The 115,343-nt window shown below is 44.9% G+C and carries 115 protein-coding genes, 1 tRNA gene and 3 pseudogenes (1 of these 119 running past the window's edge); 47 read left to right on the plus strand and 72 right to left on the minus strand.

Annotated elements, in window-relative coordinates:
• Positions 1-164: 164 nt before the first annotated feature.
• On the plus strand, positions 165-1,517 hold the full coding sequence (locus PN462_RS09360; RefSeq protein WP_272127859.1) for a pentapeptide repeat-containing protein: 1,353 nt from the start codon (positions 165-167) through the stop codon (positions 1,515-1,517).
• 38 nt (positions 1,518-1,555) lie between these two features.
• Complete coding sequence (locus PN462_RS09365; RefSeq protein ID WP_272127860.1) at positions 1,556-3,220, plus strand: tetratricopeptide repeat protein; 1,665 nt, start codon at positions 1,556-1,558, stop codon at positions 3,218-3,220.
• Between the two features lie 169 nt (positions 3,221-3,389).
• Here PN462_RS09365 and PN462_RS09370 read toward each other — a convergent pair whose 3' ends face one another.
• The 4 genes from PN462_RS09370 to PN462_RS09385 form a co-directional block, all read right to left on the minus strand.
• Positions 3,390-4,205 carry a SirB1 family protein gene (locus tag PN462_RS09370; protein WP_443029127.1) on the minus strand — a complete coding sequence of 272 codons (816 nt, stop codon included), beginning with the start codon at positions 4,203-4,205 and terminating at the stop codon, positions 3,390-3,392.
• A gap of 101 nt (positions 4,206-4,306) precedes the next feature.
• Positions 4,307-6,355: a cation:proton antiporter gene (locus PN462_RS09375; protein WP_272127862.1), complete on the minus strand. Its 2,049-nt coding sequence runs from the start codon at positions 6,353-6,355 to the stop codon at positions 4,307-4,309.
• Positions 6,356-6,648: 293 nt separating this feature from the next.
• Entirely contained in the window at positions 6,649-6,891 is a 243-nt protein-coding gene (locus PN462_RS09380; RefSeq protein ID WP_272127863.1) for an antitoxin family protein, read from the minus strand.
• A 62-nt stretch (positions 6,892-6,953) separates the two neighbouring features.
• A complete protein-coding gene (locus PN462_RS09385; RefSeq protein WP_272127864.1) occupies positions 6,954-7,331 on the minus strand; it encodes a nuclear transport factor 2 family protein in 378 nt (125 codons plus the stop codon).
• Between the two features lie 273 nt (positions 7,332-7,604).
• On the opposite strand from PN462_RS09385, the gene uvrC reads away from it, so the two are divergent.
• Together uvrC and PN462_RS09395 are read left to right on the plus strand one after the other, a co-directional pair.
• Positions 7,605-9,527: an excinuclease ABC subunit UvrC gene (uvrC, locus tag PN462_RS09390; RefSeq protein ID WP_272127866.1), complete on the plus strand. Its 1,923-nt coding sequence runs from the start codon at positions 7,605-7,607 to the stop codon at positions 9,525-9,527.
• Positions 9,528-9,703: 176 nt separating this feature from the next.
• A complete protein-coding gene (locus PN462_RS09395; RefSeq protein WP_272127867.1) occupies positions 9,704-9,835 on the plus strand; it encodes a hypothetical protein in 132 nt (43 codons plus the stop codon).
• A 130-nt stretch (positions 9,836-9,965) separates the two neighbouring features.
• On the opposite strand, the gene PN462_RS09400 is transcribed toward PN462_RS09395, so the two are convergent.
• From PN462_RS09400 to PN462_RS09415, 4 genes are all read right to left on the minus strand, one after another.
• On the minus strand, positions 9,966-10,307 hold the full coding sequence (locus PN462_RS09400) for a HepT-like ribonuclease domain-containing protein (RefSeq protein ID WP_272127868.1): 342 nt from the start codon (positions 10,305-10,307) through the stop codon (positions 9,966-9,968).
• Positions 10,294-10,611 carry a nucleotidyltransferase family protein gene (locus tag PN462_RS09405; protein WP_272127869.1) on the minus strand — a complete coding sequence of 106 codons (318 nt, stop codon included), beginning with the start codon at positions 10,609-10,611 and terminating at the stop codon, positions 10,294-10,296. The genes PN462_RS09400 and PN462_RS09405 overlap by 14 nt, the downstream gene beginning before the upstream one ends.
• 231 nt (positions 10,612-10,842) lie before the next feature.
• The gene (locus tag PN462_RS09410) at positions 10,843-11,832 is read right to left on the minus strand and encodes a succinate dehydrogenase/fumarate reductase iron-sulfur subunit (protein ID WP_443029128.1); all 990 of its coding nucleotides are present in this window, start codon (positions 11,830-11,832) and stop codon (positions 10,843-10,845) included.
• A 150-nt stretch (positions 11,833-11,982) separates the two neighbouring features.
• Complete coding sequence (locus PN462_RS09415) at positions 11,983-12,123, minus strand: hypothetical protein (RefSeq protein WP_272127871.1); 141 nt, start codon at positions 12,121-12,123, stop codon at positions 11,983-11,985.
• Positions 12,124-12,408: 285 nt separating this feature from the next.
• Between PN462_RS09415 and PN462_RS09420 the strand changes: the two genes are divergently transcribed.
• The 3 genes from PN462_RS09420 (at position 12,409) to pcrA (ending at position 16,320) form a co-directional block, all read left to right on the plus strand.
• Positions 12,409-12,804: an AbrB family transcriptional regulator gene (locus tag PN462_RS09420; RefSeq protein ID WP_272127872.1), complete on the plus strand. Its 396-nt coding sequence runs from the start codon at positions 12,409-12,411 to the stop codon at positions 12,802-12,804.
• Between the two features lie 144 nt (positions 12,805-12,948).
• The gene (locus PN462_RS09425) at positions 12,949-13,791 is read left to right on the plus strand and encodes a CPBP family intramembrane glutamic endopeptidase (RefSeq protein ID WP_272127873.1); all 843 of its coding nucleotides are present in this window, start codon (positions 12,949-12,951) and stop codon (positions 13,789-13,791) included.
• Positions 13,792-14,001: 210 nt separating this feature from the next.
• Entirely contained in the window at positions 14,002-16,320 is a 2,319-nt protein-coding gene (gene pcrA, locus PN462_RS09430) for a DNA helicase PcrA (RefSeq protein ID WP_443029129.1), read from the plus strand.
• 486 nt (positions 16,321-16,806) lie between these two features.
• Here the strand turns inward: pcrA and PN462_RS09435 are convergent, their stop codons facing one another.
• Both PN462_RS09435 and PN462_RS09440 read right to left on the minus strand, forming a co-directional pair.
• On the minus strand, positions 16,807-18,270 hold the full coding sequence (locus PN462_RS09435; protein ID WP_272127876.1) for a DASH family cryptochrome: 1,464 nt from the start codon (positions 18,268-18,270) through the stop codon (positions 16,807-16,809).
• A 41-nt stretch (positions 18,271-18,311) separates the two neighbouring features.
• A complete protein-coding gene (locus PN462_RS09440; RefSeq protein ID WP_272127877.1) occupies positions 18,312-18,542 on the minus strand; it encodes a hypothetical protein in 231 nt (76 codons plus the stop codon).
• A 166-nt stretch (positions 18,543-18,708) separates the two neighbouring features.
• Between PN462_RS09440 and PN462_RS09445 the strand changes: the two genes are divergently transcribed.
• The 6 genes from PN462_RS09445 (at position 18,709) to PN462_RS09470 (ending at position 23,661) form a co-directional block, all read left to right on the plus strand.
• Positions 18,709-19,185, plus strand: a complete 477-nt coding sequence (locus PN462_RS09445; RefSeq protein ID WP_272127878.1) for a hypothetical protein — start codon at positions 18,709-18,711, stop codon at positions 19,183-19,185.
• A gap of 242 nt (positions 19,186-19,427) precedes the next feature.
• Positions 19,428-20,123: a response regulator transcription factor gene (locus PN462_RS09450; RefSeq protein ID WP_443029130.1), complete on the plus strand. Its 696-nt coding sequence runs from the start codon at positions 19,428-19,430 to the stop codon at positions 20,121-20,123.
• Between the two features lie 143 nt (positions 20,124-20,266).
• On the plus strand, positions 20,267-20,560 hold the full coding sequence (locus tag PN462_RS09455) for an HNH endonuclease (protein ID WP_272127881.1): 294 nt from the start codon (positions 20,267-20,269) through the stop codon (positions 20,558-20,560).
• A gap of 49 nt (positions 20,561-20,609) precedes the next feature.
• The gene (locus PN462_RS09460; protein ID WP_272127882.1) at positions 20,610-23,060 is read left to right on the plus strand and encodes a DEAD/DEAH box helicase; all 2,451 of its coding nucleotides are present in this window, start codon (positions 20,610-20,612) and stop codon (positions 23,058-23,060) included.
• A gap of 60 nt (positions 23,061-23,120) precedes the next feature.
• Complete coding sequence (locus PN462_RS09465; protein WP_272127884.1) at positions 23,121-23,399, plus strand: BrnT family toxin; 279 nt, start codon at positions 23,121-23,123, stop codon at positions 23,397-23,399.
• Positions 23,380-23,661: a hypothetical protein gene (locus PN462_RS09470; RefSeq protein WP_272127885.1), complete on the plus strand. Its 282-nt coding sequence runs from the start codon at positions 23,380-23,382 to the stop codon at positions 23,659-23,661. Before PN462_RS09465 ends, PN462_RS09470 begins: the two co-directional genes overlap by 20 nt.
• Positions 23,662-23,772: 111 nt before the next feature.
• Here the strand turns inward: PN462_RS09470 and PN462_RS09475 are convergent, their stop codons facing one another.
• The gene (locus PN462_RS09475; RefSeq protein ID WP_272127887.1) at positions 23,773-24,966 is read right to left on the minus strand and encodes a hypothetical protein; all 1,194 of its coding nucleotides are present in this window, start codon (positions 24,964-24,966) and stop codon (positions 23,773-23,775) included.
• Positions 24,967-25,336: 370 nt separating this feature from the next.
• Between PN462_RS09475 and PN462_RS09480 the strand changes: the two genes are divergently transcribed.
• Both PN462_RS09480 and yhdJ read left to right on the plus strand, forming a co-directional pair.
• A complete protein-coding gene (locus tag PN462_RS09480) occupies positions 25,337-25,588 on the plus strand; it encodes a type II toxin-antitoxin system Phd/YefM family antitoxin (RefSeq protein WP_272127888.1) in 252 nt (83 codons plus the stop codon).
• A gap of 33 nt (positions 25,589-25,621) precedes the next feature.
• Positions 25,622-26,470, plus strand: a pseudogene (gene yhdJ, locus PN462_RS09490) (adenine-specific DNA-methyltransferase).
• Positions 26,471-26,803: 333 nt separating this feature from the next.
• On the opposite strand, the gene PN462_RS09495 reads toward yhdJ, so the two are convergent.
• The 10 genes from PN462_RS09495 to sfsA form a co-directional block, all read right to left on the minus strand.
• The gene (locus PN462_RS09495; RefSeq protein ID WP_272127890.1) at positions 26,804-27,235 is read right to left on the minus strand and encodes a lasso peptide biosynthesis B2 protein; all 432 of its coding nucleotides are present in this window, start codon (positions 27,233-27,235) and stop codon (positions 26,804-26,806) included.
• A 1-nt stretch (position 27,236) separates the two neighbouring features.
• The gene (locus tag PN462_RS09500) at positions 27,237-27,518 is read right to left on the minus strand and encodes a PqqD family protein (RefSeq protein ID WP_272127891.1); all 282 of its coding nucleotides are present in this window, start codon (positions 27,516-27,518) and stop codon (positions 27,237-27,239) included.
• Between the two features lie 76 nt (positions 27,519-27,594).
• Positions 27,595-28,308: a pentapeptide repeat-containing protein gene (locus PN462_RS09505; protein ID WP_272127892.1), complete on the minus strand. Its 714-nt coding sequence runs from the start codon at positions 28,306-28,308 to the stop codon at positions 27,595-27,597.
• Positions 28,309-28,498: 190 nt separating this feature from the next.
• Entirely contained in the window at positions 28,499-28,990 is a 492-nt protein-coding gene (locus PN462_RS09510) for a hypothetical protein (protein WP_272127893.1), read from the minus strand.
• Positions 28,991-29,098: 108 nt separating this feature from the next.
• A complete protein-coding gene (locus tag PN462_RS09515; RefSeq protein ID WP_272127894.1) occupies positions 29,099-29,839 on the minus strand; it encodes a DUF554 domain-containing protein in 741 nt (246 codons plus the stop codon).
• A gap of 50 nt (positions 29,840-29,889) precedes the next feature.
• Complete coding sequence (locus tag PN462_RS09520; RefSeq protein WP_272127896.1) at positions 29,890-30,501, minus strand: alpha/beta hydrolase; 612 nt, start codon at positions 30,499-30,501, stop codon at positions 29,890-29,892.
• Positions 30,502-30,677: 176 nt separating this feature from the next.
• Positions 30,678-31,601 carry an NAD(+) kinase gene (locus PN462_RS09525; RefSeq protein WP_272127897.1) on the minus strand — a complete coding sequence of 308 codons (924 nt, stop codon included), beginning with the start codon at positions 31,599-31,601 and terminating at the stop codon, positions 30,678-30,680.
• 227 nt (positions 31,602-31,828) lie between these two features.
• Complete coding sequence (locus PN462_RS09530; RefSeq protein ID WP_272127898.1) at positions 31,829-32,551, minus strand: hypothetical protein; 723 nt, start codon at positions 32,549-32,551, stop codon at positions 31,829-31,831.
• Between the two features lie 95 nt (positions 32,552-32,646).
• Positions 32,647-33,333: a DcrB-related protein gene (locus tag PN462_RS09535; protein WP_272127899.1), complete on the minus strand. Its 687-nt coding sequence runs from the start codon at positions 33,331-33,333 to the stop codon at positions 32,647-32,649.
• 185 nt (positions 33,334-33,518) lie between these two features.
• On the minus strand, positions 33,519-34,262 hold the full coding sequence (gene sfsA / locus PN462_RS09540; RefSeq protein WP_272127900.1) for a DNA/RNA nuclease SfsA: 744 nt from the start codon (positions 34,260-34,262) through the stop codon (positions 33,519-33,521).
• 89 nt (positions 34,263-34,351) lie between these two features.
• Between sfsA and PN462_RS09545 the strand changes: the two genes are divergently transcribed.
• Both PN462_RS09545 and PN462_RS09550 read left to right on the plus strand, forming a co-directional pair.
• Positions 34,352-35,083 carry a carbonic anhydrase gene (locus PN462_RS09545; RefSeq protein ID WP_272127902.1) on the plus strand — a complete coding sequence of 244 codons (732 nt, stop codon included), beginning with the start codon at positions 34,352-34,354 and terminating at the stop codon, positions 35,081-35,083.
• A 65-nt stretch (positions 35,084-35,148) separates the two neighbouring features.
• Positions 35,149-35,349, plus strand: a complete 201-nt coding sequence (locus PN462_RS09550; RefSeq protein WP_272127905.1) for a hypothetical protein — start codon at positions 35,149-35,151, stop codon at positions 35,347-35,349.
• Positions 35,350-35,604: 255 nt separating this feature from the next.
• On the opposite strand, the gene stpA is transcribed toward PN462_RS09550, so the two are convergent.
• Both stpA and PN462_RS09560 read right to left on the minus strand, forming a co-directional pair.
• A complete protein-coding gene (stpA, locus tag PN462_RS09555) occupies positions 35,605-36,861 on the minus strand; it encodes a glucosylglycerol 3-phosphatase (protein ID WP_272127907.1) in 1,257 nt (418 codons plus the stop codon).
• A gap of 200 nt (positions 36,862-37,061) precedes the next feature.
• On the minus strand, positions 37,062-39,701 hold the full coding sequence (locus PN462_RS09560) for a hypothetical protein (protein WP_272127909.1): 2,640 nt from the start codon (positions 39,699-39,701) through the stop codon (positions 37,062-37,064).
• Between the two features lie 284 nt (positions 39,702-39,985).
• On the opposite strand from PN462_RS09560, the gene PN462_RS09565 reads away from it, so the two are divergent.
• Complete coding sequence (locus tag PN462_RS09565) at positions 39,986-40,219, plus strand: hypothetical protein (RefSeq protein WP_272127911.1); 234 nt, start codon at positions 39,986-39,988, stop codon at positions 40,217-40,219.
• Between the two features lies 1 nt (position 40,220).
• Positions 40,221-40,607 carry a type II toxin-antitoxin system VapC family toxin gene (locus PN462_RS09570; protein WP_272127912.1) on the plus strand — a complete coding sequence of 129 codons (387 nt, stop codon included), beginning with the start codon at positions 40,221-40,223 and terminating at the stop codon, positions 40,605-40,607.
• Positions 40,608-40,692: 85 nt separating this feature from the next.
• Here PN462_RS09570 and PN462_RS09575 read toward each other — a convergent pair whose 3' ends face one another.
• The 5 genes from PN462_RS09575 to PN462_RS09595 all read right to left on the minus strand — a co-directional run bounded on the left by PN462_RS09575 (position 40,693) and on the right by PN462_RS09595 (position 47,165).
• The gene (locus PN462_RS09575; protein WP_272127914.1) at positions 40,693-41,520 is read right to left on the minus strand and encodes a hypothetical protein; all 828 of its coding nucleotides are present in this window, start codon (positions 41,518-41,520) and stop codon (positions 40,693-40,695) included.
• A 50-nt stretch (positions 41,521-41,570) separates the two neighbouring features.
• Positions 41,571-43,112, minus strand: coding sequence for a hypothetical protein (locus tag PN462_RS09580; RefSeq protein WP_272127915.1), 1,542 nt, complete (start codon positions 43,110-43,112; stop codon positions 41,571-41,573).
• Positions 43,105-46,302, minus strand: a complete 3,198-nt coding sequence (locus tag PN462_RS09585) for a helicase-related protein (protein ID WP_272127916.1) — start codon at positions 46,300-46,302, stop codon at positions 43,105-43,107. The genes PN462_RS09580 and PN462_RS09585 overlap by 8 nt, the downstream gene beginning before the upstream one ends.
• A gap of 114 nt (positions 46,303-46,416) precedes the next feature.
• Positions 46,417-46,641: a hypothetical protein gene (locus PN462_RS09590; RefSeq protein WP_272127917.1), complete on the minus strand. Its 225-nt coding sequence runs from the start codon at positions 46,639-46,641 to the stop codon at positions 46,417-46,419.
• Between the two features lie 188 nt (positions 46,642-46,829).
• Complete coding sequence (locus PN462_RS09595) at positions 46,830-47,165, minus strand: hypothetical protein (protein ID WP_272127918.1); 336 nt, start codon at positions 47,163-47,165, stop codon at positions 46,830-46,832.
• A 172-nt stretch (positions 47,166-47,337) separates the two neighbouring features.
• Between PN462_RS09595 and PN462_RS09600 the strand changes: the two genes are divergently transcribed.
• Both PN462_RS09600 and PN462_RS09605 read left to right on the plus strand, forming a co-directional pair.
• Positions 47,338-49,068 (plus strand): tetratricopeptide repeat protein, encoded by a 1,731-nt coding sequence (locus PN462_RS09600; protein ID WP_272127919.1) that lies wholly within the window; start codon positions 47,338-47,340, stop codon positions 49,066-49,068.
• A gap of 313 nt (positions 49,069-49,381) precedes the next feature.
• A complete protein-coding gene (locus tag PN462_RS09605) occupies positions 49,382-49,780 on the plus strand; it encodes a hypothetical protein (protein ID WP_272127920.1) in 399 nt (132 codons plus the stop codon).
• Positions 49,781-49,968: 188 nt separating this feature from the next.
• On the opposite strand, the gene PN462_RS09610 is transcribed toward PN462_RS09605, so the two are convergent.
• Positions 49,969-50,133, minus strand: a complete 165-nt coding sequence (locus PN462_RS09610) for a hypothetical protein (RefSeq protein ID WP_272127921.1) — start codon at positions 50,131-50,133, stop codon at positions 49,969-49,971.
• A gap of 207 nt (positions 50,134-50,340) precedes the next feature.
• Between PN462_RS09610 and PN462_RS09615 the strand changes: the two are divergent.
• Positions 50,341-50,631 (plus strand): annotated as a pseudogene (locus PN462_RS09615) (DUF2887 domain-containing protein); the annotation flags it as partial.
• Between the two features lie 129 nt (positions 50,632-50,760).
• On the opposite strand, the gene PN462_RS09620 reads toward PN462_RS09615, so the two are convergent.
• The 3 genes from PN462_RS09620 to PN462_RS09630 all read right to left on the minus strand — a co-directional run bounded on the left by PN462_RS09620 (position 50,761) and on the right by PN462_RS09630 (position 56,384).
• On the minus strand, positions 50,761-54,876 hold the full coding sequence (locus tag PN462_RS09620) for a CHAT domain-containing protein (protein WP_272127925.1): 4,116 nt from the start codon (positions 54,874-54,876) through the stop codon (positions 50,761-50,763).
• Between the two features lie 64 nt (positions 54,877-54,940).
• Positions 54,941-55,723 (minus strand): DUF1822 family protein, encoded by a 783-nt coding sequence (locus PN462_RS09625; RefSeq protein ID WP_272127926.1) that lies wholly within the window; start codon positions 55,721-55,723, stop codon positions 54,941-54,943.
• On the minus strand, positions 55,713-56,384 hold the full coding sequence (locus PN462_RS09630) for a hypothetical protein (protein ID WP_272127927.1): 672 nt from the start codon (positions 56,382-56,384) through the stop codon (positions 55,713-55,715). Before PN462_RS09630 ends, PN462_RS09625 begins: the two co-directional genes overlap by 11 nt.
• 73 nt (positions 56,385-56,457) lie before the next feature.
• Here PN462_RS09630 and PN462_RS09635 point away from each other — a divergent pair, with 73 nt between their 5' ends.
• A complete protein-coding gene (locus PN462_RS09635) occupies positions 56,458-56,631 on the plus strand; it encodes a hypothetical protein (protein WP_272127928.1) in 174 nt (57 codons plus the stop codon).
• A gap of 8 nt (positions 56,632-56,639) precedes the next feature.
• On the opposite strand, the gene PN462_RS23490 is transcribed toward PN462_RS09635, so the two are convergent.
• The 6 genes from PN462_RS23490 to PN462_RS09660 all read right to left on the minus strand — a co-directional run bounded on the left by PN462_RS23490 (position 56,640) and on the right by PN462_RS09660 (position 59,169).
• Complete coding sequence (locus tag PN462_RS23490) at positions 56,640-56,927, minus strand: carbohydrate porin (RefSeq protein ID WP_443029122.1); 288 nt, start codon at positions 56,925-56,927, stop codon at positions 56,640-56,642.
• Complete coding sequence (locus PN462_RS09640) at positions 56,866-57,336, minus strand: iron uptake porin (RefSeq protein WP_272127930.1); 471 nt, start codon at positions 57,334-57,336, stop codon at positions 56,866-56,868. The genes PN462_RS23490 and PN462_RS09640 overlap by 62 nt, the downstream gene beginning before the upstream one ends.
• Before the next feature lie 515 nt (positions 57,337-57,851).
• Positions 57,852-58,088, minus strand: a complete 237-nt coding sequence (locus PN462_RS09645) for a hypothetical protein (protein ID WP_272127931.1) — start codon at positions 58,086-58,088, stop codon at positions 57,852-57,854.
• Between the two features lie 251 nt (positions 58,089-58,339).
• On the minus strand, positions 58,340-58,645 hold the full coding sequence (locus PN462_RS09650; protein WP_272127932.1) for a hypothetical protein: 306 nt from the start codon (positions 58,643-58,645) through the stop codon (positions 58,340-58,342).
• Between the two features lie 31 nt (positions 58,646-58,676).
• Entirely contained in the window at positions 58,677-59,051 is a 375-nt protein-coding gene (locus PN462_RS09655) for a DUF433 domain-containing protein (protein WP_272127933.1), read from the minus strand.
• On the minus strand, positions 59,029-59,169 hold the full coding sequence (locus PN462_RS09660; RefSeq protein WP_272127934.1) for a hypothetical protein: 141 nt from the start codon (positions 59,167-59,169) through the stop codon (positions 59,029-59,031). Before PN462_RS09660 ends, PN462_RS09655 begins: the two co-directional genes overlap by 23 nt.
• Positions 59,170-59,437: 268 nt before the next feature.
• Between PN462_RS09660 and PN462_RS09665 the strand changes: the two genes are divergently transcribed.
• The 4 genes from PN462_RS09665 (at position 59,438) to PN462_RS09680 (ending at position 66,038) form a co-directional block, all read left to right on the plus strand.
• Positions 59,438-62,326, plus strand: a complete 2,889-nt coding sequence (locus tag PN462_RS09665) for an ATP-binding protein (RefSeq protein WP_272127935.1) — start codon at positions 59,438-59,440, stop codon at positions 62,324-62,326.
• A gap of 120 nt (positions 62,327-62,446) precedes the next feature.
• Complete coding sequence (locus PN462_RS09670) at positions 62,447-64,351, plus strand: two-component system response regulator (RefSeq protein WP_272127936.1); 1,905 nt, start codon at positions 62,447-62,449, stop codon at positions 64,349-64,351.
• A 159-nt stretch (positions 64,352-64,510) separates the two neighbouring features.
• Positions 64,511-64,882, plus strand: coding sequence for a hypothetical protein (locus PN462_RS09675; RefSeq protein WP_272127937.1), 372 nt, complete (start codon positions 64,511-64,513; stop codon positions 64,880-64,882).
• A 265-nt stretch (positions 64,883-65,147) separates the two neighbouring features.
• Positions 65,148-66,038 carry a phosphodiester glycosidase family protein gene (locus tag PN462_RS09680; RefSeq protein WP_272127938.1) on the plus strand — a complete coding sequence of 297 codons (891 nt, stop codon included), beginning with the start codon at positions 65,148-65,150 and terminating at the stop codon, positions 66,036-66,038.
• Between the two features lie 504 nt (positions 66,039-66,542).
• On the opposite strand, the gene PN462_RS09685 is transcribed toward PN462_RS09680, so the two are convergent.
• Positions 66,543-66,869, minus strand: a complete 327-nt coding sequence (locus PN462_RS09685; RefSeq protein WP_443029123.1) for a phasin family protein — start codon at positions 66,867-66,869, stop codon at positions 66,543-66,545.
• Positions 66,870-66,935: 66 nt separating this feature from the next.
• Between PN462_RS09685 and PN462_RS09690 the strand changes: the two genes are divergently transcribed.
• Genes PN462_RS09690 through PN462_RS09700 form a run of 3 tightly spaced genes read left to right on the plus strand, consistent with a single transcriptional unit; the run spans position 66,936 to position 68,298 of the window.
• Entirely contained in the window at positions 66,936-67,250 is a 315-nt protein-coding gene (locus PN462_RS09690) for a TIGR03792 family protein (protein WP_443029131.1), read from the plus strand.
• On the plus strand, positions 67,250-67,606 hold the full coding sequence (locus tag PN462_RS09695; protein WP_272127941.1) for a zinc ribbon domain-containing protein: 357 nt from the start codon (positions 67,250-67,252) through the stop codon (positions 67,604-67,606). Before PN462_RS09690 ends, PN462_RS09695 begins: the two co-directional genes overlap by 1 nt.
• A gap of 29 nt (positions 67,607-67,635) precedes the next feature.
• Positions 67,636-68,298: a class I SAM-dependent methyltransferase gene (locus PN462_RS09700; protein ID WP_272127942.1), complete on the plus strand. Its 663-nt coding sequence runs from the start codon at positions 67,636-67,638 to the stop codon at positions 68,296-68,298.
• A 208-nt stretch (positions 68,299-68,506) separates the two neighbouring features.
• Here PN462_RS09700 and PN462_RS09705 read toward each other — a convergent pair whose 3' ends face one another.
• Both PN462_RS09705 and PN462_RS09710 read right to left on the minus strand, forming a co-directional pair.
• On the minus strand, positions 68,507-68,827 hold the full coding sequence (locus tag PN462_RS09705) for a hypothetical protein (RefSeq protein ID WP_272127943.1): 321 nt from the start codon (positions 68,825-68,827) through the stop codon (positions 68,507-68,509).
• A 157-nt stretch (positions 68,828-68,984) separates the two neighbouring features.
• Complete coding sequence (locus PN462_RS09710; RefSeq protein WP_272127944.1) at positions 68,985-69,251, minus strand: YciI family protein; 267 nt, start codon at positions 69,249-69,251, stop codon at positions 68,985-68,987.
• Positions 69,252-69,459: 208 nt separating this feature from the next.
• On the opposite strand from PN462_RS09710, the gene PN462_RS09715 reads away from it, so the two are divergent.
• Positions 69,460-70,029 (plus strand): 2'-5' RNA ligase family protein, encoded by a 570-nt coding sequence (locus PN462_RS09715; RefSeq protein WP_272127946.1) that lies wholly within the window; start codon positions 69,460-69,462, stop codon positions 70,027-70,029.
• 404 nt (positions 70,030-70,433) lie between these two features.
• The gene (locus PN462_RS09720; RefSeq protein ID WP_272127947.1) at positions 70,434-73,145 is read left to right on the plus strand and encodes a glycoside hydrolase family 10 protein; all 2,712 of its coding nucleotides are present in this window, start codon (positions 70,434-70,436) and stop codon (positions 73,143-73,145) included.
• Positions 73,146-73,230: 85 nt separating this feature from the next.
• Here PN462_RS09720 and PN462_RS09725 read toward each other — a convergent pair whose 3' ends face one another.
• Positions 73,231-73,590, minus strand: coding sequence for a PadR family transcriptional regulator (locus tag PN462_RS09725; protein ID WP_272127948.1), 360 nt, complete (start codon positions 73,588-73,590; stop codon positions 73,231-73,233).
• A gap of 446 nt (positions 73,591-74,036) precedes the next feature.
• Positions 74,037-74,246, minus strand: a complete 210-nt coding sequence (locus tag PN462_RS09730) for a hypothetical protein (protein WP_272127950.1) — start codon at positions 74,244-74,246, stop codon at positions 74,037-74,039.
• Positions 74,247-74,459: 213 nt separating this feature from the next.
• Here PN462_RS09730 and PN462_RS09735 point away from each other — a divergent pair, with 213 nt between their 5' ends.
• Positions 74,460-75,035 (plus strand): DUF3611 family protein, encoded by a 576-nt coding sequence (locus PN462_RS09735; RefSeq protein WP_272127952.1) that lies wholly within the window; start codon positions 74,460-74,462, stop codon positions 75,033-75,035.
• 136 nt (positions 75,036-75,171) lie between these two features.
• Here PN462_RS09735 and PN462_RS09740 read toward each other — a convergent pair whose 3' ends face one another.
• Together PN462_RS09740 and petN are read right to left on the minus strand one after the other, a co-directional pair.
• Positions 75,172-75,315: a hypothetical protein gene (locus tag PN462_RS09740; RefSeq protein ID WP_272127953.1), complete on the minus strand. Its 144-nt coding sequence runs from the start codon at positions 75,313-75,315 to the stop codon at positions 75,172-75,174.
• On the minus strand, positions 75,316-75,405 hold the full coding sequence (gene petN, locus PN462_RS09745; protein WP_272127955.1) for a cytochrome b6-f complex subunit PetN: 90 nt from the start codon (positions 75,403-75,405) through the stop codon (positions 75,316-75,318).
• 78 nt (positions 75,406-75,483) lie between these two features.
• Here petN and PN462_RS09750 point away from each other — a divergent pair, with 78 nt between their 5' ends.
• On the plus strand, positions 75,484-75,906 hold the full coding sequence (locus tag PN462_RS09750; RefSeq protein ID WP_272127956.1) for a hypothetical protein: 423 nt from the start codon (positions 75,484-75,486) through the stop codon (positions 75,904-75,906).
• Between the two features lie 169 nt (positions 75,907-76,075).
• Here PN462_RS09750 and PN462_RS23495 read toward each other — a convergent pair whose 3' ends face one another.
• A complete protein-coding gene (locus tag PN462_RS23495) occupies positions 76,076-76,930 on the minus strand; it encodes a BMC domain-containing protein (RefSeq protein ID WP_443029124.1) in 855 nt (284 codons plus the stop codon).
• A gap of 112 nt (positions 76,931-77,042) precedes the next feature.
• Between PN462_RS23495 and PN462_RS09765 the strand changes: the two genes are divergently transcribed.
• Positions 77,043-78,122, plus strand: coding sequence for a RuBisCO accumulation factor 1 (locus tag PN462_RS09765; RefSeq protein ID WP_272127958.1), 1,080 nt, complete (start codon positions 77,043-77,045; stop codon positions 78,120-78,122).
• A gap of 100 nt (positions 78,123-78,222) precedes the next feature.
• On the opposite strand, the gene PN462_RS09770 is transcribed toward PN462_RS09765, so the two are convergent.
• Entirely contained in the window at positions 78,223-79,131 is a 909-nt protein-coding gene (locus PN462_RS09770) for a cation diffusion facilitator family transporter (protein WP_272127960.1), read from the minus strand.
• Between the two features lie 285 nt (positions 79,132-79,416).
• On the opposite strand from PN462_RS09770, the gene PN462_RS09775 reads away from it, so the two are divergent.
• Positions 79,417-79,764, plus strand: coding sequence for a hypothetical protein (locus tag PN462_RS09775; protein ID WP_272127962.1), 348 nt, complete (start codon positions 79,417-79,419; stop codon positions 79,762-79,764).
• Positions 79,765-80,373: 609 nt separating this feature from the next.
• On the opposite strand, the gene PN462_RS09780 is transcribed toward PN462_RS09775, so the two are convergent.
• The 4 genes from PN462_RS09780 to PN462_RS09795 form a co-directional block, all read right to left on the minus strand.
• On the minus strand, positions 80,374-80,583 hold the full coding sequence (locus tag PN462_RS09780; protein ID WP_334310445.1) for a DUF4327 family protein: 210 nt from the start codon (positions 80,581-80,583) through the stop codon (positions 80,374-80,376).
• 330 nt (positions 80,584-80,913) lie between these two features.
• Entirely contained in the window at positions 80,914-82,494 is a 1,581-nt protein-coding gene (locus PN462_RS09785) for a glycoside hydrolase family 3 N-terminal domain-containing protein (RefSeq protein ID WP_272127965.1), read from the minus strand.
• 209 nt (positions 82,495-82,703) lie between these two features.
• Complete coding sequence (gene rbfA / locus PN462_RS09790; protein WP_272127967.1) at positions 82,704-83,087, minus strand: 30S ribosome-binding factor RbfA; 384 nt, start codon at positions 83,085-83,087, stop codon at positions 82,704-82,706.
• Positions 83,088-83,200: 113 nt separating this feature from the next.
• Positions 83,201-83,404: a DUF751 family protein gene (locus PN462_RS09795; RefSeq protein ID WP_272127968.1), complete on the minus strand. Its 204-nt coding sequence runs from the start codon at positions 83,402-83,404 to the stop codon at positions 83,201-83,203.
• 181 nt (positions 83,405-83,585) lie between these two features.
• Between PN462_RS09795 and PN462_RS09800 the strand changes: the two genes are divergently transcribed.
• From PN462_RS09800 to PN462_RS09810, 3 genes are all read left to right on the plus strand, one after another.
• The gene (locus tag PN462_RS09800; RefSeq protein WP_272127969.1) at positions 83,586-84,362 is read left to right on the plus strand and encodes a sulfite exporter TauE/SafE family protein; all 777 of its coding nucleotides are present in this window, start codon (positions 83,586-83,588) and stop codon (positions 84,360-84,362) included.
• A 433-nt stretch (positions 84,363-84,795) separates the two neighbouring features.
• Entirely contained in the window at positions 84,796-86,313 is a 1,518-nt protein-coding gene (locus tag PN462_RS09805; RefSeq protein ID WP_272127970.1) for an ammonium transporter, read from the plus strand.
• A gap of 122 nt (positions 86,314-86,435) precedes the next feature.
• On the plus strand, positions 86,436-87,272 hold the full coding sequence (locus PN462_RS09810; protein WP_272127972.1) for a GDSL-type esterase/lipase family protein: 837 nt from the start codon (positions 86,436-86,438) through the stop codon (positions 87,270-87,272).
• A gap of 294 nt (positions 87,273-87,566) precedes the next feature.
• Here the strand turns inward: PN462_RS09810 and PN462_RS09815 are convergent, their stop codons facing one another.
• From PN462_RS09815 to PN462_RS09825, 3 genes are all read right to left on the minus strand, one after another.
• A complete protein-coding gene (locus PN462_RS09815; protein WP_272127974.1) occupies positions 87,567-88,910 on the minus strand; it encodes a hypothetical protein in 1,344 nt (447 codons plus the stop codon).
• Between the two features lie 54 nt (positions 88,911-88,964).
• On the minus strand, positions 88,965-89,411 hold the full coding sequence (locus tag PN462_RS09820; RefSeq protein ID WP_272127975.1) for a hypothetical protein: 447 nt from the start codon (positions 89,409-89,411) through the stop codon (positions 88,965-88,967).
• Positions 89,412-89,574: 163 nt separating this feature from the next.
• The gene (locus tag PN462_RS09825; protein ID WP_272127976.1) at positions 89,575-91,770 is read right to left on the minus strand and encodes a phosphoketolase; all 2,196 of its coding nucleotides are present in this window, start codon (positions 91,768-91,770) and stop codon (positions 89,575-89,577) included.
• A 225-nt stretch (positions 91,771-91,995) separates the two neighbouring features.
• Here PN462_RS09825 and PN462_RS09830 point away from each other — a divergent pair, with 225 nt between their 5' ends.
• Positions 91,996-92,730, plus strand: a complete 735-nt coding sequence (locus tag PN462_RS09830; RefSeq protein WP_272127977.1) for a phosphoribosyltransferase — start codon at positions 91,996-91,998, stop codon at positions 92,728-92,730.
• A gap of 18 nt (positions 92,731-92,748) precedes the next feature.
• On the opposite strand, the gene PN462_RS09835 is transcribed toward PN462_RS09830, so the two are convergent.
• Entirely contained in the window at positions 92,749-93,363 is a 615-nt protein-coding gene (locus PN462_RS09835) for a Uma2 family endonuclease (protein WP_272127978.1), read from the minus strand.
• A 202-nt stretch (positions 93,364-93,565) separates the two neighbouring features.
• Positions 93,566-93,638 (minus strand) — tRNA-Ala (locus PN462_RS09840).
• Positions 93,639-93,806: 168 nt separating this feature from the next.
• Here PN462_RS09840 and trhO point away from each other — a divergent pair.
• The 4 genes from trhO to PN462_RS09860 all read left to right on the plus strand — a co-directional run bounded on the left by trhO (position 93,807) and on the right by PN462_RS09860 (position 96,585).
• Positions 93,807-94,706 carry an oxygen-dependent tRNA uridine(34) hydroxylase TrhO gene (gene trhO, locus PN462_RS09845; protein WP_272127979.1) on the plus strand — a complete coding sequence of 300 codons (900 nt, stop codon included), beginning with the start codon at positions 93,807-93,809 and terminating at the stop codon, positions 94,704-94,706.
• Positions 94,707-94,731: 25 nt separating this feature from the next.
• Positions 94,732-95,838, plus strand: coding sequence for an AI-2E family transporter (locus PN462_RS09850; RefSeq protein ID WP_272127980.1), 1,107 nt, complete (start codon positions 94,732-94,734; stop codon positions 95,836-95,838).
• Positions 95,839-95,940: 102 nt separating this feature from the next.
• Positions 95,941-96,216: a colicin E5-related ribonuclease gene (locus tag PN462_RS09855; RefSeq protein ID WP_272127981.1), complete on the plus strand. Its 276-nt coding sequence runs from the start codon at positions 95,941-95,943 to the stop codon at positions 96,214-96,216.
• Between the two features lie 69 nt (positions 96,217-96,285).
• Positions 96,286-96,585 carry a hypothetical protein gene (locus tag PN462_RS09860; protein ID WP_272127982.1) on the plus strand — a complete coding sequence of 100 codons (300 nt, stop codon included), beginning with the start codon at positions 96,286-96,288 and terminating at the stop codon, positions 96,583-96,585.
• A gap of 52 nt (positions 96,586-96,637) precedes the next feature.
• On the opposite strand, the gene PN462_RS09865 is transcribed toward PN462_RS09860, so the two are convergent.
• The 10 genes from PN462_RS09865 to yidD form a co-directional block, all read right to left on the minus strand.
• A complete protein-coding gene (locus PN462_RS09865) occupies positions 96,638-97,300 on the minus strand; it encodes a class I SAM-dependent methyltransferase (protein ID WP_272127983.1) in 663 nt (220 codons plus the stop codon).
• A gap of 97 nt (positions 97,301-97,397) precedes the next feature.
• Complete coding sequence (locus tag PN462_RS09870) at positions 97,398-98,783, minus strand: alkaline phosphatase family protein (RefSeq protein ID WP_272127984.1); 1,386 nt, start codon at positions 98,781-98,783, stop codon at positions 97,398-97,400.
• A gap of 80 nt (positions 98,784-98,863) precedes the next feature.
• Positions 98,864-99,859 carry an adenylate/guanylate cyclase domain-containing protein gene (locus tag PN462_RS09875; RefSeq protein ID WP_272128042.1) on the minus strand — a complete coding sequence of 332 codons (996 nt, stop codon included), beginning with the start codon at positions 99,857-99,859 and terminating at the stop codon, positions 98,864-98,866.
• A 117-nt stretch (positions 99,860-99,976) separates the two neighbouring features.
• Positions 99,977-100,624 carry a transcription antitermination factor NusB gene (nusB, locus tag PN462_RS09880; RefSeq protein WP_272127985.1) on the minus strand — a complete coding sequence of 216 codons (648 nt, stop codon included), beginning with the start codon at positions 100,622-100,624 and terminating at the stop codon, positions 99,977-99,979.
• Between the two features lie 115 nt (positions 100,625-100,739).
• Complete coding sequence (locus PN462_RS09885; protein ID WP_272127986.1) at positions 100,740-101,525, minus strand: DUF502 domain-containing protein; 786 nt, start codon at positions 101,523-101,525, stop codon at positions 100,740-100,742.
• A gap of 163 nt (positions 101,526-101,688) precedes the next feature.
• The gene (locus tag PN462_RS09890) at positions 101,689-103,188 is read right to left on the minus strand and encodes a site-2 protease family protein (protein ID WP_272127987.1); all 1,500 of its coding nucleotides are present in this window, start codon (positions 103,186-103,188) and stop codon (positions 101,689-101,691) included.
• A gap of 6 nt (positions 103,189-103,194) precedes the next feature.
• Entirely contained in the window at positions 103,195-104,109 is a 915-nt protein-coding gene (gene murQ, locus PN462_RS09895; protein ID WP_272127988.1) for an N-acetylmuramic acid 6-phosphate etherase, read from the minus strand.
• A gap of 38 nt (positions 104,110-104,147) precedes the next feature.
• A complete protein-coding gene (locus PN462_RS09900; RefSeq protein ID WP_272127989.1) occupies positions 104,148-104,558 on the minus strand; it encodes a DUF3110 domain-containing protein in 411 nt (136 codons plus the stop codon).
• A gap of 228 nt (positions 104,559-104,786) precedes the next feature.
• Positions 104,787-105,494: a M15 family metallopeptidase gene (locus PN462_RS09905; protein WP_272127990.1), complete on the minus strand. Its 708-nt coding sequence runs from the start codon at positions 105,492-105,494 to the stop codon at positions 104,787-104,789.
• 28 nt (positions 105,495-105,522) lie between these two features.
• The gene (gene yidD, locus PN462_RS09910; protein ID WP_272127991.1) at positions 105,523-105,762 is read right to left on the minus strand and encodes a membrane protein insertion efficiency factor YidD; all 240 of its coding nucleotides are present in this window, start codon (positions 105,760-105,762) and stop codon (positions 105,523-105,525) included.
• 101 nt (positions 105,763-105,863) lie between these two features.
• Between yidD and PN462_RS09915 the strand changes: the two genes are divergently transcribed.
• Positions 105,864-106,556 (plus strand): diacylglycerol/polyprenol kinase family protein, encoded by a 693-nt coding sequence (locus PN462_RS09915; protein ID WP_443029132.1) that lies wholly within the window; start codon positions 105,864-105,866, stop codon positions 106,554-106,556.
• Here the strand turns inward: PN462_RS09915 and PN462_RS23500 are convergent.
• Positions 106,492-106,761: pseudogene (locus PN462_RS23500) on the minus strand (DNA cytosine methyltransferase); the annotation flags it as partial. The gene PN462_RS09915 and the pseudogene PN462_RS23500 sit on opposite strands and share 65 nt — an antisense overlap.
• Before the next feature lie 194 nt (positions 106,762-106,955).
• Positions 106,956-107,090, minus strand: coding sequence for a DNA cytosine methyltransferase (locus PN462_RS09920; protein ID WP_272127993.1), 135 nt, complete (start codon positions 107,088-107,090; stop codon positions 106,956-106,958).
• A gap of 180 nt (positions 107,091-107,270) precedes the next feature.
• On the opposite strand from PN462_RS09920, the gene PN462_RS09925 reads away from it, so the two are divergent.
• Positions 107,271-108,071: a TIGR03943 family putative permease subunit gene (locus PN462_RS09925; protein ID WP_272127994.1), complete on the plus strand. Its 801-nt coding sequence runs from the start codon at positions 107,271-107,273 to the stop codon at positions 108,069-108,071.
• 82 nt (positions 108,072-108,153) lie between these two features.
• On the plus strand, positions 108,154-109,653 hold the full coding sequence (locus PN462_RS09930) for an Ig-like domain-containing protein (protein ID WP_272127995.1): 1,500 nt from the start codon (positions 108,154-108,156) through the stop codon (positions 109,651-109,653).
• 571 nt (positions 109,654-110,224) lie between these two features.
• On the opposite strand, the gene PN462_RS09935 is transcribed toward PN462_RS09930, so the two are convergent.
• From PN462_RS09935 to hypB, 4 genes are all read right to left on the minus strand, one after another.
• On the minus strand, positions 110,225-110,617 hold the full coding sequence (locus PN462_RS09935) for a KGK domain-containing protein (protein ID WP_272127996.1): 393 nt from the start codon (positions 110,615-110,617) through the stop codon (positions 110,225-110,227).
• A 209-nt stretch (positions 110,618-110,826) separates the two neighbouring features.
• Entirely contained in the window at positions 110,827-113,292 is a 2,466-nt protein-coding gene (locus PN462_RS09940; RefSeq protein ID WP_272127997.1) for a dynamin-like GTPase family protein, read from the minus strand.
• Positions 113,293-113,487: 195 nt separating this feature from the next.
• A complete protein-coding gene (locus PN462_RS09945) occupies positions 113,488-114,252 on the minus strand; it encodes a Uma2 family endonuclease (RefSeq protein ID WP_443029125.1) in 765 nt (254 codons plus the stop codon).
• A gap of 329 nt (positions 114,253-114,581) precedes the next feature.
• Positions 114,582-115,343, minus strand: the 3' portion of a protein-coding gene (gene hypB, locus PN462_RS09950) for a hydrogenase nickel incorporation protein HypB (RefSeq protein ID WP_443029126.1). It continues 42 nt past the right edge of the window; 762 of the gene's 804 nt are visible here — the last part of the coding sequence; the start codon falls outside the window, past its right edge — the gene reads right to left on this strand; its stop codon occupies positions 114,582-114,584.

Here is a 115,343-nt window from a genome sequence, read left to right on the forward strand (position 1 = left end):
GTGTTGTATTAAACAATTAAAAATTAGCAATCAGCAATCAGCAATTCGCAATTAATCATTTTTGGGGCAATCCCTCAAATAAGGAGTCCGTTATGTTAGGTAAAAAGAGAAAAAGAATCATTCTCCATTCTCCATTCTCCATTCTCCATTATTTTTTAATATCATTGTCTGTTTGTCTGCTTCTTTCTCTGCCCGTTTTGGCTTATAATGGCGCACATTTAGAGCAGTTTATTGATACAAAAGCCTGTATTGGGTGTGACTTGGTAAATGCACCATTAGGGGGGCGAGATTTGCGGGGGGGAGATGCGGAAAATGCGGATTTACGCAATGCTGATTTTAAAGGGGCTAAGTTAGAGGGAATTAATTTACTGGGGGCAGATTTACAACGGGCTGATTTTCGTAATTCTAATTTAGGCGGCGCAAATTTAGAAGGGGCGGATTTACGAGAAGCGCAGTTGCCTGGGGTTTATATGTTTCGGGCAGTTTTAGAGAATGCCAATTTAGGAAAAGCCAATTTAGAACGAGCGAATATAGGGGGAGGAGAGTTACAATTTGCGGATTTAACCGAGGCTATTTTAGAAGATGCGAGTTTAAAAAATGCGGATTTAACCTCGGCAAATTTGCCATTAGCAAATTTAGTTGAAGCGAATTTAGAAGGGGCGGATTTAACGAGGGCGAATTTAGTTGAAGCAGATTTATCTAATACAACTTTAAAAAATGCAACGTTAGTGGGGACTAATTTCGGGGCGGCAACGTTATTTCGCACTAATTTAAAAGGGACACAAATTAGTAGTAATACGGTATTTGATCCAAAATGGACGTTAATTTGGGAGTTAGTGAATACTAGAGTATTGGGACGGGATTTAGAGGGATTTGATCTCAGTGGCGCAAATTTAGAAGGGGTTAATTTAGAAGGAAGTAATTTAGCGGCAGTGGATTTAAGTCAAGCCTATTTATTTATTGTAAATTTGAATGGTGCAGACTTACCCCAAAGTAATTTTGAAGAAGCGGCTTTACGATATGTGGATTTCAGAAATACAGATTTAACTGAGACTAATTTTTTAGGGGCAGATATTGAACATTCGGAGTTTAAAGGGGCGGATTTAACTAAAGCTAATTTAAGGAATGCTAGGTTAAGTGATGTGGATTTAAGGGGGGCGAAATTAGATTTTGTTAATTTTCAGGATGTTTTACTCAATCCGGGGACATTATTGGGGGAGAAATGGCAAGTTGTTGCCGATATTATCAGTCGAGGGGCGGAGGGAAGGAGTTTACAAGATGTTGATTTATCTAATAGTTATTTAGTGGGGGTGAATTTTCGCAATGCGATATTAAGAAATGCAGATTTAAGAGGGGCGAATTTGGAGGGGGCTGATTTTACGGGGGCGAGGTTAATTGATGGGAATTTAGAGGGGGCGAATTTAGAAAATACGATTTTAGAAAAGGTCTTCTATTGTCGTACTATTTTACAGGATGGGACTGAGAGTGCTTGTGAAATTGATTTGGGTGATGGGTGATGGGGGTTGTAAATTATTCATTATGAATTAAAAGGGGGATGATGAGAGGTTATTTACAGCAGATTGGCTTTTTATTGTTGAATTCTACACTATGGTTTTTGCCAATGGTGGGGAGTCCGGTGGTGGCCCAAGAGGACTTAGTGGATTTTGATTACTGGGCGAGTTTGTGTAATACCCTTGGAGAGACGGAACAGTTGGAGGAGGCCATGAAAGCCTGTGATAAGGCGGTGGGGCTATTTCCGGGGGATGCGGAGGCGTGGAACGATCGCGGGGATATTTTATTTAAGTTAGAACGGTTTGCAGAGGCGTTAGTCTCCTATGAACAGGCATTACGACAAGACCCCACCAATTCCTTTATTCAGGCCAAACGGTGTTCGACGTTAGTAGAATTGGGACAAACGGAGAATGCTGTCACCTCCTGTGAGGAGAGTATCGAGATTGATGGAGACTGGGGAGAAGATACCCCTGCGATCGCATGGTACAATCGCGGAGAAGCCCTAGAACAAATGGGCAACATTTCCGAAGCCCTAGACTCCTACGACTGGGCCACCCGCATCAACCCCAGTTATTCCCCCGGATGGGCGGGCCGGTGTTCCGCTTTATGGGCATTAAGTCGCTACGAGGAGGCGTTAGTCGCCTGTGATAAAGCCATTCAAGCAGGCAATTGGGGGTTAGAAAGTCCCGCCTTAGCTTGGTTAAATCGAGGCCGGGTGTTAGTCAGTTTAGCCCAATTTAACGAAGCCCTAGACTCCTATAACCAGTCTCTAGCCATTAATCCCGAAAATGCCGTTGCTTGGTCAGAACAAGGAGATTTGTTAGGCTTATTGGGCCGCAATACCGAGTCCTTAAATTCCCAAGAATGGGCCTTAACCCTACGTCCCAATTATGCCCTAGCCTTAGCCCATCAATGCGCCGCCTTAAACCGTATTGGCCAATACGAAGAAGCCGCAAAAGCCTGTAATAAAGCCATTCAAGAGGGCGATGGCCGTTGGGGATCATTTGGGGCGGCCTATGCTTGGAATCAACGGGGCAATGCCTTTATTGGGCAATTGCGCTATGAGGAGGGGTTAGCGTCTATTAATCGGGCGATTTCCCTTAAACCCGACTATGCAGAAGCCTGGATTAATCAATCCGTGGCATTATGGCTATTAGAACGCAATGCCGAGGCATTGGCCGCCACTCGCAATGCCCTTGATCTCAATCCCCAGTCCTCTCGCGCTTGGTTTAACCAAGGCCGCATTTTAGTCACCCTACAATCCTATGAGGAGGCCGCCGAAGCCTACCGTCAGGCATTAGCGGGGGATGCCTATGTGGGGGGAGTACCGAAAATTGAAGATATTTGGGTGAATTTGAGTGCAACCTTGTGGCGGTTGGGCCGCTATGGGGAGGCCATTGGGGCCGCAGAGGAAGCCATTGATCTTGATCCAGAGTTAGCCTTAGCATGGTATAACAAGGGACTCAGTTTAATGTCTTCTGGCCAATCCAGTGCCGCTATTTCTGCCTATGAAACGGCTTTAGAGTTAAATCCCAATGATGCCAATACTTGGCTAGGGTTAGGCATCGCGTTACGGAGAATTGAAGACTATGCTCAAGCCATTGCTGCTTTACAGAAAGCCTTAGAATTCAATCCCGATTTAGAAATAGCGCAAACGAATTTAGAAGCGGTAATGGCAGCTATGCAAGGGCAGCAAATGGAGGAGTAAAATTCAAGAAAAATACTCTTACAGAATGGGGATTCAGGTAAGCTGTTGTGCATTTAAATGGGTATAGCAGTCCTAAATAAGTTGTGTCAAAAACTTGGGATCAAAAGGGGACAGGGATCGGAATTTTTAAGTTTTTTCTGACTTTTTGATTGATTACAAATCCTTTGAATTAACTCATTTTGGCTAATAATTGCCGAATAGCGGGGACATCTTGGGCGTGGGGGGCTTTTTCGAGGTAAGATTCTAGATCGGGGATCGCCCGTGTCCATTCGTCGAGTTGGTAGAGGAGAAGGCCGCGATCGCGCAATTCCATGGCATTATCTGGAAATAACATTAAAATCCGATCAATCGCCCCAATGGCCTTTTTAAAATCTTGTTTATTTAAATAAATTGCCTTTAAATTACTCAACATCCGCGCCAAAAAACGGGATTTACTCACAGCTTCTAAAAAGCGTGGATCGAGTTGGGCCGAAGGATGATAAATTTTTTGTAAAAGTTCCTCACAATCCTGTTCAAACAGCGTTTCTCCCTGATTAAACGCATCCACAAAAATCCCCACTCCTTCAAACTCTGGACGAATGAGAAAATGACCAGGCATTCCAATTCCCACCATAGGAAAATCAAGACGTTTCGCCACTTCTAGGTAAACTAGGGATAATGTAATCGGAATTCCTGTGCGACGCTCTAGCACATCATTTAAAAAGCTATTACGAGGGTTATAATAGTCTTTCTGGTTGCCATAAAATCCTAACTCCTCGTAGAGATATTGATTAATGGTTTGTACAATTTTCAAAGGATACCGCGACTCCGGAAGTTGTTCAGCCACTTCTGCGGCCATGGTATCTAGGATATTAAGATAATAGTCGATTTCGAGGGTAGGATACTCCTCTTGGGCAAGATACAGGGCAGCCTTGCCTAAGTCAAGTTGATCTTGGGGTTGTTGAATTTCCTGATAAAAGCGTTGTCTTGCAAGGGGAAAGTCGATCATAAGTTGGGTAATGGGTAATGGGTAATGGGTGATTGGTTGTTTGTTGTTTGTTCAACCTGTTAACGAAACGATCACCTGTCACCGTCAACTATTAACTATCAATGATCCATTATCCCACGACGCAGTTGAGTGGCAACCGTCTCCGAGATTGCCCCTTCTTGCGTGAGGGACCGGGTAGCCTCTAAACTAGCAATATGGGCAACACGCTGCGCGATCGCAGTTTGCCATTGTTGACTGTTTTCCGGGTGTTGTTCCCGCATCGCCTCTAGATTCCGTAACGCTTCCTCGGTATAATTGGCATAGGATTGGGAACAACTCTCTGCAATTGCACTAGAAATCCCGTAATTCTCCACCAGATGTTCCACCTCCTTGGCCACCACCTCCCCCACTGCGGCCACCGTTAACGCATATTCGTAGCGACTTTGTAAGAGATAGAGTTGTTGTTGCTTGAAATTAAACCCCGGAATCAAGCGTAACATACGCCACACCCGAAACTCCCAAGGCCGACATTGTTCAACTTTGGGGGGGATAAACCCATCTAACACCTCATCTCGCTTAATGGTAATGGTTAAATTTAATTGTTCTAGGGTTAATTCAGCCAACAATCCCTTATCGTAGAGACGACGATAATGTTTATTTTCAATGGCAATGGCCTGTAACCATAATACCTGACGCATTTGGCCTTCACTTGCCTGCAATTCCCCTTTAAGCTGGTTTAATGCTTCCTGAGACTCCTTAAACTGTTGTTCTAATGCCCTTTGGGGGTATTGTATTGCTTGGGGGGTAAACATGGGATTTTCTGCTAATGCGGCCACCTCCTCCAATGCTTGTCGAGATGCAGACACCTTCCCCTCGGCCAACTCCAACCGTTCTAAAATCGAAGGTCGGTCTAATTTTAACCGACGAATCACCCATTTAATCGTTGTTCCAGGAATTAACAAGGTAAACAACGTCACCCCAAAGGTAAGAAACACCAATAAATTGCGATCTTCCATTGCAGGGTTTATCCCCAACACCAACGCAAGGGAAACGGCCCCCCGTAGTCCTCCCCACATACTGATGATTTGTTCTCGAAAGGAGATAGACTGACTAGGGGAGAAATAATTAACAAGATTGAGTATCCCCAACACAACCAAGACTCGTGTTAGCGTGATTAAGAGAATTATCAGTCCCAATACCTCTAACAAGGGTGTACTCTGACTGAGAGAGGGGATAAACTGAATGGTCGTTAAACCAATCAGTAGGAAAATTAAACTATTGGCCAGAAACGAGGTATATTGCCAAAACTCGTGGAGAAATTCCCTTGTATCTGGGTTTAACCCCCGTGACACCGACACCGAGGAGACTATCCCGGCCATTAATACTGCAATAACTCCAGAAACCCCTAATCCCCCTTCGGCCACCATAAAGGCACTATAGGCCAAAATCGCGGAAACTGTCCCTTGAATAAGAGGGCGATCGCCCGCCCATTTTATAAAATAATTCATAACATAGCCTAAAATTACCCCCACTATCCCCCCACCGAGAAACGACTGGAGAAACAACCAGAGGCCATGAGTAAAGACACCTATTCCCACTGCATCGGTGGGGAGGGTGTGACGGATGGTTTCAAAAAGGACAATAGCGGCTGCATCATTTAATAAACTCTCCCCTTCCACTAAAATTAAGAGACGCTGAGAGACTCCCAACTCTTTAAACAAGGCAATAACCGCCACGGGATCGGTTGCAGAAATGAGCGTCCCGAATAATAATGCTTGTAGAAGGGGGAGAGAGTCACTTAACAGGACTTTCCCCACTCCCCACAGTCCCCCACCTATAATAAATGCAGATAAGAGTAATCCCACGGTTGCAAGGGTAAAGACGGGGGTAAAATTGCGTCGGAGTAAGCGACTATTCAGGTTTAATGCAGACTCAAAGACGAGGGGAGGGAGAAATAAATAGAGAATGAGGTCATGGGAGAGGGTAAGCTGTTTGAGGGGGTTAAGCAGGGGAATAAATTCAGCCAACCCACCTAATATTAAGCCAATAATAGCCAGTCCGACGGAATAAGGAAATTGTAACCGTTTAAAGGCGATCGCACTTAAACAGGCCACCAGTAATAATAGTAATAGAGTGGTTTGTAAGGTAAGGAGAAGGTCTCCAGACATGGTATTAGGTGATGGGGGGTAGATTAAGTGGCTTTATTTATCTAGCACTGTACCATGAACTGTATGGCGCAACCTTTCCCTCTAGCCTTTATAATATATTGATCATTATTTAAAACAAGGAGATTTAATTTTTAAACAGCAAAGAGACACAAGTTTAGAAACAAATTAAGACCTAATTAGTAAGATCAAAAAAGCTCGTCAAATAACTGTATAAACCTAAAATTGCCAGTTAATATTAAGGCATTTGGAAGGGATTGATAATCTGTAACCCATCAATAATTAAAATATTAGTATCAACGGCGTTCATGTAGCATATCTCGTGTTACTGGTGGTGCATTAGAAGGAATGGGATTTTGTTGCATTCGTTCCACCAGTTGCTTGAGAAAAGTTTCCCTATCTGTCAGATCAGATATCTTAGGAGGAACAAGCTGAGGGGATTGTACCACAAGCTCAACTTCAACCCCTTCAGGCAAATCATAAGGGGTTTTCAGGATAAATGTACCATTATGGTAAATGGCTTTTAAAGTATCAGTCATAAAAAAACTCTATAAAAAAACTCTATAAAAAAACTCCATTGTGAGAGTAAGTTGTCACTGAATTACTGATTACTGTTGACGGTTTTCTTATCAGCATATTCTCGCCACCGCGCGATCGCACCTGCTTTAAAATCCACTACAATAGCATTCTCAGCGTAAGTGTGTTTCCCCGTCTCCTTCTCCACACTCGACCAAACCCACTCCACAACAGCCTGATTCCCCTCCACTATAATACGCTTAATTTGAATAGTAACCGACTCACACGCCCCCAAATAGGCTTCAGTCACCCGTTCTATCTCCTCCTTCCCCCCAAACCGATATCCCGGAATAACTAACTCTCCCGTCGCAGTAAACAGCGACGCAAACGCTTTTGCGTTCTTCGTGTGACACGCATCTGCCGCTATTTTAATTAAAGTACGCAATTCAGTTGCAGGAAGCATAGCAGTGAACAGTAATCAGTGAACAGTAATCAGTAATCAGTAATCAGTGAACAGTATCTCGGTCAGGTTATAGAAGGTGCGAGGTTAGCTGAATTGTAGCGAAAAATCAGCACTCTGAAAGCAAGTTCATTCTCCCCTATCTCCCCTATCTCCCCTATCTCCCCTATCTCCCCTATCTCCCCTATCTCCTCCATCTCCCTGTCCTCTGTGCCTGGAGTGGTTCATAAAACTAAGTTAAACTAAAAAAACACCCCCATCCCTTGAAAAGAAAGGATGACGCAACCCTTACTCCAAGATAGCGAACGCTTAGAAACCCGACTCCAAGAACTCCCCCCCGAACCTGGAGTTTACTTAATGCGGGATGGCCAGGATAATATCCTCTACATCGGCAAATCGAAAAAACTGCGATCGCGGGTTCGCTCCTACTTCCGCAACTCCCAACCATTAAGTGATAGAATCGCCATGATGGTGCGGCAAGTCTGCGACATAGAATTTATCGTCACCGACAACGAAGCAGAAGCCCTCGCACTCGAAGCAAACCTCGTCAAACAACACCAACCCTACTACAACGTCCTCCTCAAAGACGATAAAAAATACCCCTATGTCTGCATCACCTGGTCAGAAGACTATCCCCGCATCTTCATCACCCGCAAACGACGGAAAAAACAAGCCAAAGACCGCTATTATGGCCCCTACGTGGATGTCCGACTCCTCCGCAGTACCCTCCACCTCGTTAAACGTATTTTCCCCCTCCGTCAACGGCCCAAACCCCTCTTTAAAGACCGTCCCTGCTTAAACTATGATATCGGTCGCTGTCCAGGAGTCTGTCAGAGTCTCATCACCCCCGAAGACTATCGCAAAACTGTCCAAAAAGTCGCTATGGTCTTTCAGGGACGCACCAAGGAACTGATCGACAATCTTACCGCACAAATGGAACAGGCCGCCGAAGCGTTACACTTTGAACAAGCGGCACGACTGCGAGATCAAATCCAAGGACTGCAAACCCTCCACAGTGACCAAAAAGTCGCGCTTCCTGATGATACTGTATCACGGGATGCGATCGCCTTAGCCGCAGACCCCCAATATTGTTGTATCCAACTCTTTCAAGTCCGCGCAGGTCAGTTAGTGGGACGGTTAGGCTTTTTCGCAGAAACCCAGTCAGGGAGTTATGGGGCAATTTTACAACGAGTTCTCGAAGAACATTACAATAATGTCGATCCCATTGAAATCCCCAGTGAAATTTTAGTCCAATATGACCTCCCCCAAACCGACCTCCTCAGCGACTGGTTGAGTCAACGGAGAGGCCGCAAAGTGCAACTGTTGACCCCCCAACGACAGACCAAAGCAGACCTGGTAGAAATGGTGGAACGGAACGCACAGTACGAGTTAGAACGGACTCAGCGTAAGCGCGATCGTACCACACAAGCCTTACAAGACCTCACCAACCTTCTCGACCTCCCCGACCTCCCCCACCGCATCGAAGGATACGACATCTCCCACATCCAAGGGTCCAATGCAGTGGCCTCCCAAGTGGTATTTATTGATGGAGTCCCCGCAAAACAGCATTATCGTCACTATAAAATCAAAAACCCCGATGTTCGTATCGGTCGTTCCGATGACTTCGCCAGTTTAGCAGAAGTTTTAGGTCGTCGCTTTCGCAAATATCTCGAAAACCCGACTCATCCCCGACAGGATGACCCCGACTTCCCCGACTTAGTAATGATAGACGGAGGGAAAGGCCAACTCTCTGCGGTGGTGACAGCATTACAAACCCATAGTGAGTCTCCCTTGTTAGAAGACCTGAATATTGTCAGTTTGGCGAAAAAACGGGAAGAAATCTTTTTACCCGGTGAGTCTGTCCCCTTAGAGACCGACCCCGACCAACCTAGCGTACAATTATTACGGAGAGTCCGCGATGAAGCGCACCGTTTTGCGGTCAGTTTCCACCGTCAACAGCGTTTAAAACAAGGTCGCAGGTCAAGACTAGAGGAAATTCCGGGGTTAGGGTTTACGCGACAAAAGGAACTGTTAGCGCATTTTCGCTCCATCGATTATATCCGCGAAGCGAGTCCGCAGCAATTACAAGCTGTTCCAGGAATTGGCCCGCGACTGGCCCAAGAAATTTATGATTATTTCCATCCTAATGCAGTTTTAGCAGCGCGTGCGGCTGAGGAAACGGGGTCTTATCGGGTTTGAATGTTGTTGGTTTAGAACTGCCGAGAAACCGGGTTTCTTATGGGAGTTGGGTGCGGAATATCGGGGTTGGGGATAGAAACCCGGTTTCTTTCTCCGAACAACAAGCTAGCATGAGTCAAAAGCAGAGGTGATTGTGGAATGGAAAGAGTAGAACAGTATCGGCAATGGGTTCAACAGTGGTTACTCGACTTTATGTTGACCGTTCCAAAGCGACAGGCCGTATGATTACCATTGACCCAAGTAATGCTCAATGGGAGGATCATTTAGAACAACAGCTTCAGCAGCGCAATTCAGAGGCAACCGACTAGGGTTAACTTCATATTCTTAGAAACCGGGTTTCTGATGAAATTTGGATGCAGAATATCGGGGTTTGGGAGAAACCTAGTTTCTTAAAACAATCTCTCGTGTGATGGGCGTTTACAGAGTGTATAGTGTGCTTTATTGTTCTGGAGGAATCAAAGGTTCTAAAATAGTAATGAGTTGAGGAAGACTATTTTGGGTCACGTCCCAAATAATTTCTAAACTGATGCGATTATATTCATGTACGATGCGGTTTCGCATTCCAATAATATTACGCCAAGGAATACTGGGTAATTCGGCTTGAGACTCCTCTGAAATTCTACCAGCCGCTTCACCAATAATTTCAATTTGACGAGTGACTGCGGCTTGACGCATCAAGTCGGTTTGAAACCCTTCCCACTTGACTTCTGCGACAAACTCTTGAGCGAGTTTGGCCCCATTGAGCATATCTAGGAGATAGTGGAGTTCACGAGGCTGCATAGATCACTTGTGCTGATTCTAAGATGGCTTGACGACGTAGATAATTTTGGCTTTGTTCAATGCTTCGACGTTCCACTAAATCTACGTTTCTTTGAAAAATGGCTTGTAATTCTTCTTCCATATCTAGTAAGTCTCCAATGGTGTTTTTCACATCATCAGAGAACGCAACCAGTACATCAATATCGCTGCGGTCTGGATGAAAATCCTGTCTCAACACAGAGCCAAATAACGCCAACTCTTGGATGTTCCACTGTTGACAAAATTGGGCTATTTTTTCATAACTGATAGGGATTTGAAGTGTCATAAAGGGCGAGGGGGAGCAAGTTTTCTCTCACTATTGAGCATATCTAGGAGAGAGTGAAGTTCACGAGGCTGTATAGATCACTTGTGCTGATTCTAAGATGGCTTGTAGATCATTGCGGAAGTGTCGAGAAACCGGGTTTCTTATCAAGGGTGAGTACGGAATATGGGGTTTGGGAGAGAAACCCGGTTTCTTGGCTCAAATGCACATTTTCTCTTTTTTGTCAAGACTCTTTTACATTTTTTTCCGTTCCGCTTCTTGGACTCGTTCAATTAAAGAGCGCACTTCCTCCGTTCCCTCCGAGGGGTGAAATTTAAGGGGGAATTTGCCATTGGCTACCATCCGTAATCCCAAGGGGGTAATGCTCAATAAGCCGCGAATGTCTTGGAAATAATTGCCGACTACATATAAACCAAATTTCCGTTCATCAATCCATCCCCCTTCTTTCACCAGTTCGATGAGGACTTTGCGGTGACGAATGGGGCGATTGGTGGTTTTATCGTGGCGATCGAGCAGTTCTCCTTTTATTTTACCGATCTGATCCATGGGGGCAACGTCCATGGGACAGACATAGTTACATTGATAACACCGGGTACATCCCCACGCCCCATCAAGACTGTTATATTCTTCTAACCGTTGCTCGGTTTGGGTGTCGCGGGAGTCGGTGGCCATGCGGTAGGCTTTGGCTAAGGCATGGGGCCCGACAAAATCGGGGTTGACTTCTCTGGCGTTACATTCGGAGTAGCAGGCCCCACACATGATACAGTTTCCGGTTTGCTCAAGGCGCGATCGCTCCTCTGGAGTTTGCAGAAATTCCCGTTCCGGGATTGCTCTCCCCTGGGTACTCACATAGGGATCAATCTCTTCTAAGTGATCCCAAAAACTGCGCATATCCACCACCAAATCCTTAATTACCGGGAAATTGCCGAGGGGAGCAATGGTGATTTCGGGAGTCTGGCCATTTTCTTGAGGGGAAAAACGCTCAATTTCTTGGCGGACATTTTCTTTACAGGCTAAGGCTGAACGTCCGTTGATCCCCATGGCACAACTGCCGCAGATGGTGTTCCGGCAATTTTTCCGATAGGCTAACGTGCCGTCGAGTTCCCATTTAATCCGGTTCAAACATTCTAGAATCGTGTTTCCGGGGGTAACATCTAGCGTATAATCCTGAATCTTGGCGGGACGATTGGACGCTTGGCGGAAAATTTTAAAGGTGACTTGCATATAAAAAAAAGATAAATTTTTTGCCGAGGGGAGAGGGGTGATAGGCCAATCCAGAGGCGTAAGGCAAAATAGGGGCTTGGCAGAAGTCCAGATGGAGGAAACTCCCTTCACCGACGCTCCAGCCATCCCGAATCTCTCCTCTGTTCTAGTTTAAAACATCTTTTCCGACCGGGGAAGATTCAGTAAAATTGCCGACGCGATCGCGCCTTTCCCACTATTAGCTAAAATTCTCTGAGCGAGATCAGGTAGTGATTTAGGGAAAATCAATGCTTTTTTCCCCCAGGCCAGCATCTTTCCCCGTTCCTCCCATTAGCGAGAACCCAGAAGTGGGATTTTTTTTTCAGCGACTTCCTCTCTGCCTTGGTTCTGAGAATCCTGCCATTTTTTAAGGTAGGTAAAGTGATCCCCCTCTCATCACCCCTTTTTATAAAATTAGTAAGAAAAAAACTTTTCAATTGACTCCCTTTAACGATATATTTCAGATAGGATGATAAAACAGTAGAGACTCCCTTGGGAGAATCTAGGATTTTATCTCAGAGTTCGGAACAATTTTCGTAAGACAAATTTTGTAAGGCTATGTCGGAAACTCCTCTAACTGGAAAAGCATTGCTTCAAAAAGTCAAAGAGCTTGCTAACTTGCCTCGTCGAGAAACCGCCAAAAAATGTGGTTATTACAGCACGACGAAAAGCGGTCAAGTGCGGGTCAATTTGACGGATTTCTATGATGCAGTTTTGGCTGCTCGTGGGGTCGCCCTCGACCCAGATGGTGCGAAAGATGGACGTGGCCGCGAACCGACCTATCGGGTGAGCGTCCATAAAAATGGCCAAATTGTCATCGGTTCAACCTACACCCAAGAGATGGGATTGAAGCCTGGAGATGAATTTGAAATTAAACTGGGTTATAAGCATATTCACCTCAAACAGCTGGATGGGAGTGGGGAAGTCGTCAGCGAGGAAGCGGATGTCGCCTAGTCCGTAAGCTCCAAGAAAATGCTTTTCTTGCGGTGTCTTATTGGGGGGGATATCCAGTCGTCTCACGGGAGATAAACAGAGGTTAAACCCCCAAAGACACCCGGATTAGTCATCTTGAGCGACAACGCATTCCCAGCATTAAGAATGGTCTTCTCTAGCATGATTTTTGAGTTACTCGAAGGGGTGACAACGGCACAATCGTGGCTGAAAGTTGTGACCTTTTTTTGCGCTTGGGGGCTGATTTGGTTGCCGATTGCGGTGGGAGTGTCATTAGCCATCCGTTGGCATCCAGGTCAACCCTTAACCTCTGAAAAAAAATTCCCCTTACTGGCCTCTCTTTATCTGATTGTACCGCTAATTGTGTGGGGAACAATGGGAGTGGAGGGGACTTCTTTGGCCGATTATGGACTGAGTTGGAATTTTTCCTTGCTGCTCTCCCTGGTGGGGGGATTGGGGATGGCAATATTTGGCTTACTCCTCGTTTTTGGCCTGGAATCGGGGATCGGTTGGGTGGAATGGCAATGGGAAAATGTCGGGAAATTGCGATCGCAAGTGCTGCCAATTTTAACACTCGGACTGCTTATTGGCCTCATTGAAGAACTAATTTTTCGAGGGATTTTATACAACATTTTTCAGAGTGATTTAGGACTCACCCTGGCCGCCATCCTTTCCAGTCTCATCTTTGCCCTCACCCACCTCCTCTGGGACCAACAAGACACCCTCCCCCAATTCCCCGGCCTCTGGTTGATGGGCATGATCTTAGTCCTTGCACGTCTCGTGGACAATGGCCAACTAGGACTCGCGTGGGGACTCCATGCAGGTTGGGTGTGGGGGTTAACCTGCTTAGATACCGCAGAATTGATCACCTATACCCCCCAAGCATCCCCTTGGTTTATCGGGTTTAACCAAAACCCCCTCGCAGGAATCGCAGGGATCAGTTGTCTATTACTGACAGGTGTGTTATTAGTCACCTTGGGGGGGTTGTAGCGGGTTGATAGTTGAGAGTTGATGGTTAGGGAATTAAACCACAAAGACACAAAGGACACAAAGGGAAGATGGGGAAGATGGGGAAGATGGGGAAGATGGGGGAGATGGGGGAGAACAAAGAACTAACTATTCCCTGTTTCCTGTTACCTGTTCCCTATTCCACAAACAACAAATAACAAAGAACACAGAACCAACAACAAAGAACAAAAAATAATTGTTATGACCGATCTACTCTCCCACCTTAACCCCTCTCAGCGACAAGCAGTCCAGCATTTTTGCGGGCCCCTGCTAGTGGTTGCGGGGGCCGGTTCAGGAAAAACCCGGGCCCTCACCTATCGGATTTTTCATCTGATTAACGAATATAAAATTAATCCTGAGCAAATTTTAGCCGTTACCTTTACTAATAAAGCGGCACGGGAGATGAAAGAACGTATTGAGCGACTTTTTGCCGAAAAACGCGCTCTACAGCAATATAATAAACCTCTCGATGCTCTCCCCCCGGAAGAACAAACCGACCTCCGTTCTCAAATTTATAGAAAAATTACCAAACCCCTCTGGATTGGCACGTTTCACAGCCTATTTGCGCGAATTCTCCGCTACGATGTCAATAAATATCAAGATGAAAAAGGACGGACTTGGGAGCGCAATTTTACTATTTTTGATGAATCTGATGCGCAAAGCGTCGTTAAAAATATTGTCACCAAACAATTTGACCTAGACGACAAAAAATTTAATCCCCGTCGTGTGCGTTATGCCATCAGTAACGCCAAAAATTTAGGCTTAACTCCCAACGACTATTTACAAGAGAATCCCAACTATAAAGGCCGTGTTATTGCTGAGGTTTATGATGCGTACCAAAACCAACTTGCGGCTAATAATGCCTTGGATTTTGATGACCTCATTTTAGTCCCCGTTCGTCTCTTTCAGCAAAGAGAAGATATCCTCGATTATTGGCACAGACAATTTTATCATATCTTGGTGGATGAATACCAAGATACCAACCGCATTCAATACGACTTAATTCGCCTGCTGACCACCAATGGAGAACCGGATAAAAAGGCTTGGAGTTGGGATAATCGCTCGGTTTTTGTGGTGGGGGATGCCGACCAGTCAATTTATTCCTTTAGAATGGCGGATTTTCGCATTCTGCTAGGGTTTCAGGAAGATTTTGGGGATGGTTTGCCCGATGAAGATACGCGCACAATGGTTAAATTGGAGGAAAATTATCGCTCGCGCAAGAATATTTTACAAGCGGCTAATTTTATTATTGAAAATAATACCCAGCGCATTGATAAAATTCTTCGGCCTACGCGAGAGGAAGGGGAAGATATTTATATTCATAAAGCGGATAGTGACCAAGCGGAAGCTAAGTTTGTGGTTGACCGCATTGAGTATTTAATGGAAGAAAATCCGGAACTCGATGCGGGACAATTTGCGATTTTATACCGTACTAATGCTCAATCTCGCGTCTTTGAGGATGTCTTGCGACAACGGAATCTCCTCTATTTAATTGTGGGGGGACTCAAGTTTTATGACCGTAAGGAAATTAAAGACGCTTTAGCATATTTACGAGTATTAGTCAACCCTGCGGATACGGTTAGTTTGTTAAGAATTATCAACACTCCGCGACGGGGAATTGGGGCAACGACAGTTGATAATTTAATCAATGCTGCTCAAGAGTTGGGTGTTCCTTTGTGGGAAATTCTCAGTGATGAAACCTCGGTGACGACGCTTGCGGGACGCTCTGCGAAAGCGGTGAACCGTTTTGCAGGGATGATTCAGGAGTATCAGGAGAAGGTTCAAGAGATTGACGGGGCGGCGATTTTGCGGGATATTATGGAGGATTCTGGTTATTTGCCTGATTTGAAGGAGAAGGGGACGGAGGAAGCGGATAACCGGATTGAGAATATTTTTGAGTTGTATAACGCGGTGGTGGAGTATCAGGAGGATAATGAGGATGTCCGCTTACAAGCGTTTTTAGAAAATGCGTCTTTGGCCTCGGATATGGATAATTTACAGGAGGATCAGGGGGCTATTTCGTTGATGACGTTACATTCTGCGAAGGGGTTAGAGTTTCCTGTGGTGTTTATGGTGGGGATGGAACAGGGGTTATTTCCCAATTCTCGTAGTTTAAATGATCCGGCCTCGTTGGAGGAGGAACGACGGTTATGTTATGTGGGGATTACCCGGGCCCAGGAACAGTTATTTTTAACTCATGCGAGGGAACGGTATTTCTGGGGATCACGGGAGACTTGTATTCCTTCGCAGTTTTTGCAGGAGTTACCGGAGGAGTTAATTGCGCGAAATGTGAAGCAGATGCGGGTTCGCAAGTCTCGGCCTCAGTCTAAGGTAGTTGAGGGGGATATTGATTGGCAAGTTGGCGATCGCGTGTTTCACAATACTTTTGGAGAGGGAGAAGTTACGCATATTTTCGGGAAGGGTAAAAAGGTGAGTGTTGCGGTGAAGTTTGCGGAGTTAGGACAAAAGATTCTTGATCCGAAAGTGGCCCCGATGGAGAAGGTGGGATGATGGGGAATTGGGGATTGGGAATAGGGAATAGGGAACAGGGAATAGGAATTAGAGTATTTTTTGTTCACTTGATGAAACCACTTGACGAAACCCAGTGTAAAAGTGTTTTACCTTAATTGGGGATTTGTGAGAAGAATTGTTAGGCTGAGAAGGGGTCTATAGGTGCGCGTCTATTTCCCATTATCAATATACACCCTTGTCAAGTCAAAGTCAAGCCTTTTTTGAGTTTAAATTTGCCTGAAAATACGTTTTTTTTGGTATTCTAAGGACTGAATAGTTACGGTCACTCAACCCGTTTTTAAAGGGTTTTAGCTATTAGACAACTTGGCACATTAACCGTTAATTCTAGCTCATTGTAGGTTGGGTGAAGCGTAGCGTAACCCAACATCCCCAAGTTAAAAACGTTGGGTTTCACTCCGTTACACCCAACCTTATATCTTGACAGGTTTAACCCTAAAAAACTTACTACAAACATTGTATTTATTGTTAATTGCTAACAGCCTCTTTATATACTTTTTCATTTGTTTTCACCGACTTAAAAAAGTCCACCACAGGACGGGGATAGTCCACCCCTAACTGGACTCCATATTGCTTCTGTTCCCCTTGGGATAGCTTCCAGGGTTCATGAATTAAATGAGGGGGTAACGGTTCTAATTCCGGCAACCAATGTTTGATATACTTCCCTTGGGGGTCATAGTCCTTAGACTGTTTGGGGATATTGAAATAACGAAACCCTCGCGCATCATTCCCTACCCCGGCCACATAATTCCAATTCCCATAATTACTACACACATCATAATCAATTAATAACGACTCAAACCATTCCGCCCCCATTAACCAATGAATCCCTAAATTTTTAGTTAAAAAACTAGCAACATTTTGGCGGCCTCGGTTGGACATGAACCCAGTGGCGGCAATTTCGCGCATATTGGCATCTACAAGAGGATATCCGGTTTTACCCTCCCGCCATAAATCAAAGCGTTTCCAGTCCTCTTTCCACGGGAGTTCAATGCCTTGGAGTCCAGAGGAGTAAAACAGTGCGTTGCCGTGTTTCACGCAAATATAGCGGAAATAGTCTCGCCAGAGTAACTCAAAAATTAACCAATAGGTGGATTGATTTTGGACTCGTTCTTGTTCGTATTGTTGCACTTGGGTATAAATAAACCGGGGAGAGAGACAACCCAACGCTAACCACGGGGAAAATTTCGAGGAATAGTCTGGCCCTAACATCCCGTTGCGGGTTTTTTTATACTGTTGTAAACGGTCTTGGGTCCAAAAATAATCCTCCACACGCTGCATCCCGGCCCGTTCTCCCCCTTGAAAGGGTAAAACCCCTCGGTCATCAGGGTTAACGGGTTCAACGTCTAAGTCGGCAAGGGTGGGAATTGTGCCTAAGTCCACTTCCGGAAGGGGGGGGAGGGTGTCTGGGGTGGGGAAGGGGGAACGGATGGTGAAATTTTGTTCAAGTTTTTTGCGAAATTGGGTAAAGACTTCTGGGGTGTCTTCGGGGGGGAAGGGGAGGTCATCTCGATGAGAAAGGGTTGACCCCCAAAAGCGGGTTAAGGAGAGATGGAGGGGGTGGAGTTGGTTCTCGATCTGTTGTTCAACGTAGGTTTCTTCTGCGGTGACTTCTTGATAACAGTACACTGCATCAATGGCTAGGTCTTGACAGAGTTGGGGGATAATGTCTTCGGGTTTTCCGTGACGAATGAGGAGGTTAGACCCGATGGACTGGAGGGAGTAGCGGAGGTTGGCGATACTTTCAAGGAGAAATTGACTGCGAAATGATCCGGTTTTGGGAAACCCGTAGGAGGTGCGCGAAAATTGCCGGGGGTCGAAACAGTAGAGGGGGATAATTTGTGCGTTTTGTTGCTGGGCCTGGTGTAGGGGTTCGTGGTCGTGGAGTCTGAGGTGGTGGCGATACCAGAGGAGGATACGTTGCACAGACATAATTCGCTACTGTAGGAATGACATCGACTTCCCTGAAGGGTCTAAGACTCCGAGGCTGGGGAATGGCCTAATTTTAACCAAACTTTGGCTTCTGGGTCAGGTTGCCTGTTTTCGAGGAGTTGGACTCCGGTTTCGGTGGAAAAATGCCAGATACATGGGACTCCTCCTAGGGTGAGGGTGACGGTGGTTTGGTGTGCATCTCTGGAGAGGACTCGCGCTTCTCGTTCTTCTCCGAGTTTCCAACAAATTCTAGCGATCGCAATTTGATTCATCAGTCTAGGCTCACTTTTTTTTACTTAATCGTGAGCGATCGCACTTTTTCCGGAACAATCTTGACAATTACTGAAGAATCCATTAAAGCCCCTTGCGGACTTCGCCAATTCGTAATATTATGTAATACAATTGACAGTTTACAAATTAAGCAGGAGGTGATGGCGTGTGTTCAGACTCTTCAATCGACCCGAATACAACAACCCAGCCCGCAAATCTCAAGCTCATCGCATTATTGAACTGTCCGACAACGTTAAAGTCCAAACTGAAATAAAAACTGAAAACGTGCCAGCCCTCCGTGCTGGTTTTGCCGGATATCCTCGTAACCCTCGCTGGAATGCCACCAAGTTTTATGCTTGGAAAACCGGGTGTCAATGGCGTAATGCCTTAGATACCGGAGAAATGACCATTTGCAGCGATAATGCGGTACTAACTACCGTAACTCCTCCGAGTGAGGTCAAAAACCATGACAAGGTAGCTGAGGAGAATGTGATCAGTCCCACATTCTCCTCAGACAATGACGAGTTTCAGCAACGCAACGATCAAACGTGGTTCTCTCAACTCAGCAAAGTCCCCTGGACCAAGATTTCCTGGAAGCAGATCGTCTCCCTAACCTTAAAACCTGTCAGTTTTGTCAAGTCTTGAAAGTTAGGGCAAATATCACAAAAACGGCAAAGTGGGAGATCTCCCACTTTGTCTTTTATTTTGGGGAATTGGTGATTGGTAACGGGTAATGGGTAATTGTAGCAGATACAGAAGGCTAAAGCCTTGAAGTGTCATTCATCCTTCGATTTAAAATCGAAGGCTTTCTGACTGATTTTTCTGTAAATTGTTTACTGATTACTGATTACTGATTACTGTAGAATAATGGAGGGGAGAAAATGACAATTACAATCTTAGTAGTAGAAGATGACCCAGAAATCGGGCAACTCCTCCAAACCACCCTCAACCGAGAAGGCTTTAACTGTCACCTCGCCCAAGACGGGTTACAAGCCCTCAATGCCTTTTGGGACTATCAACCCGACCTCATCATTCTAGACCTCATGTTACCCAAACTAGACGGCCTAGAAGTGTGTACTCGCATTCGCCAACAAACCACCCCCAAAGACCCCTACATCCTCATGTTAACCGCCAAAGGAGAAGAAATTGACCGAGTGATCGGACTCTCCACTGGGGCCGATGACTACCTAGTAAAACCCTTCAGCCCTAGAGAACTGGTTGCTAGAGTCCGCGCCCTCCTCCGTCGCAGCTTACGCGGCGAACCCCAACGCACCTATACCACCCAACATTTTACCCTAGACCTAGACCGCCACATCGCCCTACAAACCAAAGACACCGGAGAACGCGAACCCCTAGACCTCACCCCCATCGAGTTTAAACTATTATCCACCTTTATGAGTTATCCGGGTCGCGTCTGGAACCGCCCCCAACTCATTGATAAACTCTGGGGAGATGACTTTTTCGGAGATGAACGAGTCGTCGATACCCACGTAGGCCGCTTACGCAAAAAAATAGAACCCGACCCCTCCCACCCCACCTTCATTAAAACCGAGACAGGCGTTGGCTATAAATTTGAAGACTAAAAAAATCCCAATTCCTGCCAAATTATCTAAAAAAAAGCAAAATGTTAAATAATCTTCTTTTCCCCTTTTATTAAGGGGGGCTGGGGGAGATTTTATAGAACTTAGACTCAAAAAAACCGCCTCTCCCCGTCCTCTGTGTCTCTGTGGTGCAACCCCAACAACTTGACGCAAAAATCAAAATACAATACACTTATTCTAAAGTACATTTGTATAAAACCATGCGTCGCTGCTTCAGCCAAAGCCAAAAACTGCACCTACTGAGGCTTGCGGGGTATCGCTGCCAAAACTGCGGCATCCCCCTCACCCCAAACAACACCGCCGCCGACCACCGTATCCCCTACAGCAAACAAGGGGCAACGCAAGTATGGAATGGACAAGCCTTATGTATGCAATGTAATGCAAAAAAAGGAGATCAAATAGTAATCAGTAATCAGTAATCAGTAGGGAGAGAATAAACAACCCATTACCCATTCCCAAAACCCAAAAATGTCCTACTTCACCACCCACCACGACCTCATCCTATCCCGCATTGTCAGCCCAGAAACAGGACTCTACGCCCATCAACGGGACGCATTACTCGCCCTGTATCAAAAAGCCCTACGAGGCGAAATGACCCAAACGCCTAGACAGGCCGCCCTCATCCTCGCTGGAGTGGGGACAGGGAAAACCCTCATACAAACCCTAACCCCCTTCATCCTGGCACCTTGGATGTCGGGACAACAAGTTTTATTCTTGTCTGATAATTGTACCTTGCGCGATCGCACCCTCCGCGAATTCCCCACCACCCCCCAAGGCCACCCCCAATACAACGACTGGCTACTCTACCAACTCAACCTCCTCCCCATCGGACTCCCTCCCCCCACCATAGTCGCCCTCGATGCCAGCAACTTCAACAGCTACGCCTACACCATGCACAGTGCAGACATCCTCATCGGCAATCGGCAATTTGTCCTCAACCTCGTCAACCGAGGCGACCTCAACCCCCAAACCCTCGGCCTCCTCATCATCGACGAAGCCCACTACTCCGCCGCCGCCTCCTACCGCACCATCACCCAATACTTCCCCAACGCCCTCCTCACCTACTTCACCGGATCAAAATTTCGCTCCGACAGTCAACCCCTCCCCCACATCCAATACCAACAAATCCCCGACCAAGACCCCCAAGGCAACCCCCTCCTCCGCTACACCCCCCTCGCCGACCACGAATTCTCCCTGCAACAAGCCTGGCAACTCCACCCCACCCCCATCAAAAAACTCACCCTCCAAGAAGCCACCAGCCAAGCCTTCCTCATCGAAGAAGACGGTCAAGAAATCGCCTACACCCCCGCAGAATTCTTCCAAAAAGCCGAACTCGACCGCCTCTGGTTTCGCAAAATCCTCTTTGCCGACACCTTCTCCCTCCCCGTCCTCCAAAAAGCCGTAGAAATACTCCTGAAAAAACGGGACACCACCCAACAACCCCACAGTATGCTAGTCCGCGCCCTCAACATTGCCCACACCCACCGAGTCGCCAAACTCCTAGAAGACAACTTCCCCCTCCTGAAAAACCGCATCGGCATCATCCACTCCGACCACGACAGTTACGACCTCGCCGGACGACCCAGCGACATCCTACAACGCTTCTACAACGGCGACCTCTGGGTCTTAGTCCATTGTGGCATGGTCGGCGTTGGCTTTGACCACCGTTACGCCTCCGTCAGTTGTTGTCTTTGCATCCTCAAAAGCCTCTCCCCCGCCGAACAAGAATGGGGCCGCATCATTCGCCGCGTCCCCGGAGAGTCCCCCGGCCACTTCCCCAACCTCCACCATCCCAACTGGGGAGTCGTCGTCACCCACGAAAGTCTGCAAATACGTCCCCTCTTTGAACAATTTTTACAAGGCGTGGACAGCGACACCTTACAAGACCTCCCTCCCTCCCGTCCAACCCCCGTCTTGGCACAAGAATACGAAGCCGGAGAAACCGTCTTAACCCTCACCGACACCACCGCCTTAAAAGCGGGGGATACCTTACAACTCTCGGCCTCTGTAGAATCTGTTAAAACAGAAGTAGCGCAACAAGTCAATTTTGCAAAAGAAAAGAGTCCAGAAACCGACGTAGAAAGTGTAAAGCCTCCCCTCCTCTTAAAAGAACCCGAACCCTCCTATAACCAAGAAAAAATCGTCAATCAAATCACCCAACACCTAGAAACCCTACGCCAACAGCAAACCTATCATATCCAAATCGAAGCCATCCTAGACGAAAAACGAATCCAAATCACCCCCACTTGGACAGACATACCCAGAGGTGCAAAAGTGAAACGAGAACGAACCCCCCAACCCCTCCCCGATGCCCAATTTCTCAGCCACGTCAACCTAGACTGGCAAGTAATGGTGGGCAATGAATTACTTTCCTATCAAGAGTACAAAAAGCGAGAAATTCTACAACAAAAAGGACTCTCCTTAGACGAAGACGGAGATATTCTCGCCAACGGAGTCAAACTCCGAGACACCCTTCCCCCTGCCGCCTACGAAGTCTTTTTAAAAGGACTAGAAACCGAAATCAACCAAACCGAAATCACCCCACCTCCAGATAATATTGTCGCCCGTCCCGACAAAGCAAAACTCGAAACCCAGTCCCGCTACGGCGCACAAGTCCGCAGTTTAATCTACGAACTCTTCCGCCAACGCCATTTAATCCCCGACGGAGTAAATGGCACATCATTATTATCCTCTCCCATAAGTTTATTAGAGAAAGAACGGCAACGAATTAAAGCCAAGGGAGAAGAAGTAAAATTTAAAAACAATCAACAGTTCCTCCATTCAGCAGTTTTCGCCCATATCAAAGAGAAAACAGGCCGCAGTTGGTCGGAACACACCGAGGAACAGTATCGAGAAGCCTATCGGTTAGCGAGAGTATATGTAATGCAGTTACAGGAGGCGTTAAAGTGGGGGAGTTGAGTCCCACGCCCAAGAAAAACATTTTTATTTTATGATCAAAAATATTGTATTGTTTAAAAAATGATGCGATTTGACTGGGATGACTCCAAAAGCCAGCTTCTTCAACATCAAAGAGGCTACTCTTTATCAGAGGTAGCTTTCGTTTTTACAGGACATTATGTGGAGCGAATGAAAAATGATGAGCCTGAACAATTCATTGCGATTGGTTATCTTGAGAATACATTGTTTTCGATAATTTATGAAATTCGCTATGATGAAGAAGGAGAATATATTTGGCTCATCACTTATTGGAAAAGTACCAAACGGGAGCGACAAATTTATGAGCAACATTTCTATTGAAGAATTAGAAGCAAAAATTGCAGCCGGAGAAGAGATAGTTGATCAATATTTTGATCCTGCAACCACGCGAGTTGGACAACCTCACTCCGCAATCTCTCGTCGGAGAGCAGAAATGGTGACAACTGAATTAGAACTTCCAGCAATAATGTTAACTGAGTTAGATGGGATAGCCAATGCACTAAATATCAGTCGAGAAGCGGTGATTAAAATGATTTTGAGGCGTTCTTTAGATGAACATTATTTAGCGAAACAAAAACTTTAGGTCATTTTTAATAATAATGTGTAAACGTTACATCTTATAGGAGGCGTTAAATTGGGGGAGTTAGGTGGTAGGTTAGGCAAGACACAGTGTAACCAATACAGCAATTGGCGTTCATAAAGATTCAGGAAAAGAAGAGCTAGATGATAGATTGGGAGATATGAAGGAAAGTATGGTCAACACTATCGCTACTGTTATAGATGCTAACAAAAAACGTAAACCTATACACCACCTTTCTTTAATAACAAGATTATTATCTAATGATTCATCAAAAACTGTACCTTCTGGATATATCATAATTGCTAAGAATCTCAATATAGAGCCGCATATTATAGCAATTGAAATGCTATTAAGTCCTGTGATTCCACTCGATACAGCACAAACTGCTCCAAACCATATAGAAGCCAATGTAATATAAATTTTACTCACATTAACTCGCTCAGGATATCGATTGAAGCTAATTACAAGTCTTGGAGATATCAAACTAACTACCCACAATAATACTAAGAAGAGAAATAAAGTCCATTCTTCAAATAAAGAACCTGTTCCATAAAAATAGTCTGGATAATCCCTCAAAAAATCAAACAGTAATGCGTAACAAAACAGCCAGAATATTAATTTTATAATTAAGAAAACTATACTTTTAAGTATCTCTAAAAAACTTCTTTTGCTATTTTGTTTTGATTGTGTTCGTATCCCTCTTGTTTGACTTTTTTTTACAGGTTTTCCTGCTTTTAAAATTTTGATTGCTTGCGAAGTTAATTCTTTGGTCTTTTGCAACTGTGATTTGAGTGTCTTTATATCTATCTTAATCTTGTCATTAGTTTCTGATTCTTTATTTTCTTGATCTGAAACTTCTGATTCTGGAAACTCTAGTTGATAATTATAATTGACAACTATAATATTTATAATATTTATTTCTTTCTTTTGAGCAACTGTGACTTCTTTGAAAAAAGAACGAAGAGCCTTATCATAAGCTTTGGAAACCCAATCCCCAAACGCTCTTGCTGCCTTACTTTGTTGATTGAAAAACTCTATTAATTGATCCTTAACACTTTCTGTATAAGCAGGAAAACTTTCACCCACTTTGTCTATTTTTTGCATTACTGTATCCGTACAAATGGGAGTATCTGCCGAAATCAAAATAATATCTTTCTCATAAGCATAAATTTTGTCTTTCCCCGTATTAACTTTATATCCATTTCCTCTACGCCTTTCATCAACATAGACGATTTTACCACACCGTTTAAATTTATGAATGAAGCCAACAGTTTCATCTACTTTGTATCTAGGTTGCTCTTTAGCCATATTTTTTACCTCACACAAGATTTATTTACCTAGTTTTACGGTTTGATATTTGATATCTCTTTGTTTTTAATTTTATTCTGAATTTATTTATTGACTCAGAGTAATCATACTGAATTATTGACTCAAACCATCACTTTTTCCTTAGAGTGTAGCAGAGAAATATGTAATCGGCAAGGTAACTTCTTTAACAAAATATATAATTTTTGAAGTTGTAGGGTGCATTAAACGGATGTTCAGTTGTTCAGTTGTTCAGTTGAACGCACCACACCCTTTGGCCTTGGGTGGATATCATGTTGGATGAGTGGTTCGACATTTTCCACCCAACACACATTATACTGGATTTAAGTAAACCCACACCCCATTCTAATCCATGTATCAAGTTACTTTAGAATACGCCAAACAACACTTAGAAGAAATTTTAGAACGCGCTAAAACGGAACCCGGTGGAGTTGTCATTGTGCAGAATGACCAGAATTTTGTCTTGATGAGTCAAGACGAACTAGAGTGTTGGACAGAAACCCAAGAATTACTCCAAGACCCTCATTTATTATCAGACATAGAACAAGCACACAAGGACTATGAAGCAGGAGATATTTTCACAATGGAACAAGCGTTGAGATAAAATTTAAGATGGTTTCCGTGAATAGACAGAATAATGAAAAAATTTGGACAAGATCACATTGTATTCTTAGGAGATACCTTAAAAATACTGGAACAAGAAATAGAAAACCAAAGCATTCATTTAATTTTTGCTGATCCTCCCTATAATATCGGCAAAAAATATGTCAATACAACTGATAAATGGTCAGATAAAGATATCTTTTTAAATTAGTGCTATCAATGGCTTGAGTTATGTCTCAAAAAACTACGCCCCAATGGGACAATATATTTAATGTGTAGTACCCAATTTATACCATACTTGGATATTTACTTACAAGATAAAATTCAAATATTATCGAGAATTATTTGGCATTATGATAGCTCAGGAGTGCAGGCTAAAAACTATTTTGGCTCTTTATATGAACCAATTTTATATGCCGTAAACAACCCAAATTGCTACACCTTCAACGCTGAAGCAATTAAAGTAGAAGCTAAAACTGGAGCAAAACGGAAATTAATTGATTATCGTCAACCAACCCCCACCGTTTATAACTCCAAAAAAGTCCCTGGTAATGTGTGGTATTTTCCCAGAGTGCGCTACCGTATGGCAAAATACGAAGACCACCCCACTCAAAAACCAGAAGCTTTGTTAGAACGAATTATTTTAGCCAGTAGTAATGTAGGAGATACAATTCTCGATCCCTTTGCAGGGACATTTACAACATCCGCAGTGGCTCAGAAACTGAGTAGAAAATCTATTGGTATTGAAATTGAAGAAGACTATATCAAAATTGGACTCAGACGTTTAGGGATTATGACCCATTATCAGGGTGAGTTATTACAACCTCCGCAAAAAAGTTATAAAAAGCCAGAACATAAAACAGGTCAACTGAAACTTTTTTAAAAATGTCTAACGATCACCCTTTTACCCAAGTTATTCTGGAAATTCTACACGAACAATTTGGAGAAGTAGCCAATGATATTTTTAACCAGAGTCCCTTAATTCAATATCTCAACATCAAAACAAAATCTGCTAATCGAGGTTCAAAATCAAGACCTGCTCTGGGAAATCATTATGCAATTTATGTCTTAAGTGATCAATTTACCTGACTTGCGACAAAAATTAGCATCTCTTGTTTCAAATTATAAAATACAAAATGTAATTAATGAAATTATTATTCAGAGTAAGTTAGAGTTTAATATTAATGAGTAGAACCGTGTTTTTTTTCATAACGGTTTACTCTTTTAAAATAGAACCGTCAAAAGCCACAAAATTCTTATAAACCTCCGGCACATCATTTAAAGGGATGCCTTGGTATTCCACCCAAGCATGGGCGGTGAATTGCTCTTGTTGACGGACTCCGATGCGGAAGTCGGCTTCGATGCCTTGGCGGTGTAATAAAGCCCAGAGAACAAGCGATCGCGCTAAACAATTCACCTCCCCCGGCCAATATCCTACCGCCACCTGCACCATCTCCCTCGTCCGTTGCACAGCCCCCCCCTCCGAAGAAAACCTAACCCCCCACAACCGTCTATACACCCCCAATAATCGCCCCTGAGTCCCCTTCAACCCCCGGCGAGGCAACAACACCCACACCACCCCAAACCCTAGCCAAGCAAGGCACAAAACCCCCCAATCTTGCCCAGAAAAAGACAGCGCAGTTTTCAACTTACTCCACAACAACTAACCCATGCTCCCGTAACATCTCTATAAACGATAATAAATCCTCCTTCAACGGTTCAGCCTCCACCTCATACTCCATCAACAACTGCTCATAGGCCCCCTGAATCGACTCCGACGCTTGCAACACCGTGAGCATCCGCGTCCCCACATCATCCAAGCCAAAATACGACTCACTAGCCAAATTCAATAAAACCGACTCCCCCGCTAACTCCTGAAGCAAAACCTCCTCCGCGAGAGAAACCTTATCTGTTAACTCAAATGGTTGCATACCCTTAAAACCCGTGATCAAGGCGCAAGACCTCAAAAACCCTGCGCCCTGTTTTCCCTGTTATCCCCGAAACCGTTTAACTCACCACTAATTGTCCCTCCGTGGTTAAACCAATCGACCCCTCTAACTTGGCATTATCCAACTGAGTGCCAATTAAATTCGCCCCCACTAAATAAGCTCCCACCAGTAACGCACTGGCCAAATTCGTATTGAGTAAATTGGCATTAGACAAATTTGCATCCGTCAAATTCGCCCCAATTAAATTGGCATCACTGAGATCAGAGCGCACCAACTTGGCCTCACTCATATCCGTACTTAACAACTTAGCCGAAACCAAATTGGCGGTACTCAGGTTCGCCCCCCCCAGATCAGCACTACTGAGGTTTGCACTATTTAACTTTGCACCAATTAAATTCGCCCCAACCAACTTAACCGCCCGCAAATTGGCCTCACTCAAACTAGAGTGAACCAACGTGGCAAAGGTTAAATCCGTTCCGCTTAAATTTGTGCCATTCAACGTCGCATCAAAGAGATTAATCCCTTTCGCATCCGCCCCTCTAACATTTGCTCTCGTTAAGTCGGTATTGACTAAATTGGCAAAACTGAGATCAGCCCCACTGAGGTTGGCCCCACTGAGGTTAGCCCCACTGAGGTTTGTACAATAGAGGTTAGCCCCACTCAGGTCCGCCCCACTCAGGTCAAAATTGCTTAAATTGGCGTGACTCAGGTCGCCGCCTTGGCATTTTTTGGTTTCTAGTAATCTTTCGATATCTCCGGTGTTATCAACCATATTGCTTGGAATAGATGGGGTGCTAGATCAAACTGAATTTTATCTCAAAATGTGAGGAGAACTTGTGCGAATCGTTAGCCCGTTCGGGCTTACCATCGGTTTCGGGAGAACCCAACCGAAGCCAACGGCAGCGATTATCTAGGGTATTCAGTGGAATCTTAACAGAAACCGGGAAAACCCTAGTTAATTTTTAATTGGCTGCTCGCCAATGAACATAGGGACGGTTGGCGGAGATATCCGCGTAACGAATGTTCCGGTAGCCTTGCCCTTGGGTTAAATCGACTGTAAATTGCAGGTTTCCTTCTCTGAAGCGAAAAGCATACATGGTCAACGCTTCGGACTGGGCAATCCCTGTACAACTGCTGTATTCTTCCTGTAATGGGGCTTGATACATCACCAGACGGTCTTGAGATTGGACAATTTTTACAGGGAGTTTCGCAATGGGGCTAAAATCGGCGATAACGGTATGATCTGCCCCCCCTTCAAACCCTAGCATCAATTCCCATAAGCCAATGGCCTCTGGACAGTTCCCTCCTTCGGCCTCCACGGTAAAGGAGACATTGGGAACGTCTAACGTGGTGGAGGGGGAAACGGGAGAGGCAACAGGTTCAGAGGGGGGTTGAGAGGTACAACTGACTAATAAGACTCCTAAGAAGGGGATCAGACGGGTTAAATATTTCATAAAATCTATTGTGATACTGTCAGTCGCTCAAGGACGTTCACTTAGGGCGTACTACGAACAAATTAACAATATCTGAATACTTACTAATTATCTATTATCCATTATCTATTATCCACTCAGCCAGATGGCGAGATGATAGAGGAAAGGGGCCAGGAGAATGGCAGGTAAAAAGGAGGCAACTCGAATTTTGGCCACATCAAGTAAATTCAGCCCTAACCCAATAATCATTAATCCCCCAACTCCAGTAATTAATGCAAGACGGGGATCAGTTTCGGGGTTGGGGATGAGGGTGGCAAAGACTCCGGCGGTGAGGGAGAGTCCGCCTTGATAGAGTAAGATGGATAAGGTGGAGAAGCCTACGCCGATGCCATAACTACTGGTTAGCGCGATCGCAGCAAAACCATCCATGGACGCTTTCAACACTAATAACGTATTATCCCCCGTCAAACCATTATTAAGACTGCCCAGAAAGGCCAGGGGCCCAATACAGAATAATAAACTACTGGCCATAAACCCTTCTGTAAACTGTCCTTTACCGCGAAAACGGTGTTTTAGCCCATCTCCCAGTTGCGTTAATCGGTCTTCAAGTTGGGCCCATTCGCCGATTATACCGCCTAATGTAATTGCCCCTAATCCTAAAATCGCCCCATCCACGGCCCCACCCTGAGACTCTGACAAACTCCCGGCCATAGAAACCCCTAACCACAAGGTTAATAACCCTACTCCTTGAGTAATAATGCGTCGCATTTTCTCCGGCAGTCGATGCTGTAATAATACCCCCACCATTGTCCCGAAAAGGACTGTTGCAATATTAATCCAAGTCCCACTGGTTTTCAGAAAAAATGACATTTTAGTTTAATTAATATTTGGAGGAATAGGGAATACAAATAACAAAAAACCTAATTATTAATCAAAATAAAATGTTGAATAACATTTAAAGCGGGGGAAATGACCTCATGGCCCATATCTAACTCATGATAGTCCACCTTGACCCCAGACTCTAATAACTGTTCCTTGGTTTTATAGGCTTCTTGGAGGGGGACAACCATATCTTGACGGCCATGGACTAATAACACGGGGGGAAAAGGGGTAGATTGGGGTTGGGGAGGGTGGTGGAGATAGCCGCTTAAACTACAGACTCCGGCTAAGGGTAATTGTAACCCGGCATCGAGAGCCATTGCCCCCCCTTGGGAAATGCCAATTAACACCGTTTGCGGGAGAGGAATGTCTGTAGTGGCTTCTAGCGATCGCAACCAATGCAACAACAAAAAACGACTTTTCTCTAATCCCGTATAATCCCCACTCTCTAGAGCATACCACGCTCGCCCCCCTGGAACGTGAGGATGGGCGAACGGGGCGTTCGGAAAGACGAACTGATAGTCCGGCAAATTGAACATGGGGGCCAAGGCCACAAAGTCATGGAGGTTTGCCCCCCACCCGTGAAGGGCCACTAAGAGTTTTTTGGCAGGTTTCCCACTGGATGGGGGAATCGAGATTGCATCAAGAGACATAGGCCAACTCTCCCCAACGTTACATAAGCAAAAAACCGCAAATGAATTGCGATTCCTGTCTTTCTATCATCTTGACACAATCCTTCGGAAAGATTGGCAGTTAGGGAAATGTTCTAGCAGATTACAGAAAAATCAGTCATTCATCCATCCGTTTCAAACGGATGGATGAATGACTCTTAACCTTGATGGTTATTGTTATTGTATTGAACCCGAGTCCCCGCCCAGTGGAGTTTTTCCCGTAAGGTGTGATAAAACGAATGTTTCTCTCGCAGGATGATAAAGGTGGCTTGGCATTCCGCTTTACGGACGCAAATGCGTTGCCCTGGCCAGATTTGTGTGGCTAATACCCCATCCATCCAGAGACGAGTGTTTAATTGAGGGTCACATAACGGCCAAATATTCACCACGGACCCCGGTGGTAACAAAATGGGGCGAATGGATAAACTCAAGGGACAAATGGGGGTAACGGCCATCGCTTCCATTCCTGCATGGATAATTGGTCCGTTGGCGGAGGCATTATAACAGGTTGATCCGGTGGGGGTGGAGACAATTAAACCGTCGCCGTGATACTGATCCACCACTTCCCCGTCCACTTCCATTTCCAGAATCGAACTGGGCATCCGGTCGATACTGGCCGGTTTAATACACATTTCGTTTAAGGCTAAATAGCGATCGCTGGCCCGTTCAATATTGCCATGATTCCCTTCTAACAAATAGGCTTGAACCATCATCCGCCGTTGGACTGCATAATGATCGCTGGTTAAACGATCCCACACCTCCTCTAAATTGCCAAAAGTATCCATGGGTTCAGTTAAAAACCCTAAATGGCCGCCCACATTCACCGCCAAAATAGGAATCCCTTCTGGGGCCAAATGTCGGGCCGCGGCCAAGGCCGTCCCATCTCCCCCCAACACAATGGCTAAATCAATTTTTTGGGAGAGGGAAGCCAAAAACACCGGATAGGGGTTATCACTCACCCCACTGGGGCCCATCAACACATTAACGCCCATTTTCTCAAAATAACGAGCGCATTTTTCGGCGGCGGCTTCACTTTGGGAATCTTTCGCTTTATGAATGATAATGACTTGTTTAAGCTGCATTGGGTCTAAACAGTAAACAGTAACCAGTAATCAGTAATCAGTATCCGAAGGCAGAGGGCAGAGGGCAGATGTTGAAGCCAGGAGGAAGTTTGCCGGAAAAAGTGGTCAGAAACTAATCACTGTAAGGCTTTTAGCCAATTTTCAGCGATTTTTAGTTTCACCGAGAGTCATCAATCTTCGGGTTGATAGCAGATTACTCCTCAATCGTCTTTTGCATCCTCTCTGGGTTAACTGGGCGTTTCTGGGTCGATTTGTACCGTTTGGATACTTTGTTCAAATTCCGGTAAACGGTCGGTAAATTGGTCCGCAGAGGTAGCATAGGTGACGATCCAGAATCGTTCTCCTTGTTGGATCATATAGAAAAGTTGTTTCATGGTTGTATTATTGGCTTCAACTTCGCCAAGAATTTTTCCCGCTTGATAGTCTCCCACGGGGACCACTTCTTGTTGTTCGATAGTGTACAGTTGCGACAAGGTTTGACCTACCGCCTCTAAATAATTTTCGAGGGTAATGTCCTCTGGGACCGCTTCCGAGGCCGCATTAACATGGGTGAATTGTTCGGGGGTGTCTCCCTTAAAGTCAAAGGCCACGAGGGCTAAGGCGTTGGGATTATTTTTTAAGGCTTGCAAGCGATCGACATATTCTGGGGCCGCTTCTTTTAATTTTGTTTCAATGGACTCCAAATCAGTGCGAGGATTGCCACCTGCATAATGATTGGGTAAGTTAATCGAGATGCCTTCCCCCTGAATCGCTTGCCAGTCGGCCTCTGTAGCGGTTTCACCGGGATTTTCCTGGTCTGCAACTGGGGTTTGGGGTTCAGGGTCTGGACTGGGGCTAGCGGTGCTGGTATTCTCTGGACTGGTGGAGGTGTCGTTAGGCTGTTCACTACAAGCCACTAAACTCCCCACCAGTAGAAGACTAATGACCAATCCCCGTAACAGGTGTGCCATGGATTTTGTGTTCCTTATGATGTGATCCTCATCTTTCAGCTTAACTTGGATACCCGCTTCTGTTGGAGCAATGTGACATTCTCTCACACCAAAAACTAAGGCTCAAGGGGACTAAAGGTGACGATACTTTGCTCAAAGTCTTCCCGTCGCTGCTCAAATTCATTGCTGGGGGTGGAGTAGGTGACCAGCCAAAATTCGTCTTGGTTGGGAATGGCGTACACTAATTGACTGATTTGGGTTTCTCCGGCTTGGATGTTGACGACGAGTTGGCCGGTGGTTTGATCGTGAATGGCGATCGCATTTTGTTCCTCGATCTCATACCCCAACTCCTGTAAATGACTCACCACCCCATCCATCAGTTGATCAAACTCCACATCTTCAGGTAACGGTTGTTGAGTTACATTCACATTCGTTACAAACCCCGATTGGGAGTTTTCTGTATCAAAGGCGATCAATTGCACCGATTTTTGACTGGCCCGTAATGCTTCACTTAAATTTTGATATTTTTCCCCTGCTCCTTCGAGGTTTTGGGCAATATCTTCAATATCGTCACGGGGATCACCCCCCTCAAACCCTTTGGGTAGATCAAGGGTAATGCCTTTGCCTTCTAGGGAGGCAAAATTCGGATTCGGTTCAACCTCTAAAGTGGACTGAACTTCATTTTCTGTGGCGGTGGTTGAGCTTGCTGTCGCTTGATTTTGGGGTTTAGTTTCAGCGTTACATCCCCACACACTGATAAGGCAAAAACTCAATAACAACAGTCCTTGGAAGGTTCGGATCATAGAAACTAAGAGAGTATTCTAAAGCAGTAAAGAGCAATAAGTTAATGGGTTTGGGTTGATCCCCGAATAATACTAGCATTTCTATCTTCACTTATGCTTGCTGGATCAGGAGGGTCGGGAGCGTCGGGAGGTGGGGGAGATGGGGGAGATCAAGGATTAATGAATTATCAATTATCCATTATCAATTATCCATTATCCACAACAAATTCCGCTAACCCCAAAAACTTAATCCCGTTGGGGGTAATCTCAAAGCGGTAGGGGAGGACTTCTACGCCTTCGTGATAGGCTTGGCGGAGGAGTTGGCCATAGGTGGCATCGGCGCGATCGCCTGGGGCAAAGGTGGGACAATCCCCTCGATTGATAAAATATAAAATCACCGCCTTTGCGTCCGGTTGTACGGCCATTAAGTCCTTGAGATGCTTTTGGCCTCTCGTAGTGACCGTATCAGGAAATAATGCCATTCTTCCCTCAACTAAAGTGGCACTTTTCACTTCCACATAAATCGGAGGATGCTCTGGGTTGTCTGACGTGAGCAAAAAATCAACCCGACTTTTCTGGTCTTGACCATATTTCACCTCACGCTGCACTCTATCATAACGATGAGCGAGTTCGGGGAGTTGGTGGGTTTCGAGTAAATGACGAATCACCCGGTTGGGGAGTCCGGTATTAACCCCCACCCAAGTAGGTTGGGTGTCGTTGACTTGGATCATTTCCCAAGTATATTTTAATTTACGTTTCGGGTTGTCGTGAGAGGACACCTGCACCGGGTTTCCAGGTAAATACAGTCCCGTCATGGGCCCTGTGTTGGGACAATGGGCGGTGATGGTTTCTCCAGAGTCTAGCTGAATATCTGCAAAGAAGCGTTTATAGCGTTTCTGGAGAATTCCCGCTTGTAAGGGAGGGTATTGGTAAATTAAAGAATTGGACATTGTGTTAAGTAATTTATCGGGGGATAGGGGGAGACAATCTGGTTTAATAGGGATGGGACAAATATTAGGTTTAGGTTGGCCTTTTCAACGTGGAAAAACTGATTAAGGGTCTGCGACATTTTCAGACCGATTATTTTAGCAAACATCAAGAACTTTTTGAGCAACTCGCTCACGGACAGCATCCTAGGGCTTTGTTTATTACTTGTTCGGATTCTCGGGTTGATCCCAATTTAATCACCAATGCCCAAGTGGGAGAGTTGTTTGTCATTCGCAATGCGGGTAATATGATCCCTCCCTATGGGGCGACAAATGGAGGTGAAGGGGGGGCAATGGAGTATGCGATCGCTGCTTTAGGGATTGAGGATATTATTGTTTGTGGCCATTCCTACTGTGGGGCCATGAAAGGGTTACTCAAACTGGATGAGCTAGAGGAAAAAATGCCTCTAGTGTATGACTGGTTAAAACAGGGAGAAGCCACCCGGCGGTTAGTCAAGGAAAATTATTCCACTTTACAAGGGGATGATTTACTAGATATTACGGTAGCAGAAAACGTCCTCTCACAAATTGAGAATTTACGCACCTATCCCATTGTTCATTCCCGCTTACGACAGGGGAAATTAAATCTCCATGCCTGGGTCTATCACATTGAGAATGGGGCAGTGTACGCTTATGATGCCGTGCGTCATGCCTATGTCGCCCCGTCGAGCGCTCTCCAACCCATGAAACCGGAAGATTTGATTGAACATGAACCGGATGACCACCCAACCCCCAATTGGTTATCCCCAGAGCAGGCAAACCGTATTTATCGGGGAACTTATTAAGGAAGTCTTATTTCTCTATCACGGTTTTGTTACAATTTGTAAAGAGAGTTATAGCCCGTACAATTATGGAAACTCAAATTAACTGTGCAGAAGCCTGTGTCAATGGTTGCGTATTGGGGGATAAATGCCCCAATAAGGAATACGGAAAACAGGCTTCTCAATTTATTCACAGTACCTCAATGGATAAAATTCACGAAATTGCCGAAGAAGCCCGTCGGAAAAAAATGCTAGAACCTCCCAAATGGGTGATTCCCGATGAAATCTAAATAGTGAGGAGGGATATTCTTGGCAATGTCCCTCTTTTTTAATTAATAATGGGTTTAATTCGTATCCGTTCGTAGTAAGCTCTTTAGAGCTTAAAAAATAGTGAAATTAACCCGTTATTTTAGCCCTTTGATGGATGAGTCAGGGGAATTGATGAACTCCCCTGAGAAAAGACTCATTTCACCCATTGTAACGGGGTTTCCCTTTTAGTCGTGGGGGTTACTCCTAGGCTTTTGGGTGGATTGAATTGGGTTTCTTTACCGATTAGCTGCTGCTTTACAGAATACCTCAATATACTGACGATGGCCTTGGGGAAAAACCACATTTAAGGTTAAAGGATCATCAGTGTCTCTGGAATCACCTGGGCCTTCTACTGCTTGGGTTGTGCCGTTTTGTTCGACTAATTTAATGGGTTTCCGGTTTTTGACTTCGCCACCAGAACTATCAATATAAACCACTAAATTGCCTGTATTGAAGGTGTTGCCGATATCTTGAATGAGTTGGAGAAAATTGCGATCGCTGCCTCCCCGACGCACATCGAATTGGCCATTATTATCAATCACGGTACTATTCACCGTATCCCCCACCCCCACCATTAACGGCATTTCTGCGGGATCAAAATTCTTCTTAACCATCTCTAACAATGCTTCATGATCCTTCGGCGTTTCTCGCACACTAAACTGTTCTCCCAAGGGATATGTTCCAGTGCGTTGGCCATAGTAACGATTGAGAATTGCTAACACTCCCGCTTCTTTAATCGCCCCCCGTAACATAAACTGAAAATCCGTTGTGCCGGAGTCCGTTGGGGTAGCAGGCCGCAGAATTTCTAACCCTTGGTCATCTCGCCCTAAATTGGGAGCATAATGGACAAAGAAAGAGTCTGCGAGTCCTTGTTGGGCCGCATCAGTGAGAAGTTGCTGCATGAGTTGGTGCATGGCTTGTTGTAAGTCCATATACACCTGGGGACGATGACTCAAATGTTCATAAAAAATGTTTAAATTGGCCGTCGGTGAGACTTTATTATCTAACACCGAGGCATCTATACAAGTTTGTAAAACTGAAGGGTCTAAAACCTCAGATTGTTGGGTAAAAAACTGTTGCAAGCACTGTTCAATTTGTTGGGGAACGGCTTCTAAAAACTGCATTTCTGCATCCGTCACACCGGGGTGAGAGACATTCCCCTGACGGTCTTGCCATTGAACTCCCCCAGCCGCTAAACCCGGTAAATATAAGCCTTGTTGTTGGAGGGTTTGGGGGTCGGCATTTTTCTCGATAATGCGGTTAACCCCTCTCGTCCCAATATGTTCCCCATTGGTGAGGACGTAAAAATGACCATCAAAGGAACGGGTGGCTTTAACATAATTGAGATCAATTTCCCGGGTTAGCGGGTTTTTGACCAACCCCATACACACCCCATCGAGGTCTTGAATGATTAACAGGTTTTCGGTTTCAGTCCAGAGTTGTTGTAGGGTGTCGTGGTCGAGGGAGAGGGCGGTTTGATGTAAAGCGGTCACGGTTGTTTTCGGTGAGTTAAGCTACAGTTTGCACTGTAGCACTTTCTGGGGTAATCTGTTCATCCTTAAAATCTAAATAGAAGTAATGGCAAAAACCTTGTAGTGCAACCATCTTGGTCGCTCAGATATCCCCACTTAAATGCGTGACCGATTAATCTTCGATTCTCTTTTGAAATTGCTTTACCTTTTCTACTTTAATTTTACCGTTGTACAGCTAGTTTGGGTTCAGTTCGCAGTAAAGTACAGTAAGCAATTTGATCTTTAATGAATCGAGAATTTTGTTTATAAATCGAGGTATTTTTGGGAATCCCATTGAGTGCCTGTTGTAGTTGTTGACATTGATTTTGCAAGGTGATGGAATCTGCTGCCAGTTCCCCAAAGGTATCAACTTGATTTTCAATATCGGCAAATAAGGTTTGGGTATTTTGAAAAGCGTTGGCGGCGTTTTGTTCCCTCTTGATCTGGTTTTGAACCGTTGCAAGTTGCTTTTCGGACTGGTTGATTTGTTGGGAAATGGTGGTCAGACTAAAGGTATCAGAAGGGATATGTTTCAGAAGTTGTAGGGCTTCTGTGAGTTGCTTTTCTGCTTCTTGCCAAACGTCTAAAGGATAGGGAGGGTTAGGGGTGCGCTGGGTTGCGTCTTGGATGAGTTTTTGGGCTTTTTCGACCTGTTGGAGTTGGTTGTTGAGGGTTTGTAATTGATGTTGGGTGGTGGTAATGGTTTGTTGGGCTTGACTATAAGCAGAACCGGGGAGGTTGGGGATTTGTTTTAACTCTTGAATGGCGGTTTGGCGTTGGGTTTGAGCGGATTGTAAGGCTTCGAGGGTTTCGAGTTGATCGAGGGGAGGAAGGGTGGAGAGGGTGGCTTGAATTTCTGTGTAGGTTTCGTGGGTTTGCAGACTCCGCTCTACGGTTATTCCGGTGTAGCTGAGGGTGATTAAGATTCCGGCTGCGATCGCGCCTTGTTTGAGGCGTTTTTTCTGTTGTTGTTGACGAATTTGTTCCCGTCGAAATTGACTGTCGTTTAAGCAGCGTGTTCCAAAGGCTAATTTTTGTTGTCCGGTTGTTAAATAGGGGGCTAGGTCTTGGGTCAAGCGATCGCATTGGTCTAAGCATTCTTTTCCCACCCATTTCTTTCCCCCTTGCACAAGGATTAGATTTCCTTCTAGATCATAGCCAAGAGCAGTGACACGACCAAAGATCGACATAAAGAGTTTGAGAGTGGGTATGTCTAAAATAAATCCCGTTTGACTATCTTTTCGTTGCGTTAATTGTTGGAGTTTTTGTTGGGACTGTTGAAGCTGTTCTACGGTTTCTTTTAAGTGCGAAACTTGCACTCTCAGGGGTTTTAATTGAAAGTCTTTAAATTTACAAGTGGCGATGCGATCGGTTAACTGTTCACACTGTTCTTGATATTCTGGAAACGAGAGAGGAGCAGGAGATTTTTTATAAATTTGTAAAAATTTTGTATTCGTCAAGCAAGACTCACCCAGTTGAATCAGTGAATTAGCTTGAACCAGAGCCTTATGGAGTTGATTCTGAAACTCTTTTAAAATTGTTAGCAGTTGTTCGAGTTCTAAAGTTTCTGTTTGATAGTAAATTGTTAACTTTCCCTCTGAATTGAGTCCGACTTGAGTAATAGATTGTCCGAGAAGAAATAGTAGGGAGGCTAAGGACTCAAGAGAAAGTGGGAATTGATTGCAGTTTTTATACCGTTTAATCGAAGATTGTAAATGAGTTTGAATTTTTTGGGCTTGTTTTTTTAGCGTTTTAAGTTTTTTGATTTTCTGTAAGCTGGCTTCAGGTTTACTTAACTCTAAATGATGGGTTGTTTGAGTGACTCGTTTAATAACTTTCTCATTAATTGCTTCGATATTTCGTGCGGGTAAATTCGCTCGCAAAAGTTTTTTAATTTTAGTATCTTGAGGAAAATTTTGGAATAAAGTTTGGAGTTTTTGGGCTTGTGCCAAACAGAAAGAATATTGATCAATTAATTTTTTTACTTGCGTCTTGATGTCGGGGAAAGATTGACTGGTATCATCAATATATACCAAGATCATCCCTGATGGTTCGTATTGCAGTTTTTTAAATCGTTTTGAGAATAGAGTAAACAGCATCTCAATAGATGACCCTGTGATTTTATTATCATCGCTTTGCTCTAATTCTTTTATTGTTTTTTGAAAAAATATTTTTATTTTTTCGATTTCTTTAATACTTTGTTCGTTTTTGGACAACTGATTTGCGAGCGAGGGGGACTGATGGAAAGGGAAAATTAATTGAATTTGACTAACTAAGTAGGTGAGTTTTTCTGAATACTGGATTTCTGATGTATCTTGAATTTCAATACAGTGACAGATCGTTTCATTCTGCAAGCAAAAGTTAGCTAAATCAATTAATTCTTGGATTTTAGGGATGGATGACTCAATTTGCTGCTCAATTGTCTGATAACTTTGTAATAAGGTCTGAATTCCACTAGCATCTTTTAAAGTTTCTTGAAAAAATTCAGCTAATGCCTGATCGAATAATTCTTCACCTATTTCATTAATCATTTCCTCAATAATACCACTGAACCATCCCCCATCATCTCCATCTCCATCAAATAACAACATTGTTGCGAGGCCAACCACAGCTTTTGTTCCTTGGGCAAGCATCATTTTGTTATGGGCTGCTTGCAGTTGTTGAAGAATGAGTTGAGTTTCTTGTGTTTTCTCTAATAATATTTGATAAGATTGTTCTAGGGTCTGTTTCTGTTGTTGTAATGCTGGCAGACTTTCAAAGTTTAATTGCAGTTGCTTATTAACTTGGTTAATTTCTAGAGAGAGTTGTTCTAAGGGGTTCATGGTTCGCTCCTCTCGCTCTTGAGGTTAATGATATAATTATTGGTTTAGATGCACTCTGTTTTTCAAGATTAATTTAGGATTACGTTTAGGCTGCTTTAATTGTTTATTCACGCTTCTATTCACGCTCTCTAGAGTTAACATGATTTGCTCTTTTTATGGAGTGTGTTTTTTTTATAATTATAGCACATTCAACAAATATAAATATTTTGATTGGAGTATCGAGTTTTGAGGAAATTTGTGATAAAGTTAGATATACTAATTCATTATGGTACAACGTTTTAAACATGATTGAAATCGAAACTCTCAAAACCGAAATTCAAAACCTATCCCCAGAAGCGCAGCAAAAAGTAGCCGAATTTGTCCAATCCCTCAAAGCAAATGCTGAAAAAAATCAAGCTCAGTCAGTCCCATTAAAATTAGAAAATCACCACTTTGTCGGAATGTGGAGTGATAGACCCGAAACCCAAGACAGTCAACAATGGGTGCGAAACCTTCGTCAGAATCAATGGACTCGTTAATATGCAGAAATTACTCATCGATACCGATATTCTAATCGACATTGCCAACGATGACAATACTGCCAAAAAACGCCTTATCCAAGAATCTCAACAATATCAGCTAAATATTTCCAGCATCACAGAAATGGAATTAATTGTCGGTTGTCGTAACAAAGCAGAATTACAACATCTCAATCAATTTCTTAACCAATTCTATCGATTAAACCTAAACGAAGTAATCTCCAAAACTGCTATCCAACTCATACAAACCTATAACCTAAGCCATAACCTACTGATTCCCGATGCCCTTATTGCTGCAACAGTCATTTCAGAAAATATTGCTCTACTCAGCAAAAATCAAAAAGACTACCGTTTTATTCCTAATCTTAATTTGTTGAACTATCCATAAACTCATTTCATTCTAGTTAGTTAAATAAAATAATTTTCATGCGTCCTGAATAGATAAAGCGGGATTATCTTTCTAAAAAAAGAAACTATCGCTTTTCTAAGACCCACGCTACAACACAGAGGGCGATTCCTGCTGCAATGAGTAAATATAAACCGATACCAACTTCTATAGAAGAAGAAACCATTGCTCCAAAAGGATTATCATCACTCATATCAGACACGATGCTATTCAAATCAGAAATTTTCCAGAGTCCAATAAATGCAGCGAGTCCTGCTGGAATGGTTGCCCCTAAACGAAAATTTCCGACTAAGGGAGTTAAGCGATCGCCCCGCAAGCTCAAGACAATAGCAGGTATAAATAAAATTAGGGTGATCCATCCATCTCCCCTTGCACCAGAAACACTGCCTACCATTGGAGCATGAAGCCAAGGGAGAAAGGTGGCCAAACACCCAAGGATAGCTATTCCTAAAATTGCCAGTCTTTGTTTGTGGAATGCTTCTAACAGTTGAGTCAATCCAGTGTTACCTTGACTGATTTCACTGGAAGTTTTGTAATTTTTTTGTAAACGCTGACTATTGTGTGATGAGGTAGAGCGATTATTGGTTTGAGTTTTTGCTGATGGGAAATCAATTGTTTGTTGCCAGATTGTAGTAGGTTGGCCTTTCTTTTTAGCATGAAGCTGTACGGTTTGTAGTTTTGGACTATTAATTTTTGTGAGTCCTTGGCGCACCAAATTGGTCATTGCGTCTTGAGCAGGGACTTCTTCACCTTCCAGCATCAGGTTCAAACATCCCTCTTTGAAAGAGTATTTCACGACTTGAATCTTTTTTGTCTTGAGAGATTGGTTGATGAGGGTAGCGATCGCTTTTGCATTACCCTGTTTGGCCTGTTGGATGAGTTGTGGTTGTGTCATGGCTAGAAGTTGATAGAGGGGTGACTATTATCTGAGCATTCCTTTGGTTTTTATGTATCTCGCCAATCACCTGTCACACTCAAATTTTCTTTATTTTTTCCAGAAAAATACAAATCCGCTAAAATGCCTTCAATTCCTTTTTTATATTCTGAAGAAGTGGGCTTTAGATTTAAAGAATCTTGCAATTTTGGTAACTGAAAATCAGGCATTTCATAGTTAGGTATAGATAAACCAAAGGCAATCGTGAAACGATGAGAATACTTTGGTTTTATACCATTCATTTTGAAATTTTCAGGAGACTCTTTAAGAGTAACATCTTTAAATTTTAAAGGACAATAATCATTTGAGCGGTACTGTTTAAATGCTGTATAAGTAGACTCAATCGCATAACGGTAAAATTTAGAATCACATCCTCCTCCACCTAGCAAAATTTCTCCGTTAGTATTTTTGGAAATCAATGCAGTTACTAAATGAATTGCTCGCTCCCATAACATCAACTCTAATAACATTCTTGTATTATTACTAGAGATTTTAATTTTTTCTTGATCAATGGCTTTTTGGGTAATATAACGACTAGGAACATAACTAAGCTCATAATTCTGTAATATTGCTTGATCTGCACTTGCGATAAATTCTTTTTGTTTAGGCTGAATGTCAAACGTTTTAATTAAAGCACTTATTTGATCCGCTAAATCTTCATAATCGCCATTTAGCAAATTTTGTACCTTTTCAAAAGGGATTTTAGATTCTGAAGCAATACCATAAGCTATAGCATCTATACCAATTGGAGGAGTATAGGCTTTGATTGCAGAAATATTAGGTAATCCTCCTTCAATACCAAGATGAAACGAACAAAATTCAGTTGTTCCACTTCCAATATCAACGTATAGAAATTGTCCTTCTTTTCGTTCCCGTGATGTTGCATAAAAGTAAGTACCTGCTGCTACTTCTGGTACAGCAAAACAAGGGATTTGGTCATCAATCTTAGATGTAAGGGTTTGAGTAACTGCTTTTAAGTCAGAAAAAGTTAATGAATCTAAATCCAATTCCTCAGTAAGCAACCATGCTATACGCAATACCCGTTCAAAACAAGTTAGGCTAGGAGAATTGCAATATTGTACAGGTACGCCTACGTTAGCGCTCCATTCTAATTCTCGATTTTTAATTCGTTGAGGATATTTTTGGCAAAACCAATTTTTAACCTTTTTTATCACTTGAGCTAAATAGTAAGCTCCTAAGTTTTCTAAATTTTTAGGCAAATTTAGATTATCACCTTTGTATTGAGGGAGTGGACTAAACTCAAATAAGTGGTTTTGTTGGGGTAGATCAATATTTGCTAAACGCATTTTTAGAAAATTTACCTCAAACATATTAGGAGATTTACACTTATCCCATTCTGGTTTAGTTAACCCTGCTAATAGTCGTCCATTACTTAAAATTCCAATCTTAGATAATAAAAATGTACCATCTAACGATAAATCTTTAAAAACAACTATTTCAGATTGCTCTGTGTCATTGGCTTGAACACAAATTTTGCTAAAACTTGTTCCCCAGTCAATCCCAATATTGATACTTAATGTTGAATTAGACATGATTTTTCTCCTCGATAAAGATTAATCCTGCTGCTAATGTAGGATTTTTTTCTGTAATTGTACGTTTTTGATCGATTTTGTCTAGAGTTAGTTGCAAATTTTGCTGTAACTTAGAGATTTGACCTTCAAAGGCAGGAATCACTTTAGTTTTATTTTCTGCCTTTAAAGTTTTGATTCTTTCCTGTATTTCATATATTTTGCGTTCATGAAAGCTCTTAGCTTTATTTTCTTGAACATTGCACCAATCCTCATTTTCTTTTTTAAAGTCTTCAGATGCTTCAAAAAATTCATCTTGTAAAAGCTCATCACAATGATCATAGAGTTGTAGTATTTTTTCAAAATCTTCAATTAAGTTCTTGGCATTTGTGCGTTGTTTCCCTTGTACTGAAATAACAGAGATTAATTCTTCAGCTAAACTATTAGATAAACATTCTTGATCCTCCAAACGCATAATTTTCTGAACTAACTTATTTTCTTGACGTAACCCATCAAACTGCCAAATTTGTATAATATAAACATAAATTCCAATAATAAGTTCACTATCAATTATTTTTGCTTGTTTATCAGTCAGTCTTAGAGCAGAAACCGGATAAAATGTTTGTTGGTTAGACTGATATTGATTTGCTATCCATTTAATTAAAGGATGACTTGGATCGAGTAACTCCCAATTTTTGCGCCCTACTGTATCAGAAATTTTCGGATCAAAAAAGCAAGTTACTGTACGATTAGGTATATGAAGTGATGTTTGTACTGGTAGCTTCTTGTCTTGGCAAAATAATTTTAAGCTATTTTTTGCTTCATCAGCTAGTTGTATATCAAAAACATGATTTTGATCACTTTTAGGTTTTATAATTGTTCCAGGATATTGAATTTGAAAGTAATCATTAACAAAGCTTTCTAACTCTTCTGGTTTTAACCATCGTCCTTTGCTACGACTTTTATTGATATAGTCAAATATATAATCAGAAAAAGCGACTAAATTAATTGCTTCATTCTCTAACTGTCTTTGCTGTGAAATTTGATAAGTAATTGCCCGAATTTTTTGTTCTTCTAATTTTTGTCGATCTGATTTATTGAGATTAGGATTAAGAAGCTCAAGGAGTAGTTGTTCTGTGAGATCTCCTAAAATTTCTTCAACATCACCAATACTTTCTTTAAAAATATTTATCCTTTCGTATAATCTTTCTAAAATACGTTCTTCAATAGTATCAACCAAACTAAAATTAATGATTGAAATATTTTTTGCTGTCTGTCCAATACGATCTAACCTTCCAATCCTTTGCTCAACACGCATGGGATTCCAAGGTAAGTCATAATTAATTAAGACTCGACAAAATTGTAAATCAATCCCTTCACTTCCTACTTCGGAAGATAAGAGAATTGGAATTTGAGAGTTATTCTTAAATTCAGCAAGAATAGTTTGTTTTTCTTCTCTTTTCATACCACCTTGAATAAGGCAGCTTGTTATTTGATCTTCATTTAATCTTTTTTTAAGATAGTGTAATGTACCTTTAAAATAAGCAAATAAAACAAACTTTTCTTTTGGATGCTTTGAGAGTTGATCTTTTAAAAACTCAATAAGTTTCTTGTATTTAGTGTCATTATAAATTAATTCATTAATATCTACATCGTAATCGAAAGAAAAGTTAGAATCATATTGTCTTGATTGGTTAGGCAATCTGCCAAGGTCTTCCCAGAAAAATTCACCACTTTCATCATATTCTGATTCATTATCTAAAAAATCATTAAGTTTATCTTGTTTTTTCCAAGACTTCAATGCAGCAACCATACAACTAGCCATCTGTCGCTGTCGTGCAATTAAACTAAATACAGCTACCCCTCTTTGTCCATAAGCTTTTTTGCGAATACTTTGAGTAACTTTAGTATAAATTTGTTTTTCTAATTCTGAAAAGTGGACACTAAGAACCTGTGGTGAACGTTTAGCTCTTTCCATTACATCACGTTTGCGAGTTCGGGTCATGTATTGACCAAATAGAGAAGAACTTTCTAAAATTTGAGCATATTTAACTTTAGTTTCCTCTGAAAGGAAACCATTTTTTAATTGCTCAAGTTCTGAAGCAACTTGTTTTAACCTAGAGTTATTAGAAAAGTATTGTGATTGTAGGGCTTCTTCAATTGCTTGTTTGGCTTGATTGATTTTCTCATCTGACTCACTATCTAACGCACTAGATATATTCCAAATTAAACTTAAAGCCTGAATAATAGGTCTATTTGCGTCTAACATAGATTGAAAATTAAATGAGTCATAAAAATCTTCAGGACTAATCAAACGTAAAAGTTGATATAAGTTATCACTACGAATTTGAATGGGAGTAGCTGTTAACAAAATCAAATGTTCTGAAGCTTCACGGAAAAGACGAGCGAGCTTATTATTAGCTGTTTCTGGATTTCGTAAATAGTGCGCTTCATCAAAAATGACCAAATCAAATAACTTTGTTTCTTGCGTGCTGTATTGATTTAATAAGCGAGCTAATTCTGCTCTTGTTCCTTTTGTTTCTTGATCATCCCAATTTTTGGGAGGTCTTGTTCCCTCTAAACTAGCTACATATATGAATGAATGAGGTTGACCAGTTTTAGAAAAATTTTGTAATTTATTGAATAATTCCTTAGCTTTTAAAACTTCGGCATAAAGATTAAATCTATTTTTTAAGTCATTAACCCATTTATCTCTAAGCATAGATGGACAAATAATTATTAATCGCCTTGCATCTTCTCTAGCTTGTATTTCTTTCCATATATACATTGATTCGATTGTTTTACCCAAACCGACTTCATCTGCAATTAGTATGCGCCCAATGGGGGAATCTAAAAATTTCATTACAGGTTTAAACTGATAAGCATAAAAGTCTGTATTACTAGACTCCATGCTATAAAAGACATTAGTAAGATGTCCTTTAACTTTTTCAAAGGTTAAAATTTGTCTTAAATTACTAGGTTTACCGTAAATTCCTTTTTTAAATAAATCTCTAAGACTTTCTTGATCTAGACAAAGCTCTAGGTCTTTGTATTTTTTGCGAGCAACTTCATTAGGACCAAAACGAATTTCTACAATTAGCCCTTGTGGATGCTTTCTGGTTTTACCTGTAGTGACTCCTTCACGGCCACTATTTGTTAGGCGAACTCGTTGATTAGGGACTTCCGGATTCCAAGATAATTCTTGATTAGACATAAAAAATGATTTAATTGACTTTGTGTCTTGTAATTAGAACAGAGGCAGACAACCCTCCTAAAGACCTCTCAAAAAAAATGGGTCAAAATTACGCAAAGTGTTACAAAACGTAACCTAATCTCTAGACTTTGCCCACTTTACCCCCGTGTAAACGCCATACCCCACCGCAGCAGAAGCCGCCACAACCCCTGCAATGGGAAGCGTAACCGCCGTTGTGGTCGTAAAACCAATTACCCCTAAAATCCCAGGTGCAGGGGCCGTCACCGTCGCTACAGTCACAGAACCCGGAATCGCAGCAGCCGCACTCGCTAACCCGGCAATCGTTGTTTCTTCTAACATCGTAATAATACTCCTTAAATAAACTTAACCTTGAACGTCCGTCTTTAACTTCTGCTTCAACCTGCCAAATTACGTAAGTCGTTACAAAAGTTAATCAAAGCTATTCCGGAATCCCAGTGGCGGCACTCGCTAACCCCGCAATCGCCTTTTCTTCCAACATGGTTGCAATACTCCTTCACGAAAGAAAATTAACGCCGAACTTCCGTCTTTAACTTCTGCTTCAACTCCCCAGAAGTCGGGAGACGGTCGATCTCATTTAACAAACGGGACAGAGACTCAGAATTCTTGCGATCGCGGTATATCTCCAACAACAAAGTCTCCAACCCCACCTTCGCCAACGCATCGGCAATTAACCCCGTAATCCCCAACATCGCCAGACCACCGAGCATCCCCGCCGGCCCGCCTAAAAACGCCAGAGCAGAGGTAATCGCCGCCGCCCCCGTTAACCCCGTAGCCGCCATCGTAATTACCAAAATGACCCCCGGTAATCCCAAGGCCGCCACCTTCTTGACAACTTCATCCATAATTAAATCTGAAAAGAGAAAGAAAGAGGGAGTTAGGCAAGCATTCAGCAGACTTCGTGGAACTCACCTAACCTCACTTAGATTAACCCTAATCGTAGATGACTGTCAACCCAAATCTCATTTAAATATAAAAATAAGATACAATTAACCCACACAGCCACCCAAAACACCCATGCTCCCCAAAACCTTCATCCTCCAAGCCGCCAAAAAATTCAACCTCTCAGATCGAGAATTGGAAGTCCTCACCCGCGCCTTAGAAGGAGAGTCCGTCCAAGACTTAGCCCAAGAATTGGGAGTCACCAAAGCCGCCCTCCAGAAGCGTTTAGGCGAAGTATATAACAAATTCGACATCGGCGGAGGCCGCGGCCCAGGCAAACTCGCCCGGTTACAACAGCTATTAATGGAAGAATACCAAAAACACACCAGCCAACAGTCCACCCCCTCAACCCGCCCCTCCACCATCGACTGGGGCAACACCCCCCACCCTCAGCCCATCTATGGCCGCCAAAGCGAATTACAACAACTCCAAGAAATCATCCTCACCAAAACCCCCTCTGTCGTCGGCATTTGGGGAATGCCCGGCATCGGTAAAACCGCCCTAGGGGTGCGCCTCCTACAACACCTCGCCCCCGAATTCGAGCAGGGGATATGGCGTGATTTTTCTCATTTAAATGAGATAATTCCCACCCTCACCCCCCAAACCTTACTCATCATCGACAACTGGAAAGGGGATAAAACCGCCCTAAAGCCCCTAAAAGCAGGTTGTGTCGTCTTATTGAGTCGCACCCCCTTGGGAGAAGAAGTAAAAGAAACCCTCCATCTCGAAGGGTTAAGTGATGACGCAGTGCGTCTGTGGGTAGAGCAACAGGGGTTATCCCCCAACGACTCCCAGTTACAAGAGTTAAGTCACCCCTACGGCAACCACCCCTTAGCCTTAAACCTCCTCCTCCAAACCATCCAAGACGACTGGGAGGGGAATATTACCGCCTTTTTAAAACAAAATACCCTCGCCTTAGCCAACTTAATCGAATCCTACCTCAAAAAACACCACAGCAATCTATCAGAAACAGGCCGCAAAATTCTCACCGCCTTAGCTGTGCAAACCCAACCCCTCACCCTCACAGATATTCAACGTTATTTCACCAGTTTAGATGAATTACAAGAATTACCCGAAATTGTCCAAGAATTAGCCGCCCAAACCCTACTCAAAAAAGACCCTTCCGAAACCTACACCCTCCACCCCAACCTCCGTAACCCCATCACCCAAATCTTCATCGCCAAACAACTCAACCAACGAGGCTATAAACACTATTGTCAAGGCAACTTACACACCGCCAAACAGTCTCTCCTACAAAGTTTAGACTATCAAAACGACTTCCCCCACGCCCATTATAACTTAGGCTCAACCTACGAACAGTTAGGGGAAATCAACGCAGCGAGAGAGCAGTATCAATTGGCAGCCAATTCCCATAGTAAAGCTACCCATGCAGCTATTAGTAACTTATCCCGTTTAGAGATATTAGAAGGAAATATACAAGCAGCCATTGAACAAATTTTAGCCATCCTCCCCCAAGTCACCAAAACCGGAATCCAAGCCTCCTTATACAAAAATATCGGTTGGGCGTATTTAACCCAAAATGACTATAAAACAGCCCTAGCTTATTTACAAACTGCCTTAGAATTAGACGAAAAAAAAGCTACAACGCATTTTCTCTATGCCCAAACCCTAGAAGCCCTCAATCAGTTTACCGAAGCCCAAACCTACTGGCAAAACGGCTTAAACCATCTCCCCACCCAATCCCAATTCGGCATTACCTGGCAGCCTCCAGAGTTAATGGCTTGGCGAGTTTTAGCATATCAACGGTTGCAAACTGTCTCCCCTTCAAAGAGTAAGAAAAGTTAAGGGGTTTGGATTAGAAATTCCTTGACTTTTTTCTAAAAAAGGGGTATTCTAGATAATGAGAAATAGTGCCTGTCCTGCAACCTCCCTTTTCTACATCAAAAAACTGTAAACATTCAGATATTGCTGATCGGTTCGTAGTAAGCCCTAAAGGGCTTACCCCTTAGACTTGTAACAGCTAGATGTTGAATTATCTTATTAATCACCCAACCTGTTTTCAACAGGTTTAAGCTCTTAGCCTTGGGTTTCAACCCAAGGCGCATTAAGGTAACATTACCTTAATACTTACGAAAAATTTATTGTCTAGGAATTAAATATGGCTAAAACCAATACAGACTTAACCAAAATTGAAACCTTCATGGCCCGTCTTGACAATAAAATGGATCACCTCGATCAAAAGATGGATAACCTAGAGAAAAACATGGAGGTACAATTCACAGAAGTAAAGGGAGAGATCAAGCGACTCGATCAACGCATTGATGACACTCGTATTAGCCTCGAAAAACGAATTGAAGACACTCGTGTTAGCCTCGAAAAACGCATTGAAGACACCAATACTCGCATTGATGACAGTAACTCTCGACTCAATACCTTTACCATCGGCTTTTTTGGTATATTAGGAATTTTGGTCACAGGAATTTTAACCGTATTGGGGAAATTAGTCTTCTTTTCCGATCCCCCTTTAGCTGTAATTGAGATAATGCTAAATTATTAATTCAATGAGCTTATAACTGTAAGCATTCAGATATATTTATACGTTCGTAGTAAGCCCTTTAGGGCTTCTTTACCCCTTAGACTTGTAACCACTAAATTTTGAATTATCTTATTAATCACCCAACCTGTTTTCAACAGGTTTAAGCTCTTAGCCTTGGGTTTAAACCCAAGGCATATTTATCCCATTATTTAATAAGTGGGAACAATGGGATCATCATCGTCATCATCCGTTCCATTTTGATAAATGACCGAATTGTCTAAACCGAAACCCTCCGTATTCTCCGGTAAACGAGCAGCTTGTACCGTTCCCCCGCAACCCAAAACCAGCAGGGTGAGTAAGACCAAATATTTCATTTCTAGATTCTCCAATTCAAAACGAGTGAATCGGGAAAAGCAAGCAGGCCCGCAATACTTTTTGTTCCCTTACTAACTAACCGGGGGGTAGCGGAAAAATTATGCAAAAATTGGGCAATTTTTTTGAGACTCTCCTATCCCAACCCCCCTAAAAGCCCCTCCCTGCTTGAGTTACACCCCTTCAAAAAAAATTTTGACTCCCCACTTCAGACCCATTTACCCCCGGCCCCGCTTCAACGGGATATCATAGATTTAATTGAAACCATTGTCATTTATAAGTTACCCCAAGCCAGTCGGGAGGAGATTGCAGCCATGTTAGGATTAACCGATTTAAAACAAACCCGCTTTTATCAAGATGCTTTTGAAGAAGGACGTGAAGAAGAAAGAAAAAATGTTCTTCAAAACTTGCTGAACCGAGGCAATAGTCCTGAAGAAATTGCTGAATTGGTTAATCTTCCGTTAGAGACGGTGCAACAAATTGTCAATGAATTAATATGAAATCCGCTTGATTTGTATTAAATCAAGTTATTCTAAATTTATTCTAAGCCTTATTGCAAGCCCTAAAGGGCTTACTACGAACTTATAAGGATTAACCGGATGTCATATAAGGTGATTTTTCTGACTGTCTTAACGCAACCCCGCACAAGTAAACCCAGCCCAATAGTAAGGATGAGCAAAGGGGAATTCCTCTTGCACTAAGCGTCTCAGACTTTTTCGCACTTGGCGGTTACTGAGACTGACTGACCGTTTGCGGGTTTCCTCGGCTTGGCGAAACCGTTGCTCTAAAAATGCCTCTAGGGTGGGCTGATACTCCTGTGCAAGGGTGTCTCCTGTGAGGGTGCGGAGGGTGCTTTGGGCGTGTTGGAGTGCTGCCGGACGACAAGCCCCTTGATGACGGTAGCGGTGGTAGAAGATGGAAAAGAGGGCGGTGGCGATGTCGTCAACGGCCCATAAACTGCTGATCACGCTTCTGGCCCCAGCACAGAGAAACCCTGTGGATAAGGTGAGGAGATCATCGCTAATTTCTGCGACTCCTAACCCGGTTTCACAGCAGGAGAGGAAGACTTCGGCGAGGTGGGGGAGTCGCCAAGCGGGGGTCATGAGTTGCCCCAAGGTAATGGTCCCATCGCCGAGGTGTAGGGTAGATTCTAGGGGTTGATCTAGGCGGGTTTGGGCGTGGTGACTGGCGAGGAGGACGTTGATCTGTTGTTGTTGGAGGAGGTGGCGATAGTTGTGGACGGTGGCTTGGCTGCGGCCTGTGAGTCGGTGGGTGGGGGGGATGTTGTAGAGGGTGGCGACTTGTTGCCCTTCAAATTGGGCGCAGGGGAGGTCTTCGGTGGCATCTTCGATGATGGCGTAGTTTTGGGCGGTGAGGGGGGGCCGTTGGTGGCAAAAGTCGAGGACTTGGCAACTGGGGAGGATGCGGAGGAGGAATTTGTCGCTGAGGTGGTAGTTGGGACGCAGGGGTAAGGCGGCCCAGGGAATTTGATGGAGGTAGAGGTGGGGGATGATGATGAGTTCTTCGATGGTTTGCAGATATTGTTCAATGAGGGGGTTGAGTTGTAGTCGTTGGGCGAGTTGGTGGAGGAAGGGGGGGATTTGTTGTTGCCATTGTAGCTTGGTTTGGGGGGCGGCTTGGGGTTGACAGGCTTCGGCATAGGGGGTTAACCATTGGTTTTCAATCCATGTTTGCAAGGTTTGGTAGTTTTGGTCGGGGAGGGGGTAGTGGTGAATTTGGGTTTGGGTGACGATGAAGATATAGGTGGTGTCGAGGGTGGTGTAAAAGCTGAGGATGGCGGTGGTGCGGTGGTCGATGAGGGTTTGTAGGTGGTCTAGGGTGGGGGTGTGGTTGTGTAGTTGTCCGGCGAGTACGGGGTCGAGGTGGCGTATTTCTTGCCAGAGGTCTTGTTTTTCGACTTCTAGGTTGTTGATGCTATGGTTGAAGGCGGCGAGGGCGGCACGGTTGGCGGTTTGGGGGGTTTGCTGGTGGGGGTGGAGTTTTTTGCGGAGGTTTTGGGCCCGGAGACGGACGCGATCAATTTGGCGTTGCAGTTGGTCGAAGCGGTGTAGGGTGTTTTGGAGATGGGGGGGGAGGTTGTCTTGGGGGGAGAGGGTTTGACTGGCCATGAGTTCGACGAGGTAGCGGGATCGGGATTTTTCGCTGTAGAGGAAGGCTTGCTGGGGTTGGCCGTTGCGGATGAGGGCTTCGATGAGGCTATCGTAAAGGGGGGTGGTTTGTTCTCGGAGAATTTGCCGGAGGTCGTCGGTGAGGGTTTGGCTGTAGATGTGGTCTGCGGCTTCTAGGGCGAGTTTATAGCCTTGGATGGCTTTTGACCAGTTTTGGGCTTCGAGGGCGGCTTCTCCGAGGTTACGGGCGGTTCTGAGGCAGTCTTGGGGGTGGGTTTGGGGTTGGGTGATGGTGAGGGCGGCTTGAAAGGCTGCGATCGCGCTTTCAATTTTACCATCACTCTGATAGCTATTCCCTAGATTATTCTGCACCATGGCCCATTCTTGGGGATAGTCTTCGGGGTTATAAATTTCTAGGGCCGCTTGATAGTGGTGAATGGCAAGGATGAGTTTTTCGGGTTGCTCTTCGTATAGGCTGGAACTATAGACCTTGCCTAAGTGGTTTTGCAGAGATGCCCAGTCTTCGGGATATTGGTCACGAGTTCGCACACTTAACGCATCGTGGTAGTAAACGAGGGCTGTTTCAAGGTTTTTGGCTTCATCTCCGGTAAGGCGATCGCAATACACACTCCCCAAGTTTAATTTAACATTAGACCAGTCTTCTAATGATTCTAACTGGGCGTAAATCTGGAGGGCGTTCTGATAATATGCGATCGCTTGTTCTTGATTTTCTGCACTATCCCCATATTGGCGATCGACATAAATCATTCCTAACAAATTTTGGAGTTTTGCCCACTGCGCTGGATAGTCTTCTTGGGTATGCACTTCTAAGGCATTTTGACAACATTCAATGGCCATTTCTTGATTGTCCCACCAATCCTCTTGTAGTCTATCCTTATAGACAAAGGCGAGTTGATATTGTGTGTCTGCCCAGTCATAGGGAAAATACTCTCGTTGGCGTACTTCTAAAGCAATATTAAGCTCTTGTAGAGCTAATTCTAGATTATCACTTCGTTGGCCAATTTGACGAGAATAATACGCATAACCTAAGTTATGATGAATCATTGCCCAATTCAACGGATCAAACTGTTTTGAATAAGTTTGTAACGCGCTTTGGTAATGATGAATTGTTTTCTCTATGGTTTCTTTTTTCGTCCCTTGATTAGACTGTAAATATAACGTCCCTAAATTATTATGAACTAATGCCCAAATCTCCGGATAGTTTTCAGGGGTACACCATTCTAGAATGTCTTGATAGTGTTGTAAAGCAATTTGTTTATTTTTCTCAATTCTACCTCGTTTTCGCCATTGAAACGCATAGGCTAAGTTTAGTTTTATTTTACCAAAAATCTCTAAATCGTCGTTTGGTTGAAGCACTTTTAAAACTGACTCACAAGCATTTATGGCTTTTTGTCGATTCTTTTCTATATTGCCCTTATAGCTTTTTAAATAAGCAACAGATAAATTTATTTGAAGTTTAATCCAAATTCCTATAAATTCGTTTTCACTACATCCCTGTAATCCTAAATTATAAGATTCAATTGCTTTTTCAATATTGTCTATCCTTTCTCCTTTTAATCGGTTATAATATGCCCATCCTAAATTATTATAACTCAGTGAATAATTTTCAGGGTAGTCTTCTAGGGTAAAGACTTTTAGAGTTGCTTGAAAAGCTGCGATCGCATTTTCTAAATTATCAAAACGTTCCCCTTTCAACCTCGCCATATAAGCAATCCCTAAATCATTTTGAATTTCTCCCCAAGTCTCTTGATTTAACTCAGACAATTGATTAAAATCACAAAACTGCAACGCTCTTTGATAACATTGAATGCCTGCTTCTAAATCTTCACTACTATAATTTAATTGAAACTTTTCATAATAGCGAGACGCTAAAGCGTATTGATTCCTAAACCAATCATCCCAAAATTCTATGGGAGTATAAACTCGTAAAGCATTCTGAAAAAGTTGAATTGCTTTTTCGATATTCTCTAACCGATCTCCAAAATTAGCATCAGTATAAAGAAATGCTTTTTCACTCTGTAACTCGACCCAATTTTCTGGATACTTGTCATAAGTAAAAAAATGTTCTAAAACCTTATATCCAGCTAAAGCAACCTCTAAATTAATATCTTCATCTCCTTGAGTAAAAAGCTGCATCACCCAACAAAAATAACTAATACACAGTGCATTTTGATAGGCTGTTTTACCGTCTTCTTCTTTTAAAACTGCTTGCACCCCATAATGATAAAAGAAATCTCGAAACTCTAAGGTTATTTTATCCAAATTTTCTGCTAAAACTTCTTTCACCAATTGAATATAATCATTTTCTTGTTCAATAATACCTAAAGCAATAAAGAAAAACTCATAATAGTCTATTTTTTTGTTCAAATCTTGGTCTAAATACTCAATTACCCAATCAATCTGTTGATCAATCCATTGATAGGATAACTGATCCTCTGCTTCTTGGTACTCTTGGGCAATATTTTGTAATAACTCTAACAGCGTATCGTCAATTAAATGACTATTATTTTGTAAAACTTGTGCCTCCTCCCCATCGGCACAACTAAATAGTTTATCAATTAACTCATTGTAGGATTCTATACTGTTAGCTTCCATACTTCTCTAATCCTAGAAAACTCATCTAAATTTTACCATATTTGCACCTTAAAAAAATCACCCACTACTCCTGAGACCAAAGATTTTTCAATTGATGCCAAAATTGTTCAATAACCTCGATATTAAGAGAAACAACCGACTCCTCAACCTGAGTTTCCCGTTGTATCCCCATCTCTAAAACTTGTCCTTGGCCGGATAACACATCTTGCACTAAATACGGTTGCTCTGGGGGTGGGTCTTGGCGGTAAATTTGCTCTAATTGGGTTATAATTTCCGTGAGGGAAAATTGACTTAACTGTTCTCTCACTTGTTGTATAATGGGATCAGTCCCTTGAGTTAAAAGATTAGTCGCAGTTTCTAAGCGAAATAGATAGTCTATAAACTCATCCAGAGATTGTAATTGGTTGCGGTAAATAGTGGGAGAAGATACTGTAATATCTAACCTTGGCATAAACCCTAATAACTCCCCTTCCGTCAAAGACTCCGAAAACTGAACAAATAAATATCCTAGCCGATCTTCTGTTGCTTCGGGAGGGAAAGAAAATAGCTCCGGGTTTTGCACAGGCCGACATTCGATTGTACCAATATGAGTTAGTGTAAGGGGGGCAATATCTTGATACGCAAATAACCCCCCATGGGGATGAAATTCACATTCAATGAATTGCCACTTACAATAACTTTGCACCGCATAAACCGCTAAACTATTCAAATAAACTCGTTTCCCCACCGCTTGTTTTTGGGGAGTTTCAGCAAACTGCATGGCCTCACTTATCACCTGACGGGCAAACTCGTGGGCTTCACGACCTAAAGGAATAGTTATACTAGGAAATGTCGGATTAGTCATCATGCTCTAAAATATCGTTAGCCAGGGTGCGGAGTAAAGGGAGACAGTTACGTTTCCAGTGGGAATTGAGGGTTTGATAGTTAATTTCTAAATCCCGCGCAATGGTGCTTATTTTATCCGGTGGTTGTTTTAACAAATGTCGCTGTAGCAAAACTTGACAATTGGCCTGAGAATATTGCTTGGGATGACAAGATTGTAACTTGCCTTCTGGATCAGTTGTGATATAGTTGCGTAACTGTATCCCATAATCTTCTTGCTGTTGTTGCTCTAACTGCTCAATATACCGATCTAACCCCGTCAAACTGGGACTTTTAAACCCCGTCTCCGGTAACAAGTCCAGCCATTCCTGTTCCCCCCTGGCTTCATTTAAACTCACCTCCTTTCCCCTTTGTCCATATAAGTCCTTAATGCGCCAAAATAAATAAGCATTAATCCATTGAGCTAACCGAGTGGGTACATCCGGTAAACTCGCATCAAATTGCTCGCAGAGATAGGTATTCACCCAAACCCAAGTTTGATTTAAGGCCGCTAAATAATCGGGATGGGTAGATTTTCGTAACTGGGGGAGGTGTTGCAACTCCCCCAACAGACGATTCATTAACTTGCGTCGTTTTGGACTCCTGAGAGACAACTGACAAATCTCTCCGATTAATTGCGTTAACATATCAAGTTATCTGGCCACCCTTTCCGGTACTCTCTATCCCTTGGTTATCATAGTCTTTTATGCTCGCATACTTTTGAGCCAAGACTATCCCTTAACCGCACATAAAACCATCTGGGACTTCCTCCAAGCCATTTTTGCACCGGATCAGTATATGCTTGGTGGGAATTGCTACCTGTGGCAAAGGCCCTTAGTCGGGTTGCACGTCATTAGGGCCTCAGATCAAAGCAGGAATGCGATCGCAGCATAACTCAACATTCAAAACGACAACGTAGTCCGCAATCCTACCATCAAAATTGGCTCGCTCCCGGCATTATGACCCGGATTGAGCAACAAAACTACCCCAGGAGTCAGGGTGATATTGGGAGATAACCGCGATCGATAAAAGGCTTCCAAATGATAGGTGCTGTCTCGCCGTCCCCCATTGGTATTGGTGACTAAATTCCCCTCAAAAATGCTCGGTAAATTGCCCGCTAAAACCCCATTAGACGACTTGACCGTAGAGTTTGGTGGTAGTGGAAAATTGATTATCGCTGAGGAAATCAATGCGGCTTTCTAGGTTATTGATTTGGCTGTCGAGGGTGGCGATTTCGGCTTCAAACTCTTGGGTTAGACGGCGCAGGATTTCTAAGTCGGCACGGGTGACAATATCGGCGTTGTCTGTGAGCAGGGTTTCGAGGGTGTTGGCGCAGGCGTTGAGTCCGGCAGCGAATTCGTAACGGGTGAGGGGGCGTTGGCCGTCGAATGTGCTGTCGGGGTAGCCTTGGAGACAGTCATAGCGTTGTATGAGGTCGTTGAGGGCGGTATAGGCCCAGTCGCTGGGAGCAACATCCCTCAGTTGATTGACGCTGGTTATTTGGCCCATGCTGTCGGGGCTGAGGAGGTCGGCGGCTTGGGCGGTGGCAGAGGTTGTTAGGGCAAGGGTGATGATAGCAGTTAACGGAATTGAGTTCATCGACGGGTTCACGGTGACAATGGGTTTTTTGAATTTTGGACTATGCGGGATATTGGGTATCGCGTGGCTGCGATTGATCCCCCCCCAGCCCCCCTTAAAAAGGGGGGAGCCGAGCAAAGTGCTAATAGTAGGGTGCGTTAGCGGAGCGTAACGCACCGTTCGGACAGTGGGATGGTGCGTTACGGCTAATAGTAGGGTGCGTTAGCGGAGCGTAACGCACCTAATAGTAGGGTGCGTTAGCGGAGCGTAACGCACCTAATAGTAGGGTGCGTTAGCGGAGCGTAACGCACCTAATAGTAGGGTGCGTTAGCGGAGCGTAACGCACCGTTCGGACAGTGGGATGGAGCGTAACGCACCGTTCTAATAGTAGGGTGCGTTACGGCGGCATGAATATTAATGGGTGGGTTCATCAACGGGTTCACAGCTTGGCATGGTGCGTTACGGCGGCATAAACATTAATGGGTTGGAATTGACCCTTTATCGCCGCCTAACGCACCCTACATCACCTGTGCGGGTTATTGATACAAGCCCGGTGTCCAGGTGGGGATGATGCGGGTATGTACCCCGTTGGGTCGGAATTGTTGGGGTTGTTGCCCCTGGGAACGCAGCGCGGCTTGTCCTGCGCCGCCTAGTTCGGTGAGGGGTTCGGGGGTGGTGAAGTTGGTGGCGGTGAGTTCGGGAATGTCTGTGGTTGAAGAACCTGTGGTTGAAGAACCTGTGGTCGGTCTGATTCTAAGACTTAATGTTTGCATTGGATGTCGTACACCAGAAACCCGGTTTCTTTTTTTCAATCTTGGTTTTTGTCCCAAATTGAACGCAGAAACCCGGTTTCTACCCCCTAAAACCCCTCACCTTGGGTTAAAACCCAAGGCTGATAGCTAAAACCCGTTGAAAACGGGTTGAGGTTTCAATGGGTAGTCGTACACCAGAAACCCGGTTTCTAAACCCTGGGGGGTAGGGTGGTTACGCTTTGCTAACGTACCTTTTTATAGCGATCGCACCTTTAAACAAATTCTGAGAGAGAATAACTCTGAGGAAGATGAACAATGTGATCTCGATATTCGTTTCTAAATGATACAAAAGCAAGGAGAATGAGTTCATCAATATTTTGACCTACTGTTAATTTGGGATTCCAAATAAAAATTCCCGGTACATGGCGATCGCGATCAAGGTGTTCGGCTAAATGAACAGGCATTGAAGTACGATTATTTGTAACCAGAACAAAATCATATTCTTCACACCAAAGCAATATTTCTGGATCGAGAGTTCCTTTTGGAGGTACAGACAATTCACCAATTTCACAAACCATTAGATCGGGCTACCGCCGTCGCAACTGATTTTTATAAATTGGATTCATATTCTCGTCTAGTAAATAACTCAGCATTATTTTCTTTTTTCTTTGCTTCTTGTTCTGCCCTCAATTTCCGCAAGCGCAGCATTGTTGGTGTGGGATTGAGTTCTTGGGCTTTACGCTGTTGGTGTCCCCATTCCAACCAATCAGTAATATATTTGCCTACGGTTTCTTTATTTTGCAAATAATAAAGTATTGTCGCATAAACTTGCTCTAAAGAAATCGTAGAAAAGCAATTTACGATTTCTTCAGGAGTCCGACTGCGATAGATATACTCATAAAGAACGTTTTCAATCCCTACTCTCGTTCCTTTGAGACGAATATCATCAGGACGTTGAAAATTAAAATACTCTTCTAGCTGCATTGTCTTTCTCCAGCGATCGCCTTTTTTTAGTATAACAATGGTTTGAGCGATCGCGTTTTACTACAATAACCCAAAACTGCGATCGCGTCTTAGCAATATTTCTATATTTTACTCTCATATAGCGTTTTCATCAGAGTTGTAAACTGACTGGTTTGGCAAAGGGACCAGGGAACTCCGGAACTGGGGGAGGTGTTGCAACTCCCCCAACAGACGATTCATTCACTTGCGTCGTTTTGGACCCCTCAGAGACAACTAACAAAGTTCTCCGATCAATTGCGTTAACCTATCAACTTATCTAGCCACCCTTTCCGGTAATCTCTATCCCTTCGTTATCATAGTCTTTTATACTCGCCTACTTTGACTATCCCTTAACCGCACATAAAACCATGTGGGACTTTCTCCAAGCCATTTTTTCCCCGGACCAGTATATGCCTCATGGGAATTGCTACCTGTGGCAAACGCCCTTAGTCTGGTTGCACGTCATTAGTGATGGACTAATTGCGATCGCCTACTTTTCCATCCCTGTCCTATTAATCTACTTCCTCCACAAACGCCGAGACATCTCCTTTCCTAAAGTATTCATACTCTTTGTCGCCTTTATTCTCTCTTGCGGCATTGGACACCTCCTAGACGTATGGACCCTCTGGCATCCGGCCTATTGGTTATCCGGCATAGAACGAGCCGGAACCGCCCTCATTTCCTGCTACACTGCCGTAGAAATGGTCAATCTCTTTCCCCGTTTCCTCTCCCTGAAAACCCCCGAACAACTGGAAATAGTGAATAAAGTCCTGCGCCAAGAAGTAGAAAACCGCAAGGAAGCCGAACAAACCCTCCAGAATATTATTGCAGGGACAGCAGCCGTCACCGAAGAAGACTTTTTTCCCGCCCTCGTCCAACATCTAGCAGAAGCCCTCGATGTGGACTATGTGCTAGTCTCAGAAGCCATTGGCAGTCCCCCAGAAGACTTGCAAACCCTAGCTATTTCAGCCCATAAAGAACTCATCCCCAATACTAGCTATTCTCTCGCCGGGACTCCCTGTGAAGTGGTGATCACTGAGGCTAAATACTGCCAATATCCCGAACAAGTACAAGACCTATTCCCAGAAGCACCCTTACTCAAACCCATGGAAGCGGCCAGTTATTTCGGAGTCCCCCTATTAGATAGTCAAAATCACGTCATTGGCAATCTGTGTATTGTCCATACCCAACCCCTCAGCTTAGACGAGAGAACCCAAGGTTTAATGCAAGTCTTTGCGGCCCGGGCCGCCGCCGAACTTCAGCGACAACGGGCCAAAGAAGCCCTTTCTAAGGCTTACGATGAACTAGAGATGCGCGTTGAAGAACGCACCGCCGAACTCTTGGCCACCAATGAAAGTCTCGAAACCGAAATCAAAAGTCGCATGGCCACAGAAAAAGCCCTGAAAAATAATCGCACCTTTTTAAACCAAGTGTTAAATGCCGTAGCTGATCCCATCTTCGCTAAAAACCAAGAACACCGCTTCACTATGGTCAATAATGCCTTCTGTGAAATGCTGGGGCTATCTCAAACGGAAATTCTCTGGAAAAACGATGCAGAATTAAAAATACTTCCCGCCGAAGAAATCAAACATTTCTGGCACTGTGACGACCAAGTGTTTACCTTAGAACAACTGCTTGAAACTGAAGAAACCTTAACTCTCGACGGTGAGGTTCATACTCTGAACACCAAAAAGATGCCCTTTACAGATGGGAGGGGAGATTTATCCTTGGTGGGAGTTATCCAAGATATCACCAGTCGCAAACAACTCGAAGAAGACTTACGACGGATGGCAGAACAAGAACGGAGTCTCAAAGAGGCCGCTAATGCTGCGAACCATGCGAAAAGCGAGTTTTTGGCTAATATGAGTCATGAGTTACGCACCCCCCTCAACGCCATTTTAGGCTTTACTCAGTTAATGCAGAGCGATAGTAGTCTCTCGGAACGACAACAGCAACATCTCGACATTATCAACCGTAGTGGGGAACATTTACTCACCCTGATCAATGATGTCTTGGAAATGTCCAAAATTGAGGCGGGACGACTGGAACTGGATGCTGAACCCTTTGATTTATCCTATCTACTGGAGAATCTCCAACAGATGTTAAACCTGAAAGCGAAACAGAAAGGCATCTTCTTGGCCGTTGAATCGGCCTCAGATGTTCCCAACATCATCATTACGGATGAACGGAAACTGCGTCAAGTGTTGATTAATTTGCTGGGGAATGGGATTAAATTTACTGCCCAAGGGGAGGTAAAACTAACGGTTACGTCTGCGAGTCAACCGTTACAGGAACAGAAGACAGATACCCTTTATCTGAACTTTACCATTGAAGATACGGGGCCCGGTATTGCCTCGGAAGAACAAGAGCAGCTATTTGAAGCCTTTACCCAAACCCAAACGGGACTACAATCGCGGGAGGGGACTGGGTTAGGGTTGCCTATTAGTGCTAAATTTGTGCAACTGATGGGGGGAGAGATTGAAGTGGATAGTGTCTTAGGAGAGGGGACTCGCTTTTGCTTTACCATTCCGGTTCAAGTGAGTAATTTGCAACAGGTGCAACGGTCTAATTCCCCGGTGTTGGAGTTGCCGGATGATGTGGAGGATTACCGGATTTTACTGGTGGAAGATCGACCGACAAACCGCTTATTGGTGGTGAAACTGCTGCGACGAGTGGGGTTTCAAGTGAGAGAAGCGGTGAATGGGGAAGATGCGATCGCGCTTTGGCAGTCCTGGCACCCCCATCTCATCCTCATGGATATGCGGATGCCTGTAATGGACGGGTATCAGGCCACCCAGGCGATCCGTCAACAAGAACAACAACAGCAACAGACTCCTATTCCCATTATTGCTTTGACGGCCAGTGCTTTTACTCAAGAACAAAGCAATATTTTAGAGGCTGGCTGTCATACGATTATTAGTAAGCCCTTCCGAGAAACTGAACTCTTAGAAACGGTGGCAGAATTCCTCGATTTATCCTTCACCTCAGCAGAGGAGTCTCCTGCTGCTTCTCCCCCAGACTCCCTTCCCCCCACTCCGGAGCAGTCGGAAAATACTGATCTTCAAGGGATGATCGCCAAGATGCCCTCTAACTGGCAAGAACAACTTTATTATGCAGCTGCTCAAGGGAGTGATAATATACTCTTTCAACTCATTGCTCAGATTCCGGAACAGGATGCAGAGTTAACTGAACAACTCACTCACTATACGCTCTCGTTTCAATTTGATAAAATTATTGCTATGGTTGAAAGTCCCTAAATTCGGCATTTAACACCCTGGAAAAGCCTCGGTTTTCACGAGATTTTCACGGGATTTTCACAAGTTTATCCCTAAAATGGAGTCAGTCCACGTAGTCATTTTTTCATTTTTTCAGGTTCTATGGCACTAGATACCGATTTTTCTGATTCAAGCGATCGCAACCCTAATTCCCAATCTAACCTGTTGCTAACCCCTCAACCCCAGTCCCAAGACTCCCCATGGCAAGCCGATATCCTCATTGTTGATGACACCTTGGACAATCTCCGCCTACTCTCCACCATGCTCCATCAACAAGGGTACAATGTGCGCAAAGCCGTCAATGGACAGATGGCCCTAACCGCAATCCGTACCATTCCCCCGGATTTAGTGCTGCTCGATATTATGATGCCAGACCTCAACGGCTACGAGGTGTGTGACATTCTACAAAATGACCCCAACACCGCAGACATTCCCATCATCTTTCTGACAGCCTTAAATGATGCTTTTGATAAAGTGAAAGCCTTTCAAGTAGGAGGTGTGGACTATATTACCAAACCCTTTCAACTCGAAGAAGTCTTAGTCCGAGTCCAACGGCAAATTGCCTTTAACCGGGCAAACCAGGAAATTCGTCAATGGAATAATTGTCTCGAAGAACGAGTCCAACAACGTACCCAACAACTCGAAGATGCGGTACAAGAGTTACACTTGGAAATTACAGAACGGAAACGAGTCCAACAACAGTTACTAGAGTTAGCCCACCACGACTATTTAACCGGACTGCCCAACCGGGGCCGCTTCTTAGATCAACTCCAGGAAGAACTAGAGAAAGGTCACCACACCCCTGACTATCAATTTGCCCTCTTGTTTCTTGACTGCGATCGCTTTAAAGTCATTAATGATTCCTTGGGCCATAGCGTTGGGGATAAATTATTAATTGCGATCGCGCAACGCCTCATACACGACCTCGCCGGACCCGACGCATTAGCCCGCATGGGAGGCGATGAATTTGCCCTGCTCATCCCCGATATTAGCAAAGCCCAAGATGTTTACGCCTTAGCCGAATATCTCCTAGGATTATTTGAAACCCCCTTTTTTCTCCAAGGGCGAGAAATCTATATTAGTGCCAGCATTGGCATTGTCTTCGGGACCCACGACTACCAACAACCCGAACATCTCCTGCGCGATGCCGACAGTGCCATGTATCAAGCCAAAGCCACCGGGAAAGGGCGTTACGAAGTCTTTCACCCCACCATGCACAGTGCCGCCCTCGAAACCCTACAACTCGAAAATGACCTCAGACGGGCCATCGAACGCCAAGAATTTTTAGTCTATTATCAACCCCTCGTTGATCTCCAACAAGGTAAAATTATGGGGTTTGAAGCCCTCGTCCGGTGGCAACATCCCCAAGAAGGACTCCTCACCCCTGCCCGGTTTATCCCCGTCGCCGAAGAAACCGGACTCATTCTAGAAATTGGTCAGCAGGTATTAAAATCTGCCTGTCAGCAACTACGAGACTGGCAAAACGCAGGACAAGTTTCAGCAGATATCTGCATTAGTGTTAATTTAACCGCCCATCAATTTGTCCAAGCCAACTTAGTCCAAACCATTGATAAAATCTTAGCCGAAACCCAACTCAACCCCGCCAACTTAAAATTAGAAATCACCGAAAGTGCCATAATGGCCAACACCCAACTGGCCGCCACCACCTTTCAACAACTGCGAGACCGCAACATTCAACTGAGTATTGATGATTTTGGGACAGGATATTCCTCCTTGAGTTATTTGCACTCCTTCCCCGTAGATATACTTAAAATTGATAAATCCTTTGTGCAAACTTGGCAAGGAACACCCGAAACCCAAGGACTCATTCCCACCATTTTAAGTATCGCCCAAACCATGGGCATGATGGCCATTGCCGAAGGCATCGAAACCCCCCAACAGTTACAGCAGTTGCGGTCCTTAAACTGTCCCTATGGTCAAGGGTTCTGGTTCTCTCAACCTGTTCCCCCAGAGGAGGCCGTACAATTATTGGCTCAGGAATGGTAAGGGGTAATGGATCATTGGTAATAGGCATTGGTGACAAGTTAAGATAACCTGTCTTTTCTCAAATGTTTAGGGGCATCGGGAGATATTAGCTGACAAAATTGGTTTAATGGGGGGTGAAGTTGTACTTCAACCACTGTTTACCTTTTGCGAGAATGACTTATGAAACTTTCCTCTTTGCTTGTGGTTACGGTTTTGGGAGTGACGGGGGTGGGGGTTGTTGCGTGTCAAGGGTCTCGCGTGCAAACCTGTACTATGGTCGAAATTGAAGATGCGGAATTTGAAGTAGATGTGGGGGATGTGGATATAGAACGGGGAGAAGTCGAAATGAACTGTGGCCGGGATGTAGTGGATGTCCGGTGGACTGAAATTCATCGTACACTCAAAGTTGATCCCGGCCAGTATAAGGACAATATCAGTGGGTTTCAACAACAAGTCACCTGTTATAAAGACTCCTCGAAGAAAAAAGAAGTCATGTGTAAGCGCACCAACCAAAAACAACTCTATCCCTTGCCTTTCTCTTACGATGATTAATACGATGATTAAATTGTAGGTTGGGTGAAGCGCAGCGTAACCCAACATCCCCAAGTAATCAACTACAAGCCTATATTGTAAGCTCTAAAGAGCTTACTACAAGCCTATATTCTAAGCTCTAAAGAGCTTACTACGAACCTATATTCTAAGCTCTAAAGAGCTTACGCTGTTCCCTGTTCCCTGCTGTTCCCTATTCCCTGTTCCCTTGCCTCATAAACAAATGAACACTTTTTCAGCAAGCCCTAACTAGGCGAGTGAGATTATCGTGTCAAAGAAAATTCTGCAAAAAATCATCTGGACAACAGGGATTCTCTTAGTTTTATTACCTGTTATCCTGTATGGGGGACTGGCCATACAACGTCCCCCTCGGACTCCCTTAGAAAAACAATTATTTTCCGGTATCACCTATCAACGTATTCCCTACGATAAACCCCGTCCCTTCTTACTCCATCTGATCACCGTTGATCTCAAAACTCCTGGACTGGAATTCTTTGTTAGTCCTGCGGTGAAAGCACCTAATGAACGCTGGAAGTTTCCCGCCCAGACGACTACCACATTTTTAGAGAAATATCAACTTAAATTAGCCATTAACGGTAGTTTTTTCACCCCTTTTTATACCAAACATCCCCTCGACTATTACCCAAAACCGGGGGAACTGGTGTATGTGCAAGGCCAGTCTATTTCGGGTGGGATAGAATATTCTCCCCCTGGGAATGGGTGGACGGTGCTTTGTGTCACCCCTCAACAGACCGTAGAAATTGGGGGGGTTAGCTGCCCGTCTGACACCGTTCAGGGGTTGGCTGGGGGGTATCAACTCATTGAGGGGGGAAACCCTGCGAGAACGTTCACAGAAGACGAACAGGATAATCTATATCCTCGGACTGCGGTGGGGGTAGATGGGACAGGAGATACTCTTTATCTTGTGGTCATTGATGGTCGTCAACCCTGGTATAGTCAGGGGGTGAGTTTAGCCGAATTAACAGATATTTTATTAGAATTGGGCAGCGATCGCGCCCTCGTCCTCGATGGAGGAGGATCAACAACCTTGGCCATCGAAGACAACGGCCAACCCAAACTCCTCAACTCCCCCATCCACACCCGCATCCCCCTGCGTCAGCGTCCCATCGCCAACCATCTCGGCCTCACCGTCAAATAAACCCATCTCCTTTCTCCTGCCTTAACACACCTCATCGGGTTTCACATCCGCCAACTTTACCTAATCTTTAAAAAACCAGAGAATTTTGTGAAGATTGTATCAAGATGTTCCTCACCCACTTTTATTAACCCCAGAAATGACGCTTAATACAGAAGTAGAGAAACCGCAACCCCAAGGGGTTCGGTGCAAGGGTTTAATCATAGGTATAAGGGTTTAATTGTAATGGCTACAAGCAAAATTTGCTTGTAGCCATTATCCGTGAAGGGGCTAAAACTCCCCAACCCTGACCCTAAACCCTTTAACTTTACCCAATCTTTAAAAATCCCTCCTGTTTTGTGAAGATTGCATCAAGATCAGTCTAACCCGCTTTTCAAGCCTAAAAGAATATTGCTTAATAGAAGAAGAAAGATGCCCAAGGGTATCGGGTGTAAGGGTTTAATCATACTGCTACAAGCAAATTTTGCTTGTAGCTGTTGTCTTTTTAGCCTCAGAACGCAAAAGTCCCTATCGCCATTGTTTATCCTCTAAATTGCGTAACTGTCGTTCCAAGCGGTCAATACGCCCCCGCAACTCATCCAACTCGGACTGACGAGGGACCCCTAAATCTTGTAAGACATGGCGCATTTGTCGCTGCATTCGTTCTTCAAACTGACCTTGATCAGTTTTCAGCTTATCAACGACCTCATCCATCATCATCCGGGCCTGGTCGGGATCGATTTTACCCTCTCGGACCCACTGGTCGCCGACTTCCCGCAACCTTTCAGCCACAAAAGAAGTCGTTCCCACGCCCATCATTAAAAGTTCTTGCATCCAGTTGTTGTTGTTCTCCATGCTCTCATCTTGGCAACCAACATCTTTATCATGGCACAATTGCCAATAGATAGTGAGAAGAAAACAATGGTCATTGAATGGCTACAGTTTCGAGTGAACCCTGAACACCGAGAACAATTTGTCCAACAGGATGCCGAAATCTGGACTCCGGTATTAGCCCGTTATCCGGGATTTAGCGGGAAAGAGGTGTGGGTGTCCCCCGACTCCCCAGAAATTATTATCATTATCCGTTGGGAGACTCGTGAACAGTGGAAAGCCATTCCCGAAACCGTTTTAATAGAAACTGAAGCGAAATTTGCCCAAGCAATGGGCAATACCTACGATCTCGTCGAAGGTAAAGAATATCAACTCCGTAAGTTCCCTTATCGTTTTCAGGAATAATGCCCACTTGTCCCCGTTGTGAACAACTGATCACCCAAGACGCGATACAATGCCCCCATTGTAAAGTGCAGTTAAAAGCCTTTGGTCATCCCGGTATTCCCCTCCATCAAGCGACGGGAGAGGACTATTTATGTGCCACTTGTTTATATGATGCGGATGATTCCTGCACCTATCCCCAACGGCCCTATGCCAAAACTTGCACCCTGTATCATCATGTGGATGATCCCCTAGAGGAGGAGTTTCAATACCAAGTGAGTCCAACCCGACAAGTCCGGTACTGGATGAGTCGGAATCGCGGTTGGTTGCTGATTTTGGGGCTTTTTCTGGTTTGTGTGTTGGTGGCCTGGTTGAATTGAAGTGAAGATAGAGGAGACAACAGAAAACTATGTCTGGTTTAGCAAATTTACAAAAACGCTTTTTTGCTTGGGGGATGTCCCGGGCCAATGATGCGGATAGTGATGGGGTTAAATTAAAGGATTGTGATGATCATGAGAGTTTAGGGGAGTTAAAAGCGGCCCTCCTCAACTCAGTCCAAGGGAGAGTGGTGGAAATTGGCCCTGGTGCAGGGGCCAGTTTTGCCTATCTTCCCAAGGATATCCAGTGGATTGGCATTGAACCTAATCCCTATATGCACCGTTATCTGCAAGAGGAAGCGCGAAAACAGGGGATTGAGTCGGTGGAGGTGTATGAAGGGATGGCGGAGAAACTGCCGTTAATAGATGAGTCGGTGGATACGGTGGTTGGCATTCATGTGCTGTGTTCGGTGGGTGATGTACAGGAGGCATTAGGGGAAATTCGGCGCGTTTTAAAGCCAGGTGGGGTGTTTGTGTTTCTAGAACATATTGCTGATCAACGGGGGAGTTGGAATCGACGTTTACAAGATGCGATCGCGCCTGTCTGGAAAGGCTTATTCGACAATTGCCATCCCCATCGAGAAACGGATCAAGTTCTGCAAGCACAAGGCTTTGAGAGGGTGGATGAGGAGTATTTTCGCCTCTCTTTCCCCAATTATTCGCCCCATGTGGCCGGGGTGGCCCGGAAGTCTTAAATGGGTAATGGGTAATGGGTAATTGGTGATTAGGAATTGGTGATTGGTAATTGGTGATTAGGAATTGGGAATTGAACCACTCCAGACACAGAGGACACAGAAATAGAGGAGATGGGGAAAACCCAGAAAAAAGAACCAAGCACAAATTAATTATCCATTCTGTTAAAAACTTAGCCTTGGGTTGAACCCCAAGGCATATTTTCTTCTGTTATCCGGCAGAAGTAGCGGGTTTTTGAGTTACACGAGGTGTATCTAGGGAGAGATTTTTGTTTTTCTTGTCTTCCATTTCCGGGACAAACTCAATATGGTTTAAAAGTGTTGTCACAAACGCAAACAGCAAGAAGGGGAGAGACACCACCAAAATGATCCCCACCGCTAGAAACGCATAGGCTTGTTGGGTACTACTCCAGAGTGCTACAGTAGTAGCAAGACTAATAAAAATGACAATTAACCACACAATGATTTGTCCATAAATATCACCAAAGGTGAGAGTGCAGTTTAAACGATACTTGGGGATTTCGTTTTCCATGAGAACTCCTGTAATACTTCTTTACAAAATTATGGCCAGCTTTTCTCGTTTTTAGACGATCACTTCAAGTTTTGAAACAGTTTTCAACATGATTTTACATTCTGTCGAACTTGAGCCAGTATAATTACTGATAGGCTAACGGGAGTTTTTCCCTACTTCATTGGGCTACAATACACCATTCATGGAGTTCGTAGGTTACACAGTTATTTTTAATCAGGGGGTCCTGGGCGACAATATCCTTTGCTTGTTCGAGGGAGTCTGCTAAAAAGAGTAGCATCCCTCCACCGTAGTCTCCCCAATATCCTGTTTTAGCTTGGTGTCCCTGTTCTATGAGTTGGCGAACATAGGCCACATGATACGGAACATACTGGTCAAAGGTTGCTTTGTCAACAATTCCTTTTTCAATCTTAACAAACCAAGGCATCGTCAATTTGAATCGTAAATAGTATAATTATAAACCGAAAAGACCCAGAAATCCTAGGCGATTGTACTAAAAAATTGTACTAAAAAAATGTCAGTGCCTAAATTAAACGAATGATCCCTTTGGAAATTAGCTGCAACTCCTTTTCTTCTGTCCTGCTTCTTGTTCGGTCAATTTAACGATAATTTTACCGTCCTACTGAATTAAAAACATGGTATTCAAACCCCGCTTCTTCATTGCCCTCTTACCTCCCCCCAATCTGCAAAAGGAAATTAATCAAATTAAACAACATTTTGCCGACCACTATAACAGCAAAAAAGCCTTTAACGCTCCTTCTCACATCACTATCTTTCCCCCCTTTCTTTGGCCAGAGGAAGACACCCCCAGACTAGAAACCCATCTCGAACAATTTGCCCAAAACACCCCCCAACTCCCCATTATCTTATCCGGCTTTGGTGCATTTAAACCGCGAGTGATTTTTATTCACCCCGAAAAAACACCGGAATTAGTCACCCTTCACCAACACCTCAACGACTATTTACAAACCCACCTCTCCCTACAAGACGAAAAAGCCAAAACCCGTCCCTTTGCTCCCCATATTACCGTTGCGTTTCGAGACCTCAGCAAAAGCAACTTTAAAGCCGCCTGGCCTCACTTCAAAGATCAATCCTTTGACCATCAATTTACTGTCTCTCAATTAACCCTCCTGCGGCATAATGGAAGACATTGGGAAATTTACCACAACCTTCCCTTTCAAAGAGAACACAAACCAGTTAGTTGATAGGTTTGAGTTGGCGATTGAACCACAAAGACACAAAGGACACAAAGAGAGGAGTCAGGAGATGGGGGAGATGGGGGAGATGGGGGAGAAATTAGTTTATTGCACTTTCAAGAAACTTACGTCACTCGACAGACACCTACCTCAACCTTTACCAAAATAATGTCGCCAGAATGCCCCCATTATAATCTTTGATTTAATGGGGGATGAATGGCGACCAACAATAAATTATTATATTATAATCTGCCTTCTGCTTTCTAAAGCCCACTCTATCCCCAATTTTTCCCTGAATGGCCGTAAATTGGTACAGTAGAGTCAAAAATGGATTTTCAACTAAATTAAACGAGTCGGTGTGCTACTGATTATTGAACGCGAAACCATAGGAGTCACTGGTGAGCAAAAGGAGTTTGAGCGTTTCCCCGCAATTCGTAAAGTTTTGGAACAAGACGATTAAGACGGTCAAACAAGGGGGGCGACTGCGTTCCCTTGTGGCAAGTATAGCCGTCGGTGTGACGTTAATTACCTTTCCCCTAGAAGCCTTGGCCCAGGCCAACCGGGTGGGAGTGGTGCGGAGTCGAGATAATGCCCAGCAATGGGATGAGATTGTCAAACGCTTACAGGCGGCTCGACTTAATTATTGTATTCTTGATCTACAAGATGTCCGTCCGGGGTCTGAGTTGGAACAGTTGGGCAGTGAGGTGAGTGTGTTGCTGTTGCCTAATGTGGAAACTCTGACGGGGTTACAGGTGATGGCCTTGGAGAGTTGGTTAACTCGTGGGGGGGCTGCTATTATAACGGGGCCGACGGGGAGTTTATCTCAGCCGCAAGTGCGGTCTGAATTGCGATCGCTGCTTGGGGCCTATTGGGGGTTTCCCCTTAGTAACCCTGCTACCCTAGAACCTAACCCCACTCTCAATTCCCAAACCCAACAGCAACTCCAGCGCATTAGTAGCACGCTTCAGGGGGGAGTCCTCATTCCAGTGGGTGAGGAGAGTCAAGTGGTGGCCAGTTGGCAAGCGAATGGTACACCTGCCGCCGTTATTATTAATGATGACACCACTTTTATTGGTTGGCGTTGGGGGGTGGATCGAGTGGCCCCGGTGAATGTGGATGCCAATTGGTTACAACTGTTATTATCCCGTCACGGTCAATTTACCGCCACGGCTAGTTTAGCCCCCCAATCCTGTGAGGAGGATGCGGTGGCGACTCCTGAACCTCCTCCCTCGGTGTCCCAAGGTCGTCCCACCCAAGAAACCCCCCTCCCCTCTCGTCGGCCTCGGACGGGGGAGACAACCCTCCCTCGTCGTCCTCCTCTCCCCCGTCGTCCCCCACAACAACAACAACGGACGCAACCCCAACCTAGTCGCCCCTCGGGCCGCCCTCTGAGTTCTCGACAGATACAACAGATGCGCCAAGAGTTGGAACGGTTGGTGGGACGGTACGAAAGTGCTTTATTGACTGCCACAGCGAGTAATGGGGAGACTTCGATGAGTTTTGCGGATGCGGTGACTCAATCCCTCAATCGCTCGAATACGGTCGAGGTGAGCATTCAAGAGAGTAAACTGAGTCAAGCTCGGCAGGAATTAGCAACCTTTAATCAACTTTTGGCCCAACAACAATATGACCAGGCCCGGGCCCATTGGTTACAAACCCGGAATTTTATTTGGAATAATTACCCGACGGATCAAGGGGTGAATTATCCCGAAACTCGTGCTATGTGGCTCGATCGCGGAACAATTGTTCGCACCAAGTCGGAACGGGATTTGGCGAGGATTTTTAACCGTTTAGCCAATGCGGGGATTAATACGGTCTTTTTTGAAACGGTGAATGCCAGTTATCCGATTTATCCCAGTGAGGTGGCCCCGGAACAAAATCCCATGACTCAAGGATGGGACCCCCTAGAAGCGGCGGTGAAATTAGCCCATGAACGGGGGATGGAACTCCATGCGTGGGTTTGGATATTTGCGGCGGCTAATCAACGGCATAATACGATTTTAGGGCTACCGAGGGACTATTTGGGGCCGGTGTTAACTCAAAATCCCCATTGGGCTGGAACAGACCGCCAAGGAAATCCGTTTCAACGGAATACGAGGAAGGCGTTTTTTGATCCGGCCAATGAGGAGGTTCAGATTTACTTGCGATCGCTGATTAATGAAATTGCCACCCGATACGATGTGGATGGCATTCAATTGGATTATATTCGCTATCCGTTCCAAGACCCCAGGGTGGATTTAACCTACGGGTTTGGGTTAGCAGGCCGTCGGGAATTCCGCCGCGCAACGGGGGTTGATCCGGTGGATATTCGGCCTAGCGATCGCTTATGGCGACAATGGACTCTCTTTCGGGCCCAGCAAGTGACGGAGTTTGTGGCTTCGGTGTCGGATTTACTAGAAGAAAATCACCCCGATGTCCTCCTCTCGGCTGCGGTGTTTCCTATTCCTCCCCAACAACGCATGGGTCGCATTCAGCAACATTGGGAAGCCTGGGTGGACCAGGATTATTTAGATTTGCTGGTTCCTATGACCTATGCCAATAGTACCCAAGAGTTTCAACAACTCACCGACCCGCTTTTAAGGGGGGGACAGGGACAAGGGACGATCTTTTTACCGGGGATTCGTTTGTTGAGTTTACCCACGGTGGTGGCGGTGGATCAAATGCAGCATTTACGGGACTCGTCTAGTGGGGGATACGCACTATTTGCGGCGGAAAATCTCAGTCTCAATTTGCAGAATATTTTAGAGGACACCCAAGGCCGACGAGGGGAGAATCGTGATGAACCGATTGCTCATCGACAACCGTTAAAGACGGCCCGCGATCGCTATAATACGTTACAGCGAGAATGGGCGGTGTTGTTACTCAATGACAGTCTGCAAATGGACGACTCCCTGATAGAAGACTGGGGAAAACAAGCTCAATCCCTCGAAATCGCGCTCTCTGAACTGGCAGACGACCCATCGGGGAGTAATCTCCGCCAAGCTATGGCCCAATTACGCAGTTTTCGAGAACAGTTTGATCGTTGGATGCAAGGGTCTTCGGGAGTTACCCCCTATCAAGCGCAAGTCTGGCACAATCGGTTAGCGAGTATTGCCACGTTATTACAGTATGGAGAGAAAAATTAACCTCTCATCACCCCCCCAACCCCCTCTTTCAGGGGTGGGAGAGGGGGTTGGGGGGTGAGGGCAACTCCAAGTCCGAAAACCCTAACTAGATGGCCTGACTACTGGTTTGTTCATCCGTATAGGTTAGCCATAATTGCGCTAAATCTTCTGCTTGTTTGCGTGCCGTATCACAAACTTGATACATCCGACGCGGACGGCCTCGGCCTTCAACTTTCCTCCAATATCCTGTCACCGTCTTTTCTTGCTCTAAAAACTTGAGCGCACTATAAAGAACTGTATCGGAAAGACGATAATTGGGATATTGCTTCTCTAAACATTCAATAAGCTCAGTGCCATAGGATTCTCGGTTTAAAAGCACCGACAGAATATAGCACACCGCGAGTTCTCGATTGAGATAATGCGGGGGAGGATTGTGAAAAAATTTATAAATGTCTTCAAATTTCATTGGTCTAACCCATTAAGTTTCCCAGTTAACTAATTTTCAACAGTCTGAGTTAACGTGATTACGGTTAACTTCAGTGTCAACTGTGGATGCACCCCATTAAACTAGCCACCGATTCTTGAGTGTGTTTAGATTTCTCAGATTTGCCTTGTGGACAAGACTTAAACGCTCAAACTTGAAAACTCAATTAAAAGCGCAAATCTAGAAATCAAGGGGATTGGGCGACTTTCTGCACTGATTGCAGGTTGGATTACGTCAACTATTTTCATTGTAGAAGGATTTTTCCGCCATGCTGCCCCGCATTTCTGCGAATATTCTCCGCTTAAATACTGAAAGTTGACGATCTCCCTTGGACACTATAACAAAATAAATTCTTTGTCAAGATTATTTTTGTTACATTTCCTGAACCCTTCGCCCATCACGATTACAGAGTGTAACCGTTTGCGGGATCAGAACCGCAAAATGTCGCCACCCAGAGGAGGGACGGTTCTCGATTGGCTAACCGTTTCTAGTCCCTCTGGATTGAGAGTCCCTTGAGACATCAAGACAGTGATTAACACCAGAACTGCATAGATTGCAGATTGTATATACTTGTGCCATAAAACCCCATTAGAGTGCATCACACTTATTCCTCCCATACCCACGTTATATAAACTCATCGGGATACTTTTCTCTCTGGACGTACTAAGTCCCCCAAAAGGTTTCCTCAAATTGAGCTACAGTTGGTAAAGGGAAATTTTCCGGTAAGTCTCCTGGCTCGTTACTCAATCCATTTGCCCAGTTCTAGCATTAGGGAGATATGTTTGAGCATAGCCAATGCTGGAAACCCTCACGATTCAAGGCTTATCTCACTGATTACTGATTACTGCTATATGAAAGAACGTTCGGAACTCTCCAACCCTATCCCCCAGAAGGTTCAGCAGGTGTCGGCTGATCTCCGTTTGGCTGGACGGATTGGCTTTTGGGTGCAATTAGTCTTGGGGGTAATTTCTACGGTAACTGTTTTATTTGCCAGTGTCAGTTTTCTGGATAAGGAGAATACATCCACCCAGGGCATTGAATTTGGCGTATTTTGCGCCATTTTGGGGTTAATTGCGTTGGGGGTGGGGATCACTTTTTCGTTTCGGTATTTGCGCATTTCTAAGCTACTGCAAAACCCGAATCCGGGGAAACGTCCCAATAAGGCCGATACCATTCGCGTGATTCGTGTGGGGTTGGTGGTGAATTTGGTGGGAATGTTGTTGACGATTATTGGGGCTGAGGCCAATGTGGGGTTAGTGTTGGCTAAGTCGTTGACGAATCCTCCTGGTGCGATCGCGCAAATTAACCCCAATCAATTGGTCAATTCTCTGGATTTACTGGTAGTCCAAGCGAATACTAATACCATTGCTGCCCATTTTGCGGGGATTGTCACTTCTTTGATTCTCCTCAATCGCATTACTCGCTAATCTTGGCAGCAGGATAGACGGGAATAAAGGACAAAGGGAAAAATCCTTTGTCCTTGGTGTGTGAGCTATTCTGTTTTTGATGTCCTTGATTTCCTCTTGGATTTCGGGATTGAGTGGGGTTAACCTCTGGTTGGGGTTATTTTTTCATTTTTTCATCCTGCTTGCGTCGTCTGCGATCGCGCCACTCAACAGCGGATAAATAGACAATCCCCCCACTAATCACAATGAGTAAAGCGATCGCTGTCACAAACAGTAGATCGAGTGTTGAAATATTCTCCATTTAAAATCCGTTACGCGCCCACACCACCATTGCAATTGACCAAGTAAATAAAGCCAGTACCGAAACCCAACCTAATGTCAAAATGTCCATAATCGTTTCTTTAATCAGTTTTCCAAAACCACATTAAATCCTATCATATCAAGTGATGAACCGAACACGGCCACCATTGTGAATAGACCAGAAGAGCGTATTGAATCTGTCAAAGCCGGATTACTGGGAGCAATTGCCTTTACGGTTGCTCTCAGCGTCCTTGGGAGTCTGAAAGGGATAATCGGACAATTCCCCTCTCTCTCCACCTCTATGGTGTTATATGGGGGAATTGAGGCTGCGATCGCGCTCTCCATCGGTTTCCTTTTCGGTGTCACCTACCGTTATATTATCCGAGCCGATCAAAACTCCCATCTCCGAGAAGGGGCCGTTTTTGCCTTCGCCCTCGTCCGCACAGGGACATTCATCGAACAACAAGCGCGAGACACCCTTAATTTTCTCCCCTGGGTCATTTTTGGTCTAGAAAGCCTCTTTTGTTTCTTCCTCGCCCGTCTCGCCCTCGATATTGCCATAAAACAGCAATGGGTCAAGCCGCTTCAGTAGTTGATAGTTTATGGGGGAGATGGGAGTCGGGAGAGATGGGGAAGATAGGGGAGATAGGGAGTAACAACTGGTTACTGGGTTACTGGATTACTGTTTACTGGTAACAGTTTACTGTTTACTGTTCCCTTGTTCACAACAAAGAACCAAATTATCCATTCCCCATTCCCCATTACTCATTATCCGATTCTTGTTCCCGATCAATTTCTAACGGTTGCTTCTCCTCATCCTTTTCTTGTAACTCTAAGGGGATTTTTTCCAACTCTGGTAAAGCAACCAACTTCTGTTTTTGTTTTTCCCGTTCTTTGGGCATTAAAACAGGTAACGGTTCAGGTTTTTCTAACCAGTAGTCGGCCACAGGTAACGTATGCTCTAAATCTTCTAACGGACGAGGAATCACCATTACTGCACTAAATTCCCCGATGCGTTCCGCTTCATTCATTCCCGCTTCTACTGCAACCGCCACATTGGCCACCGTTCCCCGTACAATGGCAGTGCAGAGACCATCCCCAATGGTTTCATACCCCGCTAACTGGACATCTGCCGATTTGAGCATGGCATCACAAGCCCCCACCATAGCAGGGAAACCGCGTGTTTCTAATAACCCTAAAGATTGATTACTGAGGCGACTATATCCCCGTTGTTCTTGGCTAATCTCTAATAAATGAGTGCCAATGGGGAAAATGACTTCTAAATTGGGCATAGGCCGGGGGAGGACAATTTTAGACACCAGTTGGCCAAACTGTTCGGCGGTTTTTGCCCCTTCTTCGACCGCTAGACGAACATCGGCAGTTTTACCCCGAATAATCGCTGTACAATAGCCTGAGCCAATTTTCTCATACCCCACTAGGGTAATTCCGGCGGATTTGAGCATCATATCTGCCGTTCCCACAATGGCCGGAAAACTCCGGGTGGACACTAACCCCAACGCACTTTCCGTCATGGCCCGTCTGCGGGTGTGTTCGCTGTGGGATTGGGGGTTTTGGTTATGGGGTTTTTGGCGGATTAAGCGGGACTGCAATTCCATTCTTGATTTTGGGGTGGGCGATCGCTTGTTGCTTGAAAGCAGAAGTGGGGTTTCCCCTATTCACTAGGATAATTTATTCTGCGAGAATATAGGGTTAGTTTATAGAAATCCCATGACTGGACAACCTCCTCACCAAGACAACCCTCTCACCGATGCCGAAGCCCTCAATTTACTCACTCAGTTACGCCAGAAAACTGGGTCATGGGTGGATTGGGGCAAACGATGCCGACGTTTACAAAATGCGGGTTATACGGTCGAGACCTTGTTTGAAGAAACGGGTATTGAACCCGGTTATCAAAACTTATTAATTGTGGCGGCCCAGGTTTACGAGTCTCTGGAGAAGGAAAACGCCCCAGAAGACCTGTTGGCCTACTGTCGAGGCCCCCGCAGTGATATTTTGTACGAGTTTCGGGTTCTCAACCAGAAACAGCGACTGGCGGCGGTGCAGTTGGCCCAGGCCAAGCAGTTGGATGTGGATGAAGCCCATGAAGTAGCCCGGGCCATGAAAGATTTTTCCCGCTATTCGACTCCTCCCGAAGGGTTTACCCATCATCCGGGGGATGCGGTGGCTTATCAATGTTGGAAACGGGCAAGGGCGAAAAAGGATTTACAAGCGCGATCGCGTTTAATTGCCCAAGGCTTAAAATTCGCCAATTCTCCCACTGCGAGAGCTAAAATTGAACAACTCCTCAGCGATTTTACCGTTGTTTCCATGGAACGGGCCCCCCTCTTACCCTTCTTTCGGTTAGAGGCCGAGGACGAATTACCGCGCATTATCCCGGTTGCGGGGTCTTTCCCTCTCACCCCCGAACAAGTGGAAGCGGTGGCCCCTCTCCAGGAAACTGAACCCTTTCGCATTGTCCAATTTGACACGGCGACCCAATGTTTACCGATTCCGGGTTGGTCGATGGTCTTAAAAGCAGCAGACCCGGTGGCCATTCTCTGTGACACCGATGAATTACCCAATACGTCCGGCGGTCAAAAAGAGTCTGTTGTGGTGGTGGTGGACCGTCAACAACGGGAGTGGAATGGGCAAAGTTATTTTCTGGTGGCCCAACAAGACCGGGTTGAGGTGCAATGGTTTCCAGAGTCTCCCCAGTTCCCCATTTTAGGCCAAGTGATTGTCGTGTTACGTCCGAAAAAAATCCTTGATGAGGGGAATATTACTGAACCTTGGCAAATGGATGATTAATAATTAGTTCTTGGTTCTCCCCCATCTTCTTATTCCTCCCTTTGTGTCCTTTGTGTCTTTGTGGTTTAATTGCCAACTATCCACTATCAACTCCCCCAAATCAATAACTAATCTGATCTGACTCATACCGGGGGGGTTCAACGTGGATGAGGACGCGGACGGGGTGAAAGCGTTTTGTTAAGCGGTCTTCGACTTTTTCGGTGATTTGGTGGGCGGTTTCTACATCTTTGGCCGCTACTACCATGTGCATTTCAATGAATACCTGACGGCCTAAGATACCGCGAGAGGCGATATCGTGGCAGTTGATGACTTCTGGGACTTCTAGCGCGATCGCATTAATCGCTTCAGGGGCAACGGCCATCTCATCCACCAACCACGGTAAATTCTCCCGCAATACCTCCCACCCACTCCGAAACACTAATAAGGCCACCGGAAACGCCAAAATAACATCCAACCATTGCAATTGAGGCAGATTTAACGCCTCACTTTGCCAAATGCCCACCAATCCCGCTAAAACCGTAATTGTGACCCACACATCACTCATGGTGTGTTTCGCATCGGCAATTAAAATGGGACTATCCACCTTAATCCCCACCCGACGTTCATAGAAGGCCACAAAAATATTAACGCCTAACACAATTAATAAAATCCAGAGTTCGGCCCCCTGAATTGTGACGCGAGTCATTTCTGCAAATAACCGTTCAATGGCGGCCTGGCAAATCTCAAAACAGGCAATCCCTAAAAAGGCCGCAATCCCCAGGGCCCCAACTGCTTCAAATTTATGGTGTCCATAGGGATGATCTCGATCCGGTTGCGGGGACGAGAAATGACTAGCCACTAAGCCTAAAATATTATTGGCACTATCGGTGACACTATGCAGCGCATCGGCTTGCAAACTGAGTGATCCTATGGCAAAGCCTACTCCTGCTTTGAGGATCATCACGAATAAATTTAAAACTAAGGTAATTAACAGGACTTGACGAACTTGAGTGCGGTTATCTTGACTCACGGTAACTGATGAGAAGGGGGTGACAAGAAGACAGAATAGCAAAGAATTCTCGGTTTAACTTGGTCTTATAACCTGGTCTTATAACCTGGTCTTAACTCACGCTCTAGTCTTAACTCGCTCTCAAGGGAACACTATCCACAGGATAAGGGATCATTTTCTGACTCCACTTCACCCAACTCGGTAGTTTTTTAAGTTACTTCCCTTAAAAAGCGGCCATCATTTGCTACAGTCATAACCAACTGAACCTCAACGGGTCAGTCTCTTAAAGATTACCTTGATTTCTGTATGTCCCAACTTAAACTTAACTTACTCCAAGGGTCTGTCTCTTTTTCCTTTTCTCCTGAATCAGCCCGCCAACTGCAACAGGAAATTGGCCAACTGATGCAAAGTTTAAAAGCGATCGCATCGGCAAAAAGTGAGGGCGAAAAACGCCCTCAACCGCGACCTGCTCTAGAATACTGTTATACAGGAGATGTATTTTTGGAAATTTTCTGTAATCCTAATATTTATCCCAGTCCTTTTGCGGCTAAAGTCCTAATTACCCTTCGGGATGATCGGATTCGAGTGACCGCAGAAGCGGAATTAACGCGCATTGTTGAAGATATTAACCAATATTTAGAACAGGCCGCTTAGGATTTTTTGCCTGTAAGTCTTCTTATCTGAGTCGAGAGGACTCGACTCTTTTTTTAGAACATTTCCAGTTAACTTTTTAGCTTAAAACTACAAGTCTCTAACAGGTTCTAAATTGCTGTTAGGCTATGGTTTGAGTTAGCTTTTTTCAGTTGGCTATTGTTTAAAGTGGGCTAAGTTTCAGCCTCCGGAGTCTAACCCCATTCAAGGTTAGCTCGGTTCCAAGGAATCTTTTGAAAGGTATCTCTAAAACATTTGACAGATTACGTCATTGTCTTATGTTTCATTGTCTTATGTTATTGTCACCCCCCGATTACCAACGAAAGATCCAAAAGAAAAATGTCTCCTCTCTGCTTAATTTCTCAGTTTAATTTCTCAATTTTATATTGAGCAATTTTATATTGAGCGTTGCTCTACAGAGAATGTGCCTTGTCGTTGTCTTGTTACAGTTGTATGACCAATCAGGTAAGAATCAGCAATCAGGCTATTTTAGCCTTGATCAATTGATTGAATTATCAATGAATTAGACCGCCTCAGTTAGATGGCTCTTATTTGTTTAAGGCCAGTTAGTTTAAGCGAAATTAAACTAAACGGGCTGACTCATTTGGGTGTCTAATCGTTTTCCCAAGTTTCGCGGCCAATCAAATCACCAATGCGATCGCGCAATAAATATTCACCTTTTTCTAATTCATACTCCACACAAACCCATTCCCGGGCCGGAATATACTGACACAGCACATAGATCGGTTGTTGACGACTCACCACACCCCGATCAATTAACTGACGAGCTTCATCTTGTAAAAGCTCTAAAGTGTAGTGCATCGGTGACGCATTGGGAGCGGATGCACTAGGGTTAGTGGGAGGAGTGGAAATTGTTTTAACCATTGTAATCACCTATAATTACCTGCGAATGAGTGTCTTTGTACTCACCATCAAGCTATCTGCTACATATAACAAAGTGTTCCTTATTCAGTATAGAGAGTTACAGATTGCTTGCCTAGCAAGATAAGAATTCCAAAAGTTGCTATTATCCGAATTCATACTGAGAGGCTAAACGCTCTAGCAGCGTATGTGAGAGGTTTATCCCTGTCTTCTACTTTTTACCTTGACGAATATAGGGGAAAAAGACAAATTTCGAGAGATTAACAAAAGTTATATAAACACCTCACCTGCTTGCTCCATTTTGGAAGCATCCGGGTATAACACCTCCCAGACTAGCCTTTGCGCTTGGGGCATTTGCCCATAGGTAAAAACCCAAGCACTCGACTCCGGTTCATTCGTTTGTAGCCACTTGAGGACATATGGACTACCATAGATCACAAAACCAACTATCGTACCAGATTTTAACAAACCTTTAAACAACGATTGAACATTAGGACTTAATCCCGCCGAATTTCGGAAGGGATTTCCCCGAATAAACAGTTGTAATAGAAGCGGACTTGTGAGAGCATCCCAATTCAATCGCTCTAAATGCTGCTGCTCAATCACCTGGCACTCATACCCCAACTGCTGAGGGATGGCAATGGCCGGCGTATGCGCCCCCAAAAACGGCAAATTCAGCGCATCTTGCACCACCACCAAATTTAACGGCTTCTCCGCCCCTTGGGGGACCGATAAAGGCAACGAGCCACCATGCTGCATAGAATGCTTTAAAATCGCCTCAGAAGTCGCCTCAGCCATGGGAGTTGCCAACTGGCCCAAATCCACCAACGGTTCATCAAACTGCCAAGAGGGAGCAACCTTCCCCTTAACCTGTTGGACTCGCTCCACCGACTCCAAAATACGCTGCTCCGAAATTCGTCCACTTTGTACTGCCTCATACACTGCCTCAATGGCCAACTCCGGATTTTCCGGCATTAATAACACATCGGCCCCGGCCTCCACCGCCTGTACACAAATCTCCTGAGCGTCGGCAAAATGCGCCACACCCGCCATAATTAACGCATCAGTGACAATTAACCCCTCAAACCCCATTTGCTGCCGTAATTGCCCCGTTAAAATTGCAGAGGATAAGGTGGCGGGATACTCAGCATCCCAGGCCGGGATTTGTAAATGGGCTGTCATAATACTATCCACCCCTTGAGCAATGGCCGCCGCAAAGGGGGGTAACTCCACCTCTGCCAAACGCTCTGGAGAATGGGGAATCACGGGTAAATGAACATGAGAATCCACCGCAGTATCCCCATGGCCAGGGAAATGCTTCGCTGTGGTTAAGACAGGAGAAGTCTGACACCCCTCTAGAAAGGCCGTAATGAGTTGACTTACGGTTTCGGGAGTTTCCCCAAAAGACCGAACATTGATCACCGGATTATCGGGATTATTATTGACATCCACCACGGGAGCGAAAAGCCAATTAATCCCCAATGCCAGAGCTTCTTGGGCAATCACCTCCCCCATACTGCGAGCATAATTTTGGGCTAAGATCGGGGAAATATCCGCCAAGGCCATGGGAGGGGGAAACCAGGTGGCCCCTTCAAACCGTTGGCCAACTCCTTCCTCAATATCTGCGGCAATTAACAGAGGAGTGTGGGCCCAGGCTTGGAGTTGGCGCGATCGCGCCTGCAATTCTGCGGCACTCCCCCCCAACAAAATCACCCCCCCAATATTCAACTCCGACAACCAATAGTGCAACTGCTCCGAAGTCGCCTCCCAACGGGGATAACGGATTTGCGAATCAAACAAATGTCCAGAAGTCCGGACAACAATCATTTGGGCAATTTTAGATTTAAGCATTTTGTTTGTTATTTGTTGTTTGTGAAAAAGGGAACAGGGAATCGGGAATCGGGAGTCGGGAGTCGGGAGTCGGGAATCGGGAATAAGATATTTTTTGTTTTCCCCATCTCCTCCATCTCCCCCATCTCTCCCATCTCCCCTTTCACAAAAAGGGAGAGATAAACCCTAGCTCATCTCTCCCTCGTGGATTGTATTAAATTAATGGGGAATTATTCGTCCTTGATAGCTTCATTATCTTTGCGATCTTGATTTAGTTGGTTAAGGAGATGAATAATGCGATCGCCGCGTTCGAGAGAACGATCCTCTAAAAACATCACCTCCGGAGTACGACGTAAGCGAATCCGTTGGCCCAACTCCCGACGTACAAAAGAAGTCGAAGACCTTAACCCCTCCATGGTTTCGGCCCGGGCTTCCTCGGTCCCATAAATACTGACAAAAATTTTGGCGTGTTGTAAATCTCCCGACACATCAACATCCGTAACGCTCACCATTCCTGCACCCACGCGGTCATCCTTAATGCCATTGCACAGGAGTTGGCTCACTTCGCGTTTAATCAACGAGGAAACGCGAGAAACCCGACGACTTGTAGCCATAGTTTCCCCCTCTCTTGCTGTGGTTTACATTGGGACTAAGATATCTATTGCCCAAGAGAACGGTGAAACCGTTCCCACTACGTCCAGTGTGACAGATTTTTGCCCACTTTGCCTTAAACCGAGGGCAAACCCAGCATCGCTCTTAGGGTTAACACCACAAATACTGTACCACTGAGCAAAATGCCGATCAGGGCAATGGCGGTGGCCGGATTTTTCAACAACGGTTTCAACCAGCCAAACAGCGCGAAGAAAATCCCCAAGGTAAACGTAATAAAATAGCGGCAATACCGCACTACATTTGCCCAAAAATCATTCATAGCTAAACCTCCAGTGAAAAACCCCGTCTTGATTGATCTCTTGAGACTAGGGCCGACTCATCACTGAATAATGTACCGTTTTCAGGCCAGCATTTTCTCACCCCTAATCCAGATTTCTACCAGAAACCCTGCCAACCTGATAGGCTAAAAGTCTGTATGACAGCCTAGGAGAGCCTCAACTGTGACTGTTGCTTGGTGGATATTACCCTGTTTGGGGATTATAGCGGGTTTATTATCCGGTTTATTAGGGATTGGGGGCGGGGTTGTCCTGGTTCCTCTGTTGGTCTTTTTGGGCTACAGTTATGACCAATCGGTGGCCACCAGTAGTTTAGCCATTGTCCTCACCTCCTTCTCTGGTAGTGTACAAAACTGGCGCATGGGAGCATTAAATCCCCAAAAAGTCTTAACTCTCGGTCTTCCTGCCATTCTCACTGCACAACTCGGCGCGTATCTGGTGGGACAATTGCCCAGTTTCTTTAAAGAAGCGGCCTTTGGAGTCTTGCTCATTGTCACGATTTTTTTAGTCAGTCTCCGCAAACAACTCAGGCAACAGCAGCGAGACACCAACACCCCCAAATTCTCCCCCATCTTGGCCAGAGGGGGTACAGGAGCAGTGGCCGGCCTCTTGGCGGGGTTATTTGGGGTGGGGGGTGGGGTGATCATGGTCCCGATGCAAATGCTCTTACTCCGAGAACCCATTAAAATCGCCATTCAAACCAGCTTAGGGGTGATTGTCATTACGGCCATTTCCGCCTGTACAGGCCACGCGCTGCAAGGGAATGTTGTCTTTTTTACAGGCATCAGCCTAGGAATTGGGGGACTATTAGGGGCGCAAGTGAGTACCCGCTATTTACCTAAACTTCCGGATCAACTGGTTTCTGTATTATTTCGGGGGCTATTGGTCATCTTAGCCCTTTATTTTTTCTGGCGGGCTTGGAATAGCTACCTAGGGCGATAACTTCCAGATAAAGATGAAGAAATATTACTCAATGGCTTCAATCGGTCAAAAAAAGACCGATAATACTACCTTTTAACCATAATTTGTAATTAAAGTTACAGACAGAAATGGATGAACAATACAAGATTGTAAGATTTCGTTATTTAAACGGACTAAATTCAAACAACTGTCATTTCTATTTTGACTGGTTTGGGACTAGACTTTTGTAGGTAAGATCAGGTAATTATAGAAACGCAGAATGATGTTTCAAACGAGCCGTTGGCTTTCTGTTTCAATTCCCTAGGTCAAAAGGATTGAAGTTGCACCAAAAGTAAGTTGCACCAACAGTTTAGAAGCCATTAACCAAAATACTAGCCTGTCCAGGCTTGGTTGATGACGGTGTTTTGTCCACGTTTTGTCCACTCAGGAAAATCTTGTCAAGATGTCTCAATCAATGTTCAACAAGCAAAGACCATCCATAAGAGGATCGTCCGCAGTTGCTGCTCAAGAGCAAGAAAGTGCAGCAGCGTTACGCCCCGTGAAGCGTCTCTTGCGGCGGTTTTCGCCTTACTGGTTGCTCTGTATTCCCTTAGTTGCTTTAATTCTAGTGATCACAGACGGGGCGGCTTATGCGCAACACGCCCTTGATCTCGAAGAAATAGATATGAGTGATCCCGAAGTCGTGAAAGGGATTCTCGATACGGTTTTCATCTTTTTCTGTGCCGTCCTCGTAATCTTCATGAATGCGGGGTTTGGGATGCTGGAAACGGGGTTCTGTCGCCAGAAAAACGCGGTTAATATCCTGTCTAAAAACTTAATTGTGTTTGGAATTGCCGTGATTGCCTACTGGGCGATTGGATTTGCTTTCATGTACGGGACAGGAAGTGCCTTTATGGGGTTTGCCGGATTTTTCCTCTCTAGTAGTGATCCCGAAACTTACGGGTTAAGTGCCTTTCCTGGCGGTTTACCCATTTCCGTCTCCTTCTTATTCCAGGTAGCCTTTGCAGCCACCGCCGCCACCATTGTCTCCGGGGCAGTAGCAGAACGGATTAAGTTTGTGGATTTCTTAATTTTTTCCTTTCTGTTAACTGCTATCTCTTACCCCATCACTGGCCATTGGGTTTGGGGGGGCGGAATCCTTTCCTCTATGCCCTTTTTAGGGGAAGATGTCGGGTTTCATGACTTTGCCGGATCAACCGTGGTTCACTCTGTCGGAGGTTGGGCCGCGTTAATGGGGGCTGCCTTTGTCGGTCCTCGTCTCGGCAAATACAGCGAAGATGGCAAAATTAACGCCATTCCCGGTCACAATATGAGTATTGCCACCTTGGGGTGTTTAATTCTCTGGATTGGCTGGTATGGCTTTAATCCGGGTTCGGAATTAGCGGCCACTCCCAATATTACTTATATTGCCATGACCACCACCTTGGCCGCTGCGTCGGGCGGTGTGGCTTCCACCTTCACCTCTTGGGTGAAGGATGGGAAACCGGACTTGTCCATGATTATTAACGGCATTCTCGCGGGGTTAGTGGGGATTACTGCCGGATGTGATGCGATTCCCTACTGGGGGGCTGTGGTGACAGGTGCGATCGCAGGAATAATTGTAGTCTTCTCCGTCTCCATCATCGACTCTATCAAAATTGATGATCCCGTCGGGGCTACCTCGGTTCACCTCGTCTGCGGGATTTGGGGAACAATCGCCGTCGCCCTCTTTGGCGGTGCAAACTTCCTCGCCCAAATCCTCGGCATTCTCACCATTGGCGGGTTTACCGTTGTCTTCACCTCTATTGTTTGGCTGATTCTAAAAGCCGTTCTCGGCCTGCGCGTCACCGATGAAAACGAGTTTGAAGGCTTAGACATCGCCGAACACGGCATGGAAGCCTACAACGGCTTTGTCACCGAAACCGATACCTTTACCGCTAGAAGTTCCGTTGGCATCAGTGGAAGTAGTGATGTAGCTGGGTCTGAAACCTAACGGGCCAGTTTCCCACACTCAAAAATCTCTCTGAAACCACCTACCTTTTCGCTATAGAATGTTGGGAGTCATCCCCGTCTTCGTGTAAAGGTAGGTTTTTTCTCTATTGTTTAAGTATCCCCGTGTCTTCTCCCTCTAAACATTCTCTGAGTTGGTCGTTACTGTCCATTTTGATCAATGGACTCCTGATCTTAGTCGTTGCCCATCTCTGGCAACGCAAGCAACCCGTCTCTCAAGTCGCCCTAGCCAACTTCTCCGGGTTGTCCATGCAGTTATTAGCCAAAACTCCCTTTTCTGAAGAAAATGCCTTTGGGACCCGGCAACGCCTCACCTACGAACAATGGCGCGAACTTTTAGCCCAAGAGGCAGCCATTGCGGCCCGAGATCAACCGGATAATCTAGCGGTTTTGTTGGGAGACTCCATCACCCTCTGGTTTTCCAGAAATTACCTCCCCCCCCATCAAACATGGCTCAATCAGGGCATTTCCGGGGAAAAGACCATGGGGTTATTACGTCGGTTAGAGTTTCTCGATGAGACGGACCCCCAGGTTATTTTTATTATGATTGGCATTAATGACATTCTCTGGGATGTGGAAGATGCCACACTTTTAAGTAATTATCGCCTCATTATCCGTTATTTAAAGACTGTTCACCCGGACACAGAAATTGTCATCCAGTCCATCCTCCCCCACGCAGGAGAACAAGCGACCTGGGAAGGAAAAGAGCGTCTTTTGGCGAACCCAAACACACGCATTCAGCGACTCAACCGGGAGTTAAAGACGATGGCGGATGAGGAAAATGTGTTATTTCTCAATTTATATCCTCTGTTTGCGGATGAACAGGGGGCGTTAAAGTTAGAGTTAACGACGGATGGGTTACATTTGAATGGAGAGGGGTATGAGGTGTGGTCAACGGCGTTACAGTTGTTTAGTGATTTAGTGTTTAAGGCGGAGTCTTAATGGGTCGGCGTAAAATCTAAAATAGCAGTAGCAGTAGGGTGGGTTACGCTGTCGCGCTTCGCACCAAAAGCCCGAAATCCCTATCGCTTCACCCAACCTACGTTAATGTACCCAATTTGGTGTCTCACACCCGATTAACCGAAACCTTGGGTTGAAACCCAAGGCTCATAGCTCAAGTCGGCTCAAGCCGACTCATTCCTATCCGGTGTAGGATTCTTGCATTAATTTGTGTTCTCTCAATCCGTAAAAACGGGTTTTTGCTCTCAGCCTTGAGGTTTAACCCAAAGTTCAGTTTCACTGCAATTCCTTTAATTTCGCTTTGGCGTTGATTAACAGGTCTTGAGCTTTATTGTAGGCGGTTGTGCCGGGTTTGACTTTCTCTAACTGATTGATAATCCCTTGGAGATCGGCGGCCATGCGGTTGGTGGTTGCAGTATCGGGGTTATTGGGGACAGAACTTAATAATCTTTGGATTTGCTCTTGGGCTGTCTCTAAGGCTTGGACAGACTCCCGTTCGGCGGTTTCTCGGAGGCGAATTTCGCTCAAGTTGGTTTGATATTGAGCCATTAAATTTTGGGCTTCTACATAACCCGCTTTGTTGTCTGAGGAGACTTGTTTTAATTGTTTAATGGCTTCCTCCCAGAGGATGGCAATTTCTCTCCATTTAGAGGCGGGATGGGGTGGGTTTTGGCTGAGTTGGGCGGCCTGCATGGCGTAGGCTTTGGCAGCACTGACAAAGGTGGAGGTGGTTTGGGTGTTGGCCGCAACGCCGACGACTTCTTGGAAGTCCCGTTGATGGGCTTGGAGTTGCTGCTGGGCCGATTGCCCGGCGAAGGTTTGTGGGGGGAGTTGGGCGAATTGATCGATCGCGGTTTGCCATTTTGCGATCGCTGCTTGTTTTGCTTCTTCACTGCCCGCCGTCTGATACGTTTGTTTGGCTTGGGTGAGGGCGGTTTCAGCTTCTTGCAGTTGGGTTAACGCATTACTTTCCTGAAAAACTTGCGCCTCCATACGCCCCACTTGTTTCCGGGCCTGTTCAAATTCATCCACGGTAAACCGCCAAGTACATCCAAATAAAGTACAGTAGGTCTTAGGTTCATAGCCCAAAAACCACACAGGCAAGGCATCTAAATGATCTTGGGCTTGGGTAACTTTTTCGGCCCCTAGTTCAATATCGGCGGCACTGGTGGCTTGATTAATCAGTTGATCTGCTTGTTCAACTTTGGCAATTGCACCCCGATAATTCCGATCCATACTCAAGAAACTGGGCAATAATACAAGGGGCGCAACATTGGCCACTGGCCGACGAATGGGAGGATAAGGCAAATTTGCCACCCACAGAAGCCCCACTGCCCCTAAAACACCAATTGCCCCCCATTTGAACTGCCATCCTAACCCTGATGGACGATTGGCTTTTGCCGCTTTCTCAATCACTTTCGGGTCAAACTGGGGAAACATATCCTGCACGGTTTGTTGCAATTCTGCTTTCTGGGCATAATCTCCCGATTGTTGACGGAGTTTGGCCAAACGTTTGAGGACAATTTTTAGTTGTACGTCGCTTCCCATTTTGTCTTGGGCTGCACAACGTTTGGCTTCTTCGAGGAGGATTTTATAAGCGCGATCACTAAGACGAGGCATGGCTGTTTAGTGGGAATTTCTGTATAATCAACAATCGTTTTTCATTATTTTATCTCATTCTTTCGTCAAGTGGAAAACTACCCCGACAGTTAAGATGTTTTGACTAACATATTGACCTAAAAAAGACAACATTTTGTCAATTCTTTCCTTAACATCTTTAGGGGATGTTTTTCGTCCACTAAACAACTCATTCTGTTCTTTATAAAATTTCTCAATATTTTTCGTAATGATAGACTTATTCTCAATTAGTTTAGATTTTCTCACATCGTCCCATCTCCTACGTCTTTGAAAGTCAGGGTCTAATTTATACTTACCACTTTCTATCATACTAATGATAGACTCAAGAGGATATCTCGCTTGTTCCGTAACAATACGACGTTTTCCTTGAATATATTTCTCATTAATTTCATGGCTATTAGAAACTTTGGATTGATGATTATTTTGATAGTTTGGAGATGAATTAAATTCAATTTTTTCTCCTTCTAATAGTTTGATGTTCATAAAACTATAGGTAAAATAATATTTTGGATACTTTTTAATAGTATAACATTGGCATACGAAATGCCATCTCTCGCTAGAGAAGGTACGACCAACTGAATCTATAATAGAAAAAATGCGGACAGATTGCCCGCATTTCTTATTAGACTCTGTAGCCAGAGAAACCTTAACCCAGTAACTCAACGGCACGCTTAACGAAACCTTCGGCAGTAATACCATTAATAGACATCACTGCACCTGCACTAGATGCCGTTTCGCCGCGCTTCCAAGCGAACGTATCTCGCGGGCAACTGCTGCGTAACATGACGGGTTCTAACATGGCACTAGAGCCACCTGTCACGCCGATTAAGGCATCTCCGGCGAACAATTGGTTAAATTCGTCATCGCTGAGGAAACCGCCGTCAGGCTCGGCACAAGTCTCCCAGGCGGTGTCGGTGGGACGGTAGAGACGACGGGGACTGATCAGAGAAACCACTTTTGAACCAATGCCTTGGGCTTTTAATTGTTCGGCTGCTTCTAAGCTGGGAATTAAGGTCATATCCCCGACAACGGCAAAGACAACGGTTTTATCTCCGGGGGTTTCTTGTAACACAAACGCGCCCTTTTCTAACCCTTGGCGGGTTTGATCTAAGGTGCTACGAATAGGTAACGGAGACTTAGAGGCAGTGATCGTAACGCCTTTATTTTTTGTGCCTAATGCCCACTCATAACAAGCCTGAATACTATTGGCATCACAAGGGAATAAGGGGAACACATTGCCATTGCGCATCATGGCCGCGAAATAGTTTTCAATTTCCGGGCGTTGGTGCGTCCAACCGTTGCGGCCTTGTTCTAATGCCCCGGCGGTGAATAAAGTAACAGTGGAAGGGGTGGGGCGGCGTAATTCAGCCATGGCCTGGGTTACGGTTTGCCAGATGGGGAGGCCGTTGATGGCGAAAGATTCGTAGGAACACCACAAGGTCCGTGCGCCATACAAGGCTAAACTAGCGGCTGTTCCCGCACAAGCGTCTTCGCTGAGGGGTTCATAGACTTGCCCTTGGGGTTGTTGGTGATAGGTTTCGTCGGGGGTGGGGTGGAGGATGTTTAAGCCGATGTTGACGTTGTTAATGCCGGAGGCGGCGTTTCCGTCGGCGTTGGTGATCAGGAAGTCGGGATCATTTTGCCCCACATGGACGATGAGTTCTCCCATGGCCGTTGTGGCGACTTTTTTCTCGCCACCGACGGGGTGTTCGGTGAGGGGGAGTTGGCCTAAGTCGGGGAGGGGCCGTTCTTTTTCGGTGGTGATGATTTCTACTGCGGGGCCTCCTGCGGCACGGACGTAGTTATTGCGGATTAATTCCCAGGCTTGGGGGGTTAAGGCGCGTTGTTTGAGGGCTTTGACGATATAATCTTTTTCTACGGTGTCGCCAGCGTAGAGGTTGTGGGCTTGGGCCCCGCGTTTGTGGACTCCTGCGCCTTTGAGTTGTTTGACGATGAGGACGGTGAGATGTCCGTCTAGGGCGGCTTTGGCGGCGCGATCGCAGGTATCAATTAACACCCGCATAAATTCCATCCGCTTCTCGAAGGAAAAGAGGGTAGTATCGACGTAATCGCTGGCTTGGTTTGCGTCGTCAAAGTCTTTGGCATCTACGAGGAAGATTTCTTTAAACCCATTGCCTCCCCAATATTCGATCATTTCGTCGTTGGTTTTGGTGGACACCATGCTGTGGTGTTCTTGGGAATACCCATTCCAGACTAGGACGGGTAAGAAGTTGGTGACGTTGGGGAAGGCGGTGTTAAAGTGGGCAATACTGCTCATCACGTAGGGTTCGCCAATCCCTCCATCGCCGATGGTGACGGGGTATAATGTGCCGGGGTTTAATTTGGCCCCTGCCATGGCAAAATGTTGGCCTTGGCCCAGAGGCCCCGCCGGGTTGAGGAGGCCGGGGATTTGGCCGGAGAGGTGGCCCAGGAGGCCGTGGGTTTCCCGGAAGCGATCGCGCAACTGTTGCACCGTTTCAATCCCCATTTTTTCTAGGGAACGGTCGAGAAAGACATTACTATAAAAGCCAGGGGCGTGGTGTCCCACTTCCGTGACAATGTTTTTATAGCCTAGCATTACTAACGCTGCGATCGTGTCCGCAATACTGGCAAACCCCCCAGGGTGTCCAGAGGCTTTACTCGCGGTAATTTGTAAGGTTAAATAACGTAATGCGTCCGCAGCGAGCAAGGTTTGATAAACTGCATTATTATCTCCAGGAGAAATCGCGGTTTGTCCTTGGGGAATTGCGGGGGTTTGTCCGTATTCGTCAAATCCCGGTAAACTGTCGGCAAAGTATTGGATGCCTTGACAAAAGGCAGGGGTTGCGGTAGCAACAGTCATGCTGATGTTTCCTCTTGATTGTCTTGACCAATGTTAAATAAATCTTACAAGTTGCACGGATACAGAGGAAACTTATCCTAAGAGTGAAATATTTAATTTTTCTTTTTTTGCCCTCCTTGGGTATTGTGATCCTATAAAGGCGAATGAATGCAGTTTGCTTTGTGAAGTTTGATGAAGTCCAAGGAAGGGGGTTATTGTTGCCGCTTCCTCCCCTTGGAAGCTGTCATGTTTCAATTTAACCTTCTACCGATACCGCGTTGGGTGATCGGTGTCTTACAACGACTACAACCCTTATTTTTCCCGTTTTCAACCATGCTTTTTCGTGATCGCCAGGATGCTGGACAGAAACTCGGCCAACAGTTACGCTCCTATGCACAACAGGAGGATGTGTTAGTGTTGGGATTAGCGCGGGGAGGTGTTCCTGTGGCAGTGGAAGTCGCCCAACAGTTACAAGTTCCCGTTGATGCGTTTATTGTGCGTAAGTTAGGGTTGCCTGGACATTCGGAAATGGCTATGGGTGCGATCGCATCCGGAGGCATCCGCGTTTTAAATGAAGCGTTAGTCGAACAACAAAAGATTTCCCAGGCACAAATTCAAGAAGTTGTCAACCAAGAACAGGCCGAATTAACCCGACGGGAGAACTTATATTACGGAGAAGACGGCCTACAAGAAATCCAAAACCGTACCATCATATTAGTTGATGACGGCATCGCCACCGGAGCAACCATGCACGTTGCTGCCTTAGCCTTACGACAAAAGAACCCTAAAAAGATTATAGCCGCCATTCCCCTCTGTGCGCCCCAAACCGCCACCCCAGATCATCTCGGAGTGGATGAAGTCGTGTGTTTAGAAACCCCGGACCCTCTGCGGGCCATTAGTCTCTGGTATGAGAAATTTGAACAGGTGAGTGATGAAGAAGTGCAACAGTTACTCCAAGAGGGTAGTTCTGTTGAAAGATAATTCATGAATTGACTTAAATCAACCCGCTTGAAAAATTTGCTGTGCGGTTAACGCTAAATCTGGGAAAGCCCAAGACTCAATCCTTTCATTATCCCGAAATTGCGTGACTTCATACTCTCCATTAACCCGTTTATAAACTGAAATCGTCGGAGATTTAGGATTCCCAATAAAACGTCTGCCTCCTAACCCCAAATAATCCACAATCCAATATTCCGGAATCCCCATTAATTCGTAATCTCCCACCTTCCTCAAATAATCATTCTGCCAGTTCTGACTCACCACTTCCACCACTAACCGCACCGAATTTCCTAGGGTAATAACAGACTCCCTTTGCCAACGGGGTTCTTGGTTTAATTTCTCTTGATCTAAAACAATCACATCCGGTTGATAACCTGATTCATCATCTAGGGGTTTCAAGAGACAGTCACCAGGGATAGAGTAGGGTAATTCGTAACGGTCAATTTGAACCGCCAACTTTAAGTTAATCAACCCGGTAATATTGGAATGCGCTCCAGTTCCTAACGGCATTTCAACAATATTCCCATTATGTAACTCATATTTACAAGTGGCATTTTCTGGATACCAAGCCACAAATTCATCAAAGGAGATCGGTTGAGCAATCGTCTGAGTCATGGTTCTCCTTCCCAACTGGATTCACTCTATACTAGAATAACCAATAATGATTAATTGAAAGACAAGAACCTTGGATGAAAATCCAAGGCTCAAAGCCAAAACCCTTTAATTGGGCTAATTCAGAATATAAGCGTGAATCCAACGGGTGAAAGTCGCCCTAGGCGAGGCTTTAGACCCAAAATTTTTTGGTAAATCCAGAATATGGAGGTAAGCGGGCTCGAACCGCTGACGTCCTGCTTGCAAAGCAGGTGCTCTACCAACTGAGCTATACCCCCGAATTGCATTCCCTAATTCATTCAATTTGGGAAACCCGTTTAAAATTTCTCTAAAACTAGGAGGGCTTTTTTAAACGCGCATTTGCTATTATACACTACACATCAGAAATGTCTAGCATTTTTTAAAAATTTCTTTTTTATCCCAGACGCAAACCCACTCAAACCGCCATGACGCTAGTTGTTGCCACGTTTTATAAATTTGTCCATCTCCCGGATTTCCAGGAGAAACAGACCCCCCTCACGGAGTTTTGCCAAGACCAGGAGATTAAGGGGACTATTCTCCTTGCCGAAGAAGGCATCAATGGCACGATCGCGGGGTCTCGGTCAAACATCGACGCAGTGCTGGCCTATTTGCGCTCTGACCCCCGTTTGGCGGACTTAACCCCCAAAGAATCCTCCGCCAAAACCCCTCCCTTTGCCCGCTTAAAGGTGCGTCTCAAGCGGGAAATTGTCACCTTGGGAGTTTCCGACGCAAACCCCACCCAACAAGTGGGTCAATACGTCCCCCCCAAGGACTGGAATGCGTTAATTCGTGACCCCGATGTAGTGGTGATTGATACCCGCAATGACTACGAGGTGAAGATTGGCACATTTCGCGGGGCCAAAAATCCCCAGACCCACTCCTTTCGGGAGTTTCCCGACTATGTAAACGAGACTCTCAACCCCCAACACCCGCAAAAGGTGGCCATGTTTTGTACTGGGGGAATTCGTTGTGAGAAAGCGACCTCTTACCTATTGCGTCAGGGGTTTCAGGAGGTGTATCACTTACAAGGGGGAATTCTCAAGTATTTAGAAGAAGTTCCAGAGGAGGAAAGTTTATGGGACGGAGACTGTTTTGTCTTTGATGAACGGGTTGCGGTGAAACATGGGTTAAAACCGGGGGAGTATGACCTATGTTTGAGTTGCGGTCATCCCATTTCACAAGAGGATCAACAATCGCCGTATTATGAGGAGGGGATTGCTTGTCCTTACTGTTCCGAGAGCTTAACCCCGGACAAGCGATCGCGTCAAGCCGAGAAGCTCAAACAACGGAAACTAGCCGCAAACCGCCAAAATCCCCTAACCTGATAGGGTGAGAGTCAACGAGTCATCCATGAATAGTGTCTTTTCTCCCTTACAACGATTTCTCCTGACCTGGTTATTAGTGTTATTAGTGGGTTGGGGAACTGCGATCGCATTAGGATATGTGGGAGAATTGATCAGCATTCTCCTCGCATCTGCATTAATCACCTTTTTACTCAACTATCCCGTCTCCCTGCTTAAATTTGCCCTCCCCCGGCCCGTGGCCGCAGTCTGCGTCTATCTCGTTGCGGCCATTCTCGTCATTTTCCTCGCATTAACCCTCATTCCCCCCGTCTTTAACCAAGGTCGTCAACTCATCCTCCGTTTACCCGACTTACTCGAAGAAGGACAACAACAACTGGTGGAGTTACAAACCTGGAGTGTCACCCACAACTTCCCCATCAATGTCCAGTGGTTAACCGGACAACTCCTCGGACGCATTCAAACCCAAGTCGAAGCGATCGCCAAAAGTGGGTTTGGGTTAGTCATTGGGACTTTTAGCTGGTTTCTCGACTTTATTTTAATCCTCGTCCTCTCCTTTTATATGCTTATCGACGGAGAAAGACTATGGGGGACCTTAATTTTCTTCCTCACCCCCAAAATCAAAGAAGAATTAACCCAATCCTTACGTAAAAACTTACAACGCTTCGTCACAGGACAATTAATTTTAGGCTTATTCATGGCCACCACCTTATCCTTTGCCTTTCGTTTCCTCGATGTCCCCTTTTTCCTTCTCTTTGCCGTCTTTATCGGTTTAATGGAAATCATCCCCTTTATTGGGGCAACATTAGGCATCAGTACCGTGGTCATTATCGTGACTTTTATTGATGGTTGGTTAGCTGTACAAGTGTTAGGTGTCTCGCTCATTTTGCAGCAAATTAAAGATAACTTAGTCGCCCCTAGAATTATGGGCAACTTAACCGGATTATCCCCCGTCATCATTCTCTCTGCACTCTTACTAGGTGCGAAAATTGGTGGATTATTAGGCGTAATTTTAGCCATTCCTTTAACGGGAGTTGTTAAGAGTTTACTAGATATCGTTCTCGATCCCAATTTACCTCCCCAGACCGGATCATTTTTCTATAACCCACTAAAAGCAAAACAATTAAATGGCAGTCAGGAGGAAGTCAACAATTAAATTGATGACAATCTTAAAAAGTGATATAATAATGAATTATGCTGTATTTAATAAAGTTAATCTGACTGAGAATACGAGTCAACTAAAGTATCAACTAATTTGATGACCAAAATTGTATTTGGTAAAAAAATTAGAAAGCAGTTACCTAAACGAGGTTGGACAGAAGAATTAATAAAACAGTTAGTTCTTAATCCATATCATGTAAAACCAACATTAGATCAAAGATGGATGCCAGATGGTTCAAAAAACAATGATCCCGCAACTAAATATTATCGTCAGGATGGCAACTATGTTGTAGTGAATGATCGGACTGGTGATATTGTTCAGGTTAGTAATATTTTTGATCCACAATGGATTGATCCATCTTCTAATGAATAATTACCATAAATTATAAACATCGAGGTATGTTAGCAAATTAATCTCTTAACTCAAACAAAGGAATTAATTATGGAGACCACACAAACCTTAATTCATAAATATAAAGAGATAGGATTTTGGAAAGCAGGAGAACTTCTCCTAAAACCCAAAAATGCCCTTCAACTCATTACTGAATTAGAACAAAGAAGAATACAAATTTTTGGTGTTGACTTGTGGTATCTACAAGAGAACGGAATAGTAGAAGACCCAAACTCCCTTGATTTAAGTTCTATTACAGATGCGAAAGAAAGTGCAAAAATCGCCAAAGACTTTATTCAATTCCACTTACCTCAATGGGTCATATTTGTCTCCCTAGTTATTGATGACTAAAACCAAAAACTCCCTCTCCGTGTCCTCTGTGTTTCTGTGGTTCAACAAAAACTTATTGCTTCCTTGCTAATGTTAACCCATCTGCAATTGGAACTAAACTTATTGACACCCGATCATCCTGATACACTTTATCATTAAAACTCCGAATGGCCTGAGTACGGTTATCATCCACCGTCTCATCCGCAACTCGTCCCGACCATAACACATTATCCACCGCAACTAACCCCCCCGGACGCAATAACTGTAAACAGCGTTCATAATAGTTCTCATAATTGCGCTTATCTGCATCAATAAAGGCAAAATCAAAGGTTTCTGTTTCTCCTGCGGCAATTAATTCATCAAGGGTATCTAACGCAGGGGCAATGCGTAAATCAATTTTATCTGCGACGTTTGCTTGTTGCCAATAGCGACGGGCAATTTCTGTTTTTTCTTCATCAATATCACACCCGACAACTTTCCCCTCTGGAGGCAATGCTAAGGCAACTACTAAGGCACTATATCCCGTAAATACACCAATATCTAATGTTTTCTTAGCCTTCATTAATTGTACTAATAATGCCATAAATTGACCCTGTTCTGGGGCAATTTGCATTTGGGACATGGGCAGTTGGGCGGTTTCTTCTCGTAACTGTTTTAAAATGTCCGGTTCACGTAAGGAAACCGCTTGTAGATAATGGTGTAATGAGTCATCTAAACCGAGTGTTTTTTTAGTCATAAGTGGGGGATCTGAATTCTAGTTATTTGTTAGGCATTGAACCACAAAGACACAAAGAACACAAAGAGAGAGGAAAAGCAAGTAAATCCCTTCTCCATTAAATGTCCAATACTTTCCCCCGTAACCCTCTCGGAGACTCTACCCCATAACGATTTAACAAGGTGGGTAAAATATCGTACAATGTTGCCCCTTCTAGGCGTTTCCCTCTGCCTGGGTTTTTGGGGTCAGTAAATATCATTAATCCTTGGGGGGCATGGTTGGCATCATCGGGGCCGGTATCATTTTCTTGGGTATAAAGAGACGACACCCCTACTGTCCCGACGGAACGCCAGGCCATGTCTTGAAAATAAACAATTAAGTCGGGGGCAATACCGCGAACGCGACGATAAATTTGTTGGGGTTTAAATGCTTTGACTCCTAATGGTTGGCCATGGGGGTCTGTGAGAGATTCTAAGCGTTCGGCTAGGGCATTGCGTTCTTTTTCGTAGTCTATTAAGGGAATAATACCTTGGGGTTCTCTCCCTTGGACGTTCATGAAAATGCGTCCATAATATCCTCCGGCCCCCCAAACTTTGGTTTGAGTCCAGTCCACTGCTGCGTTTTCTAGGGACTGGGGAGAGGTGGGGGGGGTTTTCAGGGCTAAATATCCGTTTTCATAAAGCCACTGGTTGAGGCAAAAGCCTCCCATTAAGGGTTGTCCTCCGTGGTCTGATACGACTAAGACGGTTGTATCTTCGCCGCAATAGTTCAGCAATTGCCCAATGCAGTTGTCGATATGGCGATAATAGTCATAAATGGCATTTTGAAAGGGGGAGTCGGGGACATGGAGGGGGTGGCGACTGTCCATGTGTTTCCAGAGGGCGTGATGTAGGCGGTCAACTCCCATTTCTACGAAGGTGAGGAGGTCGGGTTGATATTCGTCGAGGAGATAGGCCGCAAGACTGAAGGTTTGGTTACAGAGTTGATAGATGTCCCCTAGGATGCGCTTTTTGTCGAGGGAACGGAAGTTGGGGACATCAAAGAGATAACGGTCAAAAATGTTGGTAATGGCGGCTTTTAAACCGAGGGGGTGGGTAAAGTCTGCGTCGGTGTTGGGGGTGAGGAAACTGGAGACTAAGACCCCGTTGACCAGTTGGGGGGGATAGGTTCCTGGAACGCCTAAAACGGCGACTTTCCAGCCTGCATCGCCTAAGATATTCCAGAGTCGGGGAACTTTGACGAAGCTGCCGTTGGCAATGGCCATTTTCTCATAACTGCGATCGATGCGATTACGAAACCCATAAATCCCTAATTCTCCGGGGTCTCGGCCACTCATCATACAATTCCATGCGGGGACGGTAATGGCTGGGATACAACTGTCTAATGTTCCGTAGGTCCCTTGCTGCATTAATTTGGAGAGGTTGGGCAAGTCTTCTCGCCAACGGTCAAACAGCAGGGAGGGTTCGGCGCAGTCTAAACCAATGATAATTAATTTAGGAGGCATATTTTTGGTTCTTAGTTCTTGGTTCTTGGTTCTTGGTTCTTGGTGTTCCCCTATCTCCGCTATTTCCCAAAATTGGGGTCTCACAAGACGCGATTATCCCACAATAATTTATCTAAGAGGAAGTTATCTAAGTCTTCAAAGCTGGTGGCATAGGTGATGGTGGGGTCTTCATAACCTTTGAGATGGACAATATGTTGCTCGAAGCGTTCTTGGACTTTGGGGATTTCTGATAAATAGTTGTAGGTCGTCTCTCCTAGGGCCACATCGCGTTTAATTTGTTTGGTACAAGATTCGAGGCGAAAGGCGGTGTTTACGGTGTCTCCAATGGCGGTATAATCGGGGCGATCGCTCGTTCCGGTATTCCCGACCATGGCATATCCGGTGTTAATCCCGGCCCCAATGTGTAATTCAAAGGGGAGGGGATACCGAGACCCTAAATCATAACTCATTTTATTCAAATCACTAATGGCCTGGAAAATTTGCACTACTTCTTCTTTGGCAATGCTATCCTCTCCATGAAACCAAATGGCCATCACTGCATCTCCGATATATTTATCCACCCAACTCCCGGACTCTCGAATAATATGTCCTGCTTGCTGAAACCAACCGCCAATCATTTCTGAGAGCATTTTATCGTTGAGGGTGCGGGCAATAATGGTAAAGTTCCGAATATCCACGACCATCACGGACATTAAGCGACGGACATGGAGGGCGGCGGTTGGGGTTTCCTGATGATCTTGTCCGGAGTCGGAGGATTTTGGGTCTTTATTCGGATAGCGAAAAATTAATTCTGTTTGTCCGAAGGTGATGCGGTCTGAGTCTCGCAGGGTGGTGGGGACACTCACCCGACGGCCATTGACAAATGTGCCGTTGCGACTTCCTAAGTCGATGAGGTAAAACTTGCCGGACTCGGTACATTGCAGCATGGCATGATTTCGTGATATCCAGCGATCGGGTATCACGAAGTTATTATCGTCACTGCGGCCCATAGTCCAATTATTACTTCCGACGAGGGGAAGGTAACGATTGCCGTGGAGGGTTCGCAAAATTAAATAGGGGGTGAGTCCCGAATTCATCACGGGAAATTTCTAAGGGGGAGCAAGTCAACAGTACATCATTCGCTTTCTATGTTAAATGCAAACTGAAAAATCCCGTTAAAGGGGGGTAAGCAGCAGGCCAAGAGATGGTCAAGCTCAAACTTCTGTTTTTTCAGGTTGGGAGGGATTTTGGGTTAAGACTCGTCGCAGGACTCCGTTAATAAACCGCACTCCTTCGTCATCGGAGTAGCGTTTGGCTAATTCTACGGCCTCGTTAATGGCGACTTTATCGGGAATATCTAAGAAAAAGATTTCGGCGACGGCTACGGCCAGAATATTCCGGTCAATGAGGGGGACTCGTTGCCATTGCCAATCGACTAGGGCCGCTTCTAACATTCCCTGAATCTCTTTCTGTCGCCGTTTCACGGTTCCGATTAATTCTAGGGCATATTCCCGCACTTTCGGTTCTGTGGACAGGTGGATGAGTTCGGGAAAGTCAATGGCGGCCCCAAGACGGTTGATGGCGGTTTGGGTCATTTCCAATCCTTCTTTTAAGAAAGCGCGAGAACTGGCCAGATCACTGGTGCGAAATTCACTGCTAATTAAGCGATCGCTCCCCCGTGAAACCTCTGTTCCTGCGGTTTCTAAGGCTTCTCGCACTTCCGCCGCTAAGGTGCGAATGGCGGCTAATACTAAGTCATGGAGGGTCTGTTCTTTGAGTTTTTCCGGGTTTCCACTAATCTGACTTAACCCCAGTAAGGCTAATTCACGGGCAACCCGACGCGGTTTTTGGCGAGAAGGCATAATTTGGTAATTGGTAATTAGTAATTGGTTCTTTGGACAACTTTAAAATTATCCACTCTCCATTCTCCATTCTCCATTCTCCATTCTCCATTCTCCATTCTCCATTCTCCACTATCTACCCTTCTTCAATTTCAATAGATAGGGTTTGACGGGGTTCGGGCTGGACTTCGGGGTGTTCTCCTTCGACAGAGACGGGTTCGTATGTTGGCCCTGACTTAGTTAGGTTAATGGGAACAGATGTGGATTGGGAGGGACGGGGGTCTGGGGGAGAAATGGTTTTAGGACTGACAATTCCTCCGGAAATTAACACCTTAAACGCATCCTCAATAGAAATTGCTAAATTAATAACTTCTGTTTCTGGAACAATTGCATACCAACCCGATGTAGGGTTAGGAGTGGTGGGAATAAAAACACTCAGCATCGGTTCAGATAAATGTGCCTGTAAAGGGGCCGTTAATTGTCCCGTTACAAACCCTAAACTCCAAACTCCTCGTCTGGGATATTCCAGCATCACCACTCGGCGAAATTTGCTTTTGGAGTCTTGTAGGAGGGTTTCTAAAATTTGCTTGAGGGTTTTATAAATTGACCCGGCGAGGGGGATCCCCTGTAGAATACGTTCCCCCACTTCTAGCAACCAACGCCCCACAATATTACGGGCCATTAACCCGATTAACAAGATAAAAATTAGGGGGACGGCAAACCCAACCGATAGGTTAATGAGGTTCACTAAAATGGGATGCAGGCCAGGAAACGGGTTCAGTTGTTTAGGAATTTCCGTTAGAAAACTGATCACCCACCGCGCAATAGTAAAGGTCAACCAGATGGTTGTTGCTAAAGGAATAACAACTAACAACCCTGCGATTAAGTCGTTTTTCAGGTCTTGCTTAAACCGTTGGAGCACCGATTGCTGCTTCTCCTTGACAACTGAGATAAATAATGGTGAAGAAAAATTGCCAGTTTTTGCCCTTGAGTGGCTCAAGTTCTGTCAAAATCCTTCATCTTAGTCTTCATCATATCTTAACAAATTTTGAGTTTTTTTCTATTGACTCACTACCCATGACCCATTACCCCCCAATTCCCAATTGCCCAGCTAAACTGGGGTTGAGGGGGATGAGGGTGGCTAACATGAGGAATAAGGCCAAGAGTCCTAATGCGGCCCTGGTGTCATCGGGTTCGGTTAACTCGTTGAGACTGGGGCGTTCTAGGTCTCGTTGTAAAAAGAGGATTAAAATGCCCCAGTAGAGGGGGATGGGGTTGGAGGGGTTGAAGATGGCGATGATGCCGAGGACAACGAGGGTGGCGACGGTGGTGCGACGGGCGATTTTGCGACCGTAGATGGCTTGAATAATGCGGCCTCCGTCGAGTTGTCCGGCGGGCATGAGGTTTAAGGCGGTGATCACTAAGCCTAACCAGCCTATGGTAGTTAAGGGGTGAATATCCACGATTTTATCCTCTAGGGATGAGCCGAGGATGACTTTGGCCATAGTGCCAACGAGGATGGAACTTTGGAAAAATTCGGTGGGAAGTTGAAAGAGACTGCCGGAGTGGGAGAGGAGGAGGCCGAGTATGAGGAGGAGGAGGGAGACTAGACCACTGAGGGCGGGTCCTGCAATGGCTATGTCAAATAAGGCGGTTCGATGGGGTAATAAGGACTCAAAGCGAGTGATAGCCCCAAAGGACCCAATTTGCCAACTGGGGATGAGATAGGGGAAACTGAGGCGGACATTGTAGCGGTTGGCGTACCACCAATGACCTCCCTCATGGGCGGCTAAAATGAGCCAGAGTCCGGCTGCAATGGGGAGGGGTTCGGCATAGCGGCCTAGGTTGCTAAACCAGTCAAACCCTAGCAGCATGGCGGCGGCTTCGATACTGGTGGCGATGGTGGCCACGAGGAGAACGAGGGCGAGGTTTTTTTGGGCTAAGGTGGAGGGTTTCGGGTCGTTACTACTGGGGAGAACGATGACGACGGGACGGTTTTCGGGACTCTCTACGAGGAATAAACGGTATTTGTCGCCTAGTTTCGTTTGGAGTTGGGTGGAGAGTTTTTGGTGAACGGTTTCCGGGTCGCCGCGTAAGTTCCCTTTAAAAATCGCGCCTTCTTGGTAGGAGATAGTTTCGGTGGTAAAGAAGGTGTCGATGCCGAAGATGCCTTTAATTTGCTCTAGGTCTTCGTTGGGAATGGGGATGACATCGGGGTCGGTGTTGCTGGTTTGGGCGGTGTCGGGGGCGGTTTTGGGTTCGTCGTCCTGTTGTTGGGCCAAGCGTTGGGCGGCTTGTTCCCGTAACATTTCTTCTTGTCCGGCTTGGCGGAGACGGTTGCCGAGGAAAATATAGAGGCCGGAGGACACGACTAAGAGGAGGATCATGCCGATGAGACTAATATAAATCCCTAGGGAGAGAAGGCCAAAAAAGAGTAACCAGGGGGTTATGAGGATGACTGACTGTAGCCAGGCGAGGAGTCCTAATTTGCCGTAGGGTCTGGCTCGATTGTACCCCCACAGGAGGAAACCGAGGGCGACTAGGACAAGGGCAATGGTTGGGAAGGCGGGTGAGTTGTTTAACATAGGGGGTTAACGTTCAAGGGTTTGCAGGGCGGTTCTCAGGTTGCCTCGATGGTTGGTGAGGAGTTCTTCCCCTTGTTCTTGGGAAACGCCACCCCAGTGCATGAGGAGGGCGAGTTTGACTCGTTTCCCACTGTGTTTGAGGAGGGTGTCGGCGGCATCTCGACTGAGTTGGGTTAAGTCTTGGAGGATGCGGAGGGCGCGATCGCGCAATTTACTGTTGGTGACGGCCACATCAATCATCCGGTTGCCATACACTTTCCCCAGTTTGACCATTACTCCGGTAGAAAGGATATTTAAGGCCATTTTGGTGGCCGTTCCGGCTTTGAGACGGGTTGATCCCGCTAAAATTTCTGGGCCGACGATTAAGCGAATATCCACATCTACATCTACGGGGACTTGGGAGGCGGGAACACAGGCGATAAAGATGGTCATGGCCCCGCGATCGCGGGCTTCGGCTAAGGCCCCGTGAACATAGGGGGTTGTGCCTCCGGCTGTGATGCCAACGACGACATCTTCTTGGGAAATGGCGCGATCGCGGATGGCTTGGGCCCCGTCGTCCACGCGGTCTTCTAATCCTTCGGAACTGCGCACTAAAGCCGCTTCTCCCCCGGCAATAATCGCTTGGACTAATTCCGGGGGAGTACAGAAGGTGGGGGGACATTCCGCCGCATCGAGTACCCCTAACCGTCCACTGGTCCCGGCCCCTACGTAGAATAACCGTCCTCCCCGTCGGAGGGAAGAACTGGTAATCTCAATGGCTTGAGCTAGGGCGGTTTTCGCTTCTGCGATGGCCGCTAACGTTTGCTGATCTTCTTGGTTAAAGAGTTCGACCAACTCGACGCTATTGAGTTGATCAAGGGTTTGGCTATGGGGATTAATCTGCTCAGTGAGCAAATGCCCTCTAGAGTCTATATTGATCATATTGTCGGTTAATCACCGGAACATACGCCTCGAACTTACTATAATAACCCTTCTAGCCAACGGCGTTTCGCTTCGAGTTCATCTTCTGAGAGATCGGCGTTTTCCGTGGACTCTGGGGAGGGGGAAGCGGGGGGAGAACTGCCTTCTTCACCATTCCAAAGGGGTTCTTCGACGTTACTTTCCGGGGGAAGGGTGAGTTCTCCAGTCGAGACTAATTCCGCTTCGTAGCCGGCCTCTTGACAGAATTCTTCAATTTCTTCGGCTGGGAATCCCTCAACGGAGGGGGCAGGAAAGTCTTGGGCTTCCAACATGAGGGCGTAACGAGTCGCGTCGTCTTCTGACTCGAACATCAAGACTTTATTGCGATCGCCAATTTGCAGGGAGTGAATGCCTTCATTGGCGGTCCCCGCATTGATTAAGAGAACAAAAACTCGTTTCGGTGCAAGCATACTCGCCAATTAAATTTTTATTTTATCTTCTGTTTTCAGGATATCGGATTTGGGGGTTGGTTGTTGTTTGTGAATAGGGAACAGGGAACAGTAACCAGTAAACAGTAAACAGGGAACAGGGAACAGTAAACAAGGAACAGTTGGTTCTTTGTTCTCCCCCATCTCCCCCATCTCCCGACTCCCGACTCCTGACTCCCAACTCCCGACTCCCGACTCCCAACTCCCCTATCAACTAACTACCTTCCCATACCGGGCTACACAATCCTCCTGTCCAGCTTCTCGTTCTAACCAAGCCCAGAGTTGATCCCCTAGGGAAAAGTGCCACCATTCGTAGGGATGTTGGCGAAATCCGGCGGTTTTCATGACGTTTGATAAAATTTGTCGATTTTGGTGATAAAAGGCTTCTGGGGCGGTTTGAGCGTCTTTGTAGTGATCGGGGTGCGATCGCTCGGAAAGTTCGTCAATTTCTCCCCCCATATCCACCAACTGTCCGGTTTCATCCAGCAAGGTGACATCGACAGCAGCCCCGGTACTATGGGGAGGAGGAGTAGTGGGATCACTCGTCGGAATAGCCCAAAATTGCTGCACTTCTTCCCAGAGTTTTTCCCGTTGGGTGGGGGATAAGTCGGCCTCGTTGAGATTATGCTGTTTTAGCAGGGAATGAAAGCTATAGTCCACCATAAACTGTTGCACAGAAAGGGGACGGAAGGCATCAAATAAATGGATTTTCCAGCCAAAATGCTCTTGTTGCAGGTCCTCTTGAGCCTTGAGGAGAGCGTCTAAAACGCTTTGCCGGAGGAAGTAGGGCGAATGACCCTCATAATCTGCCCCCAGTTTAGCGTAGGGATGGGGGGATTCGAGGGAAAACTTTTCTAGGGGAATTTCGACTAGGGGTTCATGGTTTTCTTGAATGGGAATCGTGTGATAGGGTTTCATAGCTTATATATTGGGAAATTTTATAGCTTTAGTTCTTATTGTGCCGTTTTTCGGGAATGGGTGGCACGGGATCATATCCACCTGCACTGAAGGGATGACAGCGTAAAATACGCCATAAGGCTAACCCACTGCCTCGAATGATCCCAAATCGCGCGATCGCATCTAGGGCATACTGGGAACAAGTGGGATGAAAGCGACAAGTGGGGGGAAATAAAGGGGAAATCAAGCGTTGATAAGCGCGAATCAACCCCATTAAAATGCGTTTCATAGATTTCTGGGATCAATCATTGATAATGTTATTGTAAGCCTAGTTGCTCGTTTTCTCAGTTACAAGGAAATCCGGTGAATATTGAAATTCCTATCCAGGTAATGGCCGTCCTCTCTCTCTCCTCATCCCAAATCCAAGCAGGAATGGTGGCGGCCTATTTAGGGCTTTTATTAATTATTGCAGAAGGGGCAGGCCGTTTTTTTAAAACTGAACCGGAGTTAACCCGCAAAATTGTCCATATTGGGTCCGGGAATGTTTTACTGTTAGCCTGGGGATTGAATATTCCCAGTTGGGTGGCCGTGGATGCGTCAATTGTGGCAGCCCTAGTGGCTTTATTATCTTATTTTGTACCAATTTTGCCCAGTATTAACAGTGTAGGCCGTCAAAGTTTAGGGACGTTTTTCTATGCGGTAAGTATTGGGGTGTTGACAGGGTGGTTTTTCCCGGTGGAGTTACCTCAGTTTGCAGTGATTGGCATTTTGGTGATGGCCTGGGGGGATGGCCTTGCTGCGGTGGTGGGCCAACATTGGGGCCGACATAAGTATCAGTTGGGGAGGAATAAAAAAAGTTGGGAAGGATCGGGGACAATGTTTTTGGTGAGTGGGTTGGTGGTATTGTTAGTTTTATGGGGAGTGTATGGGTTGAGTTTGTCAGTGGTGGGAATTGCTGTGGTAGTCGGTGCAATAGCCACGTTTCTCGAAGCCTTTTCTCTCCTCGGTATTGATAATCTTACTGTACCGTTAGGTAGTGCGCTTTTAGCTTTTTATTTCTGTCAGGTATTCTTGGGATCATAACCATACTGGACAAAGATTGTAACTTTAAATACTTAGAATCAGGTGTAACTACTGGAGTTGCTGTAATTAATCGTTCCGCAATTTTTTCAATCACCGGAATTACAACACTATTTCCTAATAAGTCAAAAGCAATGTCAGGAGAATAATTAATCTGATAATCTTCCGGAAACCCAAAGAGTCTTAACCCTTCCCGAATCGTTAGATTTCGTAATCCATCTCCATCGACGACTGCTCAACGATTCATATCAGTGGCCAGTAAGGTAGGTGTAATTTCATTAGGGTGTAAAATTTTGTTGATCTCAAAACTCAATTTTCCGACAACAATATTATATCCTTTGGGAAGATCAGTGCGGGGTTGACGCTTTTTGACTAATTTTCCATCTGCATTTTTGACCTCAACTAAATCTTTAGTTTGATCTCAGAAGTCAATACACAACAAGTTTTGATTCCTTGTTGATGACCAGCATTTTCTAACCCAATTCGCCTTCCTCCTAGTCCTGCAAATAAATCAATAAATTTGATAACTCGACTCATAGTTATATAAATGTTTTGGGGATTCTTTTCTATATTACAATCTTAGAATAAGATTTAATTAAGCTATTTCAAAATAGACTGGTCAGGCCGTTTAACTTATAATTAAGCCTTGAAATTGTTAAACCGATCGCCCATTGCCTATAATAGAAACTTTAACACCACCCTCACCCCTCCCCCACCATGAACAAACTCCGTCAACTCATCCCCCAAAATGAAAAAACTGCCCGCATTGGGGCATTTTACCAACAGCAGATCATCCCTTGGTTGGATGTGTTGGCCCTGTTTCTCTGGGGGACCCTATTTATCCGCTATCGTTTCACCGGGGAATTACGGCTTTTAATCCATCCCAACTATTTTAATTTAGTTCTGGCGGCGGGACTGGTCTTTTTGGCCATGAGTGGGATGCGTCTAGGCCATCTCCTGCAAAATAAACAAATTCAACTCCCCCAAGGTCAACATATCACCCTTTTCCCCCCTGGGTTTGGGACGGGGTTATTAACTCTAGTGGCTATTTTGGCCTTTATTATCCCCCCCAGAGTCCTCACCAGTGAAGTGGCCCTACAACGGGGAGTCCGAGAGTCTCTCCCGGTGACGCAAGTGGAAACCCAAACCTTTTACACCGATGTGAAACCGGAAGAACGGAATTTGGTGGAATGGGTGCGGACGTTGAATGCTTATCCTGAACCGGATGCGTATAGTGAACTTCCGGTGGATGTGACGGGGTTTGTGATTCATCTCCCCAATTTACCGGAAGATTATTTATTTTTAGCCCGTTTTGTGATTACTTGTTGTGCGGTGGATGCGTCTCCGGTGGGGTTTCCGGTGTTGTTACCGTCCACGCGAGATCAGTTCCCCCAAGATACTTGGTTAGAGGTGCAAGGGGAAATGATGACCGCGAGTTTAGATGGGGAACGTCGTTTAGTCATTCAAGCGACGGATATTAAGAAAATTCCCACCCCGGATGATCCCTATGCGTTTTAATTCAATTGTTCACTCCTGCTCTCACACCATGAAACTCAGTAAATTATCTTTTCCCCTTTACCCGATTGATCGAACGTCCATTATGGTGGTTTTCACGTTAATGGTAATGATTCTCCTCGTTTTATTAGGGGGGGATTTTTGCAGTGAAAATCGCTGTTTAATCCCTACGGGACCGAGGGTACGGGGATTCACTTGGAAGAATCAAACGATTAATGCGAAAGATCGGGCATTTCTCCTCGAGTTTAGCCGTCCTATGGATCGGGATACGGTGGAAGAAAATTTAAAAATTAAGCTCACCGATCAGCCCGATGTTGACAATCCTTTACCTGGTAAAATTAGCTGGATTGGACGACGAATGGCTTATACGTTGAATGATCCAGCCCCTTATGGGAATAGTTATACCTTGGAGTTGACGGGAGCGAAAGAGAATTTTCAAGGACAAAGGGAGGGAGATACCATTATTCCTTTTACGGGAGCGTTTAGAACCCCGGATCGGATTTTTGGTTATATTGGCTTAGAACGAGAGGAACGGGGACGTTTGGTGCTGTATAATTTAACACAACAAGAGAAGAAAATTCTCACCCCGAATGATTTAATTGTGACGGAGTTTGAACCCTATGCGGGGGGAGAATCTATTTTATTTAGTGCGACGGAAAGGCAACAAACCAAAGATGGGGTTTTAGAGCAGAAACTCTATAAGGTGAGTACGGGGTTATCGAAGCGAGATGGGCAAAAAACGGATTCGGAAGCTGTTCCGGGCAGAGTGGAGTTGGTGTTAGATAATGAGGAGTATCGCAATTTAAAGTTTGATTTGTCAGAAGATGGGAAAACGATTGTTGTTCAACGGGTAAATCGAGATGATCCACAGGATTTAGGGTTATGGATTATTCAGAATAATGGCAAGGCTAAACCGTTAGAAAATCAACCTGGAGGGGTGTTTAAAATTGCGCCAGATAGTCAAACTATTGCCAGTACCCAAGGGGAAGGAATTGCCCTGTTATCCCTTGAACCGGGGGCTGAACCGTTGGAGTTTTTAGCCCAGTTTGGAATGGTGTTAACGTTTTCCCCTGATGGAAGTTCGGCAGTTATGGTGGATTTTAATAAGAATAATCCTGATAAACTTTATACTCGTTCTCTCTATTTAGTAAATAATCAAGGGGGGAAAGAGTTGATTTTAGATACTCAAGGATCGGTGATTAGTTGTGAGTTTGCTCCGGGGGGAGAGCAATTGTACTGTTTGCTGACGAATTTAATTGAGGATGTGGAGTATGTGGAACAACCGTATATTGCGATTATTGATTTAGAGGAAAAAGAGGAAATTCCTTTAATTACGTTACCGGATTATCAGGATATTCATATTAGTTTGGCCCCGGATGGGTTGGGGTTATTGTTTGACCAAATTACCACTGATCCTGATGCGGAGGAAGAACATACTTTAAAAACCAATGCAGGAGAAGCGATCGCAAGTGGTCAATTATGGTTATTAATCCCCCCAGATCAACTCCTGTCGGAGAATGAAGGACAACCCCCAGAACTAGAAGAACTCCCCTTTGTGGGGTTTTCTCCCCAGTGGATACCCTAAAACTACATTTTGGGGGGTTAAACCTGTTAAAAACGGGTTAAGTAACCCAAGCTATCATTTTGTTGGGTTGGGTTACTACTACTACTGATGATCTGTTACAGGAGAGTTTACTGCATAAAATGTGCATTTTGTCAAATCGACTCCCCGAAAAATAGGTCATCGACTGTCTTCAATTAAGGGGGTTGTGGGGAGTGACTTGACGATAGCATGGGAGTTTGGGGGGTATTTTAGAAAATTGGATATAATACCCCTTTGGATTTTAATTTTTTGTCAAGGGGCCTTTATGCTAGCAAACGCCGTGGCCTCGTTGCCATTTTTTTGAGTTAATTTTTGTAAATTTGGGGATTTTATACTGATATCTGATTGTTTAATTTGGTTTTGATAATTTAGGATTATCAAATAGGAGTGGGTGGAGGAGTTTTGGAAATAGAGCGTTTGAGGGAATGTTCACCCAACGTATTTTAAATATTTTCATAGGTTGGATAGACGAAGGAAACCCAACGTTATTTCACCTATTGTTTTGTTGGGTTACGCTGTCGCTTCACCCAACCTACTACTTATTTTCTATTGGTTAAGAATTAGGACTATTTCGGATATCGTCTAGAGGAGAATTCGGTTCATTTGAGTTTGGTCGTGAACTTGGTTGATTTTCTTCTTCATCAGGGTAAAATTCGATGGAAAACTTAGCTCGGCATTTTCCTTTTTGCCATCCTTTTCCGTCATCGGTTAAAATTTTACAGTCAATTCCCTCTTCTAGAAAATTAATTGCACTTTTTTGATTACGTACACTGTGTTTTATATGATTTTTCATTGCTTCAATAACTTCATCAGCTTGATAAGTTGCTGAAAGTTCTGACTCTAGCTGCCAGAACCAGTAAGCATTGTGGTTTCTATCTTTTGCCGACTCATGGGTTCGTGTAATAATTATTGCTTCAGAGTTAACCGTTCGATATTGATTAGACATTCCATGTTTTTGAGTTCTTTTTTAAAGAATTTACCATTGATTGTTTTGTTATGCAATAGGGTTCAAAAAATATTTTAACGCCATACTTTCTCTTTTTTTATTATCAATAATTCTTTGGGGCGTATGCAATACACCCCTACATTACTCAATCTTAAACCAATTCTCGGTAGGGGCGCAATGCTTGCGCCCAAAACCAAGATAAACCTAACCTATTCCATCTCGTCTTCTGTGTCTCCCTCCTCCTCAACATCTAACTCCTCAACCTCCGCATCAACCACCCCAACAGGAGCAAAATCATTCTCTCCAATAATCGGCAGTTGCTTCTCATACAACATCATCGCTTCCAAACAAGAATTAATCCCCTGAATTGACTCATTGTACTGCTCAATACTCCCTTCAATGTCATCCTGTAACTGACGATTCTTAGCAATTTTTTCCTCCGCTTCTCGTTGTAAGGACTGCTCTAAATTAGCCCTTGCTCGGTCATACTGTTGTAAAATATCATCAGCGTGCTTTTCTGCCATCGGAAGGCTTTCTGTTTTAATCGCTTGGTTGACCTCTTGACGGAAGTTTCGGCGAATGGTAGCAGAGACTTTGGGTTCAAAATCTAGCTTTAACAATTGCCGAATTGCGGGTTCTGCCTCGATAATGCTTTCTGCACCATAACTTTGAGAGGTTTGCTGTAACGTTTGGCGAAACTGATAAACTGAAAATGTCCCTTCGTCATAGAAGCGGGGACTTTCTCGCACATAGCGATCGCACTCCTTCCGAGCAGCACTCACCAACGCAATAGTTAAGCGATTCTCTAACCCTTGAATCTTCTCTTCAATCCCCCCATCACCCCGCAATAAACGGTACAATCGTTTATAGTGATCCGTCTGTTGTAAACGCTCCGCCAACCGTTGCGAAAATGCCTGAGCAATAGTGCGAGAATAGTCCACCAAAACATCCTCTAATTGATTGGCAATATAATAAATGGCCTCCACTAAAATCGCCAAAAAGGGAGCAGTCGCATTCCGAGGATGACTCATAGTTGCGCGTTCATAAGTATCCGCCACCGAAAACGCTTTTAACAGTTCATCCAACCGATTCACCATCTTTAACTTCAACTGGTTAAAATCAGCCTCAAACTGCTCATCCTTATTATTAATCACCCGATTAATTTCAGCCTCCATATACTCCTGAAAGTCTTGGCCAATCTCCTGTAACTGCTGGTTGAGTCGTTCCAACTCCCGTGCTTTCATCGCGTCCAGTTCATAGGGTTCACTGGCCAACACTTGACGATGGGCTAAATAATATTTCCGTAAAGCAATACATAGCGGTTGTAAATCATCCGCTAAATTGGCATAGAGTTGCGGTCGTTTCTCCTCCGTGAGATAACGAGTAATCGCATTACGAAACTCCTCAACCCCACTATCTTGAATTAACTGCTCAATCAACGGTGTTCCCCACTCGCTCAAAATGCGTACATAATTCTCATTGGGGGTTTCATAGCCATACACCGACACCCCAAACGTCGTGCCAATTAATTTCCCGGAATTGGCACAATAATTATTAAACGCACTAACAAATTGGGGGGTTTCTTCCTCCCCTCCCAACCCCTTCACACTCTCGGCAAAAAGACTCTCTAACCCATAGCGATCGCTGCTTTGAGTATGCTTCACCTGACTACCATAAAATCCTAACAGGCCACTGGTCTTATAAATGCGTTTCGTGTCCCGAAATTCACTCTGAATGAGACGCTCTAACCGTTGTCGCAATTGTGCATTATACCAAGTCTCATCAATGCGATTAAAGACATAGAAGACGCGATCGCGGATTCCGGGGTTATTTTTCATTTTCTCCAATAACGAAGTCTCCTCGCTCGTCATATCCCCCGCAGCAGCCGGTTTTAACACCGTTACCACCGCCGACGTATCCGGATGCTCAATCTTACTATACGTCAACGCCGCATCCTTCTTCACAGGTGCATCAATCCCCGGCACATCCACCAAAACATTCCCATCTTCAAGCAGAGGATGAGCGCAATAATATTGCAACTTCTTCAACACCGAACTATTACTCCCCCGACGGGCATAATCTGCGGCCTTGGTGAGATTATCAAACCCCAACTGATCCATCGAATAAGTTGCATTTTGTACCGTTTGGATGCGATCGCGGTTCTCCAAATACCCATCCAACAGTAAAATGAGAGCATTCGCTTGTTTGGCCCGTTCCGACTTACTTGCACCCCCCTCTTGTTGTATAATGGTGCGACAATCTTGGGTGAGTTGATCAATACTCTCTGGTTGATTAATATTGACCGTAGAATTGAGTAACAAGCGATCGCACAAAATCTTCACCTGTTCTCGAATTTCCGCCTCACTGAGAAACGTCAACACCACCCGTTCCTGTCCAGAGTCCGCATATTCAATGGTGCATTCCGTCCCCGTCGCGTGTCCCTCCGCACTGTAGAGCAACTCCCGTTCCAACAGCGCATTAATCAACATCGACTTCCCCGCACTAAACGCACCCGCAAAGACAATCTCAAAATTCGGAGAAATTGCTTTTTTCAAAGAAGCCTCAATCGCGCTAGTATCCTGAAGGGTGCGTAACTCCTCCTCTTGGTGAAATAGCTGTAATAAACGGTTGACTTGTTCTTGGAGACGGACACACTGGGGGTGTACTTGACTCATACTTACCTCTATAACTGTTCAAAACACGAACAATTAGAGGATACACAAACAACTAATCTTATTTCGCACCCGCAAACAAATATTTCGATTGTGAAATTTCTGACCCCCTCTTACCCGTAAGTTGAACCCCAAGTAGAGAAAGTTGGTAGTAAGCTCTTGAGAGCGTCCTCCCCCTAGATATAAACCAAAAGTGTATTAAGATTCCTGATCCGGATCAACCCCCAACGCTAAAAGACGCTCCCGCAAACGTTGCACATTCGCCTCCGCTTCCTCTGCTCTAGCGCGTTCCTGCTCTGCTCTAGCGCGTTCCTGCCCTGCTCTTTCCTCCCCCGTTAACAACAAATTCCCCTCCCTATCCCACCAACGCAACCAAGGCAACTCCACATTCTGATAACGACCTTGCCACAAACCCAACTCCACCCCCAACTCCTCAAGGGGAAAATGTCCCCTCTCATTAGGACTCACCCGTTCATAATGACTCCTCACCAACTGATACACCTCCACCTGCTCCCGTCTCACCTCATAAATCGCATAATAGGCAGGTCGAATCACCGTTTCATATACCCAAAACTTCCCCGTCCAAGGCGTTGTATCTCGTTCCTCCTCACCATTCCCCGACACAAACTCAATCACAATTTGCGGAGGGATTAACTCTTGCCACATCACATAAGACCGTCGCATCTCTCCCTCCAGCATCGGGGGGACATTCGGCACATAAAACCAGTCCGGTGCTTCTGCACCGTTTTGTGGGGGGTCTGTGATGCGCCAATAAATCCCGCTATCCTGTCCAATGGCATATTGTCCATCAGGATGCACCCGCTCTAAAATCGCCGTGATAGAATCCGTTAAGAGAAGACTTTGCGGGTGTTCTTGAAAGTTTTTCACAAACGTTCCATCCTCACAGGGAAGCTCCTTATGGTCCGGTAAGTGAGTAAAAGTAGGGTCTTCAGTAAAAGTCATAGTACAAAATCAGGTAAGCTGTTACGCATTTAAATTGGGATACCGTAGCGACCAAGACTTGTCCTGAACTTCGACAGGCGGAAACTGAGCTTGTCGAAGTTCAGTTTTCAGGGAGTTGAAGGATGGTCGCACTACAGGATTTCTGGAATTCTTGATGTTTGGGTTTAGATGATGAACAGCTTATTATTCATCCATTCGTAGTAAGCTCTTTAGAGCATATTCTAACCGTTCCTAGTAAACTCTCAGCGAACCTACTTCACCCAACCCGTTTTAACGGGTTTAAGCTCTTAGCCTTGGGTTTGAACCCAAGGCGCATTAAGTAAGGTGACTCACGAAACCCCGTATTTCACTAAATAATCATACCAACCCTGCATCCCTTCCCCCGTCTTCGCCGAAACCTCAAAAATTGTCGCTTGGGGATTCATTTTTTGAATATTCATCAAAGCCTTATCCCGGTCAAACCCCACCACTTCCGCAATATCAACCTTATTCAATAACACCACATCCGCCGATTTAAACATAGTCGGATATTTCAAAGGTTTATCCTCTCCCTCCGTCGTAGATAGCATCACCACCCGCAAATTTTCCCCTAAATCATAAGACGCAGGACAAACTAAATTCCCGACATTTTCAACAATCAAAACATCAAGAGAATCTAAATCTAACTGTTGTGCCGCTTGTAAAACAATATCCGCCTCTAAATGACATAACGTTCCCGTCGTAATTTGAATAGTAGGGATACCTTTTTGTTGTAATCGTTGAGCATCATTATCAGTCTCTAAGTCCCCTACAACAACTCCACACGACAACTTTTCTTGTACCTCAAAAGCCGTTCTTTCTAACAGCGAAGTTTTACCCGAACCTGGAGAAGAAACTAAGTTTAAAACTAATAAACCTTTGTCTCTAAAAAACGCTCTATTCTGTTGAGCAAAAACTTCATTTTTCTGTAAAACTGATTCTTGTAACTTTACAGTTTTTTCCTGCTTTTTAGGGTGATGATGTCCATTCCCATGATGATGGGAATGTTCATGGTGATGTTCATGGGAATGTTCATGGGAATGTTCATGATCATGTTGATGGTTATGGTGAAT

The sequence above is a fragment of the Spirulina sp. CS-785/01 genome (genome assembly GCF_028330525.1).
Lineage (GTDB): Bacteria > Cyanobacteriota > Cyanobacteriia > Cyanobacteriales > Spirulinaceae > JAQMSD01.

What these genes read in the sequence shown, in the direction of transcription:
- PN462_RS09365 (WP_272127860.1), top strand. Translation starts at nt 1,556, where the DNA reads ATGATGAGAGGTTATTTACAGCAGATTGGCTTTTTATTGTTGAATTCT.
- PN462_RS09375 (WP_272127862.1), bottom strand. Translation starts at nt 6,355, where the DNA reads ATGTCTGGAGACCTTCTCCTTACCTTACAAACCACTCTATTACTATTA.
- PN462_RS09380 (WP_272127863.1), bottom strand. Translation starts at nt 6,891, where the DNA reads ATGACTGATACTTTAAAAGCCATTTACCATAATGGTACATTTATCCTG.
- PN462_RS09385 (WP_272127864.1), bottom strand. Translation starts at nt 7,331, where the DNA reads ATGCTTCCTGCAACTGAATTGCGTACTTTAATTAAAATAGCGGCAGAT.
- uvrC (WP_272127866.1), top strand. Translation starts at nt 7,605, where the DNA reads ATGACGCAACCCTTACTCCAAGATAGCGAACGCTTAGAAACCCGACTC.
- PN462_RS09400 (WP_272127868.1), bottom strand. Translation starts at nt 10,307, where the DNA reads ATGCAGCCTCGTGAACTCCACTATCTCCTAGATATGCTCAATGGGGCC.
- PN462_RS09405 (WP_272127869.1), bottom strand. Translation starts at nt 10,611, where the DNA reads ATGACACTTCAAATCCCTATCAGTTATGAAAAAATAGCCCAATTTTGT.
- PN462_RS09410 (WP_443029128.1), bottom strand. Translation starts at nt 11,832, where the DNA reads ATGCAAGTCACCTTTAAAATTTTCCGCCAAGCGTCCAATCGTCCCGCC.
- PN462_RS09415 (WP_272127871.1), bottom strand. Translation starts at nt 12,123, where the DNA reads ATGCTGGCCTGGGGGAAAAAAGCATTGATTTTCCCTAAATCACTACCT.
- PN462_RS09420 (WP_272127872.1), top strand. Translation starts at nt 12,409, where the DNA reads ATGTCGGAAACTCCTCTAACTGGAAAAGCATTGCTTCAAAAAGTCAAA.
- PN462_RS09425 (WP_272127873.1), top strand. Translation starts at nt 12,949, where the DNA reads ATGGTCTTCTCTAGCATGATTTTTGAGTTACTCGAAGGGGTGACAACG.
- PN462_RS09435 (WP_272127876.1), bottom strand. Translation starts at nt 18,270, where the DNA reads ATGTCTGTGCAACGTATCCTCCTCTGGTATCGCCACCACCTCAGACTC.
- PN462_RS09440 (WP_272127877.1), bottom strand. Translation starts at nt 18,542, where the DNA reads ATGAATCAAATTGCGATCGCTAGAATTTGTTGGAAACTCGGAGAAGAA.
- PN462_RS09460 (WP_272127882.1), top strand. Translation starts at nt 20,610, where the DNA reads ATGTCCTACTTCACCACCCACCACGACCTCATCCTATCCCGCATTGTC.
- PN462_RS09465 (WP_272127884.1), top strand. Translation starts at nt 23,121, where the DNA reads ATGATGCGATTTGACTGGGATGACTCCAAAAGCCAGCTTCTTCAACAT.
- PN462_RS09470 (WP_272127885.1), top strand. Translation starts at nt 23,380, where the DNA reads ATGAGCAACATTTCTATTGAAGAATTAGAAGCAAAAATTGCAGCCGGA.
- PN462_RS09475 (WP_272127887.1), bottom strand. Translation starts at nt 24,966, where the DNA reads ATGGCTAAAGAGCAACCTAGATACAAAGTAGATGAAACTGTTGGCTTC.
- PN462_RS09480 (WP_272127888.1), top strand. Translation starts at nt 25,337, where the DNA reads ATGTATCAAGTTACTTTAGAATACGCCAAACAACACTTAGAAGAAATT.
- PN462_RS09500 (WP_272127891.1), bottom strand. Translation starts at nt 27,518, where the DNA reads ATGCAACCATTTGAGTTAACAGATAAGGTTTCTCTCGCGGAGGAGGTT.
- PN462_RS09505 (WP_272127892.1), bottom strand. Translation starts at nt 28,308, where the DNA reads ATGGTTGATAACACCGGAGATATCGAAAGATTACTAGAAACCAAAAAA.
- PN462_RS09510 (WP_272127893.1), bottom strand. Translation starts at nt 28,990, where the DNA reads ATGAAATATTTAACCCGTCTGATCCCCTTCTTAGGAGTCTTATTAGTC.
- PN462_RS09515 (WP_272127894.1), bottom strand. Translation starts at nt 29,839, where the DNA reads ATGTCATTTTTTCTGAAAACCAGTGGGACTTGGATTAATATTGCAACA.
- PN462_RS09520 (WP_272127896.1), bottom strand. Translation starts at nt 30,501, where the DNA reads ATGTCTCTTGATGCAATCTCGATTCCCCCATCCAGTGGGAAACCTGCC.
- PN462_RS09525 (WP_272127897.1), bottom strand. Translation starts at nt 31,601, where the DNA reads ATGCAGCTTAAACAAGTCATTATCATTCATAAAGCGAAAGATTCCCAA.
- PN462_RS09530 (WP_272127898.1), bottom strand. Translation starts at nt 32,551, where the DNA reads ATGGCACACCTGTTACGGGGATTGGTCATTAGTCTTCTACTGGTGGGG.
- PN462_RS09535 (WP_272127899.1), bottom strand. Translation starts at nt 33,333, where the DNA reads ATGATCCGAACCTTCCAAGGACTGTTGTTATTGAGTTTTTGCCTTATC.
- sfsA (WP_272127900.1), bottom strand. Translation starts at nt 34,262, where the DNA reads ATGTCCAATTCTTTAATTTACCAATACCCTCCCTTACAAGCGGGAATT.
- PN462_RS09550 (WP_272127905.1), top strand. Translation starts at nt 35,149, where the DNA reads ATGGAAACTCAAATTAACTGTGCAGAAGCCTGTGTCAATGGTTGCGTA.
- PN462_RS09560 (WP_272127909.1), bottom strand. Translation starts at nt 39,701, where the DNA reads ATGAACCCCTTAGAACAACTCTCTCTAGAAATTAACCAAGTTAATAAG.
- PN462_RS09565 (WP_272127911.1), top strand. Translation starts at nt 39,986, where the DNA reads ATGATTGAAATCGAAACTCTCAAAACCGAAATTCAAAACCTATCCCCA.
- PN462_RS09570 (WP_272127912.1), top strand. Translation starts at nt 40,221, where the DNA reads ATGCAGAAATTACTCATCGATACCGATATTCTAATCGACATTGCCAAC.
- PN462_RS09575 (WP_272127914.1), bottom strand. Translation starts at nt 41,520, where the DNA reads ATGACACAACCACAACTCATCCAACAGGCCAAACAGGGTAATGCAAAA.
- PN462_RS09580 (WP_272127915.1), bottom strand. Translation starts at nt 43,112, where the DNA reads ATGTCTAATTCAACATTAAGTATCAATATTGGGATTGACTGGGGAACA.
- PN462_RS09585 (WP_272127916.1), bottom strand. Translation starts at nt 46,302, where the DNA reads ATGTCTAATCAAGAATTATCTTGGAATCCGGAAGTCCCTAATCAACGA.
- PN462_RS09590 (WP_272127917.1), bottom strand. Translation starts at nt 46,641, where the DNA reads ATGTTAGAAGAAACAACGATTGCCGGGTTAGCGAGTGCGGCTGCTGCG.
- PN462_RS09595 (WP_272127918.1), bottom strand. Translation starts at nt 47,165, where the DNA reads ATGGATGAAGTTGTCAAGAAGGTGGCGGCCTTGGGATTACCGGGGGTC.
- PN462_RS09600 (WP_272127919.1), top strand. Translation starts at nt 47,338, where the DNA reads ATGCTCCCCAAAACCTTCATCCTCCAAGCCGCCAAAAAATTCAACCTC.
- PN462_RS09605 (WP_272127920.1), top strand. Translation starts at nt 49,382, where the DNA reads ATGGCTAAAACCAATACAGACTTAACCAAAATTGAAACCTTCATGGCC.
- PN462_RS09610 (WP_272127921.1), bottom strand. Translation starts at nt 50,133, where the DNA reads ATGAAATATTTGGTCTTACTCACCCTGCTGGTTTTGGGTTGCGGGGGA.
- PN462_RS09620 (WP_272127925.1), bottom strand. Translation starts at nt 54,876, where the DNA reads ATGGAAGCTAACAGTATAGAATCCTACAATGAGTTAATTGATAAACTA.
- PN462_RS09625 (WP_272127926.1), bottom strand. Translation starts at nt 55,723, where the DNA reads ATGATGACTAATCCGACATTTCCTAGTATAACTATTCCTTTAGGTCGT.
- PN462_RS09630 (WP_272127927.1), bottom strand. Translation starts at nt 56,384, where the DNA reads ATGTTAACGCAATTAATCGGAGAGATTTGTCAGTTGTCTCTCAGGAGT.
- PN462_RS09640 (WP_272127930.1), bottom strand. Translation starts at nt 57,336, where the DNA reads ATGAACTCAATTCCGTTAACTGCTATCATCACCCTTGCCCTAACAACC.
- PN462_RS09645 (WP_272127931.1), bottom strand. Translation starts at nt 58,088, where the DNA reads ATGCAAACATTAAGTCTTAGAATCAGACCGACCACAGGTTCTTCAACC.
- PN462_RS09650 (WP_272127932.1), bottom strand. Translation starts at nt 58,645, where the DNA reads ATGGTTTGTGAAATTGGTGAATTGTCTGTACCTCCAAAAGGAACTCTC.
- PN462_RS09655 (WP_272127933.1), bottom strand. Translation starts at nt 59,051, where the DNA reads ATGCAGCTAGAAGAGTATTTTAATTTTCAACGTCCTGATGATATTCGT.
- PN462_RS09660 (WP_272127934.1), bottom strand. Translation starts at nt 59,169, where the DNA reads ATGAGAGTAAAATATAGAAATATTGCTAAGACGCGATCGCAGTTTTGG.
- PN462_RS09665 (WP_272127935.1), top strand. Translation starts at nt 59,438, where the DNA reads ATGTGGGACTTTCTCCAAGCCATTTTTTCCCCGGACCAGTATATGCCT.
- PN462_RS09670 (WP_272127936.1), top strand. Translation starts at nt 62,447, where the DNA reads ATGGCACTAGATACCGATTTTTCTGATTCAAGCGATCGCAACCCTAAT.
- PN462_RS09675 (WP_272127937.1), top strand. Translation starts at nt 64,511, where the DNA reads ATGAAACTTTCCTCTTTGCTTGTGGTTACGGTTTTGGGAGTGACGGGG.
- PN462_RS09685 (WP_443029123.1), bottom strand. Translation starts at nt 66,869, where the DNA reads ATGGAGAACAACAACAACTGGATGCAAGAACTTTTAATGATGGGCGTG.
- PN462_RS09690 (WP_443029131.1), top strand. Translation starts at nt 66,936, where the DNA reads ATGGTCATTGAATGGCTACAGTTTCGAGTGAACCCTGAACACCGAGAA.
- PN462_RS09695 (WP_272127941.1), top strand. Translation starts at nt 67,250, where the DNA reads ATGCCCACTTGTCCCCGTTGTGAACAACTGATCACCCAAGACGCGATA.
- PN462_RS09700 (WP_272127942.1), top strand. Translation starts at nt 67,636, where the DNA reads ATGTCTGGTTTAGCAAATTTACAAAAACGCTTTTTTGCTTGGGGGATG.
- PN462_RS09705 (WP_272127943.1), bottom strand. Translation starts at nt 68,827, where the DNA reads ATGGAAAACGAAATCCCCAAGTATCGTTTAAACTGCACTCTCACCTTT.
- PN462_RS09710 (WP_272127944.1), bottom strand. Translation starts at nt 69,251, where the DNA reads ATGCCTTGGTTTGTTAAGATTGAAAAAGGAATTGTTGACAAAGCAACC.
- PN462_RS09715 (WP_272127946.1), top strand. Translation starts at nt 69,460, where the DNA reads ATGGTATTCAAACCCCGCTTCTTCATTGCCCTCTTACCTCCCCCCAAT.
- PN462_RS09725 (WP_272127948.1), bottom strand. Translation starts at nt 73,590, where the DNA reads ATGAAATTTGAAGACATTTATAAATTTTTTCACAATCCTCCCCCGCAT.
- PN462_RS09730 (WP_272127950.1), bottom strand. Translation starts at nt 74,246, where the DNA reads ATGAGTTTATATAACGTGGGTATGGGAGGAATAAGTGTGATGCACTCT.
- PN462_RS09735 (WP_272127952.1), top strand. Translation starts at nt 74,460, where the DNA reads ATGAAAGAACGTTCGGAACTCTCCAACCCTATCCCCCAGAAGGTTCAG.
- PN462_RS09740 (WP_272127953.1), bottom strand. Translation starts at nt 75,315, where the DNA reads ATGGAGAATATTTCAACACTCGATCTACTGTTTGTGACAGCGATCGCT.
- petN (WP_272127955.1), bottom strand. Translation starts at nt 75,405, where the DNA reads ATGGACATTTTGACATTAGGTTGGGTTTCGGTACTGGCTTTATTTACT.
- PN462_RS23495 (WP_443029124.1), bottom strand. Translation starts at nt 76,930, where the DNA reads ATGGAATTGCAGTCCCGCTTAATCCGCCAAAAACCCCATAACCAAAAC.
- PN462_RS09765 (WP_272127958.1), top strand. Translation starts at nt 77,043, where the DNA reads ATGACTGGACAACCTCCTCACCAAGACAACCCTCTCACCGATGCCGAA.
- PN462_RS09775 (WP_272127962.1), top strand. Translation starts at nt 79,417, where the DNA reads ATGTCCCAACTTAAACTTAACTTACTCCAAGGGTCTGTCTCTTTTTCC.
- PN462_RS09780 (WP_334310445.1), bottom strand. Translation starts at nt 80,583, where the DNA reads ATGCACTACACTTTAGAGCTTTTACAAGATGAAGCTCGTCAGTTAATT.
- PN462_RS09785 (WP_272127965.1), bottom strand. Translation starts at nt 82,494, where the DNA reads ATGCTTAAATCTAAAATTGCCCAAATGATTGTTGTCCGGACTTCTGGA.
- rbfA (WP_272127967.1), bottom strand. Translation starts at nt 83,087, where the DNA reads ATGGCTACAAGTCGTCGGGTTTCTCGCGTTTCCTCGTTGATTAAACGC.
- PN462_RS09795 (WP_272127968.1), bottom strand. Translation starts at nt 83,404, where the DNA reads ATGAATGATTTTTGGGCAAATGTAGTGCGGTATTGCCGCTATTTTATT.
- PN462_RS09805 (WP_272127970.1), top strand. Translation starts at nt 84,796, where the DNA reads ATGTTCAACAAGCAAAGACCATCCATAAGAGGATCGTCCGCAGTTGCT.
- PN462_RS09815 (WP_272127974.1), bottom strand. Translation starts at nt 88,910, where the DNA reads ATGCCTCGTCTTAGTGATCGCGCTTATAAAATCCTCCTCGAAGAAGCC.
- PN462_RS09820 (WP_272127975.1), bottom strand. Translation starts at nt 89,411, where the DNA reads ATGAACATCAAACTATTAGAAGGAGAAAAAATTGAATTTAATTCATCT.
- PN462_RS09825 (WP_272127976.1), bottom strand. Translation starts at nt 91,770, where the DNA reads ATGACTGTTGCTACCGCAACCCCTGCCTTTTGTCAAGGCATCCAATAC.
- PN462_RS09830 (WP_272127977.1), top strand. Translation starts at nt 91,996, where the DNA reads ATGTTTCAATTTAACCTTCTACCGATACCGCGTTGGGTGATCGGTGTC.
- PN462_RS09835 (WP_272127978.1), bottom strand. Translation starts at nt 93,363, where the DNA reads ATGACTCAGACGATTGCTCAACCGATCTCCTTTGATGAATTTGTGGCT.
- trhO (WP_272127979.1), top strand. Translation starts at nt 93,807, where the DNA reads ATGACGCTAGTTGTTGCCACGTTTTATAAATTTGTCCATCTCCCGGAT.
- PN462_RS09850 (WP_272127980.1), top strand. Translation starts at nt 94,732, where the DNA reads ATGAATAGTGTCTTTTCTCCCTTACAACGATTTCTCCTGACCTGGTTA.
- PN462_RS09855 (WP_272127981.1), top strand. Translation starts at nt 95,941, where the DNA reads ATGACCAAAATTGTATTTGGTAAAAAAATTAGAAAGCAGTTACCTAAA.
- PN462_RS09860 (WP_272127982.1), top strand. Translation starts at nt 96,286, where the DNA reads ATGGAGACCACACAAACCTTAATTCATAAATATAAAGAGATAGGATTT.
- PN462_RS09865 (WP_272127983.1), bottom strand. Translation starts at nt 97,300, where the DNA reads ATGACTAAAAAAACACTCGGTTTAGATGACTCATTACACCATTATCTA.
- PN462_RS09870 (WP_272127984.1), bottom strand. Translation starts at nt 98,783, where the DNA reads ATGCCTCCTAAATTAATTATCATTGGTTTAGACTGCGCCGAACCCTCC.
- PN462_RS09875 (WP_272128042.1), bottom strand. Translation starts at nt 99,859, where the DNA reads ATGAATTCGGGACTCACCCCCTATTTAATTTTGCGAACCCTCCACGGC.
- nusB (WP_272127985.1), bottom strand. Translation starts at nt 100,624, where the DNA reads ATGCCTTCTCGCCAAAAACCGCGTCGGGTTGCCCGTGAATTAGCCTTA.
- PN462_RS09890 (WP_272127987.1), bottom strand. Translation starts at nt 103,188, where the DNA reads ATGTTAAACAACTCACCCGCCTTCCCAACCATTGCCCTTGTCCTAGTC.
- murQ (WP_272127988.1), bottom strand. Translation starts at nt 104,109, where the DNA reads ATGATCAATATAGACTCTAGAGGGCATTTGCTCACTGAGCAGATTAAT.
- PN462_RS09900 (WP_272127989.1), bottom strand. Translation starts at nt 104,558, where the DNA reads ATGCTTGCACCGAAACGAGTTTTTGTTCTCTTAATCAATGCGGGGACC.
- PN462_RS09905 (WP_272127990.1), bottom strand. Translation starts at nt 105,494, where the DNA reads ATGAAACCCTATCACACGATTCCCATTCAAGAAAACCATGAACCCCTA.
- yidD (WP_272127991.1), bottom strand. Translation starts at nt 105,762, where the DNA reads ATGAAACGCATTTTAATGGGGTTGATTCGCGCTTATCAACGCTTGATT.
- PN462_RS09915 (WP_443029132.1), top strand. Translation starts at nt 105,864, where the DNA reads ATGGCCGTCCTCTCTCTCTCCTCATCCCAAATCCAAGCAGGAATGGTG.
- PN462_RS09920 (WP_272127993.1), bottom strand. Translation starts at nt 107,090, where the DNA reads ATGAGTCGAGTTATCAAATTTATTGATTTATTTGCAGGACTAGGAGGA.
- PN462_RS09925 (WP_272127994.1), top strand. Translation starts at nt 107,271, where the DNA reads ATGAACAAACTCCGTCAACTCATCCCCCAAAATGAAAAAACTGCCCGC.
- PN462_RS09930 (WP_272127995.1), top strand. Translation starts at nt 108,154, where the DNA reads ATGGTGGTTTTCACGTTAATGGTAATGATTCTCCTCGTTTTATTAGGG.
- PN462_RS09935 (WP_272127996.1), bottom strand. Translation starts at nt 110,617, where the DNA reads ATGTCTAATCAATATCGAACGGTTAACTCTGAAGCAATAATTATTACA.
- PN462_RS09940 (WP_272127997.1), bottom strand. Translation starts at nt 113,292, where the DNA reads ATGAGTCAAGTACACCCCCAGTGTGTCCGTCTCCAAGAACAAGTCAAC.
- PN462_RS09945 (WP_443029125.1), bottom strand. Translation starts at nt 114,252, where the DNA reads ATGACTTTTACTGAAGACCCTACTTTTACTCACTTACCGGACCATAAG.